This window comes from Amycolatopsis antarctica (genome assembly GCF_002262875.1).
GTDB lineage: Bacteria > Actinomycetota > Actinomycetes > Mycobacteriales > Pseudonocardiaceae > Amycolatopsis > Amycolatopsis antarctica.
This window is the reverse complement of sequence record NZ_NKYE01000003.1, coordinates 167113-275641: the sequence shown is the minus strand read 5'-3', so window position 1 is coordinate 275641 and position 108529 is coordinate 167113. Positions and strand designations below refer to the sequence as shown.

Sequence of the window (108529 nt, the reverse complement as noted above, 5' to 3'; positions counted from 1 at the left end):
TTCCGAGGATGTCACCGGTCCCTACGACGTGATCGTCCGCGCCGCCGCCGACAACGTCGACCAGCTCGGCCAGCTCGTCGTCGCGCGGGTGCAGAACGTGGACGGCATCACCCGTACCCTGACCTGCCCGGTCGTGAACCTCTAGCCCGTGCTTTAGTCACCCGGTGCCACCAGTCGACACCGAATCCGGTGCTCCGCCACGGTTCCTGATCGTCGTCGCCGCCGCGATCGCGCTCGGGCTCGCCGTGGTGGTCGCGATCGTCGGGCTCACTTCGCCACCGGAGGAGAACGCCGCAGCGGCCGCCGGCCCGCTGCCACTCGTGCCGGTTCCCGCGCCGCAGGCCGCGAGCGCACCGTGCGCCACGCTGCTCGGTGCCGTGCCCGCCGCACTCCGCTCCGCGGGCACCGAGCTGACCCGCCGCGAACTCGCCGCTCCCGCGCCACCCGCCTCGGCGGGCTGGGGCGAGGACGACCCGGTGGTGCTGCGCTGCGGTCTGGACCGCCCGCCGGAGCTGACCCCGACCGCGCAGCTCCGCGTCATCAACGGCGTCCGCTGGCTCCAGGTGCCGGGTGCCGGAACGGCGACGTGGTTCGTGGTGGACCGGGAGGTCTACGCCGCGCTGACCGTGCCGGATACGGCCGGAACCGGGCCGCTGCAACAGATCTCCGACGCCATCGCGGCAGGCCTGCCACCGGCCCCGCTGCGCTTCGGCTGACCGGGGGACGTCTCAGCGCAGGCCGGTTCCCCTGGCGACGGCGGTGTCGATCAGCGTGGACAGCAGGTTCGGGTAGTCGACGCCGGTCACGGCCCACATCTTCGGGTAGGCCGAGGTGGTGGTGAAACCCGGCATGGTGTTGACCTCGTTGATCGTCGGCTCGCCGTCGGCACCGATGAAGAAGTCCACCCGGGCCAGGCCCTGGCAGTCGAGCGCCTGGAACGCCTTGACGGCCATGGCGCGAATCCGTTCGGTGACGGCGTCGTCGAGCTTCGCCGGGATGTCGAGTTCGGCGGCCTCGCCGAGGTACTTGGTCTCGAAGTCGTACCAGGCCGAGGATTCCTCGGAGAGCACACGGATCTCCGCGGGCAGCGAGGCCTCGATCCGGCCGTCCGGGAACTCCAGCACGCCGCATTCCACCTCGCGGCCGACCACCCCGGCCTCCACCAGCACCTTCGGATCGGTCTCCCTGGCGAGGGCGATCGCCTCGTCGAGCCGGTCCCAGCTCTCCACCTTGCTGATCCCGATGGAGGATCCGGCCCTGGTCGGCTTCACGAACACGGGCAGGCCGAGACGTTCCCGGTCGGCCGGGTCCAGGGTGGACTGTCCACGCCGGACGGTGGCGTACTCCCCCACCGGCAGGCCCTCGGCGGCGAGCAGCTTCTTCGCGTACTCCTTGTCCATCGCCGTCGCGCTGGCCAGCACCCCGGCGCCGACGTACGGGATCCCGGCGAGTTCGAGCAGGCCCTGGATGGTGCCGTCCTCGCCGAAGGCGCCGTGCAGCACCGGGAAGACGACGTCGACCGAGCCGAGGACCTCGACCGCCGCCCCTCGTTCGAGACTGACGAGTTCACGGCTGGTCGGGTCGCCGGCGAGCACCAGCGACCTGCCCTCGGTCACCGAGGGCAGCTCCCGGCCGCGGATGGACAGCGTCTCCGGATCACCGGAACCGGCGACCCAGCCGCCCTCCCGCGTGATGCCGACCGGCAGCGCCTCGAACCGCTCGGAGTCGAGGTTGGACAGCACACTGCCAGCGGAAACGCAGGAGATCGTGTGTTCGGTGCTCCGGCCGCCGAAGACCACGGCGACACGGATCTTGCGTGAACTCATGGCCGCTGACCCTACCCCTCCGGACCGGCCGATCCCCCGCTGGCGTCGGCGGCGGGCGGCGCGCGCGGTACCGGACGCGGGTCAGTCGCGCTGCTCGGCGAGCAGTTCCACGAGCACGTCCAGCGCGCCCGGCAAGGCCTCGCGGGAACAGCCGGAATAGCCGATCGCGACACCGTACGAGCTGGGCCTGCCCGCGAAGTGCCTGCCGAGACCGTCCAGCAGAATGCCGCGTTCCCTGGCCCGCGTCAGCAGTTCCCGTTCGGCGGCGGCGGAGGGCACCTCGACGACCAGGTGCGCGCCCGCGTCGTCTCCGAGGACCGGGATGTGCGCGGCGTGCAGGGCGGCCACCAGCATGCTCCGGCGCTCGGAGAGCTCACGGCGCAGCCTGCGCAGGTGCCTGCCGAGGTCGCCGTGCCTGGCCAGCTCCACCAGCACACGCTGGCCCGCGGGCGAGGGCCGGGTTCCGGTGCGCTCGCGGTAGGCGAGCACGGCCGAGGTGACCGTGGAGGGCGCGACCATCCAGCCCGCTCCGAGGGTGGGCGTGAGGATCTTGCTGGTGGTCCCCAGATGCGCGACGACGTCGGGAGCGAGCGCGGCCAGCAGCGGCAACGGGGCCACGTCGAACCGCAGCTCGCCGTCGTAGTCGTCCTCGATCAGCAGGAAATCCTCGGCGCGGGCGCGTTCCACGAGTTCGACGCGACGCTGCGCGCTCAACCGCCCGCCCATCGGATACTGGTGCGCGGGCGAGCAGTAGACCGCGCGCACACCGCCGGGCACGGCGTCCGGGCGCAGGCCCTCCTCGTCGACCGGGACGCCGGCCACCCGGATCCCGGCCGCCCGCAGTGCGTGCGTGGCCCGCTGGTAGCCGGGCTCCTCGACCGCCACCACGTCGTCGCGGTCCAGCACGGATCCCGCCAGTTCGACGAGCGCGGCGGTGGTGCCCCCGGTGGCGAGTACCGAATCGGCGCCCGCGTCGAGGCCGCGGTGACGGAGCAGGTGCTCGGCGATGGCGGCGCGGTACTCGGGCAGGCCCGCCCGGTGCGCCCTGGACAACGGGGCCGCGTCCGCCGCCGCCCGCCAGGCGCGCCGCCACGCGGCCCGGTCCAGTCCCTCCGCCCATGGCACGCCGGGCACCAGTTCGAGCAGGTCGCTCCGTTCGCTCCTGGTGCCGGGACGGACCTGGCGGGCAGGGCGCTCCCGCGGCGGCGAGGTGGTCACGTAGGTACCCGAGCCGTGCCGCCCGGCGATCCAGCCCTCGGCGTGGAGCTGTTCGTAGGCGGCCGAGGTGACCGTGCGGCTGACGCCGAGCCGCCGCGCCAGTGCCCTGGTGGACGGCAATCGGTCGCCGCCGCGCAGGTGGCCGTCCGCGGCCGACTCACGCAGCGTGTCGGCAAGCTGGACAGCAAGGGGCGTAAGGGATTCCCGGTCGAGCCGGACGGGAAGCGCGGTCTCGCCGGTGGTCATCGTGTTCCTCTCGCCTCGACGGAACGGCCAGCCGAGTGGACTGGGAGAATCCAGTATAGGTGGCTATTCTCAGATGCCACTGCCGAGGTGAGGATCGGGACATGACCGAAACCCCGCCGGCCCCGCTGTCCGCCACGCCCCGCAGCACGATCACCCGCAAGAAGGACCGAGGCCGAACCGAGCGGGCGGCGCTGTACTCGCTGCTCGACGAGGGCCTGGTGTGCCACCTGGGGCTCCTGCTCGACGGCTCGCCGGTCGTGCTGCCGACCGGTTACGGCCGCGAAGGTGACACCCTCTACCTGCACGGCTCCACCGGCTCGCCGAGCATGCGGGCCGGTGACGGCAGTACCGACGTCTGCGTCACCGTCACCCTGCTGGACGCCATCGTCTACGCCCGTTCGGTGAACGACCACTCGATGAACTACCGCAGTGCGGTGATCCACGGCAGACCGCGGCCGGTCCTCGATCCCGACCGGAAGCTGCACGGCCTGCGCGTCGTCACCGACCACCTGGCCCCGGGCTCCTGGGAGCACGCCAGACCGGTCAGTGCCAAGGAGTTCGCCGCGGTCACCGTGCTGGAACTCGCTCTCGCCGAGGCCTCGGTCAAGGTCCGCGACGGCGGCCCCTCCGACACCGAGGCCGATGTGCGCGACGGCGGCGCGTGGGCGGGGGTACTGCCGCTGCGGACCTCCTTCGGCCCGCCCGAACCGGCCGCCGACCTGCGACCGGGCATCCCGGTTCCGGAGCACGTGGCCGGGCGGGGCTAGGTGTCGCCCGGCAGTCGGTGTGGTCGCGATGTTCGCGCCGGGGGCGGCTCTCGGCGGCGTCGGCGGCAACGCCCCAGTACGGCACCGGTTACCAAGGCTTCTCACCGGCCGAGAACCACCGGAGGGGGCCTAGCCGAGACCGGAGGGCCGGACGGTGCGGGTGCCGTCGCGGTAGACGTGCACGCTGACGGCCGGGTCCGGCCCTTCGTTGCGCACCTCGTGGGTGTAGCCGGGGCCGAACACCCTGGACTGGCCGGCCGTGAGCTCGTGGTGCTCGGTGAGCACCCGCCCGCCGGGGGCCCTGCGGGTGACCCGTTCCACCAGGTCACCGGTGACAACGGTGAAGGCACCGGTGGCGTGCCCGTGGTCGTGCGAGAACGTGGTCTGGCCGGGCAGCCAGCTCATCAGCCAGACCTCCTGCTGCCCGTCCCGCGCGATCAGGGCGGCGAAGCGCTGGTCGGGGTCGTAGCGAAGCAGGTTGCGCCACAGCTCCCGGTCGGCGGCGAAGGCGAGGGCGGCGCGGACGGGGTGCTGCAGGGCGGGGCGCTCGGCGATGGCGATGGTGTTGTCCGGAACGGCGAACATGATCGGTGTCCTCTGGCATGCGGTGGTGCGCGGTCGGCTGGCTCTGGAGCGGATCGAGCTCAACGACACGGACACAGCACGCCGGCGACGCGACGGCGGGCGAGGCGCCCACGTCGTGCGTTCCTGCCTGGCGTGATCATGCGCCTGAGTTCACCAGCAGCCGCTGTGCGCGGCAACCGGTCCCATGGAGTGGACGCCGGTCAGGACCACTCGTGCTTCTGCTCCCGCCCCAGCAGTTCCGCGCCGAGACGCCGCATGTCGATCCCCTCGTGGCAGGCGCGGTGCATGGCGTCGGTGATCGGCATGTCCACCCCCAGGCCGGCGGCCAGCTCCCGGATCGACGAGCAGGACATGACGCCCTCGGCGACCTGACCGCCGCCCGCGGCCCGCGCCTGCTCGACCGTCTCCCCCCGGCCCATCCGCTCGCCGAAGGTCCGGTTGCGCGACAGCGGCGAGGAGCAGGTGGCCACCAGGTCGCCGACGCCGGCGAGCCCGGCGAAGGTGAGCGGGTCGGCGCCGAGTTTCACGCCGAGCCTGGCCATCTCCGCCAGGCCCCTGGTGATCAGGGTCGCCATCGTATTGGTGCCCAATCCCATGCCCGCGGCCATCCCGCAGCTCAGTGCGATCACGTTCTTGCACGCCCCGCCCAGTTCGCAGCCGACGACGTCGGTGTTGGTGTACGGGCGGAAGTACGAGTTGAAGGCGGCCCGCTGCACGGCCACCGCTCGTTCGTGGTCGGCGCAGGCGACGACCGCGGCGGAGGGCTGGCCCTGCGCGATCTCACGAGCGAGGTTCGGACCGGAGACCACCACGACCTGGCCGGCGGGAACGTCGGCGATCTCGGTGATCACCTCGCTCATCCGCTTGAGTGTGCCCAGTTCCACGCCCTTGGCCAGGCTGACCAGGATCGCCTCGCGCGGCAGCAGCTCCCGCCATTCGGTGAGGTTTGCCCGCAGGCTCTGGCTCGGCACGGCGAGTACCACGGCCTCGGCACCGTGCAGCGCCCGCGCCGGATCGGCAGTCGCGGTCAGGTTCGGCGGCAGGGCGACGCCGGGCAGATACCCCTCGTTGGCGTGCTCCTCCCGGATCCGGGTGGCGACCTCGTCCCGTCGCGCCCACATGGTGACGTCCCGGCCGGCGTCGGCGAGCACCTTCGCGAAGGCGGTGCCCCAGGAACCCGCGCCGAGAACGGTGATGCGCTGCGGGGTCATCGGCTGTTCTCCGCCTCCGGGGCCGCGGCCGGGGGCTCCTCGCCGCGTACCTCGGACAGCAGCGTCACCACCTCGCGCATCAGCAGTTCCGTCACCTCGCGCAGCGTGCCGCTGCTCGCCTCCCCCTGGCGCTGGGCCGACAGGTCGACGGGCAGGCCCACCGAGTGCACCACCTTCTTGCGCGGCAGCGGGCGGAACTTCTTCGTGTAGCCGTTCCAGATGTCGTGGGTGCCCCAGCGGGCGATCGGGATGACCGGGACGTCGTTCTCCAATGCCAGCCGTGCCACCCCGGTGTACGGCCGTTTCGGCCAGCCGGCCGGGTCCTTGGTGATGGTGCCCTCGGGGTAGATGACCACGACCTTTCCCTCACGCAGGGCGGCGTGGGCGGCGCGCAGGCTGTCGCCCGCGCTGCCCGAACCCCGGTAGACCGGGATCCCGCCCGAACCTGCCAGCATCCGGCCGAACATCGGCACGCTGAACAGGCTGGCCTTCGCCATGAAGCGCGGTACCCGCTTGTTCCGGTGCACGAACACGGCGTCCACGGCCGGGTCCAGATGTGAGACGTGATTGAGCACCAGCAGGGCACCACCGGTGGGCGGCAGCCGCTCCGCGTGCCGGTACTCGCTCCGTCCGATCCAGGTCACCGGGTAGAAGAACCCCGCGGTGAGCCCCACCCAGAAGCCGCCCTTCTCCCGATCAGCCAAGACTCCTCCTCGCCTCGAATCTCCCGACTGCGCCGGGTGATCCTCCCCCGCGCCCGTCCGGGGGTCCAGCAAGGGGTCCCCACGGCGGGCGGTCTCCCGCGCGCCGCGGCCGATTTCGTGGAGTATGGACACGTGGCTCGAGAGGTGGACCTGATCGTCCCGATGAAACCGCCCCAGCTCGGCAAGTCCCGGCTGCGGGGCGCGCCAGGATGCCCACCGGGCGAGCAGGCCCACGCGCGGCTGGTGCTGGCACTGGCCGCGGACACCCTGGCGGCCGCACGGGCGGCGGCAGGGGTACGCCGCGTCCTCGTCGTCGGCACGGACCCCGCGACGCTCGCCGAGCTGGACGTTCCGGGCGTGGAGGTCGTCGGCGAGAACGGCGCGGGCGGGCTGAACGCGGCCCTGCGGCATGGCGAGTCGGTCCTGCGCGCGGGCGATCCGGACGCGGTGGTCGCCGCGATGCAGGCGGATCTGCCCGCGCTGCGCGCGGTCGAGCTGAGTTCGGCGATCGAACAGGCCCGCGGGCGGCGGGCGTTCGTCGCCGACCGGCACGGCAGCGGGACCACCCTGCTGCTCTCGGCGCCGGGAGGGTGGCTCGGACCGCGCTTCGGTACCGGTTCGGCGCAGGCGCACGCCCGTTCGGGGGCGCTGGCCCTCGCCGTGCGGGCGCCCTCGCTGCGTGGGGACGTCGACACGCCCGAGGACCTGCGCCATGCGAGTGAGCTGGGCCTTGGCGAGCGCAGCAAGCTCCTTCTCGCGGAGAGTTGCTGCCTGCGCTGAGGTCGAGATGAAGTTCACCGCCGGCCGCCGACGTCAGGGTGCCCATCCGGGCGTCACGTACGGAACAATGGCGTCCGTGAGTGACGAGAGCCTGACCCCGGGACCAGCCCGTTCGACACCGGCGAACACCGCGGCGCGGCGACGGCCCGCGAGCGGAAGCGGTGCGGGCGGCAACCCGGTGCGGGAGGCGGTCGACGGTCCGGAGATGCGCGCCATCCCGTCCGCCCCGCCCGCGGCCACGCATGTCGCCGCCGAGCTCGCCGACTCACTGCCCGACGACCGCTACTTCAACCGGGAACTGTCCTGGCAGGACTTCAACGCCCGGGTGCTGGCGCTGGCCGAGGACGCCTCGCAGCCGCTGCTCGAGCGCGCCAAGTTCCTGGCGATCTTCGCGTCCAATTTGGACGAGTTCTACATGGTGCGGGTGGCCGGGCTGAAGCGGCGGGACGAGACCGGCCTGTCCGTGCGCAGCGCCGACGGGCTCACTCCCCGCGAGCAGCTCGCCTACATCGCCAAGCGGAACCAGGATCTGGTGGAGCGGCAGACGGCCGCCTTCGAGGAGCACATCCGGCCCGCGCTCGACGAGTGCGGCATCCGCATCGTGCGCTGGTCCGACCTCGGGCAGGACGACCGCTCCCGGCTCTCGCACTACTTCAGCGAGCAGATCTTCCCGGTGCTGACCCCGCTCGCAGTCGACCCGGCGCACCCGTTCCCCTACATCTCCGGGCTTTCGCTCAACCTGGCCGTGACCGTGCGGGACCCGGAGGGCGGCACCGAGCGCTTCGCCCGGGTCAAGGTGCCCAACAACGTGCCCCGGCTGATCCGCGTCGAGCAGCAGCGTTCGGGCCAGGTCGCGACCTTCCTGCCGTTGGAGGAGCTGATCGCCGCGCACCTCGGCGAACTGTTCACCGGCATGCACGTCACCGAGCACCACGCCTTCAGAGTGACCCGTAACGCGGACTTCGAGGTCGAGGAGGACCGCGACGAGGACCTGTTGCAGGCCCTGGAAAGGGAACTGGCACAGCGCAGGTTCGGTCCGCCGGTGCGGCTCGAGGTCGCGATCGACATGAGCGAGCACATGCTCGAACTGCTGCTGCGGGAACTGGAGGTCGACCCGCACGACGTGGTGGAGGTGCCCGGCCTGCTGGACCTGAGCTGCCTGCACCAACTGTCCGGAGTGGACCGCAAGGACCTCAAGGACAGTCCGTTCGTGCCGGCGACGCATCCGGCGTTCGGTGAGCGGGAGACGCCGAAGAGCGTGTTCGCGACGCTGCGCGAGGGCGACGTGCTGGTGCACCACCCGTACGACTCGTTCTCCACCAGTGTCCAGCGGTTCGTCGAGCAGGCGGCGGCGGACAGCAAGGTGCTGGCGATCAAGCAGACGCTCTACCGCACCTCGGGCGACTCCCCGGTCGTCGACGCGCTGATCGACGCCGCCGAGGCGGGCAAGCAGGTGGTGGCGCTGGTGGAGATCAAGGCGCGCTTCGACGAACAGGCCAACATCACCTGGGCGAGGACGCTGGAGCGCGCCGGGGTGCACGTCGTGTACGGCCTGGTCGGCCTGAAGACGCACTGCAAGGTGGCGATGGTGGTGCGGCAGGAGGGGTCGACGATCCGCCGCTACTGCCACATCGGCACCGGCAACTACAACCCGAAGACCGCGCGGCTGTACGAGGACATGGGGCTGCTGACCGCGGATCCGGCGATCGGTGCCGACCTGACCGACCTGTTCAACGTGCTCACCGGTTACTCGCGGCAGGAGACCTACCGCAACATCCTGACCTCCCCCAAGGGGATTCGGCGGGGAATCCTGCAGTGCATCGCCGAGGAGATCGAACACGCCCGCGCCGGACCGGACGCCGGAATCCGGATCAAATGCAACTCACTCGTCGACGAACAGGTGATCGACGCGCTCTATCACGCGTCGCAGGCCGGGGTTCCGGTGCAGGTCGTGGTCCGCGGTATCTGCGCGCTCAAGCCGGGAGTGGAGGGATTGAGCGAGAACATCGCGGTCCGTTCCATTCTCGGCCGGTTCCTCGAGCATTCCCGGGTCTTCCATTTCCGGGGCGGCCAGAGTTACTGGATCGGCAGTGCGGACATGATGCACCGGAATCTCGATCGCCGGATCGAGGCCCTCGTCCGGGTCAAGGATCCAAAACTCACCGCGCAACTCGATCACGTTCTCAGTTCGGCGCTGGATCCGATCACCCGTTGCTGGGTGCTCACCGCCAACGGCGAATGGGTGGCCTCCCCGGCCGACGGTTCACAAGTCCGTGACCTGCAGGTCGACCTGGTCGCCGAGCGCAAGGCGATGGGATGAGCCGGAACCACTCGCCGGAGATCCACGCGGCCGGGGCCGTGCTGTGGCGTAGCGGCCCCACAGGGGCGCTGGAGATCGCGATCGTCCACCGGCCGAGATACGACGACTGGTCGCTGCCCAAGGGCAAGCTGGACCCCGGGGAGACGGCTCCGGTCGCCGCCGCCCGGGAGGTTCTGGAGGAAACCGGTTTCCGGGCGGTCCTCGGCCGGTACCTGACGCGCACCGAGTACCGCGTGCCCCGGCGTTCCGGCGGCGGCGAGACGGACAAGGCCGTCGACTACTTCAGTGCCCATGTCGCGGGCGGCCGGTTCGCGCCGAACGACGAGGTCGACGAACTTCGCTGGGTAGCCCCGGAACAGGCCGAGATGCTGCTGACCCGGCGCGCGGACGTGGACGTGCTCCGGGAGTTCCGGGCGCTGCCCGCGGACCTGACGACCGTGCTGCTGGTGCGGCACGCCAAGGCAGGCAAGCGTTCGGAGTGGACGGGAGACGACGACCTGCGTCCGCTGTCCGAGGCGGGGATGCGGCAGGCGGAGGCACTGCGGGCGACGGTCACACCGTTCGCCCCGGACCGGGTGCTCTCGGCACCACGGCTGCGCTGCGTACAGACCGTGCAGGGAGTGGCCGAGGACATCGACGCGGATGTGCGGCACGAACCGCTGCTGTCCGAGGAGGAGTACTGGCGCGACCCGGTGCGCGGGGTCGCCCGGGTGCTCGCGATCGCCGCGGATGGCGGCAGGCCGGTGGTGTGCAGTCAGGGCGGGGTGATCCCGGACGTCGTCAGCCTGCTGGCCGAGCGGGACGGCGTGGTCCTGCCCGCCCGCACCGCCGACGGCGAGATCCCGAGCAAGAAGGGTTCGCTGTGGTTGCTGGCTTTCCGGACGGGCGAGGACGATGCCGGGCCGCGACTCGTCGCGGCAGGCTACTTCGCGGCGCTGCTTCCCTCGGCTGAGCCCGCACAGTCCTGACCGGGCGCGCGCAGTCCTGACCGGCGCGCACGGCACTGATCGGCGTTCGCGGAGCCCGTGCGCTGTCCCGGCTCGTGCCGTCCGGACAGCGGCGAGGCCCCCGTGCATCGCACGGGGGCCTCGCCGAGAAGTACGTGGCGCGGGGCCTTACTTCTTCTTCTTCGCCGCGGCGGTGGTCTTCTTGGCCGCGGTGGCCCGCGTGGCGGCGGCCTTGGGGGCCGCCTTCGCCGCGGTGGTCTTCTTCGCCGCGGTCGCCTTGGCCGCCGTCTTCGGCGCTGCCTTGGCGGTGGTGGCCTTGGCGGCGGTGGCCTTCTTGGCCGTGGTCGCCTTCGCCGTGGTCGCCTTGGCGGTGGTGGCCTTGGCGGCGGTCTTCGGTGCGGCCTTGGTCGCCGTACGGGTGGACGCGGCTCGCGTCGTGGTCGCCCGCGTGCGGGTGGCCGCGGTGCGAGCGGCGGGACGCGAGGCCGTGGCCTTCGTCGTGGTGCGTGCGGCGGTGGCGCGTGAGGCGGCACCGGCACCGCGGGCGGTGGCGGTGGCGCGCTTCACGGCCGCGGCCTTCGGCAGCTTCTTCGCGCCGCTGACCACGTCCTTGAAGGTGGTGCCTGCCCGGAAGGCGGGCACGTTGGTCTTCTTCACCCGCACGGTCTCACCGGTACGCGGGTTCCGTGCGGTGCGGGCAGCGCGAGCGCGCTTCTCGAACACACCGAAGCCGGTGATGTTCACCTTCTCGCCCTTGTTCACCGTCCGGATGATGATGTCGACGAGGCCGTCGACCGCTTCGGACGCAACCTTTTTGTCGCCCAAGCGCTCGGAGAGCGCTTCGATCAGCTGGGCCTTGTTGGCCATTCCAGTCCTCCAAGAAGAACTACGCGTACACGGCCATCTTGGCCGACTTGGGCACACGGTATTACCAACGCAGCACAATTTCCAAACGGCACGCGGATATTTTCCTTGTCTCGGGGGTTCTTCCGTCCCCCGAGAGGCGCCCGATGCGCTCTCTCCGGTGCCATTCGGCGTGGTTTGGCGGGGCATTCCCCGCACCGCTGTTCCCTTGCTGAGCAGGGAATCCGTAGCTCAGGAGGCCACTTGTGGGGTGGTCACCGGCTTCCACGAGGGACGGTCGGACTCGAACGTGTCGATGTCCGACACGTGCCGGAGTGTCAGGGCGATGTCGTCGAGTCCTTCGAGCAGCCGCCAGCGGGTGTAGTCGTCGATCGCGAAGGTCGCCGTGAAGTCCTTGGCGCGTACGGTCTTCGACTTCAGGTCCACGGTCACCTCGGCGCCGGGGTCGTTCTCCAGGATCTTCCAGAGCTGTTCGACGTCCGACTGCTCGCACTCGGCCGCCAGGAGGCCCTGCTTACCGGAATTCCCACGGAAGATGTCGGCGAAGCGGGACGAGATGACGACCCGGAATCCGTAGTTCATCAAGGCCCACACTGCGTGCTCCCTGGAGGAGCCGGTGCCGAAGTCCGATCCCGCCACCAGCACACTTCCCGCGCGGAAGGGTTCCTGGTTGAGGACGAACTGCTCGTCGGAACGCCAGGCGGCGAACAGGCCGTCCTCGAAACCGGTGCGGCTCACGCGCTTGAGGTAGACCGCCGGGATGATCTGGTCAGTGTCCACGTTGGACCTGCGCAGCGGGACCCCGACGCCGGTGTGGGTGGTGAACGGCTCCATGGGTTTGCTCCTGTCGTGTCCGCCCCGGGTATGGGGCTGGAGGTGTCCGGGAAGGGTTCGCGGAGGGCGGGCCGGGCTCAGGTCCCGGAACCGGCGAGCAGGTCCTCCGGGGAGGACAGCGTGCCGCGTACGGCGGTGGCGGCGGCCACGAGCGGGGAGACGAGGTGCGTCCGTCCGCCCTTGCCCTGCCTGCCCTCGAAGTTCCGGTTCGAGGTGGACGCGCTGCGCTCGCCCGGGGCGAGTTGGTCGGGGTTCATGCCGAGGCACATCGAGCAGCCCGCCTGGCGCCATTCGGCGCCGGCGTCGGTGAACACGGTGTCCAGGCCCTCGTCCTCGGCCGCCTTGCGCACGCGCATCGAGCCGGGCACCACCAGCATCCGGACGCTGCCTGCGACCTGGTGGCCGCGCAGCACCTCCGCCGCGGCGCGCAGGTCCTCGATCCGGCCGTTGGTGCAGGAGCCGAGGAACACGGTGTCCACGGCGACCTCGCGCAGTGGGGTGCCCGGCGCGAGGTCCATATAGGACAGCGCCTTCTCCGCGGCGAAGCGCTCGTTCTCGTCGGCGATCTGCTCCGGGTCCGGTACGGCGGCGCCGAGCGGCAGTCCCTGGCCGGGGTTGGTGCCCCAGGTGACGAAGGGGGTCAGCTCGGCCGCGTCGATGTGCACCTCGGCGTCGAACTCGGCACCGTCATCGGTTCGCAGTTCCCGCCACTGGGCGACCGCGGCGTCCCAGTCGGCACCCTGCGGGGCGTGCGGCCGTCCGCGCAGGTACTCGAACGTCGTCTCGTCCGGCGCGATCATCCCGGCTCTCGCGCCCGCTTCGATGGACATGTTGCACACCGTCATGCGGGCCTCCATCGACAGCGCCTCGATCGCGCTGCCCCGGTACTCCAGCACGTATCCCTGCCCGCCCCCGGTGCCGATTCTGGCGATCACGGCGAGGATGACGTCCTTGGCGGTGACGCCGGGGCGCAGCGCGCCGTCGACGGTCACGGCCATGGTCTTGAAGGGGCGCAACGGGAGTGTCTGGGTGGCGAGTACGTGCTCGACCTCGGAGGTGCCGATACCGAAGGCCATGGCGCCGAACGCACCGTGGGTGGAGGTGTGGCTGTCGCCGCAGACGACGGTCATTCCGGGCTGGGTCAGGCCGAGCTGGGGGCCGATGACGTGCACGATGCCCTGTTCGACGTCGCCCATCGGGTGCAGCCGGACGCCGAACTCCTTGCAGTTGCGCCGAAGCGTGTCCACCTGGGTGCGGGACACCGGGTCGGCGATCGGCAGCTCGATGTCGACGGTGGGAACGTTGTGGTCCTCGGTGGCGATGGTGAGGTCCGGCCTGCGCACGCCGCGACCGGCGAGCCGGAGCCCGTCGAAGGCCTGCGGGCTGGTCACTTCGTGCACCAGGTGCAGGTCGATGTAGAGCAGGTCCGGTTCCGCGCCTTCACCGTGCCGGACGGTGTGCGCGTCCCACACCTTCTCGGCCATCGTTCGGCTCTGACTGGTCGCCATCGTCCGGCTCCTTTCATGTGGTGGGGCACGGTATTCCCGTGGATACGGGCATCGTGTCCACGGGCGGTCGTCCGAGGCCGGCGGGCTGGTGGACCCGGTCTCGCGTACTCCGCCGTCCAGAATGTGGACTTCCCATACTCCGGGAAGTTAGTATCGCCTTGTGGGACAGCATAACTCTTCTGAGCAGAGCAGCGGTATCGGCGTCTTGGACAAGGCTGTGGCCGTGTTGCAGGCGGTCGCGGATGATCCGTGTGGGTTGGCGGAATTGTGCAATCGCACGGGTCTGCCGAGGGCGACGGCGCATCGGTTGGCGGTGGGGTTGGAGGTGCATCGGTTGTTGCGCCGGGGTTCGGATGGGCGGTGGCGTCCGGGTGCGGCGTTGGCGGAGTTGGCGGGTGGGTCGACGGATCCGTTGTTGGATGCGGCGGGTGCGGTGTTACCGAAGTTGCGTGATGTGACGGGTGAGAGTGTGCAGTTGTATCGGCGTGATGGTGTGCAGCGGATTTGTGTGTCTGCTGCGGAGCCGCCGTTGGGTTTGCGGGACACGGTTCCGGTGGGGTCGCGGTTGCCGATGACGGTGGGGTCGGGGGCGAAGGTGCTTGCGGCGTGGTCGGATCCGCAGACGCAGCGGGCGGTGTTGGCGGATGCGGTGTTCGGTGAGCGCACGTTGTTGGAGGTGCGCAGGCGTGGGTGGGCGCAGAGTGTGGCGGAGCGGGAGCCGGGTGTGGCGAGTGTGTCGGCGCCGGTGCGGGATTCGTCTGGTGCGGTGGTGGCTGCGGTGTCGGTGTCGGGTCCGGTGGATCGGATTGGCCGTAAGCCGGGTTCGCGGTGGGCGGCGGATTTGCTGGCGGCGGCGGATGCGTTGCAGGAGCGCCTGTAGCCGCGAGTTGGCTGTTGCCCCCGCGGTTTAGTCACCTGCCCCCCGTGGGCCCACATGCCCCACGCCCCCATTCCCTCACCCACCCGCCCGACACAACATGCCAGCGCGCCCGACACAGCATGCCCAAACGCCCGACACGACATGCCGGAACGCACGACACGACATGCCCAGCCGCACGACACGACGTGCCGAAAGGCCCGACACGGCATGCCGAAGGCGAGGCGAGGCGGGAAGAGCTGGTGTAGGCCGAGCCCGGCAGGGCCGCCAAGACGAGGAGCTCGCACCGTGGGGGGCATGGGGGGCTCGGCCCCCAACCAGCACAACGAGAAAAACCCCGGCCTGCGCATTCCGCAGGCGCGGGGCCACCAAACTTTCGAGTACCCCCGATGGGATTCGAACCCACGCTACCGGCGTGAGAGGCCGGCGTCCTAGGCCGCTAGACGACGGGGGCTAGGAACTTGCTCTTGTTGCTTGCAAGATCTTACTTTGTTGCGAGAGAGAACTTACCAGAGCTGGTTCCGGCGTCTTCAACCGGGTCTCTCCGCTGCTGGGGTACCAGGACTCGAACCTAGACTAACTGGACCAGAACCAGTCGTGCTGCCAATTACACCATACCCCAATGGGGTGCCGTCCCGGCCGGACCGGCTCAGCACCACCGAGGAGAAATATTAGACCACCGGGTTTTCTGCTTCTCATCGGGGTTCGGTCATCGTGGGGCGGGCACTCCGACGCGGGCGTATTCGGTGACGAGGAGCTGTGGGAGCTGGTCGAGTGCGCTGATGACGTGCACGTCGCGGGGGGTGGTTTCGGGGTCGGTGGGGTTGTCGGCGCGGTCGAGCCAGATGGCGCCGAGTCCGGCGTCGCGGGCGCCGATGGCGTCGATATCGAGTTTGTCGCCGATGTGGACGGCTTCGGTGGGATCGCAGCCGAGTGCGAGGCAGACGGTGGTGAACATGCGCGGGTCGGGTTTGGCGAGTCCGATCTCACCGGCGATGGCGACGTGGTCGAAGAAGCGGGTGAGGCCGAGGTCGGCGAGTTTGCCTCGTTGGTGGGCGCCGGAGGCGTTGGTGACGGCGGCGAGGCGTACGCCGGCGGCGCGCAGCCAGTCGAGGCAGGGCAGTACGTCGTCGAAGAGTCGCCACCCGGCGCGCTGGAGGGTGCGGCGGCGGAGTTCGAAGTCGGTGACGGATGCGGTGTCGAGGGCGATACCGAGGTCACCGAGGAAGGTGCGGGTGCGCTGGTGGTGCATGTGCGCGTATTCGAGTTCGCCCGCGACGACTCTGGCGACGTGGCTGTCGGTGGTGCGTTCCCATTCGGCCCACAGGTCGTCGCGTCCGAGGAGTGCGGCGAGCGCCCGCCGTCCGGCGTTGGTGAAGTCGACGAGGGTGTCGTCGATGTCCAGGCACACCAGGCGAAGCAGTGATGGCGACCAGGGTGGGGCGGGCGCGGGCCCGTGGACGGCGGGGCTCGGGGCTGCGTAACCGGATTCCACTCAGCGAGGTTAGGTGACTCCGCGCCGGAGCGATTCGACCAAGACGGTGAGAACTGCTGCTCTGTTCCGGTGTGGTGGAACTACCGTCAGTTGCCCGGGATCCCGCGGCGCAGTCGGCCGAGGGAGCGATCGCGGCCGAGGAGCTCCATGGATTCGTACAGCGGCGGGGAAACGGTGCGCCCGCTCACGGCGACGCGAATGGGCGCGAATGCCTTGCGGGGCTTGAGTCCCAGTCCGTCGACGAGCGCGTCCTTGAGTGCTTGCTCGATGGCCTCGGTGCGCCATTCGGGCAGCGCTTCGAGTGAGGTGATGGCGGCGCGCAGTACGGGTTCCGCGTCGGGGCCGAGGTTCTTGGTGGCCGCGGCCTCTTCGGGCACGAAGCTCTCCTCGTCGATGAAGAGGAACCGGAGCATGCCGACGGCCTCGGACAGCACGGTGACGCGTTCCTGGACCATCGGAGCGATGGCGCGGAGGGTGCCGAGCTGGTCGTCTGCGGGGTTGTCCGGGAGGAGTCCGGCTTCGGTGAGGTACGGGAGGGTGCGGCGTACGTAGTCCTCGATGTCGAGTGCGCGCACGTGGGTGGCGTTGATCGCCTCGGCCTTCTTGAGGTCGAAGCGGGCCGGGTTGGCGGAGACTTTGCTGATGTCGAAGGCCTGGACGAGTTCGTCGACGCCGAACACGTCGCGGTCGTCGGCGATGGACCAGCCGAGCAGCGCGAGGTAGTTGAGCAGCCCCTCGGGGATGAATCCGCGGTCGCGGTAGTGGAACAGGTTGGACGAGGGGTCCCGTTTGGACAGTTTCTTGTTGCCTTCGCCCATCACGTAGGGCAGGTGGCCGAACTCGGGGGTGAAGTCGGTGACGCCGACGCGGCGCAGGGCGGCGTAGAGCGCGAGCTGACGCGGAGTGGAGGGGAGGAGGTCCTCGCCGCGCAGTACGTGGGTGATGCGCATGAGGGCGTCGTCGACGGGGTTGGTGAGGGTGTAGAGCGGTTCACCGTTGGCGCGTACCAGGACCGGGTCGGGGATGGTGCCCGCGGGGAAGCTGATGTCGCCGCGGACGAGGTCGGTCCAGGCCAGGTCGGTGTCGGGCATACGCAGGCGCAGCACGGGGGCGCGGCCCTCGGCGCGGAAGGCGGCCTTCTGTTCGTCGGTGAGGTCGCGGTCGTGGTTGTCGTAGCCGAGTTTGCTGTCCTGGCCCGCGGCCTTGCGCCGGGCTTCGACCTCGTCGTTGGTGGAGAAGGCTTCGTAGAGTTCGCCGGCCTCCAGCAGTGTCGCGGCGATGCCGTCATAGACCTCGCGTCGTTCGCTCTGCCGGTAGGGACCGTGTTCGCCGCCGATCTCGGGGCCTTCGTCCCAGTCGAGGCCGAGCCAGCGCAGCGCGTCGAGGAGCGCGTCGTAGGACTCCTGCGAGTCGCGCGCGGCGTCGGTGTCCTCGATGCGGAAGACGAGGCTGCCGCCGTGGTGCCGGGCGAACGCCCAGTTGAACAGTGCCGTCCGGATCAGCCCGACGTGCGGGGCTCCGGTGGGCGAGGGACAGAAGCGGGCGCGCACGGGCGACGAGATCTCAGTCATAACCCGGTCAGCCTATATCCGGGACTTCTGGTTGACGCCACTGCCGGGTGGGTGCATCGTGAGTTTATTCAACAATGAATGAAAACAGGGACGGGTGAAAGGAGGCCGGAGATGACGGAACGCACCACCTGCGTGGTCGTCGGCGGTGGTCCCGCCGGGATGCTGCTCGGACTGCTGCTGGCGCGGGCCGGGATCGAGGTGACCGTGCTGGAGAAGCACGGTGACTTCCTGCGCGACTTCCGTGGCGACACCGTCCACCCCTCGACCCTGCGCCTGCTCGACGAACTCGGGCTCGGCGAACGGTTCGCGGCGCTGCCGCAGAGCAGGCTCACCGAGGTCGCGTTTCCGGACGAGGACGGCAGGCCGATGGTCTTCGGTGACCTGTCCCGGCTGCGCACGGCACATCCGTACATCGCCATGGTTCCGCAGTGGGACCTGCTCGACCTGCTGGCGTCGGCGGCGCGGGAGGAGACATCGTTCACCCTGCGGATGAACGCCGAGGTGACCGGGCTGATCCGGGAGGACGGCGCCGTACGGGGTGTGCGCTACCGCTGCGCGGGCGGGCCGGAGACCGAGCTGCGGGCCGAGCTGACCGTCGGGGCGGACGGACGCTGGTCGGCCGTCCGGCGGGCGGCGGGCCTGCGGCCGAAGGAGTACGCCGTGCCGATGGACGCGTGGTGGCTGCGCGTGCCGAGGGACATGGCGGTGGACACGCCGTCGCTGGTGCCGTCCACCCGGCGGGGCGAGTTCGCGGTGACCATTCCCCGCGAGGGTTACTTCCAGATCGCCTACCTGGCACCGAAGGGGGCCGATGCCCGGTTGCGCGCCGAGGGGATCGAACGGTTCCGGGAGCGGCTCGCCTCGGCGGTGCCGCGGATCGCGGGCGAGGTGCACACGCTGGGGTCGATGGACGAGGTGAAACACCTGGACGTGCGCCTGAACCGGTTGCGGCGCTGGCACTCCACCGGCCTGCTCTGCATCGGCGACGCCGCGCACGCCATGTCCCCGCTCGGCGGGGTGGGGATCAACCTGGCCGTCCAGGATGCCGTGGCGGCGGCGCGGCTGCTGGCCGAACCGCTGGCCCGCGGGACGGTCGGCGACGCGGACCTGGCGAAGGTCGCGGCCCGCAGGCGGCTGCCGACGGCCGTGGTGCAGGGCATGCAACGGATCCTGCACCGGGTGCTGGTGAAGCCGGTGCTGGACGGGCGGCGCGCGGGACCGCCGAAGCCGATGATGGCGTTCGTGCGGCGGGTGCCGAAGGTGACGTTCCTGCCCGCGTACCTGATCGGCATCGGCGTCCGCGCGGAACACGCCCCGGCCTACGCGCGCCGCTCCCCCGCCCCGGACCACTGACGGCGACCGCACAGCGGTACGTCGACATGGCGCGGTCGGTGGCGGCGCGACATGTCGACGTACCGCGGGGGTTCAGGCCTGCTGGACCGGGTTGGCGAGGGTGCCGATGCCCTCGATGGTGATCGCGACGTCCTGGTCGCTGGTGATCGGGCCGACGCCTGCCGGGGTTCCGGTCAGGATCACGTCGCCGGGCAGCAGCGTCATCACGCCGGAGACGAACTCGATCAGGTCCGGGATCTTGTGCACCAGCAGCGAGGTCCGGGAATCCTGCTTCGTCTCACCGTCGACCTGTGACCGCAGGGCCAGATCGCTCGCGTCGATCGAGGTCTCGATCCACGGGCCGAGCGGGCAGAACGTGTCGAAACCCTTCGCCCTGCCCCACTGCCCGTCGGACTTCTGGTGATCGCGCGCGCTGACGTCGTTGGCGACCGTGTAACCCAGTACGGCGGCCGAGGCGCGGGCGGCGGGCACGTTGCGCACCGGCTGGCCGATGACCACGGCCAGCTCCCCCTCGAAGTCCACATGCGACGAACTCGCCGGCAGCTTGATCGCCGCGTTCGGCCCGATCACGCTGGTGGACGGCTTGAGGAACATCATCGGATCGGTGGGCACGTCGTTGCCCATCTCCGCGGCGTGGTCGGCGTAGTTGCGGCCGATCGCGACGACCTTCGTCGGCAGGATCGGCGCGAGCAGCCGGACGTCGGCCAGCGGCCAGCGCTTGCCGGTGAAGTTGGGATTGCCGAAGGGGTGCTCGGCGATCTCGAGGACCTGGGCGTCGTCGCCGTCCCCCTCGACCGCGGCGAACGCCACTCCTCCTGGATGGGCGATTCGAGCTAGGCGCATGACTCCAACCATAAGCGCCACGAACACCCGGTTGACCTCTGGGCACGCCACACACGGCTGTCTAGCGTGGACCGGACCACCCCACGCCTCGGAGGCCACCGTGCGCATGCCCCGATTCCGCTTCGTGCCGGCGATCCTGCTCGGACTGGCGCTCGCCTGCCCGGCACCGGCATCCGCCGCGGAGCCGGACGCCGAGGGGACCGCCGGTGCCCCGCTCGGTGGCGGCAGTCAGCTCGTCATCGGCTCCGGTGCACGCTGCACGGCCGGATTCGCGGCCGTCTCGGGCACACAGGGGCACCTCATCGCGGGCCCCGGCTGCGGCGCGATCGGTGACTCCGTCACCAGCGCCGGGATACCGGTGGGCACGGTCGCCGCCGCGTCGTTCCCCGAAAGGGCACACACGCTGATAGCGGTGACCAACACGAGCGACTGGGAACTGGTCGCCTGGGCGGGGACGGAACCGGCGTCGATCGCCGGTTCCGCCGAAGCGGCCGTGGGGGCCCCGGTGTGCCTGCTCGGTTCCGCGGACGGCGCGCGGTGCGGCACGGTCCAGGCGAAGAACGTCACGATCAACTTCCCGGAGGGGGTGCTGTCCGGGCTCACGCAGACCTCCGCCTGCGCCGAGCCCGGTGACCGTGGCGGGACTTTCCTCAGCGGCGATCAGGCCCAGGGCGTCCCGGTGGGCGGATCGGGCGACTGCGCGAGCGGTGGCACGAGCTTCTTCCAGCCCATCGCCGAGATCCTCGCGTTGTACGGGCTGACCCTGCTCACCGGCTGACCTCCGCGCCTCCGGTGGCCCGCAGGCTCTTGTGCACCAAGGCGTCGCAGAGGGCGAGCCAGCTCGCCTCGACGATGTTCGCGTGCACGCCGACCGTGGTCCACTCCCGCTCCCCGTCCGAGGACTCGACGAGCACGCGGGTGACGGCGTCGGTTCCGGGATGCCCGTACGCGTCGGTCTCCGCGCCGGGCGAGAGAATGCGCACCTTGTAGTCGGCCAGTTCCACCCGGCCCAGCCACGGCAGGTGCGGGGTCAGCGCCTCGCGCAGCGCGGCATCGAGAGCGTGCACCGGTCCGTTGCCCTCCGCCGTGGCGATCACGCGGTGACCGTTGACATGGACCTTGACCGTCGCCTCGGAGACGATCTCGCCGTCGAGACGATGGTCGAGCACCACCCGGTAGGACTCCAGGGTGAACGGTGGTTCGTCGAGTTCGCCTTCGGGGCCGTCGACTTCCCTGCGCAGCAACAGTTCCAGCGACGCGTCGGCCGCCTCGAACGACCAGCCGCGCGCCTCCAGCCGTTTCACCTCCCGCACCGCGCTGGTGAGCGCTTCCGGCCGGCCGGCAAGGTCCACCCCGAGTTCACGTCCCTTGAGTTCGAGGCTCGCCCTGCCGGCCATCTCGGTGACCAGCACCCGCATCTCGTTGCCCACCACGGCAGGATCGATGTGGTTGTACAGCAACGGATCCACCTTGATCGCGCTCGCGTGCAACCCCGCCTTGTGGGCGAAGGCCGACCCCCCGACATATGCCTTGTGGGCGTCGGGTGCGATGTTCGCGATCTCGGCGACGGCATGCGAGACACGGGTCAGCTCGGCGGATCCCCCGGCGGGGAGTACGTCCATGCCGAGCTTGGTCACCAGATTTGCCGCCACGGCGAACAGATCGGCGTTGCCTGCCCGTTCGCCGTAACCGTTCGCCGTGCACTGGACGTGGGTGACGCCCGCCTGCACGGCGGCGATCGTGTTGGCCACCGCGCAGGACGTGTCGTCCTGGCAGTGGATGCCGAGCCGGTGGCCGGTGCGCTCGGCGACCTCGCGCACGGTCTCGGCCAGGCCGAGGGGAAGCTGACCACCGTTGGTGTCGCACAGCACCAGCACGTCGGCTCCGGCCCCGGCCGCGGCGTCGAGCACGCGCAGGGAAGTGTCCGGATCGAACGCGTAGCCGTCGAAGAAGTGCTCGGCGTCGAGGAAGACCCGCCTGCCCTCGCCGACGAGCAGCGAGACGGTGTCGCGGACCATGGCGCAGGCCTCGTCCACGTCCACCCGCAGCGCGCGTTCGATGTGCCTGCGGTCGGACTTGGCGACCAGGGTGATCACCGGGGTGCGGGCGTCGAGCAGGGCGCGCACCTGCTCGTCGCGCGCGGCGGTGGTGCCGGGCTTGCGGGTGGAGCCGAACGCGACGAGCACCGCGTGCTTGAGCGTCAGTTCGCCGGCAGCCGCCTTCGCGAAGAACTCGGTGTCCTTGGGCATGGCACCGGGCCAGCCACCCTCGATGTAGCCGACGCCGAGTTCGTCGAGAAGGCGGGCGACGGCGAGCTTGTCGGCCACCGAGTAGGAGATTCCCTCGCGCTGCGCGCCATCGCGCAAGGTCGTGTCGTAGAGGTGAAAACCATCGCCGAGCGAGGTGCCTGCCGGTTCCGTACGAGTCACCGAATTCTCCTGGTCCTGGCCGGATCGTCGCCGGCGCGGGGAGGGATGTAGCCGTTTCCGCTGTGCCCGGGCAACAAAAAAACCCCTCGCCTGGATGCGAGAGGTTTGCGCGCCGAGATCCCGGACGGGTCTAGTCGGCGCGCCTGCGAATAATGATCGCGGAGAACGAGGTCATGCGGCGATCGTGCCACAGCGACGGCCAGGAGTCCAGCGATTGGATGCGGGCTCCCAGCATGTGGTGAGCCGTCGGCGGTGCACTGTGGACGGACCGGCCACGCCCGGGGCCGCCGGTCCACAGTGGACGGCGGCCGCGGGCGGACGCTACTGCGCCGCGGAGGGCTTGACGTTCGACGAGACGAGCGCGGCGAGCCGGTCGCCGATCGAGTGCGTGGCACCGGGGGAAGCCTGGTCCCGGGTGGCCAGGTCGAACGCCACCGAGGCCTCGATCCGGCGGGCCGACTCCTTCTGCCCGAGGTGGTCGAGCAGCAGTGACACGGACAGCACCGCGGCGGTCGGGTCGGCGAGCGCCTGCCCGGCGATGTCCGGCGCGCTGCCGTGCACCGGCTCGAACATGCTCGGATTGCGGCGGGTGATGTCCAGGTTCCCGCTCGCGGCGAGGCCGATGCCACCGGTGACCGCGGCCGCCAGGTCGGTGATGATGTCGCCGAACAGGTTGTCCGTCACGATGACGTCGAAGCGCGAGGGGTCGGTGACCAAATGGATGGTCGCCGCGTCCACATGCGAGTAGGCCACCGAGACCTCGGGGTGTTCCAGCGACACCTCCTCCACGATGCGGGACCACAGCGAACCGGCGTGCTCCAGCACGTTGGTCTTGTGCAGCAGCGTCAGGTGCTTGCGGGGGCGCAGTTCGGCGCGGTTGAAGGCGTCCTCGACCACCCGGCGGATGCCGAACGCCGTGTTGACGCTCACCTCGGTGGCGATCTCGTGCTCGGTGTCCTTGCGCAGCAGGCCGCCGTTGCCCGCGTACGGGCCCTCGGTGCCCTCCCGGACGACGACCATGTCGATCTCGCTGGAGGTGTCGGCCAGCGGGCCGCGGACGCCCGGGTAGAGCCGCGCCGGGCGGAGGTTCACGTGGTGGTCGAGTTCGAACCGCAGGCGCAGCAACAGCCCGCGTTCGAGGATGCCGCTGGGCACCGAGGGGTCACCGACCGCACCGAGCAGGATCGCGTCGTGCTGGCGGAGTTCGCCGAGAACGGATTCCGGCAGCAGTTCGCCCGTCGAGTGCCACCGGGTGGCACCGAGGTCGTACTCGGTGATCTCGGCACCGGGCACGACCTCACCGAGCACCTTGAGCGCCTCGGCGACCACCTCGGGTCCGATCCCGTCTCCGGGGATGACCGCGAGCCGCATCCTCACACCTCTTCTCGACCAGGGTCCACATCGTGGAAGCCCATCCTGCATGCCTTGAACCGCCACGGCAGGCTACCGGCCTGCGCCCGTGGACCGCAGTGGCACCACCCTTACGGAGGCAGGCGGTCGCCCGTCTCCACCACCGAACGTATACCCCGGGTAGGCGGGTGTCTCCCCGTCTCCCGCCTGCCGGGACCGGCGGACACGGCGAACGCCCCGCCGCGGTGTCCATCCGCGACGGGGCGTTCCTCTGCTACGTGCCGTTAACCAGCCGCGATGGGCTGGGTTCCGGTGTGTTTGACCGGACGGCCGAAGCCGGCCGCACCGGTCTGGGCGTCCGTCGGGGCACTGTCACCGCCGACCCCCACCACCGAGGCACGATCGCCCCTGGCGTTGTGGTGATGGACGGCCAGCAGGCCCAGGAACGTGTCGTTGTTCACCGATTCCGGGATCCGGTTCACCACGAGCGCGGTGCCCGGACGGGCCGAGTACGACAGCGCGGCGTCCCCACCGCCCTGGACCGAGTACGCCGGTGCCAGCGCGTCGATCGACATCGGCGTGCCGACGCTGTCGATCAGCCCGTCGGCGTTGCCCGGCGCGGTGTAGAAGCCGGTGGTGCCGACCGTGTAGCTGATCCGGTGCGAGTCCGCGTCCGGGTCGATGCCGAGCGCGGCGATGTTCACCGGCAGGACGATCACGTTGCTGTCGAACACGTTGGTGTCCACATCGCCGAGCTGACCGTTCACCGGCTGGACGTCCACGGTGGGACCGCCCGGCTGGTTGAGGTCGACGGTGTTCACCAGCAGGACATCGCTGGCCGCGGGCTTGGTCACGTAGGACTCGAAGTCCGCCTTGCCGTCACCGGTGGTGTCGATGTCGACGAACGGGATGGTGTGGCTGCCCAGGTTCGCCCAGTCGCTCCAGGTGCCGATGCCGAAGGCCAGCATCGCGTCGTTCGCCGCACCCTGCTGCTTGGCCAGCGGGGCGGTGGAGGCCGCGCCGACGTAGCGCAGGTCACCGCCCTTGGCGGTCTGGTTGAGGGTGCAGCCCTCGGTGACGTTCCCTCGGCACTCGGGAAGCTGCGGGGATTCCGCCTGCAACTCGAGCACGCTGATCAGCGAGCGGTACGCCTGCGCGCCCGATCCCTGGGTGACACCGCGACCGGACAGGTTCAGCACGGCCTGGTTCGCACCGCCCGCGAAGGTCACGTCCGCGGGGGTGTCGATCGCCGCGACCGGCTTCGGCGCGGCGTAGACCGGAACCCGTAGCGGCACCGTGGTGCCGTTGCGCGGGGTGAAGGCCACCCTGCCGGAGGCGTCGGCGAGGAACTGCCGGGCCAGGCCCGCCTGTTCGGTCTCCATCGTCGGGTCGATGACCTTGCGCAGTGCGGCCGGGTCGTCGATCTTCAGCGTGACCGCGACCGTGGCGATGCCGCGCGGGCTGAGCTTGACCGAGTTCGCCGACAGTTCGTACCGCACACCGGGAACCTGGGTGACGCCCTCGTAGGCGACACCGAACTCCACCGGGGCGACACCCTTGTTGACGACCTTGATCGTCTTCGTCAGGGAGACCGGGCCGCCCGCCTCGACGGTGCCGAAGGTGGCGCTCACCGCCCCCGGGTCGTCCTGCACGTAGGCGAGCACCTGATTGTCCAGTGCCGCCATGGTGTCGATACGGCCCGCGCCGACGCGCTGCGGAGCGTAGGTCCGGCCCTCCGCGTTCTTCACGTCGTGCCCGGCGGTGTTGATCACCGCGGCCTTGACCTCCTCCACCGACCAGTCCGGGTGGGCCTGCCGGATCAGCGCGGTGATACCGGAGGTGTGCGGCGCGGCCATGGACGTACCGGAGAGGACCGTCCTTCCGTTGCCACTGCCGGAGAACGCCGAGGTGATCGAGTCACCGGGAGCGGCCACGTCCGGCTTGACCGAGGGCCCGCGGACGCCGCGCGAGGTGAACCCGGACGGGGTGTCCACAATGGACTGATCGTAGGTCTGCAGTGCCGCCCTGCCCTGGCCGGACATGCGCACCTCGAGGGTGCCCGCGTCCAGTGCCGGACGGACCTGTGTGGTGGCGGTGCCGGTGAGCTGGAACTCGGGAACGGTCGCGTTGCCCGCGATGCCGGCGCTGAAGTTCTCCAGCGTCGAGGACAGCAGCACGCCCTTGGCGCCCGCGGCGTCGGCGTTGTTCGCCCGCCCTGCCGAACCGCACGCCCGGGTGGCGTCGTTGTCGTCCCACTCCAGCCAGACGAACTTGTCCGCGACGGCGGCGGCGTCGGCCGCGGAGAACGGCGCGCAGCCGTCCGCGTTCTCGGCCGAGAGCTTCACCACGGGGCGGGTCAGGTCGAAGGTGTCGTAGCCGGCGAAGTCCTGGCTGAACTGGCCGCCCTGCTGGCCCGCCGCGTCCGAGGGTGCGGTGACGTCGATGGCGTCGCGCAGGACGCCCGCGTCGCGGGTGCTGGCCACCGTCAGGGCCTCCGGGCTGTTGCCCGGCGAGCCGCCGATGTCGTACAGGTCCCCGCCGTTGCCGCCGGAGAACACCGGCAGCACGTCGTTGGCGGCCAGCTTGCGCACGAACAGCGAGTCCGGGTCGTCCGGCGCGCCGTAGTCACTGCCGAGCGAGAGGTTGACCAGGTCGAGGTGGTCGGTGAAGTCGCCGTCGCCGTCCGGGTCGAGGGCCCAGTCCAGCGCCTGCGAGGTGACGCTGGTGGAGCCGGCGCAGCCGAACACCTTGATGCCGTACAGCAGCGCCTTCGGGGCCGTGCCGGGGCCGATCCGCATGCCGTCGACGGCCTCGGGGGTCAGCGCCGCGTAGTCGCCGGTGAAAGTGCTCCCGTCGGCGTTGACGCCGAAGCCGCCGGTGGTGCCAGCGACATGCGTGCCGTGCTCGCCGCAGGAGATCGGGTTGGGGTCCGGCGCCGGGGTCGGCGAACCGTTGTCGCCGGAGGAGTCGTAGTCGTCGCCGACGAGGTCGATACCGCCGACGACCTTGGCGGTCGGGAAGAAGGAGGGGTCGGCCTTCGTCGGGTCGATCGCCTCGTAGGCCTCCTTCGTGCCGGGGCCACCGAAGTCGGCGTGGGTGTAGTCGATGCCGTCGTCGATGATGCCGACCCGCACGCCGTCGCCGAAGCGCCCGGTCTGCTGCCAGGCGTTGAGGGTCTTGGTGAGCTGGACGGCGCTGCTGTTGGTGCGGGTCTTGGGCACGACGGTGCGGACCGAGACCACGTCCTCGCGTGCGGCGAGTTCCCGGATCCTGGCCGCGTCACCGGTGACCACGACACCGGGGACCGCGTTCGCGGTCTCCGCCAGCGCCACCGCACCCGCGTCCTTCGAGCGCAGTTCGCCGAGGACGGCGTCGACCGCGCCCTCTGTGGACTGCTTGGCGGAGCGGGCCGCCTCCTTCGCCTTCTCCTTGCCGGTGCCCTTCGCCTGTTCGGCGTTGAAGGCGTCGACGGCGGGCTGGCGGTCCAGCTCGACGAACGCGGTCGTGTCGCCCTGGACGGCGTTCAGCCGTGATCCGAGCTTTCCGGCGAGTCCGTCCTTGGCGACCTTGGCCGGTGCGACGGCGTCGGCGAGCGGCGGCCCGGCAGGGGTCTCCTGCGCGGAGGCGGTGGGTGACCCGATGACACCGGCCGACACGGCGGCCGCGAGGACCACCGCGGACGACCGTCTCGCCCAGCGGGGTACGCGAGTTCGACTCATGAGTTAGTGCCCTCACTCGAGGCGTTCGTGAAGACCTGCCCACGCCCCTCGCGAAGTCCCCCGACCGCGAGCGTGTGGCGCCGCGCCGTGCCCTCGACGGCGCGCAGTCCAGCCTCGTGAGGGGGAAGCTAACCCCACAATGCACACGTACCGCTACGGCACATTGTCTTTTCTTGTGAACTAGCACCCTGCCAGGTGGCATCTACCTGGAACAAAGGCGGTGCGTGTTACCCGAATGTGATGACCGGTCCCCACGTTCGGAGGGTTAGAACCCGATCGAGTGGAGCGCGATTCGGTGTATGTCAACGAATAACGATATCGCGGGCGAATTCGTTGGACCGCTTTACCGCCCCGGACGCACGAAGGGTGCCACCGTGATCCGGTGGCACCCTTCGCGAGCGACGGCGGTGCGGACTCAGTCGAAAGCGACCGCGCGGATCGTGCGCGCGCCGACCGAGGCGCCGATCGGTTCCAGCACGTGGGTGTCCACCGCGCGGTCCACGCGCAGCAGCATCAGTGCGTCGGCCCCGTCGGTGGTCTGGCTGATCTGGGCGGCCTCGATGTTGATGCCCGCCTCACCGAGCAGCGTGCCCACCCGGCCCATGATGCCGGGACGGTCCGGGTACTCCAGCAGCAGCACGTTGCCCTCGGCGCGCAGGTCGAAATGCCTGCCGTTGATCTCCACCAGCTTCTGCACGTCGTCCTTGCCGGTGACGGCACCGGAGACCGACATCGTCGTGCCGTCCGCGTGCACCGTGCGGATGGTGAGCAGGCTGCGGTGGTTCGGGCTCTCGCTCTCGGCGGCCGTCTCCACCTGCACACCCAGCTCCTCGGCCAGTCGCGGCGCGTTCACGAACGTCACCTGGCTCTCGACGACCTCGGAGAACACGCCGCGCAGGGCCGCGAGCGGCAGCACGCTGACGTCCTCGGTGGACAGTTCACCGCGCACCACCACCTTCACCGAGGCGGGCGCCTGCGAGCTGAGCGCGGCGAGCACGGTGCCGAGCTTCTGCGCCAGCGGCAGGTACGGGCGCACCTCGTCGCTGACGGTGCCGCCGCCCGCCACGTTCACCGCGTCCGGCACGAAGTCGCCGCGCAGGGCCAGCAGGGTCGAGCGCGCGACGTCGGTGCCCGCCCGGTCCTGCGCCTCGGCGGTGGACGCGCCCAGGTGCGGGGTGACGACCACGTTCGGCAGGCCGAACAGCGGGCTCTCGGTGGTCGGCTCGGTGACGAACACGTCGATGCCCGCCCCGCCCACGTGGCCCTCGCGGATCGAGTCGGCGAGGGCGGACTCGTCGATCAGGCCACCGCGCGCGGCGTTGACGATGATCACGCCCGGCTTGGTCTTCTTCAGCGCCTCGGCGCCGATGAGGCCCTTGGTCTCCGGCGTCTTCGGCAGGTGGATCGAGATCGCGTCGGACCGCTCCAGCAGCTCGTCCAGCGGCACCAGCTCGATGCCGAGCTGGGCGGCGCGGGCGGGCGAGGCATAAGGGTCGTAGGCGATCAGCTCGGTGCCGAAGGCGGCGAGCCGCTGGGCGAAGAGTTGCCCGATCTTGCCGAGGCCGACGACGCCGATGGTCTTGCCGCTGAGCTCCACGCCCGCGTACGAGCTGCGCTTCCACTCCCCTGCCCGCAGGCTCGCGCTCGCGGCCGGCACCCGGCGGGCGACCGAGAGCAGCAGGGCGACGGCGTGCTCGGCGGCGGAGACGATGTTCGACGTCGGGGCGTTGACCACCAGCACCCCGCGCTCGGTGGCGGCGGGGACCTCGACGTTGTCCAGGCCGACCCCGGCGCGGGCGACGACCTTGAGCCGCGTGGCGGCCGCCAGCACCTCGGCGTCGACCTGGGTGGCGGAACGGACCAGCAGTGCGTCCGCCGATGCCACCGCCGCCAGCAGCGCGGAGCGGTCCGTGCCGTCCACATGCTGGACTTCGACCTCGTCGCCGAAGACGCTCACCACCGAGGGCGCGAGCTTCTCGGCGAGCAGGACAACGGGTTTGCCGGGCTTGGTCACGATGCGACTCCCAATGCTCGTTGACTGGCGATTCTGCTTGGGTGGCAACGTTTCTCGTGCTTCGTCGGACGTCGGCGGAAGCGGTGCACCCCTGCGTGCGTGTGGCCGGCCACGGCGTTGTGGCTGGAGGACGTGCCGAGTTTAGTGCCGGGCCCGATCGGACCACCGGGTGCCCGCCCGTTGGGACGGCCCGGCCGGCCGGTCACCAGGGTTCGTCGAACTCGCCGTCCCGGGCCCCGGCGACGAAGGCGTCCCATTCGGCGGGGGTGAAGACCAGCACCGTGCCGTCCGGCTCGGAGGACTGGCGCATGGCGACGTAGGTGACGCCGTCGGTGTGCGGGACGAAGGCGTACTCCACCGCGTCCTCGATCGTCTCACCCTCGGGTTCCGCGCGCTTCCACTCGGCCACGCCGAGATCCAGTTCGTGGCGGATGTGCGCCTTGTCGTCGACCGGGGTGTTCTCCTGCTGCGCTTCCTGCTCGCTCATGGGCGTCACGGTAGCGAACCGTCCACATCGCGCCGTGCGATACGTCGGCCGGACGCGGCGAGGGCCGCCACCGCGATGCGGCGACGGCCCTCGTCCGGGTGAATCAGTTGGTCTCGGTGATGGGGCGGTCGACCCAGGACATCAGGCCGCGCAGCTTCGCACCGACCTCCTCGATCGGGTGCTCCTTGCCCTGCTGGCGCAGGGCGGTGAAGTTCGGCCTGCCGTTGTCGTCCTCGGCCACCCACTCCTTGGCGAAGGAACCGTCCTGGATCTCGCCCAGGATCTTCTTCATCTCCGCCTTGGTGGAGTCGTTGACGATGCGCGGCCCCCGGGTCAGGTCGCCGTACTCCGCGGTGTCGCTGCAGGAGTAACGCTGGCGCGCGATGCCGCCCTCGTAGATCAGGTCGACGATCAGCTTCAGCTCGTGCAGCACCTCGAAGTACGCGATCTCCGGCTGGTATCCCCCTTCGATCAGCGTCTCGAAACCGGCCTGGATCAGGTGCGAGGTACCGCCGCAGAGCACGGCCTGCTCACCGAACAGGTCGGTCTCGGTCTCCTCTTTGAAGGTGGTCTTGATGGTGCCCGCGCGGGTACCGCCGATGCCCTTCGAGTAGGCGAGCCCGAGCGCCAGCGCGTTGCCGGAGGCGTCCTGCTCGACGGCCACCAGGTTCGGCACGCCCTTGCCGTCGACGTACTGGCGGCGCACCAGGTGCCCGGGGCCCTTCGGCGCGACGAGCACCACGTCGACGCCCTCGGGAGCGTCGATGTAGCCGTAGACCACGTTGAAGCCGTGGCTGAAGAACAGCGCCGACCCAGGCTTGAGGTTCGGGGCGATCTCGTCCGCGTAGACCTTGCGCTGCACGGTGTCCGGCGCCTGGATGCTGATCAGGTCGGCCTCGGCGGTGGCCTCCGCCGGGGTGAGGACGCGCAGGCCCTCCTCCTCCGCCTTGGCCCGTGACTTCGAGCCCTCCGGCAGGCCGATGCGGACGTCCACGCCGGAGTCGCGCAGGCTCAGCGCGTGCGCGTGGCCCTGGCTGCCGTAGCCGATGACGGCGACCTTGCGGGACTGGATGACACCGAGGTCGGCATCGTCGTCGTAGAAGATTTCGGCTGACATGGCGGGGGGTACTTCCTTTCCTGGATGGAACTTGCTTCTGGCCACGGCCCGCCGGGACGGGCGCGGCGGGGTGACTAGCGGGTGGACGTGGCGGTGATCGACCGGGCACCCCGGCCGACCGCGACCATGCCGGACTGCACGATCTCGCGCACCCCGTAGGGCTCGAGCATGCGCAGCAGGGCGTTGATCTTGTCGCCCGCCCCGGTGGCCTCGATGGTCAGCGCCTCCGGCGAGACGTCCACCACCTTGGCGCGGAACAGATTCACGGTCTCCAGCACCTGACTGCGGACCGTGGCATCCGCTCTGACCTTCACCAGCAGCAGTTCACGCTGCACGGCCGTGGACTTCTCGAGTTCCACGATCTTGATGACGTTGATCAGCTTGTTGAGCTGCTTGGTCACCTGCTCGAGCGGTAGCTCGTCGACAGCGACCACGATCGTCATCCTGGACACCTCGGGGTTCTCCGTGGCTCCGACGGCGAGGGACTCGATGTTGAAACCGCGTCGGGAGAACAGGCCCGCCACCCTGGCGAGCACACCGGGCTTGTTCTCGACCAGGACGCTCAACGTGTGGGTACTCACTGCTGCTCTCCGTTCGCCGCCACGTCGGCGACCTCCACCGCCTGTTCGGACGACACCTCGTCGTCGTCGAACAGCGGACGGATGCCCCGTGCGGCCATGATCTCGTCGTTTCCGGTGCCCGAGGCGACCATCGGCCAGACCTGTGCGTCCTTGCCGACCACGAAGTCGATCACCACCGGGCGGTCGTTGATCTCCATGGCGCGGCGGATGACCTGGTCGACCTCGTCCTTTGTCTCGCAACGAAGTCCGGCGCAGCCGAGCGCCTCGGCGAGCAGGGTGAAATCCGGGATCCGGTGCTTGTGCGTGCCGAGGTCGGTCTGCGAGTAGCGCTCCGAGTAGAACAGGTTCTGCCACTGCCGGACCATGCCGAGGTTGCCGTTGTTGATCACGGCGACCTTGATCGGCGCGCCCTCGATGGCACAGGTGGCCAGTTCCTGGTTCGTCATCTGGAAGCAGCCGTCGCCGTCGATCGCCCAGACCTGCTTGTCCGGCACGCCGAACTGCGCACCCATCGCGGCGGGCACCGCGTAGCCCATCGTGCCGAGGCCGCCGGAGTTGATCCACGTCCTCGGGTTCTCGTACTTGACGAACTGCGCCGCCCACATCTGGTGCTGGCCGACGCCCGCCGTGTAGACGGCGTCCGGGCCGACCAGCTCACCGATGCGCTCGATGACGTACTGCGGGGACAGGGTGCCGTCGGCGGGCCACTCGTACCCCGCGGGGAAGGTGTCCCGCCAGGAGTCGATCTGCGCCCACCACGGCGTCAGGTCCTGCGCCGCCGACTGGTCGGTCTCCCCGCGCACCGCGCTGATCAGCTCGGTGATGATCTCCGCGCAGTCGCCGACGATGGGAACGTCCGCCTTGCGGTTCTTGGAGATCTCGGCCGGGTCGATGTCGGCGTGCACGATGGAGGCGTCGGGCGCGAAGGAGTCCAGCTTGCCGGTGACCCGGTCGTCGAACCGGGCGCCGAGCGCGATCAGCAGATCGGACCGCTGCATCGCGGCCACGGCCGCGACCGAACCGTGCATGCCCGGCATGCCGAGGTGCTGGCGGTGCGAGTCGGGGAACGCCCCGCGGGCCATCAGCGTGGTGACCACCGGGATACCGGTCAGCTCGGCCAGTTCCAGCAGGTGCTTCGACGCCTGCGCCTTGATCACGCCACCGCCGACGTAGAGCACCGGCCTGCGTGCCGCGGAGAGCAGCCGGGCGGCCTCGCGGACCTGCTTGCCGTGCGGGCGCAGGGTCGGCCGGTAGCCGGGCAGGTCGGTCTCCGGGGGCCAGGAGAACGAGGTCATCTCCTGCAGGACGTCCTTCGGGATGTCCACCAGCACCGGACCCGGCCTGCCGGTGGCGGCCAGGTGGAACGCCTCGGCGATGGCACGCGGGATCTCGGCCGGGTCGGTCACCAGGAAGTTGTGTTTCGTGATCGGCATGGTGATGCCGCAGATGTCCGCCTCCTGGAAGGCGTCCGTGCCGATGAGGGCACGCGACTGCTGCCCGGTGATGGCGACGACCGGAACGGAGTCCATGTTCGCGTCGGCCAGCGGGGTCACCAGGTTGGTCGCGCCGGGGCCGGAGGTCGCCATGCAGACGCCGACCTTGCCGGTCGCCTGCGCGTAACCGGTCGCGGCGTGGCCGGCACCCTGCTCGTGCCGGACGAGCACGTGGCGCACCTTCGTCGAGTCCAGGAGCGGGTCGTACGCCGGGAGGATCGTGCCGCCGGGGATGCCGAACACGACCTCGACGCCCACCGACTCCAGCGAGCGCACGAGGGACTGCGCGCCGGTGACCCGTACGGGCGTTCCGGCGGGCGGCGAGGGCTTGGGACGGGCTCCGGGCGGGCCGGGCTTGGCCGCCGGGGTTCCGGTGGTGGTGTCCGATCGCGAGGTGGCGCTTGTCATCGGTTCTGCCTCGTGGGTGTCGGGGTCATGCCTGTGGCGGTCCTGCCAGGGTCGGTCATGGGTCTTCTCGGTCCGATTTCGGTGTCCAGGCAACAAAAAACCCCCGCCGACCAATAGGTCGCACGAGGGTCGCGCGTCGACGCAGCGGGAGACGTCCCTAAGCGTCGACGCGCTTGGGAAGTACGAGGCCGGTCTGCGTAGTCACGGTGCGAACCGTAATCGCTCTCCGTCAGGAGTGTCAACTCTGCGGGACGCGAAGTCCGGATGCTGGACGCCCGCCGCCGCTATCCGGGCCCCGCGTGCCCGCGGCCACGGCCATCGGTGCACCATCAGGGGGTGGTCGATCAGCAAGCAGAACCAGCAGGCAGGCGCGCTGTTTTCCGGATTCCCGGCACCGCGATGATCGCGGTCGCGGTGCTCCTCGTCTGTGTGACACCCGCCGCATTCGCCGCGCCCGGTCTGCAGGCGCTCTATCTGGTGCCGATCGTCGCCGCGGTCTACGTCGCCAGGGTGCGCACCACCGCCGACTCCGACGGCCTGCGGGTCCGCACCCTGCTCGGCGGCCGGGCGCTGCCGTGGTCGGAGCTCAAGGGCCTGTCGCTGGGCGAGCGGGGCAACGTCCGCGCGGTGACCGAATCCGGCGAGGACGTCGCGCTGCCCACCGTCCGCGTCCGGCACCTGCCCGTTCTCTCGCTCGTCAGCGACGGCAGGCTCGCCGACCCGACCGGCCTCACCGACGACATGGTGACCGGGGCGCACGACCCGCGGGGCGGGGAGGACCCGGAAGCCGCGGACGCCGAGGCGGGTGCGGAAGCGAGCACGGAGGCGGGCACAGATTCCGAGGACGCCGCCACCGAGACCGGGAACGCAGCCGAGGGCACCGTCGCCGAGTCCGGAAGTACCGCCGGCCCCGATACCGGCACCGGCGCGGCGGCACCGGCCGCCGAGAAACCGCGCGACTGAACGGATCCGCGTCACACCCCTCGCCCGCCGGGTCCGCCCCCGGCGAGGAGTAGCCTGGCCTGGTCGTCCGCGCGCCCCGTCCACCCGACACGGGGCGCGGATGCCCGCCGGGACCACCGGCGCCGGACGGCTCGCCTTCCGCACCGCCACCGTGACCTTCCGGGTCCGGCAACGACTTTGGAGGAGCCGTGCCCAAGCTCCGTTCCCGCACCACCACCCACGGACGCAACGCCGCGGGCGCCCGCTCGCTCTGGCGTGCCACCGGGATGACCGACAGCGACTTCGGCAAGCCGATCGTCGCGATCGCCAACTCGTACACGCAGTTCGTGCCCGGCCACGTCCATCTGAAGGATCTCGGTGAGATCGTCGCCGGAGCGGTGAAGGAGGCGGGCGGCGTCGCCCGCGAGTTCCACACCATCGCCGTGGACGACGGCATCGCCATGGGGCACAGCGGAATGCTGTACTCCCTGCCCTCGCGCGAGATCATCGCGGACGCCGTCGAGTACATGGTGAACGCGCACCAGGCCGACGCGCTGGTGTGCATCTCCAACTGCGACAAGATCACCCCCGGAATGCTGAACGCCGCCATGCGGCTGAACATCCCGGTGGTCTTCGTCTCCGGCGGGCCGATGGAGGCGGGCAAGGCCGTGGTCGTCGAGGGCGTCGCACAGGCCCCGACCGACCTGATCACCACGATCTCCGCCTCGGCGAACGCGGCGATCGACGAGGCCGGCCTCTCCGAGGTGGAACGGTCCGCCTGCCCGACCTGTGGCTCCTGCTCCGGCATGTTCACCGCGAACTCGATGAACTGCCTGACCGAGGCACTCGGGCTCTCCCTGCCGGGCAACGGGTCGACGCTGGCCACCCACGCCGCACGCAGGGAGCTGTTCGAGGACGCGGGCCGCACCGTGGTGGAACTGTGCGAGCGCTGGTACGGCCAGGACGACGAGTCGGCACTGCCGCGGTCGATCGCCAACCGGCACGCCTTCGAGAACGCGATGGCGCTGGACATGGCGATGGGCGGCTCCACGAACACCGTGCTGCACATCCTCGCCGCCGCGCAGGAGGGCGAGATCGACTTCACGATCGAGGACATCGACGCGATCGGCCGCCGGGTGCCCTGCCTGTCCAAGGTCGCGCCCAACTCCGACTACCACATGGAGGACGTGCACCGGGCGGGCGGAATCCCCGCGATTCTCGGTGAGCTGTACCGGGGTGGCCTGCTGCACGACGACGTGACCAGCGTGCACACCTCCACACTGGACGAATGGCTGTCCACTTGGGACATCCGGGCGGAGGCGCCGTCCGAGCGGGCGATCGAGCTTTACCACGCCGCGCCCGGCGGCGTGCGCACCACGGAGGCCTTCTCCACCTCGAACCGCTGGTCCTCTTTGGACACCGACGCCGCGGACGGCTGCATCCACGACGTCGCACACGCCCACACCGCGGACGGTGGACTGGCGATCCTGCGTGGCAACCTCGCCGAGAACGGCGCGGTGATCAAGTCGGCGGGCATCGACGAGGAGCTGTGGCACTTCCAGGGCCCGGCGCGGGTGCTGGAGAGCCAGGAGGAAGCCGTCTCCGCGATCCTGGGCAAGAAGATCCAGCCGGGCGAGGTTCTGGTCATCCGCTACGAGGGGCCCGCGGGCGGCCCCGGCATGCAGGAGATGCTGCACCCCACGGCGTTCCTCAAGGGCTCCGGACTCGGCAAGAAGTGCGCGCTGATCACCGACGGCCGTTTCTCCGGCGGCTCCTCGGGCATCTCCGTCGGGCACATCTCCCCCGAGGCCGCCGCGGGCGGGACGATCGCGCTGGTGGAGAACGGCGACCAGATCGTGCTGGACGTGGCGCAGCGCAGGCTGGAACTGCTCGTCGAGCCGGAGACCCTCGCCGAGCGCCGCTCGAAGATGGAGGCGAGCGAACGTCCGTGGCAGCCCGCCGAGCGGGAACGGCCCATCACCAAGGCGCTTGCGGCCTACGCCCGGATGGCCACCTCCGCCGACACCGGCGCGGTGCGCGACCCGAACCGTTAGACCGCGACAGAACGGCAGAGGGCCCGCGGGATTCGTCCCGCGGGCCCTCTGCCGTGTCCTGTGCGTGCGTCAGCGGAAGAGCAGGACCACCGCGACGGACGCGGCGGCCGCGAGTACGAGGCCGACGATCGCGAACGGCATCGGCTTGCGCCGCCACGGGGTGTTCGCGTCGAGCGCGACCCGCCCGGAGCCGGTGAACAGCAGGGCGAGGGCGACGACACCGAGCAGCAGTTCGTACTCGTAGCCCTGCTCCGGTCCGTTGAAGAAGCCGGAACCGTACTTCACGTAGACGATGTTGGCGGTGACACCGAGAATGGCGGCGGCGCCGATCGGGGTGAACAGGCCCAGGATCAGCAGGGCGCCACCACCGACCTCGGCGAGCGCGGTGATCCAGGACAGCAGCGTGGTCTGGCTGGTGTACCCCAGCGTTCCGAGCGCCTGCGCGAACCCGTCGATGCCCGGGCCGTCGAAGGCACCGAACAGTTTCTGCGCGCCGTGCGCGAGCATGGTCCCGCCGAGCACCAGGCGCAGCAGCAGCAGGCCGAGATCGAGGCCGCCGTGCCAGCGCGTGCTGTTGTCGACCGGGCCGGGCCCGTCGGCGCCGGCGCCGCTGGTCGGGATCATCGTCGTCGGCGGGTCGGTGTAGTCCTGATCGGAACCGCTCGAGTCGAAGAAGTTCCGGCCGGTGCCGCTGTTGTACTCGTCCTGGGTGCTCACGCGCGTGAGCGTAGGGCATTTCGCCCGGCCGGACCGAACGAATCACCCGGCGGACGGCACCGAGCCGGTCGCGCGATCGCACAGCGGGCTCACAGCTCGCACCAAGGGAACACACAAGCCACCCGCTTACCGTGGGCATCACCAGCACGGGAGAGGGCAGCGGATGCGAGACCACCACGAGGGACAGCGCGTGAGCAGGCGGACGGTGTTCGCCGGCCTCAGCGCCATCGGACTGACCGGCCTGCTCGCGGCGTGCGGGGATTCGACCCCGGTCACCACCACGACCGGCGAGACCGTCACACCGGAGGCGACGACCTCGGCCGACCTGACCGACCTGTTCGCCGGGGCGAACACCTGCACGCTGACACCGTCGGCGACACAGGGACCGTACTACTTCGACGCCGACAAGATCCGCGCCGACATCCGGGAGGACAGGGCGGGTTCCCGGCTGCGGCTCGCCGTCAAGGTGCAGGACAGCGAGACCTGCGCGCCGCTGCCGAACGCGGTCGTCGAGATCTGGCACTGCGACGCCGACGGCCTGTACTCCGGTGCCGAGTCCCAGTCGACCGGCAGTGGCGGCCCCCCGCCGGGTGGCGGCCCACCGGAGGGCGCTCCCCCGCGGGGCAGGCCCGGCGGGACGGCACAGGGCGGCGAGGGGGCGGCGGACATGACGCCGACCGACGACAAGCGCTACCTGCGCGGCGCCCAGGTCACCAACGCCGACGGCATCGTCGAGTTCACCACCGTCTGGCCGGGCTGGTATCGCGGGCGGACGGTGCACATCCACGCCATGGTGCACGTGGACAACGAACGGGTCCTCACCACGCAGCTCATGTTCGACGAGGCGCTCAACTCGGCGGTGTTCGCCGGGACGCCCTACTCCGCCAGGACCGGGCGGGACACCTTCAACGACGGCGACAGCATCTTCGAGGAGCAGATGCTGCTGAAGGTGACCGAGGAGGACGACGGCCACCTGGGCGTCATCGTGTTCTCCGCCGACTCCGACCGCGACGGCGCCTGACGCCCAGCCACAACCACCCATTCGGCGGACACACACCGCAATTCGTCGACATATTGCGCCGCCCGGGACCGCAATATGTCGACGAATTGCGATTCACGTTCGGGCTCAGTACTCGCCGTGGACGAGGTTGTCCGGTAGCTCGCCGTTGACGTACCGCTCGATCTCGGCGGCGACCACCGCGTACGACCGCCGCCGCACCCCGTGTGCCGCACCGGCGACGTGCGGGGTGATCACCACTCCCGGAACGGTCCACAGTGGATGGCCGGGGGGCAGCGGTTCGGGATCGGTGACGTCCAGCGCCGCGCGGAGCCTGCCCGTGCGTACCTCGGCGAGCAGTGCGCCGGTGTCCACCACCGGACCGCGTGAGGCGTTGACCAGCATCGCCCCGGCCGGCATCGCCGCAAGGAACCCGGCATCCACCATGCCACGGGTGCGCGAGGTCAGCGGCACCATCAGCGCGACCACGTCCGCTTCGGGGAGCAGATCCGGCAGCTCGCCGACACCGTGCACGCCGTCGCGGGAGGTCATGCCGACCATCGTCACGCGGGCGTCGAACGGTTCGAGCCTGCGCCGCAGGGAGTTGCCGAGATCGCCGGCACCGACGACCAGCACCCGCATTCCCTGCACGGTGCCCGTGTCCCGGCGATCCCATTGCGAGCGGCGGGCGGCTTCGGCGAACGCGGGCAGTTCCCGGATCTCGGACAGCAGCACCGCCATCACCCACTCCGCCGTACTGCCGCCGTGCGCGCCCCGGCAGGTGGAGAGCAGCACGCCCTCGGGCAGCGTCCCCGCCCACTCCTCCGCTCCGGCACTGAGTAGCTGCACCAGTTTGACGCCGGGGAACCTGCGGACGAACTCGCCGGGAGCGGTGCCGGCGGGCAGCTTCGGCACGACCACCTCGGCCTCCTCGGCCTCCGGCGGCAGAGGCGCGTCCCGGTCGTAGCGCACCACCCGGACGCCCTCCACGGCCGACAGCGCCGTCACGCCCTCCTCGTCCGGGACCAGCACCGTCACAGCCATGATCACCAGCGTAGTAGCGGCGCTTACCCACGGCTCACGACGGTTGGCCTACCCTCGGACACCGTGCTTACCAGGTCTTCGCGAACCCGCGCCCGGCCGGTGGCCGCGGCGCTGGCCACCGCCGCGGCGGGTGCGCTGCTGCTGTCGTCGTGCGCGCGCTTCGACGACTCCGCCGCCGAGCAGACCTACCAGCCGGCTCCCGAGCTGACCCCGCAGGCCGGCCCCCAGCCCGAGCTGCCCGAGGCGGGCGGCGGCGGGCCCCGGCCCGGCGGTCCGGGTCCGTCGGCCGAGCCCGTCCCGCCGCCGCAGGGCTGCACGGACTTCGATCCGGCCGTCGTGCAGACCTGCCTGGACACCGTGTCCACGGTGGCCGCACTGCCGGGGGACGGCTCCACCCCCGGTGCGCTCGCCGGTGAGCGCAGGAGTGGCCGGGTGCTCCAGGTCGCCCCGGACACCGATCCGGTCGAACTGGCGACGCTGCCGGTGGACGCTTCCGGCGACGGCGGGCTGACCGGCCTGGCGCTGTCCCCCAGTTACGGCGAGGACCAGCTCGTCTTCGCGTACCTGACCACGCCGGAGGACAACCGGGTGGTGCGCTTCGCCCAGGGCCAGGAGCCGAAACCGGTGCTGACCGGCATCCCCAGGGGCGCGACCGGCAACGGCGGCGCGCTCGCCTCCGACGGCAAGGGCGCGCTGCTGGTCGCCACCGGTAATGCGGGCGATCCCGCCGCCGCGGCCGACCCGGCCTCGCTGGCGGGCAAGGTGCTGCGTATCGACCCCGCGGGCCAGCCGGCCGAGGGCAATCCGACGGCGGGCTCGGCCGTGTACGCCAGCGGCCTGCACGCGCCCGGCGGACTGTGTGCCTCGCAGGACGGCTCCCGGCTGTGGGTCACCGACCGCGCGCCGGACAAGGACGCCATCTTCCGGGTCCAGCCGGGCGCCCCGCTCACCGCGCCCGCGTGGACGTGGCCGGATCGGCCGGGGGTCGCGGGCTGCAGCGACTGGTCCGACCTGGTCATGGTCGCCACCTCGACGGCGGGCAACATGCAGAACCTCCCGGTCGCCCAGGACGGTTCCATCACCGGCAGGCCCACCGTCTCCGCCGACGGGGAGAACGGCCCGACCTACGGCAAGCTCGCCGGGATGGACATGGTCACCCCGGAGCTGGGCGTCGCGGGCACGATCAACAAGGACGGCGGCCAGCCGGTCTCCAGTGACGACCGCGTGGTGCTCTTCGTCCGCCAGCAGGGCGGGCCGGGCAACGGCAAGGACTGACGCCGGTAACCCGTCACCGGGTAACCCGTCACCGGCGCCGGCGCGCGCGCCGGCCGGAACCCGGTTTCGCCGCCCGTGCCGCACGTACGTCCAGCACCGCCGTGGCCAGTGACAGCGCGGCCGCGGCGGAACCCAGCCACCGGCCGGCACCGGCGGCGAACGCGACGCCGGACTCGGCGAGCAGTGCCCGCTGCTCGGTACCGAACTGCCAGCCCATGGTGAACCAGCCGAGAACCGCCAGCACCGCGACCACCGCGGCGGCGATGAGCCAGAGCTGCGGCAGGCCCGCGGCCCGCGCCGCGCGGACGCCACCGAACACCGCGACGGCGAGCCCGGTGACGATCAGCAGCAGCATCGGCGCCCAGGCGAAGAAGCCGGACGCCCAGACGTCGCGGTGCACGTCGGCGGACGGCAGTTCGGCGAGCGCGTCAGCGAGCTGCGGATCCCCGGCGGTGAGGCTGGTCCAGGTCAGCAGCAGCGAGACGGCGCCGAGAACGGCCGCCGCGAACGCGCACCACCGGCGCCCGCCGACCGTCCGCAGGCGGGCCGCGGGTGACCGGGATCCGTCCCGGCCGCCCGCGCCGTCACGCGCCGAAGCCACCGCCACCCCCGGCCGGGCTCACGCACCGACCCGTTCGACGATCAGCTCCCGGACACGCTTGGCGTCGGCCTGCCCGTTCGTCGACTTCATCACCGCGCCGACGATCGCGCCGGCGGCCTGCACCTTGCCGCCGCGGATCTTCTCGGCGACGTCGGGCTGAGCGGCGAGTGCCTCGTCCACCGCGGCGATGAGCGCCGAGTCGTCCGAGACGACCTTCAGGCCACGCTTCTCGATGACCTGCGCCGGCTCACCCTCGCCGTCGAGCACGCCGCGGACGACCTCACGGGCGAGCTTGTTGGTGAGCTCCTTCGCGTTGACCAGTCCGATCACGGTGGCCACCTGCGCGGCCGTGATGGCGAGCGCCGTCAGTTCGGTGTCCCGGGAGTTCGCCTCCTGCGCGAGGAAGTTGACCCACCAGCTCCGTGCCTCGGCCGCCGTGGCCCCGGCGAGTACGGTCGCCTCGACAAGTTCGACGGCGCCCGCGTTGAACAGGTCCCGCAGTTCCTCGTCGGTCAGCGACCACTCGTCCTGAATCCGCTTGCGCCGTTCGGCCGGCATCTCCGGCAGGGTGCCGCGCAGTTGCTCCACCCAGTCCCGGCCGGGCGCGATCGGCACCAGGTCGGGTTCCGGGAAGTAGCGGTAGTCCTCGGCGGTCTCCTTGGTACGGCCGGGCGAGGTGGTGCCGTCGGCCTCCTGGAAGTGCCGGGTCTCCTGGGTGATGGTGCCACCCGAGGCGAGTACCGCACCGTGCCTGCACATCTCGTACCGGACGGCCCGTTCCACGCTGCGCAGCGAGTTGACGTTCTTGGTCTCCGTGCGGGTACCGAACTCCGTCGCGTCCTTCGCCATCAGCGACAGGTTGGCGTCGCAGCGCAGTGACCCCTGGTCCATCCGCACATCGGAGACGTCGAGGGCGCGCAGCAGGTCGCGCAGCGCGGACACGTACGCCCGTGCCACCTCGGGTGCCCGTTCCCCGGCGCCGGTGATGGGCTTGGTGACGATCTCGATCAGCGGCACGCCCGCCCGGTTGTAGTCGAGCAGCGAGTAGTCGGCGCCGTGGATCCGGCCGGTCGCGCCACCCATGTGCAGTGACTTGCCGGTGTCCTCCTCCATGTGCGCGCGCTCGATCTCCACCCGCACGATCTCGCCGTCGTCGAGCGTGACGTCGAGGTAGCCCTCGAAGGCGATCGGCTCGTCGTACTGCGAGGTCTGGAAGTTCTTCGGCTGGTCGGGGTAGAAGTAGTTCTTCCGCGCGAAGCGGCACCACTCGGCGATCCGGCAGTTCAGCGCAAGGCCGATCCGGATGGCCGACTCGACGCCCTTGCCGTTCACCACCGGCAGCGAGCCCGGCATGCCGAGACAGGTCGGGCAGACCTGGGTGTTCGGCTCGCCGCCGAAGGTCGTGGGACAGCCGCAGAACATCTTCGTGTTGGTGTTCAGCTCGACGTGGACCTCGAGCCCCATCACCGGGTCGAACCTCTCGATGACCTCGGCGTAGTCCATCAGCTCGGCCGTCCGGGTCACTTGTCGCCGCCCTTGCGCAGCCTGCGGACGGCCAGCAGCACGCCGGTCGCGGCCGCCACCGCGCTGGCGCCCGCGTTGACGAGCACCAGGGTGTCCTTCTTGTCCTTCGCCGAGCGCACGGTGGAGAACGCGCTCGCCGCACTGCCGACGGAACCGGCCAGGCCGAACACTCCGCGGATCTGCTTCGCCCTGCTCACGCCACACTCCTCGCTCGTACTGTCGTCGACGCCCACCCGGCCGCCGTGGTCCTCGATCCGGTCACCGGGCCACCTCCAGCTCGGGGACCTGGTGCACCAGCGGGCCGCCCGCGGCGTCGTCGCGAGCGGTCTCGTATGCCGCGCCGACCCGGTAGAGCCGGTCGTCGGCCAGTGCCGGGGCCATGATCTGCAGGCCGACCGGCAGGTTGTCCTCGTCGGACAGTCCACTCGGAACGCTCATCGCCGCGTTCCCGGCGAGGTTCGACGGGATCGTGCACAAGTCGGCCAGGTACATGGCCATCGGGTCGTCCGTGCGCTCGCCGATCTCGAAGGCCGTGGTGGGCGTCGTCGGTGAGACGAGCACGTCGACGCTGGCGAACGCCGCCTCGAAATCACGGGTGACCAGCGTGCGCACCTTCTGTGCCGAGCCGTAGTAGGCGTCGTAGTAGCCGGAGGACAGCGCGTACGTTCCGAGCATCACCCGGCGCTTCACCTCGGCACCGAAGCCCTGCTCACGGCTGAGCTGCATGACCTCCTCGGCGCTGTGCGCGCCGTCGTCGGCCACCCGCAGTCCGTACCGCATCGCGTCGAAGCGGGCCAGGTTCGAGGAGCACTCGCTCGGCGCGATCAGGTAGTAGGCGGGCAGCGCGTAGAGGAAGTTCGGGCAGGACACCTCGACGACCTCGGCGCCCAGCGCGCGGAGCTGGTCCACCGCGGTCTCGAAGGACCGCAGCACGCCCGCCTGGTAACCGGTTCCGGCGAACTCCTTGACCACGCCGACGCGCAGGCCCTTCAGGTCGCCGTGCGCGCCCTCGCGGGCGGCGGCGACCACCGGGGGCACCGGGGCGTCGATCGAGGTCGAGTCGAGCGGATCGTGCCCGGCGATGACCTCGTGCAGCAGCGCCGCGTCGAGCACCGTCCTGGCACACGGTCCGGCCTGGTCCAGCGAGGAGGAGAACGCCACCAGGCCGTACCGGGAGACGCCGCCGTAGGTGGGCTTGACCCCGACCGTGCCGGTGACCGCGCCCGGCTGGCGGATCGACCCGCCGGTGTCGGTGCCGATGGCCAGCGGCGCCTCGAAGGCGGCCAGCGAGGCCGAGGACCCGCCACCCGAGCCGCCGGGAATCCGGGTGGGGTCCCACGGGTTGCGGGTGGGCCCGTACGCCGAGTTCTCGGTGGACGAGCCCATCGCGAACTCGTCCATGTTGGTCTTGCCGAGGATCGGCACGCCGGCCTCGCGCAGCCTCCGCGTCACCGTCGCGTCGTACGGCGGCACCCAGCCCTCCAGGGTCCGGGAACCGCAGGTGGTCGGCGCGTCGCTGGTGGCCAGCACGTCCTTGAGGGCCAGCGGCACACCGGCCAGCGCCGAGGCCGGGGCGTCGCCCGCCGCGAGGCCGGCGTCGACGGCACCGGCGGCGGCGAGCGCGGTTCCGGCGTCGACGTGCAGGAAGGCGTGCACCCGGGGGTCGACCTCGCCGATGCGGTCCAGGTGCGCCTGGGTCACCTCGGTGGAGGACACCTCGCGGGCGTGGATCTTCTCCGCCAGCTCGGCCGCGGTGAGCCTGATGAGCTCGGTCATGGCTACTCCTCCCCAAGAATGCGCGGTACCCGGAACCGGCCGTCCTCCGCCGCCGGGGCGCCGCTCAGTGCCTGCTGCCTGCTCAGCCCGGGACGGACCACGTCCTCGCGGAACACGTTGGTCAGCGGCACGGCGTGCGAGGTCGGCGGGATGTCGGCCTCGGCGACCTCACCGACCTTGGCCACGGCGTCCAGGATCTGGTCGAGCTGCACCGCGAAGGTGTCCAGCTCGTCCTCGGTGACGGCCAGCCTGGCGAGCTTGGCGAGGTGCTCGACCTCGTTGCGGGAAATATTGGGCACGCGGGTTACTCCCGGGGTGTGCTGGGTACGGCCTTCTCGAAGCGCCAAGTCTATGGCGTCTGACCTGGCCGCTCCGACGGGGTTGCGCCGCGCCGATCGTCCCGCTACGCGGACGGCGGATCGGCCTTCGGGCCGGGGTCTGCCACAATCGGCGCCCGGCAGGTGCGCTCCGGGACGAGACCGGAGTGTCCGCGGCGAGAGGGGTACGTGTGTCCTTCCTGATCCGGGTGCAACTTCCGGACAGCCCCGGAACCCTGGGCGCGGTGGCCACCGCGCTGGGCACGGTCGGTGCGGACATTCTCAGCGTGGACGTGGTGGAGCGCGGGTCCGGCGTGGCGATCGACGATCTGGTGGTCGAGCTGCCCTCCGGGCGACTGCCGGACGCCCTGATCACCGCGGCGGAAAGCGTCGACGGCGTCGAGGTGGACGCCGTCCGCCCGTACGCGGGCGTGCTCGACACGCACCGTGAGCTGGAGCTGGTCGAGGAGATCGCCGCCAAACCCAAGGAGGGGCTGGACATCCTCGCCGAGGGAGTCCCGCGGATCATCCGCGCGGGTTGGTCCCTGGTGGTCAAGTACACCGACGGGGACGTGAAACGGCTCGCCTCGTCGAGCGCGGCGCCGGAGGCGCCGATCACCGACCTGCCGTGGCTGCCGCTGGAGCGGGCGACCGTGCTCGACTCGGAGGACGCCTGGATCCCGGCCACCTGGCAGGAACTCGGCACCGAGCTGGCGGCCACCCCGCTGGGCAAGCCGGATCGTGCGCTGCTGGTGGGCAGGCCGGGTGGGCCGATGTTCCGCGCCGCCGAGGTCGCCCGGCTCGCACATTTCGCCGGGATCGTCTCGGTCGTCCTCGACGGCTGAGTCCGGCAACCGCTCAGCGGGCGGCGGGCAGTTCCAGCGCGAAGCCGTACATCGAGATGTGCGTCAGCGACCAGTCACGCTCGGGGGAACGCCGGAAACCGAGCCGGCCGTAGAGGCGGTGCGCGGTCGCCATCTCCACCATGCTGCTCATGACGACACGGGTGGCGCCGAGTTCGCGGCCACGGTCGACGACGGCGCGGGTGAGCGCCTCGCCGACGCCGCGCCCCCGTGCCGCGGGGTCGACGGCCAGCATCCGGAACTCGATCTCACCGGCGCGGGCCACCTCGGCGAACTCCGTGTCCGGCAGTACTACGGTCACCGAGCCGAGCAGGGCGCCGTTTCCGTCGCGGGCGACCAGCACCTCGGCGTGTTCCACCCGCGCGGCCGTGTCACGCAGGATCGCGGCGTACTTCCCGCCGCCGGGGTTGTCCAGGAAGCCGTCGGCGGTGTACGCGTCGACGGTCAGCTCGCCGACGCGCGCGTAGTCCTCCGGCCGCGCCCGCCGGACCTCCAGCTCGCTCATCACCGCTCCCCGTCCGCGGCGGCCACCCCGCCGCTGTCGCTCTCGCCGCTGCCGTTCTTGTCGTCGCCACTCTCGCCGTCGTCGCCGTCCTCGCCGATCCGGGCCAGCTCGACGGCCGCCTCCCGTCCGCTGTCGAGCAGGACGCGGAACCCGTCCTCGTCCAGGACCGGGACCTTGAGCTGGACGGCCTTGTCGAACTTCGACCCCGGCGCCTCCCCCGCCACGACGAACGCGGTCTTCTTCGACACCGATCCGGCCGCCTTGCCGCCGCGCGACGTGATGGCCTCCTTCGCCTCGTCGCGGGAGAAGCCGGGCAGCGAGCCGGTGACGACGATGGAAAGGCCCTCCAGGTGGCGTGGTACCGATTCGTCGCGCTCCTCCTCCATCCGCACGCCTGCCCGCCGCCACTTCTCCACGACCTCACGGTGCCAGTCGTGGGTGAACCATTCCTGCACCGCGTGCGCGATCGTCGGCCCGACACCATCCACATCGGACAGTTCCTGCTCGTCGGCGTCCTGGATGCGCCGCATCGAACCGAACTCCCGGGCCAGGGCCTGGGCGGCGGTGGGCCCGACGTGCCGGATCGAGAGCCCGACGATGACCTTCCACAGTGGACGCCGTTTCGCGGTGTCCAGGTTGGCGAGGAGCTTGCGGGCGTTCGCCGAGAGGTCCCCCGCCTTGGTGCGGAACAGGTCCACCCGCGACAGCTTCTCCTCGTCGAGGTCGAAGATGTCGCCCTCGTCCACCACGACGCCCGAATCCAGCAGCGCGGCGGCGGCCTCGTAGCCGAGCACCTCGATGTCGAAACCGCCCCGCCCGGCGAGATGGAACAGCCGCTCGCGCAACTGCGCGGGGCAGGACCGGGCGTTCGGACAGCGGATGTCGACGTCACCCTCCTTCTGCGCGGCCAGCTCCGTCCCGCACTCGGGACACGCCGTGGGCATGACGAACTCGCGTTCGGTGCCGGAGCGCGCGTCGACCACCGGCCCGAGCACCTCGGGGATGACGTCCCCCGCCTTGCGGATCACCACCCGGTCGCCGATCAGCACGCCCTTGCGCTTGACCTCGCTGCCGTTGTGCAGCGTCGCCATGGCGACCGTGGATCCGGCCACCTTCACCGGTTCCATCACCGCGAACGGGGTGACCCGGCCGGTGCGCCCGACGCCGACCTGGATGTCGAGCAGGGTGGTGGTGGCCTCCTCGGGCGCGTACTTGTACGCGATGGCCCAGCGCGGCGCCCGTGAGGTACTGCCCAGTCTGCGCTGCTGGGCGACCTCGTCGACCTTGATGACGACCCCGTCGATCTCGTGCTCGGCGTCGTGCCGGTGCTCGCCCCAGTAGGCGATGTGCTCGGCGAGGCCCTGCGCGGACGAGATCACCTTGCTGTGTGCCGAGACCGGCAGTCCCCAGGCGGCCAGTGCCTCGTAGGACTCGGACTGCCGTCGCGGCTCGAACCCGGTGCGCTTGCCGAGCCCGTGGCAGATCAGCCGCAGCGGACGGCTCTTGGTGATCTTGGGGTCCTTCTGCCGCAACGATCCCGCCGCCGAGTTGCGGGGGTTGGCGAACGGCGGCTTGCCCGACTCGACCAGTCGCGCGTTCAGCTCGGTGAACTCCTCGACCCGGAAGAAGACCTCGCCGCGGACCTCGACCAGTGCGGGCACCGGGAAAGCCTCGGTGCCGGTCAGCGTCTCCGGCACCTCGCGCATGGTGCGGACGTTGAGCGTGACGTCCTCGCCGGTGCGGCCGTCGCCCCGGGTGAGCGCCCGGGTCAGCCTGCCGTTCTCGTAGAGCAGGTTGATGGCGAGCCCGTCGATCTTCAGCTCGCACAGGTACCGCGCGGCGCCGATCTCCTTCTCGACGCGCTCGGTCCAGGCGAGCAGTTCCTCGCTGTCGAACGCGTTGTCCAGGCTGAGCATGCGTTCGAGGTGGTCGTACGCGGTGAACTCGGTGGAGAAGGTGCCGCCGACGTTCTGGGTGGGCGAGTCGGGCGTGGCGAGACCGGGATGGGTGCTCTCCAGTGCCTCCAGCTCGCGCAGCAGTTCGTCGAACTGCCCGTCGGCGACCGTCGGCGAGTCCAGCACGTAGTAGCGGAACTGGTGCCCGCGGATCTCCTCGGCCAGCGCCGCGTGCCGTTCGCGCGCGTCCTGCGGTACCTCGGCCAGTCCCTGCGCCTCCACCGGAGGTGCGGTGTCGATGCCCGGCATGTCGTTCGGAAGTTCCTCGCTCACGGTGACGAGCTTAGTTCTCCGCACCGACAACGGAGGAGTCCCGGCACCGCGCGCCTAGGTACCGTCAGCCGTGGGTGGCTCCGTGCGCTCGGCGAGTCCGCGGACCAGTTCCCGCAGTTCGAGCAGCGTGATGGTCGCGGCGGGCTCGGTCTCGGCGGTCTCGACGCGCCGCAGCCGTTCGGCGGCCAGCCGTTCACCGAGGGTCGCGTCCAGCGGCAGGAAGGTCATGGCCGAACGGGACGCGTCGTCGAGGCCGGACAGTTCCGGGTGATAGACGGCGACGTCGACGACCGCCTCCCCCTCGTCCACCTGTGCGACGACACCGACGTCGGCGAGCGCGATCCGGCGGTCGCCCAGGTTCACCGTCACCTCGGCGGGATCGGGCACCGGCGGGACCGAGTCGTGGTACTCCCAGATGGCGTCCTCGGCCGGGGCCGCCTGGATCCAGGCGTCGGTGTACGGACGCAGCTCCGGATCCTCCTGCCCGCTGAGCACGAGCGCGTAGATCGCGCGCCTGCCGCGTTCGACGGAGAACTGGAGCCGTGGGTGCACCATCGCGACGGCCGCGCAGAGTTCGTGCTCCATCCGCTGCGGTTCCCGGTCGCCGAGTGCGGCGCTGACCCTCGGCAGCAGCTCGAACCAGCGCCGCCAGAAGGCGACGGCGGCGGTCATCGGATCTTCGGGCACCTCCGGTGCCGGCCACTCCGTCCGCGGATCGGGCGGACTCGCCTTGCGTCGGCGGAAGAACCTCATCCCCACCACCACTACCAGCCCTCGGGCGGCTCGGCGAACGCACGCCCGAGCTCACGGGTCAGCGTGAGCGTGCGGCGCATCCACCGCAGGTCGGCGCCCGCCAGACCGCAGCTCGGTGTGGGCAGCGTGAGCGCGGTGAGGATGTCGCGGCCGAAACCGAGCCGGTCCGCGAGGTTCAGCGCCGGGCCGGCGAGATCACGCAGCCGCGGCGGCGCGTCCGGTTCGAGCGCGGGAACCAGGCCGAGCAGCAGGGAGACCCCGCTGTCCCAGGCTTCCCCGAGTTCGTCGAGCAGACTGGCAGGCGCACCGTCGAGGGTGGTGCCGTCGAGTGCGAGCGCGCCCGCGCCCGCGGATCGCAGCAGCGACACCGGGGGCCGGGTGGCGCAGCAGTGCACGATGACCGGCTGGCCGGTGCTGCGCTCCGCCGCGCCGATCACCTCGGCCAGCAGGTCCCGCGCTTCCGGTGCGGGCACCGAACGGACGGTGCCGTAACCGGACGGGGTGGACAGCGCCCCGGCGAGCACGTCCGGCAGCGTCGGCTCGTCGAACTGCACGACCACCCGCGCCCCGGTGCGTTCGGCGAGTTCCCGTACGTGCGCGTCGAGGCCCTCGCTCAGCGAAGCGGCGAACTCGCGCAGCGCCCCGCGGTCGGTCAGCACCCGGTGCCCACGCGCCAGCTCGATGCCGGCGGCGAGCGTCCACGGCCCGGCGACCTGCGTCTTCACCACGGCCGGAGTGCTGCCGGAACGCTGCAGCGCCTCCTCGAAGGCGTCGAGGTCCCAGCGCATCAGATCGACCGCGCGCCGGTGGTCGAGTCCGGGGCGGGGGCTCACCCGGTAGCCGGACGGGACGACGTCGACCGCGATGTCCACCAGCAGCCCCGCGGTCCGGCCGAGGATGTCGGCACCGACCCCACGGCCGGGAAGTTCGGGCAGGTGCGGGAATTCCGGCAGTTCGCCGAGAACGACGGCCGCCGTCTCCGCTGGGTCGGCTCCGGGCATCGACCCGATTCCGGTGGCGGCGCCGTCAGGCCAGGCTCGTTCGATCACGGGGCGGATTCTCCCTGCCGGAGCGGGGGTCGTGCCACCCAGGTAGCCGAGCTCCGCCCGGAGGGTGTTCGGGGGTCGCCGCGCCCGGCGGGTATCCCGTACGGTGGCCGCACGCGTCCGGTGTGGCACGCGCGGCGACAACTCACCTATGTCAACACGCACCGGCGGTCCGCCTGTCGTGTGGGCGGTGAACCGCCTGGTTTCGAGCGTGAGGAGGTGAGATCGATGAGGGTGGCACTCGCGCAGACCGACTGCCGGCTCGGCGACGTCGCGGGCAACCTCGCCGACGCCGAGCGGATCATCAAGGAATCCGCGACCGAGGGTGCGGACCTCGTGGTGTTCCCGGAACTGAGTCTCACCGGGTACGCGCTCGGGCAGCTCGCCGACGACATTTCGCTGTGGACCGACGATCCACGCCTGGTGGACCTGTCGAAGCACGGCCCGGACGTCGTCATCGGCATGCTCGAGGACGGCCGGATCCGCAGGCACAACTCGGCGCTGTACCTCTCCGACGGCAGGGTGGTGCACAACCACCGCAAGCTCTACCTGCCCAACTACCTGATCTGGGAGGAGCGCAAGCACGCCAGTCCCGGACAGCACATGCGCGCCTTCGACGCCGCGCACGCCCGCTTCGCCACGTTGATCTGCAACGACGCCTGGCAGCCGATGTTGCCCTGGCTGGCCGCCCAGGACGGCGCCGAGGTGCTGATCGTGCCGACGAACAGCGCGGCGAAACTGACCGCCGGATCCTTCGACCCGGCCGAGTACTGGCACGACCTGCTCACGTTCACCGCACGGATGCAGCAGTGCTGGGTCATCTTCGTCAACCGGGTCGGCGACGAGGCGGGTGTGCGCTTCTGGGGCGGTTCGCGGGTGATCGACCCATGGGGTTCGGCGGTGGCGACAGCACCGGTGTGGGACGAGTCGCTGACGATCGTGGACATCGACCCGCACTCCGTACGCAGGCGCAGGCGGGAGATCCCGCTGCTCGCCGACGCCCGGCTCGGGCTGCTGCGCCGGGAGCTGGAACGGCTGATCAACGAGAGCGGGGACGACTGAGCGGGACGGCGGGCACGGAACCAGACATTCGCGCAGCAATCGTCGTTCACCCCGCGCACCTGCCCGCCCGCCGTTACCGTTGGTCTCCATGACGAGCCCCCCGCAACCGGGCTGGTACCCGGATCAGCGGCAACCTCAGCTCGTGCGCTGGTGGGACGGGCAGGCCTGGACGGACCACACCGGTCCGGCCGGGCAGGCACCGCCGAGGCACGACGCCGAGCCGATCGAGCTGGACATCGAACCGGCCCACGACCCGGAGCGCGTCCGGGCACAGGTCGCCGAGGGCACGCGCGGCCGCGCCAGGGGCGGCGCGGGCGGCGGCACGGTGTTCACCGAGCCGGTGCTGGTGGTGAACCAGCGCGCCAAACTGATCGAGATGTCCAGCGAGTACGGCGTTTTCGACCAGCAGGGCACGCAGCTCGGCGCGGTCGTGCAGGTCGGCCAGAGCACGCTGAAGAAGGTCGTGCGGCTGCTGGGCAGCGCCGACCAGTTCATGACGCACCGCTTCGAGATACGCGACGCGGGGCACAGCACGCTGCTCAAGGTGGTCCGGCCGGCGAAGGTGTTCAAGAGCCGATTCCTGGTGACCCGCGGCGACGACGCCCCGGTGGGCGAGATCGTGCAGGAGAACGTCTTCGGCCGGATCCGGTTCGCCTTCACCTCCGGCGGCGAGAAGATCGGCGGCATCCAGGCGGAGAACTGGCGAGCCTGGAACTTCGCCGTGGAGGACGCGAACGGCACCGAGGTCGCGCGGATCAGCAAGACCTGGGGCGGGTTCGCCCGGGCGGCGTTCACCACGGCCGACAACTACGTCGTGGAGATCCCGAGTCCGCTGCGGGATCCGCTGGCCAGCATGGTCGTCGCGGCGGCGCTGACCATCGACACCGCGCTCAAGCAGGACTCCGACTGACGGGCAGGCCGGCTCAGCCGAGCCGGTCGCGCAACTCCCGCTTGAGGATCTTGCCGGATGCGTTGCGCGGCAGGTCCTCGACGAAGTGCACGGCCTTGGGCACCTTGAACGCGGCGAGCCGCTCGTGGACGTGTGCCCGCAGCGTCTCGGCGTCCGGTGCGGATCCCGGTTCCCTGGGCACGACGAAGGCCGTGATGGCCTCGATCCACTTCTCGTCCGGCACGCCGACGACGGCTGCCTCGCCGACACCCTCGTGGGTGTAGAGCGCGTCCTCCACCTCTCGGGAGGCGACCATCACCCCGCCGGTGTTGATCACGTCCTTGATCCGGTCGACGACGGTGATGAACCCCTCCTCGTCGACGCGCACCAGGTCGCCGGAGTGGAACCAGTCGCCGGCGAAGGCCTCGGCGGTGTCCTCCGGCTTGTCCCAGTAGCCCTCGCAGAGTTGCGGGGAGCGGTAGACGACCTCGCCGAGTTCGCCCGCCGCCACGTCGTTCCCGGCGTCGTCGAGCACCCGCAGCTCGACGAACAGCACCGCCCTGCCCGCCGACTCCGGGCGCTCGGTGTGTTCGGCCGGCCGCAGAATCGTCGCCAGCGGCCCGATCTCCGACTGGCCGAAGCAGTTGTAGAAGCCGAGTTCCGGCATGGCCTCGGCGAGGCGGTCGCGCACCGGGCCCGGCATGATCGACGCCCCGTAGTAGGCCTTGCGCAGGCCGGTGATCCGGCGTCCGGGGAAATCCGGGTGGTTGGCGATGGCGACCCAGAGCGTCGGCGCGGCGAAGAACGCGCGGTGCCCGGTCCCTTCGAGCCTGCGCAGGATCTCGCCGGGCTCGGGGGTTTCCAGCAGATCGTTGGTGGCACCGACGGCCAGCCACGGCATCAGGAACACGTGCATCTGCGCCGAGTGGTACAGCGGCATGACGTGCAGCGGGGCGTCGTCCTCGGTGAGGTCGAGGCCGACGATGCAGGACAGGTACTCGTGCAGCAGCGCCCGGTGCGTCATCATCGCGCCCTTGGGCCGCGAGGTGGTGCCGGAGGTGTACAGAAGCTGCACCAGGTCGGTGTCCGCGACCACGACGTCCAGCTCCGGCACCGCGCCCTCGGTTGCGGCTGCCAGCAGGGAGCCCTCCGCGTCGCGCAGCGGAAGCGTCCCGCGCAGGCCCAGCCCGTCGGCGACCGCGTCCACATTGGACTGCAACGCCGGGTCGACGAGGGCGAGCGTGCTGCCCGACTGCGTCACCAGATAGGCCAGTTCGGCACCGGTGAGGTTGTAGTTGATCGGCACGTGCACGAGTCCGGCACGGGCGCAGGCGAGGAAGCCGATCAGGTAGGCGTCGGAGTTGCGGCCGTAGGCGGCCACCCGGTCGCCCTTCGCCAGTCCGAGCCCGAGCAGGTGGCCCGCCGCGCGGGTCACCGCCTCGTCGAGACCGGCGTAGGTCCACTCACGGCCGGCGAAACGCAGCGCGACGCGGCGCGGCACCCGGCGGGCCGACCGGCGCAGGACGTCGGCGAGCGTGCTGGAACGTAGGTGATCCATGGGCGTCCTTCCGGCATGATCTCCCCGGTGAGCGAGATCCACATTAGACGTGCGCGAGCCGCCGATGTCGAGCCCATCGTCGCGATGCTGGCCGACGACCGGCTGGGTGCGACCCGGGAGTCCACCGCCGATCTCGGCCCGTACGAACGGGCGTTCGCCCGGATCGACGCCGACCCGAACCAGGTGCTCGTCGTCGCCGACCGGCGCGGACTGCCGGTCGGCACCCTGCAGCTCACCGTGATTCCCGGCCTCGCCCGCTCGGGGGCCACCCGGGGCCAGATCGAGGCGGTGCGGGTGCACGCGGACCTGCGCGGCGACGGTCTCGGCGCGAGGCTGCTCCGGTGGGCGATCGAGGAGGCGAGGGCGCGGGGCTGCGCCCTCGTGCAGCTCACTTCCGACGCCTCTCGCGGCGAGGCGCACCGTTTCTACGAGGGTCTCGGTTTCTCCGCCACCCACACCGGGTTCAAGCTCGCGCTGTGATCCCGGCTCAGCGGGTGGCGGCGATCTTCGCGCTGCCCAGCACCAGGTCGCCGGCCGCCTCGGGACGGTAGAGCACGACGACCTGTCCGGGCGCGACCCCGCGCAGCGGTTCCCGCAGTTCGATGGTCACCCGCTCGCCGTCCGTCTCGGCGACGGCGGGGGACAGCCCGCCGTGGGCGCGCACCTGCACGACGCACTCGGTCGGGCCGGCCGGCGGGGTTCCGGGCCAGATGGGACGGTCGGCGTCGATACCGCGCACGCCGAGGTCCCGCTCGCTGCCCACCGTGACCGTGCCGGACACCGGTTCCAGCGAGAGCACGTAGCGCGGCCTGCCGTCTGGTGCGGGGGCCTCGATGCCGAGACCCTTGCGCTGGCCGACGGTGAAACCGTGCACGCCGGTGTGCCTGCCGAGCACGGCGCCGGTGTCGGCGTCGACGAGTTCGCCGGGACTCTGGCCCAGCCGTGACTCCAGGAACTTCTTCGTGTCGCCGTCCGGGATGAAGCAGATGTCGTGGCTGTCCGGCTTGTTCGCCACGGCCAGGCCGCGCTCCTCCGCCTCGGCGCGCACCTCGGACTTCCACGAGTCGCCGAGCGGGAACATCGAGTGCGCGAGCTGCTCGGGAGTCAGCGAGGCCAGCACGTACGACTGGTCCTTGCCCTCGTCCGCGCTGCGCCGCAACTCCGGTATACCGTCCACAACGGACAGACGGGCGTAGTGCCCGGTGGCGACGGCGTCGAAGCCGAGCGCCATCGCCTTGTCCAGCAACGCCTCGAACTTGATCTTCTCGTTACAGGTGACGCACGGGTTGGGGGTGCGGCCCGCGGCGTACTCCCCGACGAAGGTCTCCACGACCTCCTCGGTGAACCGTTCGGCGAAATCCCATACGTAGAAGGGGATGCCGAGAATGTCCGCCGCCCGGCGGGCGTCGTGCGAGTCCTCGATGGTGCAGCAGCCACGGGAACCGGTACGCAGGGTGCCGGGTTTCGCCGACAGCGCCAGGTGCACACCGACGACCTCGTGCCCCGCGGCGACGGCCCTCGCGGCGGCCACCGCCGAGTCCACTCCCCCGCTCATCGCGGCCAGAACGCGCATACCGCTCACACCTCCGTTCCGGACAAGCCTACGTCGGCCGTGGCCGCCTGCCGGACGCCCTGCTTGCGCATCCCGGCCAGCCCTGCCTGCCTGGCCCTCGTGACGACGCCGCCGATCTCGCCGGCGAGCTCCCGGACGTCGGCGGCGGTCGAGTCGTGCCCGAGGGAGAACCGCAGCGATCCCCGCGCGGATACCGGATCCGCGCCCATCGCCAGCAGCACGTGGCTGGGCTGGGCGACACCCGCGGTGCAGGCGGACCCGGTGGAGCACTCGATGTCCTTCGCGTCGAGCAGCATCAGCAGACTGTCGCCCGCACACCCGGGGAAGGTGAAGTGGGCGTTGCCGGGAAGGCGGCCCGGCCCGGGGGGAGCCCCGTTGAGCACGGCGTCGGGCACCTCGCGCAGCACCGCGGCGACCAGTTCGTCACGCAGCGTCCCCACCTCTGCCGCGTGCTCCCGCCTGCCGCCGACGGAGATGCCCACGGCGGTGGCGAAGGCGTGGATGGCGGGCACGTCGAGGGTGCCGGAACGGACGTCACGCTCCTGCCCGCCGCCGTGCAGCAGCGGCACGCAGGCGGTGTCCCTGGCCAGCAGCAGCGCGCCGACGCCGTAGGGACCGCCGAGCTTGTGCCCGGTGACGGTGAGGGCGCTCACGCCGGAGGCGGCGAAGTCCACCTCGACCGCCCCCGCCGCCTGCACGGCGTCGGTGTGCAGCGGAATGCCGTACTCGGCGCACACCGCGGCCAGCTCCGCCATCGGGTTGACCGTGCCGACCTCGTTGTTCGCCCACATGACCGTGGCGAGCGCGATCTCCCCGGGGGCCACCGCGATCGCCTCGCGCAGCGTCTCCGGATGTACCCGGCCGTGCTCGTCGGCGTCCAGCCAGACGATCTCCGCCCCGGCATGCTCGGCCAGCCACTGCACCGCGTCCAGCACCGCGTGATGCTCGACGGCACCCGCCAGTACCCGCCTGCGAGCCGGGTCCTGCTGCCGCCGCGCCCAGAAGATGCCCTTGACCGCGAGATTGTCGCTCTCCGTACCGCCCGCCGTGAAGATCACCTCGGACGGTCGCGCACCCAGCGCGCCCGCCACGATCTCGCGGGACTCCTCGACGACGCGGCGGGCGCGCCTGCCCGAGGAATGCAGTGAAGAGGCATTGCCCACGCTGGACAGCGCCTCGGTCATGGCCGCGACGGCTTCCGGCAGCATCGGGGTGGTCGCGGCGTGGTCTAGATAGGTCATCGCCCGTCCAGGGTAGACCTGCCCTTCCGCGCCCGGATCCGCACGCCGCCACGTCATGGCGGGCTCGGCGCGGGCCACCGCCGGGTGAGCAGCGAACCGATGGCGGCGACCAGGACCATCGCCGTGGCCAGCACCGCCACGGCGGAGGACGGGGCGGCCGCGGAACCGAGCAGGCCGAGCAGCACGCCGCCGAGTCCGACGGTGATCGCCGAGCTGACCCAGTCGCCGAGTTGCAGCGCCGAGGTGTTGAAGCCCCGTTCCGCGACCGGGGAGAAACGCAGCAGCAACAGGGAGATGGCCGGCATCGCCAGTCCCATGCCGGCCCCGCCGACGGCCGAGGCGGCGAAGGCGACCCACGGCGGGCACCACGGCTGCGAGACGAACGCGAACGCCGCCAGCGCGAGGGCGACGAGCAGGAACCCGGTGCGCAGCATGCCTTCCCGGGACCAGCCGGGGTACCGGCCCTGCACCGCCGATCCGGCCGACCAGCCGACCGCGGTGACCGTCAGCGGCAGTCCCGCCGCGGCTGGGCCCCAGCCGTGCACCGTGGTCATGGTCAGCGGCAGGTACGCCTCCATCGCCGCGAACGCCCCGCAGATCAGCGCCCGGGAGGCGACCACGGTCGGCAGGCCGGGACGGGCGGTGAGGGTGCCCTCGGGCAGCAGCCTGCGCAGCGCCCAGCCGAGCGCGAACAGCCCCGCCGCGCCGTATCCGGCGGCCGGCGCCGAGGGGTGCTGGGCCGCCCAGGTCAGTGCCGCGACCCCGCAGGCTGCCGCGACGGCGGCCACCACCCCGCCCCGGCGCCCACCCGGGGTGGCCCGCCGCACGGGCAGCCGCCGGACGACCAGCACCAGCAGGGCGAACCCGACCAGCACCAGCGGGACGAGACCGAGGAACACCCAGCGCCACCCCACGCGCTCGGTGACGAACCCGGCGACGCCGGGCCCGACGACGGCAGGCAGCACCCAGGCCGCGGCGTTGGCGGCGTAGACGGCGGGACGCTGGTGGTCGTCGAACACCAGCGCGATGAGCAGAGCGAACGCGACCAGCAGGATGCCGGTGCCCAGGCCCTGGAGCACGCGGCCGAGCAACAGGGCCGTCATGCTGCTCGCCGTGCCGGCGACCAGCAGCCCCACCAGGAACACCACCGGCCCGGTCAGCAGTGAGGGGCCGGGACCACGCACGTCGCAGACCCGCCCGGAGAGCACGGTGGCCACGACGCTGGCGATCAGGAAAGCGGTGAACGGCCAGGAGTACAGCGACTGGCCGCCGAGCGCCGCGACGGTGGTGGGCATCGCGGTGGCGACACCCATGTTCTCGAACGCCACCAGGGTGACCACCAGCAGCATGCCCGTGGTGGTCACCCGGTTCTCCGGTGCCCACAGCACGCGCGGACGGCGGGCGGCGATCGTCTCGGTCATGGCCCCCAGGCTGCAACCTCGACCACGCTGGAGGTCAACTCGACGGCTGTGCCCGGCGCACGGTCAGCGCCGCGGGACGAGCGGTCCGCCGCCGGGTCCGCACGGGGATGCCGGTGGTGCCCAGCGCCGAGCGGACCGAGTCCTCGGCGAGTGCGGCCAGTTCCCGACGCCCGTCCGCGCGTCCGGGGGCGATCTCCGGGCAGACGCGCAGTTCCAGGACCAGGCCGCGCAGACCGGCGACCCGGCGGACGGAGTCGACCAGCGTCTCGGTGCCGATGAACGCGGGCCGGGTGGTCTCCCGGCCGCGGCCGTCCAGGAAGCGCAGCGCCACCGGGCGCACGGGCACACCACCGTCGATCGCGGCCTGGAACACCGCCGGGGCGAACCGCCCGGAAGCGAGCCCGCACCAGGTGGTGCCCTCCGGGTTGACGCTCACCTGCGCCCCGTCGCGCAGAGCGGACGCCAGTGCGGCGACGGTGCCGGGCAGGGCGCTGAGACGCTCCCGGTCGAGCAGGATGGTGCCGCCACGGACGGCCAGGCCGCCGAGTACCGGCCAGTCCGCCACCTCCTTCTTCGCCAGTGCCCGCATCGGCCGCACCGCGTTGAGCGCGACGATGTCCAGCCAGGAGACGTGGTTGCTCACGACGAGCGCACCGCGCCCGGTGGCCCGCAGGCCCGCGCGGCCGTGCACCCTCAGCCGTACCCCGAGCGCGCGCAGCACCCCGGCGGAGACCAGGCGCAGGACGTACGCGCGGACCCGCGAACCGGCGAGGGCGAGCAGGGGCGCGACGGTGACCGTGCCGAGCAGGACGGCCGTGACCGCCAGGTAACGCACACCTCGCCGCAGCGGCCCGCTCGCCGGCTCGCCCGCGGTGAGGCAGCCCGTGCCGCACGGGGACGCCGGCGTCCACGGGTGGCTCATGCCCTGCCACCCAGGAAGAAGCGGAGGTAGCGCTGATCGATGCGTTCCATGTCCAGCAGCACCAGCAGGTCCGCGACACCGAAGTCGGGATCGTGCGCCGGTGGGCCGCAGACCTGCGCGCCCAGCCGGACGTACCCGCGCAACAGGGGCGGCAGCGCCGGGGTGACGGGACGTACGGCATCCCCGTCCGCCCACGGCCGCCGCGGCGTCACGCGCAGGCCGGCGGGTGCGTAGTGCTTGCGCCGCACCAGATCCCACACGCCCGCGGCGAGAGTCCCGCCGTCGGCCAGTGGCACCGAGGCGCACCCGGCGAGGTAACGGTGCCCGGAGAGCAGCATGTACCGGGCGATTCCCGCCCAGACGAGGCCGACCACGGCGCCGGACCGGTGCGCCGGGTGCACGCAGGACCGTCCGGTCTCCACCAGACCGGGACGCAGGTCCTCGAACGCGCCGAGGTCGAATTCGGTGTCGGCGTAGAGGCCGCCCGCGCGCACCGCGCGGTCGGGCGGGAGCATCCGGTAGGTGCCGACGATCTCGCCGGTGTCGTCGTCGCGCACCACCAGGTGGTCGCAGAAGGCGTCGAACCTGTCGACGTCGTGACCGGGACGCTCGGTGTGCAGTGTCGCGCCCATCTCCTCGGCGAACACTTGGTGGCGGAGTCGTTGTGCGGCATGGACTTCGTCGTTGTCGTAGGCGACGAGCAGCGAGTAGCGGGGGCTGCCCGGCTGCCGCTCGGAGGTCGTCGAACCGGTACTGACGAGCAACTGTGACCGCGTCATGGCCATAGGTGTACCGACCCGCGGGAACCAGCCGGAATGGTGTGCGGAACGGCCCGGTGCACAGTCCGTGAACGCGGCGTTCGCGGGCCCCGGACGCCTTCCGGGCACCTCCGGACGCGGAGCGGGGCGGCCCCCTCGGTGAAGGGGACCGCCCCGCTCCTGGCCGCGGCGTGTGGAAACTCAGCCCTTGCGCTTGGCGACCTCGTCGGTGAGCTGCGGCGCGACCTTGAACAGGTCGCCCACGACGCCGAAGTCGGCGATCTCGAAGATCGGCGCCTCCGCGTCCTTGTTCACCGCGACGATCGTCTTCGACGTCTGCATCCCGGCGCGGTGCTGGATCGCACCGGAGATGCCGAGCGCGACGTAGAGCTGCGGCGACACGGTCTTGCCGGTCTGCCCCACCTGGAACTGCGCGGGGTAGTAGCCGGAGTCCACCGCGGCGCGCGAGGCGCCGACGGCCGCACCGAGCGAGTCGGCCAGCTTCTCGACGACATCGAACTGGTCGGCGGAACCGACACCGCGGCCACCCGAGACCACGACCGAGGCCTCGGTCAGCTCGGGACGGTCGCCACCGACGATCGGCTCCACGCCGGTGATCTTCGCCGACTTCGCCGGGTCCACGGCGGGCAGCTCCACGGTCTCCTCCGCGGCCGCGCCCTCGGCCTGCTCGGCGTCGACGCTGCCGGGACGGACCGAGATGACCGGGATTCCCTTGGTGGACTTGGACTTCACCGAGAACGCGCCACCGAAGACGGACTGGTCGACGGAGCCGTCGGAGTTGACCGCGACGACGTCGATCAGCAGGCCGGAGTCGAGCCGGGCGGCGAGCCTGCCCGACACCTCCCTGCCCTCGGCGGAGGCGGCGACGAGCACCGCGGCGGGCGAGGCGGTGCTCGCGACGGCGGCGAGCGCGTCGACCTTCGGGGTGACCAGGTAGCCGGCGGCGTCGTCGGACTCGGCGACGTACACCTTCGCCGCGCCGTAGGCGGCGAGTGACTCCTTGACCTTGGCCGCGGTGCCGGTGGCACCGACCACCACCGCCGACGGCTCGCCGAGCGCGCGTGCCGCGGTCAGCAGTTCGTGGGTGACCTTCTTGACCTCACCGTCGACGTGGTCGACGAGGACCAGTACTTCTGACATCGGTTCTCCTCCTCGCGAATTCGTCTCAGATGAGCTTCTGGCCGACCAGGTACTCGGCGACCTTCGAGCCGCCGTCGCCCTCGTCCTCGACCCGCTGGCCCGCGGTGCGCGGAGGCTTCGGGGAAGCCTCGACGACGGAGGACCAGGCGTTGCCGAGGCCGACCTCGCCACCGTCGACACCCAGGTCGGCGATGGTCAGCGTCTCCACCGGCTTCTTCTTCGCGGCCATGATGCCCTTGAACGACGGGTAACGCGGCTCGTTGATCTTCTCGCCGACGCTCACCAGCGCGGGCAGGCTCGCCTCGAGGTGGGTGATGCCGTCGTCGGTCTCCCGGTCGGCCTTGACGGTGGTGCCGTCGACCTCCAGCACGCGGACGTGCGTGAGCTGCGGGAGGCCGAGCAGCTCGGCGAGTACCGCGGGTACCGCACCACCGCGGCCGTCGGAGGCCTCGTTGCCGGTGATGACCAGGTCGTAACCCTCGACCTTGCCGATCGCGGCGGCGAGCACCTTGGCGGTGGCGATGAGGTCGGAGCCGTGCAGCGACTCGTCCGATACGTGGACGGCCTTGTCCGCGCCCATCGAGAGGGCCTTGCGGATGGCGTCGGTGGCGCGGTCGGGGCCGACGGAGATCACGGTGACCTCGCCCTCGCCCGCTTCCTTGATCTTGAGTGCCGCCTCGACGGCCTTCTCGTTGATCTCGTCGAGCACCGCGTCGGCGGACTCCCGGTCCAGTGTGTGGTCAGCCTCGGCGAGCTTGCGCTCGGAGTAGGTGTCTGGCACCTGCTTGACCAGGACAACGATATTCGTCATGGGTCTTCTTCGACCTCCCGATACGCCAGCATTACTGGCCAGTACGTTATGCCCAAATCGCGGCTCCGGCGCGGCGAGGTGACGCCATTCACCCGGATTCGCAATCTACTAGGACGATGGTCCCATAAATCCATCCGACGCTCGGCCGGTTGGCCGGATCGAGGGCCGGGCGAGGCAATTGAGTGATTACACAGTTCTCGGACTTTCGCGACTGAGGCACTAGCCTCCGGTGCGTGTCTGTCGCCGTCGTAACCGACTCCACCGCCAGCCTGCCCGCACAGCTCGCCGAACAGTGGAACGTCACGGTCGTTCCGATGCAGCTCAAGATCGGCTACCGGACCGAGGACGAACAACGTTTCAGCTCCCCCGAGCTGATCGGCGCGCTGGAGTCCGGCATCCCCGCCACCACCTCACCGCCGTTGGCCGCCACCTTCGCCAGGACGTACCGACAGGCCGCCGAGACGGGTGCGGACACCATCGTCAGCATCCACCTGTCCGGACGCATGTCGGCCACGGTCGAGGCGGCGCGCACCGCTGCCGCCGAGGTCCGCGTCCCGGTCCGGGTGCTGGACAGCGAGACCACCGGCATGAGCCTCGGCTTCGCCGTGCTCGCCGCCGCCCGGGCCGCGGCCACCGGCGCCCAGGCGGACCGCGTCGCCGAGACGGCGGAGCGCCGGTTCCGGCAGAGCAGCGAACTCCTGTACGTCGACACCCTGGAGTTCCTGCGCAAGGGCGGCCGGATCGGCGCCGCCGCGGCACTGGTCGGCACGGCACTGTCACTCAAACCGGTACTCACCCTGCGCGAGGGCGAGGTCGCCGCGCTGACCAGGGTGCCCGGCAGCAGACGTGCGATGAACAAGGTGCTCGACCTCGCCGTCGAGCGGGCGGCGGGCAGGCACGTGGACCTCGCCGTGAGCCACTTCGGCCCGGACGACCGCGCCGAACGGCTCGCGGCCGGCCTGCACGAACGGCTGCCCAAGGCCTACGAACCGGTACGGGTGGACATCAGCGCGGTACTCGGCGCGCACCTCGGTCCCGGGGTTCTCGGTATCACGGTCTCCCCGACCGGATAGGCCAGCGCCGGAACTGCCGATACCCGCCGTACGTTGGATACTCGGACATATCCGGCCACACCGCCGGACCCTTCGTCCCCAGGGAGCACGGACATGGCATCGCTGTTCAGCAAGATCTCCAGCTTCGCGCGGAGCCCGCAGGGCCGTCGCGCCATCGAGCAGGCCAAGCAGGCCGCCAAGGACCCGCGCCGCAAGCAGCAGGCGAAGGACGCCTTCGACAAGCTGCGTGGCGGCAAGGGCAAGGGCGGCCCGGCCGGTCACTGACCCGGTACGCCGGGCGCCGCGGAGCGGATCCGCGCGCCCGGCCCCCGGCGCGGGTGGCCGCCGGGCGGGACGGCCAGGTGCGGTTACGCTGCCCGCCGTGAGCACCCAATCCACCCGAGCCGAGGCGCTGCACCTGACCGGTGAGCGCACCGTGCCCGGGGTCGCCGAGGAGAACTACTGGTTCCCTACGACGCGAACGCTATGCGCCCCCTGGTAGATGCAGGATACAGGGCAACGCTGTACGGGAAGTTTCCACGGCACCGCTAACCGCCTGCTCCGGTGTCGTCGACGATCCGCAGTGGCCGTGGTCTCGGCCCAGGCTGTGCCGGGATGTACGCCGGATCGGCTGCGAGCGCGCCGCCATCGATCGAGGCAAGTTGACGTTCGGGCTCGACGGCCGCCAGCAGCACCTCGGTGGCGGCTCGCTCGAACGAGAACGTCTTGCAGTCGACGTGGAGGGTGCGGGTGGAGCGTCGGTAAAGGGCGTCGTGTCCGTCGAGGTCGTCGAAGCGGACGGTGATTTGGCCGTGCTGGTGGCAGGCCGCGGCAAGCAGAAGGGGCAGGAGAGACATCCATCTGTTGTGCCACGTGGGGATGGCCCGTCACAACGCGGTGGTGGAAAGTTCACCGCCCTAGCCCAACTTGCGTAACGGTTAGGCCAACAGCGGTAACAGTTCGCACAGGTGTTCGATGCTGCGAATGGTCACGCTTCACGCCTCGACCGAGCACGCCGAGGAGTCGTCACCACGTCCTCGCCGGCCGCCTCGATCTCCTCGCGCGAGATGAACCGCGGGCCTGCACCACCCTCGGCAGCGTCCATGCGCCGACGAACCTCGCCCAGGATCTCGTCATTCGACAGCGACATCGGATCGATCGGGGCCGCTGCGGTCTGGCCCACTTCGTCCGGCTTGAGGAACCCCGCAACCACGAACGCTTGCAGGATCGGCAAGTCAAGCGCTTCGGCGACTACGCGCACGATGTCCGGTCGGACGGCGCCGCCGGTCTTCCATCCGTGAAGCCGGGTGCGCGATACCCCGGTCTTGTCCTCGAACGCGATGGTGCTCATGTCGAGCTGATCTAGTCGGCGTTGGACGTACTGGTACCAGGAGGGGAAGTCCTGAGTGCTCATAGGCCACCACTGTACGTGCTCGCACGCAACGTTGTCGCGCGGAACGGACACAGTTACGGCAGGTAGACGAATCACACCCATGTAGTTCACCGTGCGTCCGCGCATCACGCAAACCTGTCCCCGCACGCATCACTGTTGCGTCCACGCATCAGTACGCGTACTGTTGCGTCTACGGACAAACGTAGCGTCCGCACACACACGGAGGATCGATGGCACGCGAACTGCGACCCAAGCCCGACCAGTTCCGCAAAGCCTGCGAGCTGCACGGCATCCCCAGCGACTCCGCACTTGCCCGCGCAATGGACATCCACCGCACCACCGTCGCCCGCGTCCTCGCCGGCGACCTCGTCCCCGGCGGCGCGTTCATCGCGGGCGCGCTCTACGCATTCCCCGCGCTCACCGTCGATGCCCTCTTCGACAACGTGCCGGCCGAGCAGTGACCGCCACCCCAGACATGAAGAACCCCCGCCGTCCAGTGACCAAACCGTCGGCGGGGGCTCAGGAGACGACCGCCCCGAAGGAGCGACCGATGACCACATCATACCGACCGAACACGCCCGTATCCCCCGGCGACACGACCCTCGCCGTCCTCCTCTCCTCGCGGATGGTCGACAGCTTCGACTACCGGCCGATCGACGACATCCAGTGCGACAACTGCGCGGACCTCGGCGCCGTAGTCGAGGTCAACGTCTACTTCCGCCTCGGCTCGGTGCGTGTCCTCGCCCGCGAGGTGTGCGCCGGATGCGCGTTCGACGCGGCCTGCTCCGTGTGGGAGAGCTGCGACACCGAACTCCACCTGGAAATCGACCCGGGCGCCGCCCGCCGCTACGGAATCGAGCCTCCGGCGGTGAAGCGATGACCTGGCACACCAAGAAGCTCGTTGCGTTCGACACGGAGACCACCGGCGTGGATGTCGAGTCCGACCGGATCGTCACGGCCGCGGTGCTTGAGATCGACCCCCTGGAAGGGGGGATCGTCCGCCACGAGTGGCTGATCAACCCTGGAATCGACATCCCCGCCGAGGCGACCGCCATCCACGGCATCACGGACGCAATGGCCGCCGAGGGCCGGGACCCGGGCGAGGCGGTCGCCGAGATCGCCCTCCACCTCGGCGCGGCGTGGATGGAGATGACCCCGGTCGTCGCCTACAACGCCAGCTTCGACCTCACCCTGCTAGACCGGGAACTACGGCGCTACCGGGGCGAGGGCCTGTGGCACGGCTCGGTGATCGACCCACTCGTCATCGACAAGCATTTCAACCGCTACCGGCCCGGATCGCGGAAGCTCGTCGACGTCGCGAAGCACTACCGCATCGCACTGTCCGAAATGGACGCTCACGGCGCCGCCGCCGACGCACTCGCCGCCGCACGGATCGCGTGGACACAGGCCCGCTGGTACTACCCCGAGATCTCGCGGATGCGGCTCCCCGAGCTGCACGCCAATCAGGAGCAGTGGCACGCCGAGCAGGCCGCATCGCTCGCCGACTACTTCCACCGGCAGGGACGGCACTCCGACGCCGACAGCGTGTCCCTCGACTGGCCGCTCCGCCCCGCCCCCGCAAGCAAGGCGGCCACGGCATGACCGCGCCGCGCCACTCCCCCACCACCACAACCGGAAGGAACCCCATGCCCAGCAACGAAATCGCCGTCGCCGAGCAGCAGCCCGCGAAGCGGCCGGTTGCGCTCACCGGTCGACAGGGTGACCTCGACACCGCTTACCGGCTGTCGCAGAACCTGTCGGTGTCGAACTTGATTCCGAACGACCTCAAGGGCAAGCCGTCCGATGTGCTGGTGATCCTGCTGTACGGGCAGGAGCTTGGTCTCGCGCCGATGCAGGCGATCCAGACCATCGACGTGATGAAGGGCCGCCCATCGCTGCGCGCGAACCTGTGGGTCGCCCTGGCCCGCAGGGCGGGCCACAAGGTTCGCGTCACCGAGAACACGGCGACGTCCTGCACGGTGACGGTGATCCGTTCCGACGACCCGGACGGTCCGATCTCGGTCACATACACCATCGACGACGCCAAGACCGCCGGGCTGACGTCGAACGCGAACTACCAGAAGAACCCGAAGGCCATGCTGTACGCGCGTGCCGCGTCGACGGCGATCCGGCAGGCGTGCCCCGAGGTCGCGATGGGGTTCTCCGACGAGTACGAACTGGCCGAGCCGGAACCCACCCGGCCGACGCTCGCGCAGGTCGCCGCCGAGCGTGTCCCGGCCGCTGCCGAGCCCGCCCCGGTACAGGAGCCCATCGAGCAGCCTGACGTCCCGGACGCGGACCTGCTCGCCGACCTCGCCGAGATCGAACGCGAGAACGCCGCCCCCGCCGACGAGCCGGTCGACGCTCTGTGGTCCGAAGGTGGTGACCAGTGATGGACAGCGGATACGGGAACCGGACCTACCAGTCGATCATCACCGCCCCCGGTGGCGTGCAGGTCTCCGTGACCATCACCGTGCCCGAGACCCTGGTCTGGAAGGACAGCAAGGAGTGTGCCGAACTTGCGCAAATGGCTGCGTCGCACGGAATGGCCCTCGTTGACCGCTCGCGGGCGGAGAGGGCGCCGTTCTGATGACCACCACCGAACGAGAGCGCACCACCGCCGACCTCCTCCTCGAATGGGACCGCGAACGGCCGCGGTCCCGGCAGCGGGAACTCGGCTGGTCCGAGGTCGGCGGCTGCCGTAGACGAGCGGGGTACCGGCTCGCCGGCACCGAACCCACAAACCCCGGCGGGTCCGTGCAAGCTGTCCTCGGCACCGCGATCCACGAGGCAGTGCAGCAGCGCCTCAACGAGACCGCAGGCCCGGACGACCTGGTGGAGGTCGCCGTCGAGTTCGCCGGGATCCCCGGCCACATCGACCGGTACGAGGCCGACACCGAAACGCTGGTGGACGTGAAAACCACCAGCTCACGGTGGCTGGAGACGATCAAGGTCGAGGGGCCGACCCGCTCACACCTGTGGCAGATCAACGGCTACGCCGCCGCCCTGCTCATGCAGAAGGGCAAAGCGGTCCGGGTCCGGCGCATCGTGATCGACTACATCGCCCGCGACACCGGCGAGCTGTGGCGCTGGACCGGGACACCAGACCCCGCGGCCGTGCGCGAAGCCATGACGTGGCTCAAGGCGGTGCGGGCGACTCCAGTCGAGATGCTGAACCGCGACTACTCCCCGGACGGCCCGTTCTGCGGGCACTGCCCGTTCTTCGACACCTGTTGGGACGGGCACGTATCCGACCGGGATCTCCGCTCGGTGCTGTACATGGAGGACCCGGACGCCGCCGGGTGGGCCGAGAAGCTGCACCAGGCGCGCGCCGACAAGAAGGCCGCCGAGACGCGCGAGGACGAGGCGAAGGGCGCACTCGACGCGCTGCGCCCCAACACATTCGGCCGCTCCGACCCGCTCGACGTGGGCTGGGACAAGAACATCGAGTGGCGCATCACCACCACCAACCGGCTCGACGCCGACGCGGTACGCGCCGAGTACCGAAAAGTCGGCGCCGAGCCACCCACGAAGCCATCCGAGACGACGAAGCTCGTGTTCGTCCCGAAGCCCGAGGTGGCCCGATGACGGCGGCAGGTGGGAAGCCGTGCCGGAAGGTGCGGTTCCCCACCCTCGCCGATGCCGAGACTGCGCTACTCAACGCGAAAGTCGCACGGTTCCTCCGTCCACACAGGACCCGGCGCCACGAGGAACGCGCCTACGTCTGCCGCGAATGCGCAGCCTGGCACCTCACCAGTCAGCCACCACGAAACCACCCACCATCCACAATGGAGGAAGCATCGTGACCGATCAACTGACGCTCGGATTGGACGATCGGCACGCCGGGCAGGCCGCGAACCTCGCCGCCGGCACCAAGGGCTACCGCGACGACACCGAGCGGGTGAAGGTGGCACTCGACACCCTCATCCGATCCGGGACCACGTTCACCGCACACACCGTCTACACCATCGTGCAGCTCGACGGAGGCGGCGCAGGTTTCGACAAGAACCTGATCAGCAGCCGCATCGGCCGCGCCGCACAGGACGGCGTAATCGTCCACACCGGACAGTGGGTCAACAGTCCACGCCGATGCCGCCACGCCAGCAAGATCAAAGAATGGCGCGGAAACAAGACTCGGATTCCGGATCAGCGGGATTCGTAGACATGCCCCGGCATGGCAGGACGAGCCGAGGCACGGCAGTGCTTGGCCGGGCCCGGCTAGGCGTGGCAAGGAAGGCGCCCCGACGGTCGTACGGCGGGTTCGACTCCCACCGGGAGCACGCAGGGCGTGGCATTGCGTGGCAATGCGAGGCCAGGCCAGGCGCGGCAGGGAGCAACACCAGGGAGAGCGGCACACACCCCGGTTCAAGTCCGGGGCTCCCACGCACGGCATGGCGCGACGAGGCGTGGCTTCGCATGGCTAGGCCGGGCCGGGCGGGACTAGGCAAGGGAATGGGGCGGTACTGGCAGACACCTGGGTTCGAGTCCCGGGACCGCACGACCCGGCATTGCCGGGCGCGGCTGGTCTCGGCGCCGCAAGGCTGGGCAGCGCGCGGCCGGGCGTGGCAGGGAGATAGGCGGGTGGCTGGCAGCCACCGGGGTTCAAGGCCCCGGCACCCACGCGGGGCATGGCTCGGTGCGGCTGTGCCTGGCGTGGCTAGGCGAGTCCTGGCATGGCATGGCAAGGACGGGCGAACGGCATACATCGGGGTTCGAGTCCTCGACGCCCACGACTGGGAATGGCACGGCAGTGCTGGGCCCGGCAGCGCTCGGATGGGCGCGGCGAGGCAAGGAATCACCACCACACCAAGGAGAACCACCGCTATGCGAATCGAAATGATCGGCACCGCACCCCTGCTCATGCACAACGTGCGCCTCGCCGACGACCAGGACCCCTACGTCAAGGCGATCAAGAAACTCACCGCCAAGAAGACGAAGAAAACCGACGACGACAAGATGGAGATCGATCGACTGTCGTTCGCCGGCGGCATGTACCACGACGACGACCTCGGCCCGTACCTCCCCGCCGAGAACATCTTCCGCTGCCTCATGGAAGCAGGATCACTCACTCGATCCGGAAAGAAAATCGAGCGCGGCGTCATCTTCGACGGCACCCGCGCCCGCCTCAACTACGACGGCCCCCGCGACCTCGAAACCCTGTGGGGCGACGACGGAGCATCCCCATTCGTCGACCGTCGCATGGTCGCCGTCCAAAGGCAGCGCATCCCCCGCGTCCGCCCCATCTTCCCCGACTGGTCCGCGACGATCGGCGTCGAGATCGACCCACAGGTCATCGACTTCGACGAGTTCGAAGACATCGTTGCGAAGGCCGGGCGCCTCATCGGAATCGGCGACTACCGCCGTTTCTACGGCAAGTTCGAAGGCAAGGTGACCGGCTGATGACGGCATTGTTCCAGCCAGCAGACGGCGACCGCGCACGCTGGCGCCACGTCTACGAACTCGTTCTGTCCCGCACACCCGGCGACGACATCACCGTCCAAGAAGTGTGCGACCTCCTCAACATTCCGGCGCACACCGCGTGGGCCGTCATGCTCGACGCGAAGAAGCACCTCGAACAGGACCGCCAGCAGACAGTGAAGTCGGTCAGCAAGTTCGGGTGGATCGTGATCGACGCCAAGGGCAACCTCGACGAGATCGAACGCCGCCGTCACAAGGCACACCGCGCAACCAGTCGAGCGGCACGCCTCATCACGGCCACAGACCGGGGTGCGCTATCCCCGATCGACCGGAACCGACTCGACTTCGAAACCCGCAACGTGCTCGCCGCACGGTCCCTCTACGACCGAAAGTCCCGGTCGTTCGCGGAACTCCAGCGGGAATCCCAGCAGCGCCGCATCACGGATTCCACCGCGGCACCACCATCACAACGCACCACCGGGAACTGACCACCCCCGCGGGCCGCGCCAGACACCACCGGCGCGGCCCCACCTCATCCAGGAGACCAACCCATGACCGCCACACGCCAAACGTTCACCAGCCAGTACCGCGACGAAACCGCCGCCTGTCCCCACATCACCCCCGCCGACGCGTCCCGCTGGGCCGACCAAGCCATCTACGACGCCCAAGACCTCATCGCCGACATCCGCGACCTCGACCCCCGCCAGATCGTCGGCCGCCTCGTCCTCTGGGGACAGCACTCCCCCGCACGCCTCGTCGTCGCCACCATCGCACTCGCCGCCATGTGCGACCCGCACCGCGGCACCGGCGACGCCCTCGCCTGGCTCAACACGCTGGCGGTCGCCGCATGAGACCCCTCGAACTCCCCCAACCACCAGCCTGGATGACCGGCGCCCTCTGCGCACAAACCGACCCCGAAGAGTTCTACCCCGAAAAAGGCGGATCCACGGCCGCCGCGAAACGCATCTGCCAAGCCTGCGACGTGCGCGTCGTCTGCCTCGCCTACGCCCTCGACCGCGGCGAACGACACGGCATCTGGGGCGGCGTATCCGAACGCGACCGACGCGCCATGACCGCCGAACAACGCCGCAACCACCCCAACAGCCGGCCCAACACCCGCGCAGGACAACCCGCCGACCCACTCGTCGACGCCGAAATCATGCGGCTCACCCACGCCGGCCACTCCGCACGAGCCATCGCCACCGAACTCGGCATCACCCACCGCCGCGTACAACGAGCCCGCGCCCGCAACCGGCCCGCGCAGGAGGTGGCCGCATGATGCCTGCCGGATCCGGGCCGCACGCCGAAATGATCGGCGACGCCACCGCGGAAGCCAAGCAGCGCTCCGAGGAACGCCGCGAGCGAGTCCTCCGACACCCCGACCTCGCCAGCCAACTCACCGCCATGCCCGGCCCGTACCGCGACCCCCGCACCTGGAACGGCTACGTACCGCCGTCCCACGACGCCTACAACCGCCCCAACGACTCCCCCCGGCGGGCGGTGCTGGTCCGGCTCTGCGCCGAGGCGCTGCGCCGAGACAGCATGGCCGCCGCCGAAGCCGACTACGACGACCCCCAGGAGACCCCGTAATGCCGTGGTTCAAGTCCGACGACAGCTTCTACCGCCACCCCAAGGTGCGCAGGCTCGGGAAGGACAAGCTGCCCGCCGTCGGCCTGTGGCAGCTCGCCGGCACCTGGTGCGCCGACAATCTCGACACCAACACGTGCGATGGGTTCATCCCGGCCGAGCAGATCGCGCTCTGGGACCCAAGGCACCGGTATGCGCGCAGGCTCGTCGCAGTCGGCCTGTGGTCGGAAATCGACGTCGACGGGGAGCACGGATTTCGGTTCCACGACTGGGCTGACTACCAGCCGACGAAGGCGTCGGTCGAGGCCGAGCGGGAAGCGTGGCGGGAGAAGAAAGCGGCTCAGCGCAAAGGAAAGTCCCCAAGGGTGTCCCCGGGGGACAATCGGGTGGACTCACCGGAAGACAATAGTCACGGAATGGTCTCTTTGAGGCAACATCGGTCGTTACCTGCGCAAAACCGGACGCCCGTACTGGACACGGTTGAACACGCAACCACCACGCACGAACACGCACCCCACGAAGAAAACCCCAGGTCAACCACCACAGAAGAACAACTGTCCCCCAGGGATACCCCCGGGAGTCCACCCCCAAGTCCCCCTATTCCCGTACCCGTACCCGTACCCGTTCCTTCCAGTGGTCACCTAAGGAGGGGGGACGCGCGCAACGAAACCTCTCACCAACCCCCACCCCCAAAACCCCCCGAACACTGCCCACAACACCCCGGCGGAACCCCCGAACCCTGCGGCCCCTGCGCCGACGCACGACGCTCCACCCACACCTGGGACCAAGCCGAAACCCACCGCCGCAACCAACTCCGCGCCGAACTCGACGCCGCACGCCACAACCCCGACCTCCGCTGCCACCACGGCACCGACGCCGGCCACTACCGACGACCCGACACCGGCACCAGCCCCTGCGCCCTCTGCCGCCAAGAAACCCACACCAAAAGCGCATGACCAGCACAGATGCGACGAACGTTCCCACGCGCACAGGCCCGCGTGAGCCGTTGGGGGTTGCTTTCGCGAACACTGGTGTTGTGCTTACGCGTCGCTGTTGCGTCTGCGCACGCACGGGTGTAGCGTGAACAGTACACCGGCACGACGGTGACACTCGCCAAGGAGACGACATGATCGACAACACCGCGCCTGACCAGCGCACCGAGGACGACGACGCCGTCCGTTTCAACACGGCCGCGTGGCACACCGAGATGGACGCCACCAAGCCGATGCCGAGCCTGTACGCGTTCGTCTACTTGCACGAGACCGTGAGCCTGTTCCTGCGTGGCGTGGCAACGCGATCTTCGCTGCTCGATGCGTTGGTGAAGACCGACGTCGGAACCGCCGACGCGAAAGCCGGTGCGTGATGGCCCTGTGCGGTAACCCGGTTGTGGAGCCGGTGACCGGTCCGATCAGCCGTGACGACTACATGCAGGTCCTCGTCGCTCGACAGCAGGCGTGGCACGCCCGCAATCCGCACGTGAAGCTGCCCGCGCTGTACGAGTGGTTCATTGAGGACGGCGACGAGCTGTACGTGATCGTGCCGAAGCAGGCACCCGCACCGAAGAAGACGGTGACGCCACGGGTGTATCGGTCGGCGGAGTCGTTGCGGGCGGAGCGGGACAAGCTCGACGCCGACATGGCCCGGGTCGCGGGGGCGGGTGATCCCGGTGACCGTGCGGCCACGAACCTTTCCCCGTACTCCCGGTCTCGTGCTGCTGCGTCTGCGGGTCGGCGTCGGTTCGCGCAGATGGATCGGGCATTGGAGCGGTACACGGCCATGTCGCGGCGTCGGGACGCGTTGGACTCTCGGATCGCGAAGGCTGAGGCGCGCGAGGCCCGCCGGAACGGGGACGCGTGATGGCGAACCGTCCCGCTGATCTACCGAGCCGCTTCCGCGTGCAGAGCCGTTTCCTCAGCGGGCACGACCTCTACTGGGTCTGGGACTCGGAGAAGTCGTGCCGCATCGGGAACACCACCACACAACCCGGAAGGGCGACCCGCCTGGCAGCGACCCTCAACGCCGACCAGGCAGCGCAGGAAGCGGCCAAGCCGTGACGGCCCGTCTGCGTGTCCCGTCCACCCGGGGCTGGCGCGTCACGGTGGGGCGTGTCGCGGATTGGTGGGACACCACGGGCCGCGGTGACGCCGCCGTCATCGCCCTGGTCCTCATCCCCGCGCTGCTGGCGTTCATCGGGGGTTGGGTGTTGCCGACCGCCATCGCACCCGAGCTGTACGCCCTCCCCGCCCCCAACCTGCTCGTGCTGCGGCTGATCGCGGCGATCCCCGCCACCCTCATCGCCCTTGGGGCGACCCTCCTCACGATCGGACAACACCGATGACCGACGAAACCCCCGTCCACGAAGACGTGGCCCGCGACCTTCACGCCCTGGCCGACTTCATCGCCGCCAACCCACAGCTCGCCGACTACTTCCGCTACACCAAGGTCGCCGTCAACGTGTTCCCTCGCACTGACAACCCCACTGCCGAACTGGCGGAGTTCGCGCGCACTGCACGCCGCAACGGCGCGAAGGTCACCAAGGACGGCGACGACGAGTGGTTTTTTGTGCGGGCATCTTTCGGTGGGCACGCCAAGGTGGAGCTGAACGCTCACCGCGAGAAGGTGTGCGAGCGCGTCCAGACCGGCACCGAGACCGTGACGAAGACCGTGCCGGACCCCACGGTGGATGTGCCGATGGTCGAGCTCACCGAGGAAGTCCCCGTCTACGCATGGGAGTGCAAGCCGCTACTCGCCTCCACGGAGGTGACGGCATGACGAGCCCCCACAAGGCCACCGTCGAGGGCTTGCACAGTGCGCTGTCTGCCGTGATCGAGGTGTGCCAGGACACCCGGTACGACCACGCCACACGGATGGCTGTTCTCGATGCCGTCAACGCTGCCGCCTGGGCACAAGCACACGGGACGGAACCGGTGAAAGCGGCCGGGCTCACGATCGTCCCAGTCTCCGCAGAGTGGCACGAGGTGTCGGCATGAGCGGCTACACCGTGACCGTCCACGACTCCGCCGCCCTGTACGTCGTGGCTTTGCACGTCGACGGGCTGCTCGGCTACGTGGCCGCTTCCGACGAGTGGGTTGACGGCACCGGAACACCGCTACCCGAACACATCCAGCAAGCGGCGGAGCGGTTGCGGTCCGCTGGGCTGCTCCCCGAATTCGAGGTGACCCGATGACGAACACGCGACCCGCCCCGCCACCGCTCGAACCCGTCGCCCCGCCCTGCTCCATCTGCGCCACCGAAACCGCCGTAATCGACAACTCGTTCCAGTGCGACCGCTGCGAATGCTCATGGCCCCTCGACGGCATCGGCATCGAAGACGGCGACTGGGACAACCCCGACACCGAGCAGTGCCGATCCGTCATCCAACCCTTCGCCGACGCCCCGGCGCGATACGACGACATCCGCGCCGTCAATCACCGCTGCTACCGCGAACACGGCCACGATCTCCGGCACACCAACCCGGACCTGTCCGGCACCTGGTCATCCGACGACCCCAACGTCCGCGAGATCCAGGAGGCCACCCGATGAGCGACGAACAGTCCACACAGGACACCCCCGCAGCCGGGGACGACGTGCGGGTGACATGGCCGGACGGCACCCGTACCTACGTCGTCTGGTCAAGTGAAAAGGTAGACCTCGGCCCGGGCACCGACGTCGAAATCATCCGACGCGCCAACGAAACGGACGGTGCGCAGTGATCACCGTGACCGATCTTTTCTGCGGCGCCGGCGGCTCCGGGCTCGGCGCCACCGCGATCCCCGGCGTCGAGCTCGTCATGGCCGCGAACCACTCCCCACGGGCGATCGAGACGCACTCGCTGAACTTCCCCGACACCGAACACGACGTCGCCGACATCTCCCAGGTCGAACCCCGCCGCTACCGGCGCACCAACATACTGTGGGCGTCACCGGAATGCACCAACCACTCCATCGCTAAGGGCCGGAAACGCAAGAGCCAGCCGGACTTGTTCGGGGAGATGGTCGCCGACGACGTGGCGGAACGGTCCCGGGCGACGATGTGGGACGTGCCCCGGTTCGCCGAGGTACACCGCTACGACGCGATCATCACGGAGAACGTGGTGGACGCCGCCTGCTGGGACATGTTCCCCGCCTGGCTCATGGCGATGAAGTGTCTCGGCTACGAGCACCACATCGTGTTTCTCAACTCGATGCACGCCCCGGCGATCGCAGCGCCCCGTGCACCCCAGTCCCGCGACCGCATGTACGTCGTGTTCTGGCGCAAAGGCAACCCGCCGCCCAACCTCGACATTCGGCCGCTCGCCCACTGCCACGGCTGTGACCGCGAAGTGCAGGCGGTGCAGGTGTTCAAGCAGCGCACCCCAGCGTGGCCGCTCGCACGGTGGGGCCGCTACCGGGCGCAGTACGTGTACCGGTGCCCGACCGCCCGCTGCCACGCCGAAGTCGAACCGTACGCACTGCCCGCGGCGTCGGCAATCAACTGGTCACTGCCCGGCCAGCGCATCGGGGACAGGGCGACACCGCTGCGGCCGGCGACGATGGCCCGCATCAAGGCCGGGCTCGCCCGCTACGCCACCCCACAACTGGTCCCGTCGGGCGGCACCTGGAACGACACGACCTCGCCGGTGTCGGAGCCGATGCGTACCCGGATGACGCGGGAAACCGACGCGCTACTCATTCCAGTGGAGGGCCGCGACGGCAAGTACGCCGCACCCGCTCACCGTCCAATGAGGACGCAGACGGCCCGGCACGAAACTGCGCTCGTCGTCCCCTACTACGGCACCGGCCGCGCCCGGCCCGCCCGTGACGCGCTGCCGACGATGGGCACCGTTGATACCGCCGGGGTCGCGTTCATCGCCGAGCTCCGTGGCGGCGGCTCCGATCACCGCCCGGTCACCGACCCGCTCGCCACGGTGTGCGCGTCGGGGAACCACCACATGCTCGTCCGCCAGAACACCGCACGCAGCAACCCCGGGCAGATGTGCACCCCGGTCACCGAACCGGCCCGCACCCTCACCACCGCCGGCCACCAGTCCCTCGTCGGCTGGCAGACAGCACCCCCGAAGGTCGACGACTGCACCTTCCGGATGCTGTCCGTCCCCGAGATCCAGGCAGCGATGGCGTTCCGGCCCGACTACATCGTGACCGGCAGCAAGCGGGAGCAGGTGATGCAGCTCGGCAACGGCGTCACTCCGCCGGCCGCCGAGTGGCTGATCCGTTCCGTCATCGCATCCCTCGAAGCCACGGAAGCCGCGGCATGACCACACAAGGAGAACCGATGACCGTGCAAGAGCTGATCACCATCCTCGAAAAGCACGACCCCCAAACGCTCGTGCAGGTGTACACGGAAAAGACCTGTGGTGGGTCCCCTGCTACCGGGGTGACTGTGTGGGAGGACGGGGTGTGCATCGATGGGTGAGACCTGGACGGACCTCATATCGGAGAGCCAGCTTGCCAGCTACGAGCGTCGCGCCTACACGGACAGGTGGGGCCGGGACCAGTGGATCGATCAGTTGATCTCGGACGGCGTGCTCATGACGAGCGCCGCTGTGGATGCCCAGGTGGCCGACATTCGGGCGATGCTGGCTGCGGCTATCACGTCCACAGAGCAGCGGCACGCGGCGCGCATGGCCAGCATCGACGAGCACACCCGCGAGCTGGCCCGCCAGTCGGAGCGGGTGCATGCGCTGGTGAATGTGCGACGGAAGACGTTGCGTATGGCGGATTTGATGGCTGCGCTGGGACTGGCGGCACTTCTACCCGAGGAGAAGCGATGAGCGAGTTGTCGAAGCGGCTCACCGACGCGGCTGCAAAAGCGATCTTCTGCGAGAACCCTTTCGACCGCGACGAGTTGGCCGCGTTCATCCGGCTCGCCATCGACTGCCACCTGGACGGCGGGCACATCGCCGAGCGCATCCTCGCCGCCGGGTGGCGTCCCCCAACGAATCCAGCCGACCCGGTGGCGATCCACCGCGTTGCCGTCGCGATCCACGACACATTCGAGACCGGCACGACCACGAGTTTCACCGACGTGCACGAGTGGTACGACGAAGCCCGTGCCGCCATCCGTGCTCTCACCGAGGAGGCGTGATGCCACAGAGGATTCAGCGGAAACGCACCGCCGGGTGGCGGATGCCCGAGGGAGCTGTGTATGTCGGGCGGCCCAGCGTCTACGGCAACCCGTTCCGTGCAGGGGTCGACTACTGCTGGCCGACGATCCGGTGCGGAACCACCCCGCAGGAAGTTGTTGCCGCGTTCCGGAACTGGATCGGACAGGACACGCTGGACCCGTGGGTGTGCGACCGGGGACTGATCGTCGCCCACGTCAAGCTGAAGGCCGCGCTTGACCGTGGCGACCTACGCGGCCGGGACCTTTGCTGCTGGTGCCCGCTCGATCAGCCCTGCCACGCAGACGTCCTGCTGCGCATCGCCAACGAGGGAGACCAGTCGTGACCCGCCGTTGGTGGTTGTGGGCGTACGTCACCTCCTGCTACCGGGCCTACCGGGACAGCGGGAAATCCACCAGGCAACGCACCCTCGACAACGATCGGAGGAACCGGTGACCACAGTGGACACGCTCACGTTCGAACTGGACGTGCCGATGGTGAAGAACGCGCCGCCGCTCACCTCGAACCAACGTCTGCACTGGCGTGCCCGGTCCGCGCTCACGAACCTGGTGCGCCTCGGAGTCACGAACGCCGCGAAGACGGCCCGCATCCCCTCCGGCCACCACCTCACCGTCACCCTCCACTACCGGCCCGGCGACAACCGCCGGCGCGACGCCGACAACCTCGTCCCCACGTTGAAGGCCGCCTGCGACGCGCTCGCCCGAGGACCGCGCCGCGACTGGATCGGCCTCGAACTCGTCCCCGACGACACCCCCGAGCACATGACCAAGCGGATGCCCGAAATCCACAGAGGACCCGGCGTGCGGCGACTGTGGCTCACCGTGGAGGTACAGAGCTGATGGACTCTCCCAAGCCGACCTACCTGCCCGCGGAACTTGCGTGCGTACTCGACGACTCCATCCCCCCGGAAGTGTCCGGGTCCGAGTTGTACACGTTGCGGCGCCTCGCAGAGCGGATCTACGCCACGGGCTACAACGACGGTCACCGCAGTGGATTCGATGAGGGGTTGGCATACATGCGCCGCCCCAACGTCAACGACGTCAACGAGGTCCGGCAGGCCATCGAGGCGAAGAAGGTCGCATCGTGACCGCCGCCGATGTGCCGCGCCTCCCCCGCAGTTTCCCCGAATGGCACGACCGCGCGCTGTGTGCCGAGTTCCCGGAACTGTCCATGCGCAGGACCGTGGACAAGGACGGGGATCGGGTCGTCTGGAATGCGTGGATCGAGGCGCGACCGGGCACCCCCGAACACCGTGCTGCGAGGCTCATCTGCGCCGCATGCCCACTGCGCCTCGACTGCGCCACCTCGGCCCTCGAACGCGGGGAGCCGTGGGGCATCCACGGTGGCCTCGACCGCCGCGACCGGAAAGGGGTCGCCGCCGCTTACGACTACCCGCCGCCGTCCGTCCTCCCCGACCACGGCACCAACAGCCGGTACGCCAAGCACGGATGCGACTGCCAGGACTGCAAGCAGGCCCACGCCGTCTACGAATTCGACCGGCGCGCCCGCGTCCGCCGCGCACGGCAACAACGCGACATCTGGCTGTCGCCCCTCGCCGTCGCCGGCCCCGTCACCTACATGCGCCGCCGCCAATGCCCCGGACAGCTCCTCCTCCCCCTGCCCGGCCTACCGGCGCCGAAATGGACCCGGCCCCTCGGACCGCCCACGCTCGAACTTGCCGCATAGGCACGATCGAGGGAATCAGCGCCGAACAGAGAACTGGAGCCGTGAGTTACCAGACGCGGCCGGCGCTTTTATACCCGAAGTACCGGGGGTGCATTTTCCCCGGACGATCGTCAGAGTTGTTGACCGGCAAGAGGAAGACGTGGAGCGCCCCACGCGCCATCGCACCGTGCTTCTCGTGAACGAACCAGGTGTCCTCGACCCGGTAGCGCTTCCCGTCGTCCCATACGATCCCGGCGCCGATCTGAGGATAAAGGCCACCTGGGAACTCGTCTCCCCCCACTTGCTCACCGTTGACGTAATAGATGATCCCTGGCTTGAACTCAGTCATGCCCGGGATCTCGCATCCCGACGTCCAGGCGTTACCGCCGCGTCCGCTACACGATCGGGCGTAGCCGCGCCGGAACGCGGTCCGTTGACGCTCTCTCCGGCATGACGATCACGATTCGGCCGCTCGGCGAGTACGAGCCGCCCGCACGTAACGAGCCCGCCGACGACGGCGACTACCAGGAACCACCACCAGAGGAGCGACCATGCCGATGTTCGAGTACAGGGCAACCATGCACGACGGGACGGAGCACGAAGGGCAGATCGAGGCCGTGGATCTCTCCCATGCCCGACTGGAGGTCCCCGCCATGTTCACGGTCGCGACTACCGGCGAGTGGACGATGACCGAGCCGGCGGCGCGCATCTCCATTCTCCGACTTCCGTAGACTGCGCCATCTTGCCACAGTCGAACACGTGTTCTACCGTGTCGGGTGCCGGTCGTGGAGGGGGAAGCTCTACGCACCGGCCCCAACCACCACCAGGGGCAGGCATGTACGGATACCGGGCCATCCACAAGGACACCGGCGAGCTGCGAATGTTCCCGCTGCGTGAGCAAGCAGAGTCCGTGCTCCATGCTGAACTCGGCGACTGGACGATCGAGCGGACCTACAACCCCGCATGGCGATTGCCCATTCCGATGCTGCCCGACGCCAATGGCTACCCCGCCGACCACCCCCTTCACCGGCCGCGCCGCGCCGACGACCGCGAACGCCGCACCCACGGGTAGCCAATCAGTAGCGTCACCGACCGCAGACTTTTTGCCGGCGCCGTCAAAAAGTCCCGTCGCCGAAGCCCGCGCCGCCGAACAACGCGGCGAGTAACACCCCCGCCGCAAGATCACCCCATGCCCTGGCAGCCCACAGACCCCGACGTCGAGGCCGCGATCATCGCCGCCATCGACGCCGGGCCGCCGTCCTACCGGCAGCTCCACGCCGACTTCGGGGTGTCCCTCGACACCATCCACCGCATCGCCGAACGCAACGGCCGCGCCGACGCCTGGGAACACAAGAGGGCGCAGACCGAGGCCGCCACCGCCACCCGCGCCGCCCAACTCGCCGAACACCGGCAGGCCCTCGAACTCGAAGCGCTCGAAGCCGCCCGCGAAATCCTCTCCAAACGTTTCGACTCGCATCAGGTCGTCGTCAAGACCATGACCGGCGCCGAGATCGAAGACGTCCACAACGGCCCCGAAGACTGGCGCAACATCGGCCAAGCCATAAACGGGCTCGGCAACACCGCCACCGCGCTCGCCCGCCTGCAATCCGACCTGTCCGGTGCCGGCGAAGCCCGCGGCTTCCTCGACAAGCTCGAATCCGGGCTGCGCGACGCACGGCAGGACCGCGAGCACCTGTCACGGCTCGGTGAGGCCACCGAGTGACCGACACGGTGATGCTGTCCGTCAAGCAGCAAGACAGCATCCTCGACGCCACCGCCCCCATCACCTGCTGGGAAGGGTCCATCCGGTCGGGAAAAACGGTGGCGTCGATCATCGCGTGGCTGCTGTACGTGAAGAGCGCCCCGCCCGGCCCACTGGCGATGGTCGGGAAAACCCGGGACACGCTGGCCCGCAACGTCCTCGACGTCATCGCCGACATGCACCCCGCCGCGATCACCTACACCCGGGGCGCCCCGACATGCCGCATCGTCGGCCGGCTGGTCCACGTCATCGGCGCCAACGACATCAAGGCCGAGGGGAAGATCCGCGGCTTGACGCTCGCCGGCGCGTACGTCGACGAGATCACCCTGTTGCAGGAGCAGTTCTGGAACCAGCTTCTCGGTCGTCTCTCCATCGACGGCGCCCGCCTGTTCGGCACCACCAACCCCGACAACCCGGCGCACTGGTTCCGGAAGAACTTCCTTGCCCGCGAGGGAAAAACCGACCTCGGTTTCAAGTCGTTCCACTTCATCCTCGACGACAACCCGGGCATCTCCGAGCAGAAGAAGCGCCAGTACAAGGCCCAGTACACCGGGCTCTGGTACAAGCGGTTCATCCTTGGCCTGTGGGTGGCGGCTGAGGGCGCGATCTACGACATGCTCGACGAGCAGGTGCACTGCGCGCCCGCCCCGCCCCGGGACCGGTGGCACCGCGGCTGGGTCGCCATCGACTACGGCACCAGCAACCCGACGCACGCGGTGCTGCTGGTGCTCGCCGACGACCGTCTGCACGCGGTCGCGGAATGGCGTCACGACGGCCGGGAGAAAGGGCAGCTCACCGATGCGACCATCTCGCAGCGCCTCGCCGCATGGGCCGGGCCGCTCATCGAAAACCTGCCCGTCGAGCCCCACACGGTGCTGGACCCGTCGGCGGCGTCGCTGCGGGTGCAGATGCGCACCGACGGGTGGCCGAGCATCCGATCGGCGGACAACCGGGTCGACGTCGGCATCCGCAACACCGCGTCCCTTATCTCCGGGGGGAAGCTGGTCATCGACCAGAAAGCGTGCCCGCACCTGTGGGACGAGATGTGCGGCTACGTGTGGGACGAAACCGCCCTGCAGCGGGGTGAGGAGAAGCCGGTGAAGACCGCCGACCACGGACCCGACGCCCTGCGCTACGGCATCATGGCGGCCCGCCTGGTGTGGCGGCACTGGCTCCCCGACCTGGCCGCCACCACCGAACTCGACGCCGCCTAGTCGACGGTGAGCGTCGCGGTGCCGTCCCGTAGCTGCTGCTCGGTGACGGTGCCCAGGTCGTGTGCGCCGACGGTGATGGTGTAGCGGCCCCACTGGTCGCCCACATCGACGGTGAACGGGAACACGCACTGCCCGGCTGTCGACGTACCTGCCTTGACCTCGCCGAATCCGACCAGCATCGGCACCCCGGTGTCCAGCATCTCGTCGGGCGCGGCAGCAGTCATGCCCGGACCGGGATACAGGTAGCTGTGGTCGCCGGAGCCCTCGCATGGGGCGCTGGCAGCCATGGCGTCGGCGGGGTTGCGGTAGCCGACGGCGGTGGTGTCGGCGATGGTGATGGTGCCGCGGCCCTCGAACGTGCCGCGCTCGATGGGGTCGGCGTCGCTGTTGCCGGTGAGTGCGTAGGTGGCGCCGGCGGCGATGCCCGCGACCAGGACTGCCCCGGCGATCAGTTGGGGGCGCCGGTTTCGGCGGATGGGGATGTCGGTCGGCGTGGCCACGGTGGGTCTCCTGTCGTCTCCTGCCTCGTAGTCGCCGCAGGTGGCGGGTGCGTTACGTGAGGTCCGTGCGTGCCCCTCGGCCGGGTGCTTGGGCGACACGCTCCCTGATCTCGGCGGTGTCGTAGAGGTTCTGGCCGTCGCGGCCGGGCTGCCGGAAGATGGGCTGCACGCCCCAGCGGTCGAGCTTGCGTCGGGCTGCTGGTGCGTCGCGGACGCCCATGAGCGGTGCGGCCTCGGTGGTGGTGACGACGTGCTCCCGCGCCCACGTGTCGAGGTCGGCGGCCGACCACAGCGGCATCTCCGTGCCGCCGGTGGAGACGTGGCGGGCGGGCCGGGGCATGTCCCCCTTGCTGGTGCGCGCGCGGAACTCCTCGTGGGAGGGCCGAATCCCGCGCGCGCGGAGCCGAGTCAGCGCGCCGTCCCGGTCCACGAGGTCGTCGGCGTGCTCGATCACCCATTGCCCCGGGAGCCGCGTGCGGTCGTGGGTGGGGATCTGCCAGTCCGGCGGGAACGCGCGCGCTTCGATCTCGAGGTAGCCGGATGGCGTGGTGACGAGAGCGCGAGGGAACTGGTGCGCCCAGCCGCGCCACGGGCGGGTTTCCCCGCTCTCGTGCATCGCGTGGATCAGGCCGGGCGTGTGCAGCTCGCTCGCAGCGATCGCCAGCGCCAGCGCACGCGCTTTCGGCGTGAGGTCGTCCAGCTCGATCTCGTCGAGGTGGGCGGGGTCGTTGCGCAGATTCAGGGTCACGGTGGGCATGGCTGCTCCGTCAGTCGGTGGCGTGCTTGGCGACGATGGCCCAGAACTCGGCGTCGTCGATCAGGTCGAGCCTGTGGGCGGGGTGCCTGCTCGTGAGGTCGTAGGTGGCGATCAGCTCGGCGGTGATCGCCTGTACGTCGTAGGTGCCCTCGACGGTGTCGAGGGTCAGACGGACACTGCGGGCGACGTCGGCGGAGGTCACGATTTCGTTGCGCATCACGGGGTTCCTTTCAGCAGTCGGTGCAGCCGACGACGCCGCAGAAGTAGCAGCCGCCGCCCTTGGTGGGAGTGGGGAGTGCGAAACCGAGGCCGGGGGCGCCGATGTAGCCGAGGTCGACGGGCTTGCCTTCGCGGCGCTTGGCGGCGTCGGACCACCCGGTCTGGCTGGTCCGGTAGGCAGGCTCAGCCATGACAGTGGGCGCAGCGGCTGCCTGTGCGGCCTTGCGGGCTGCGGAGGCCGCGTAGGCGGGGATCTCGGCCTCGGCGGCTTCCTGGGTCTGCCAGCGCTGCGACTGCGGGGAGATTCGGCGGCCGTCGACGTCGAGGAGGACCCAGCCGCCTTCGCTGCGGGTGACGCCGCGGCCGCGGGGGCGAACGTACTCGGCGGTGATGTCGTTCATGGTGTCCTCCGTGGGCTCTGCTGCGGTGATACGACAACTATGACTCATTGCGAGTCAAAGTGCAAGGGCGGGTTCAGTGACACCCATCCGCCACCGTGACCTGGTGCTGATCACCCCTGATTCCGCGTGGCCGCCACCCGGGAACGACGCCATGCGCCCGCGGTGGGAAGCGTGGCGGGCGTGGTGGTCCGGGGACCTCGAACAGCTCCGCACGCACACGCCGCGCCTCGTGCCGGGCGGCTATTGGGAGCGGCGTGCCGCCGACGCGACGAAGCGGCAGATGCATCTTCCGCTGGCTGGGGACATTGCGCGCACCAGCGCCGAGTTGCTGTTCGGGGATTCGGTGCGGCTCGATGTCGCCGACAGTGGTCAGGAGGCGTGGGACGCGCTGGCCGCCAACATCGGCCTCACCAACAGCTTGGTGGAGGCTGCGGAGGTGGATGCCGCCGTGGGGGGCGTGTATCTGCGCCCGCAGTGGGATTCCGCGACCGCCCCGCACCCCCTTCTCACCGTCGTCCCCGCGCACGAGGCGCACCCGCAGTTCCGGTTCGGGCGGCTCACCTCGGTCACCTTCGAGTCCGACCTGGGAGAGCGAGACGGCTACGTGTGGCGGTGGCTGGAGCACCACGAACCGGGCCAGATTCGGCACGAGCTGTGGCGCGGCACCACCACCAACATCGGCCGCCTCATGTCGCTGGCGGATCACCCGGACACCCGGCTCCTCGCCGGCGACACGGGTGGGGTCATCGACACGACCGCGATCCGCCGTGATGGTGGGCTGCTCGTCGAGTACGTCCCCAACGACCTGCCTCAGCCGCTCAGCCGTTTTCCGCATGGGCGGGCCGACATCCAGGGGCAGGAGACCTTGCTGGATGCGCTGGATGAGACGTGGGACTCGTGGATGCGGGACCTCCGCCTCGGCCGCGCCCGCCTCGTCGTGCCGTCCGACTACCTGGATGCGGTGACGCCCCGCGAACGCGCCGGGCACGTGCAGACCGCCACCGACCGCTTCTTCGGCAAACGCAAGGGATCGACGCCCACCAAGGCGTTCGACACCGATGGCGAGATCTTCACCCCCCTCGGCGGGCTGCCCCCGGACAGCGAGGGCAAGACGACTGGCATCGAGCAGGTCCAATTCGATCTTCGTGTCGCGGAGCATTCGGCGACCGCGCTCGCCCTCGTCGAGCAGATCGTCAGCCGTGGCGGGTACGCGCCGCAGACGTTCGGCCTCCACGTCGAGGGACAGCTCAGCGGCACGGCGATGGCCCGCCGCGAACGCAAGTCGTCCGCCACACGGAATCGGAAACGGCAGTACTGGAAGCCGGCCGTCGAACGCTGCGCCGAAACCCTCGCCCTCATCGACCGCGTGCTGTTCGGCGGCAAGGTTCCCGACGGTCGTCCGGTGCTGGAGTGGCCCGCCGACCAGGCCGACCCGAAAGAGACCGCCGAAACCATCGACCTGCTGGTGCGGGCGGAGGCGATGTCGGTGCAGACCCGCGTCGAAATGGCGCACCCCGAGTGGCGCGAATCCGAGATCGCGGAGGAAGTCGCCCGCCTCCAAACCGAACGCGCAGCGACCCGCGCTGCGGACCCGCTCACCGGATACGAAACCCCCGACCAAGCCGACGGCGAGGATGCGCAGGAGGACGTGTGAGCGAGATAGCGAGGCCGCGAGGGTGGGGCCACCCCTCACCCGCCCGGCCTTGGTGCGTCTGCCCGGGGTGCGGCGCGGCAGCGCTTCACCTGATGGCCGAGCGATACGGCTACCGACTTCAACGCGAGTGCCGGGAGTGCCGCAGGACGTGGGGTGAGTTCGCTTATCAGCCGCCGCACGCGATACGGGCCAACGGCTGCGCGATACGCGGGTGCACGTGCCAGGAAGAGGCACGGGCGGAGGCGTATGGCTGATGAGCGACTTCACCCATCACACGCCTCGCAGTACCGTCGCGCTCGTCACTGAGGCGCTGAACCACCTGTACCTGATCGAGCCGCCCGGTCTACGCGAACCGATCCGCTCCATGCTGAGGGCGACTGCCGAACGGTGCGCCGGACAGGCATCGTTGCTCGGGTTGCCAGTTAACTTCGACCTCGAAGTCGCCGAAGCGCTCGTCGAGGAATCTCGCGGCCAGGCGGTGGGCGATGGCTGAGTCGCCCCGTGGCGTGAACCCCGCCGACGCCGCCGTGGTGCTCAAGGCGCTGCTCGACACATGGGATGTGGCCGCCGAGCGGATGATCGCGACCGTCGCCCGCCGTCTCGCGCAGGGCATCACGTCGGACGGGTGGGCCGAGGTCAAAGCACGCCAGGTCCTCGCGATCCGCGACGAACTGCTCGCGATCATGGCGCGCACCGACACCTCCACACCGCGGCTCGCCGCCGCCGCGCTCGAAGAGGCCCGCCGTCTGGGGGCGTCGCGGATCGCCCGCGGCACCAACGGCATCCTGATCGGGTCGCGACCGGAAGTGGTGCAGCAGCTCGCCGAGCAACTGGCCGGCCGGCTGGCGGCGACCATGCTCCCCGTCGTCCGCGCCCACGAAGACACCTTCCGCCGTGCCGTGACCGACACCGAACTCCTCATGCAAACCGGCACCATCACCCGCCGCGACGCGGTAGCCATGTCTGTGGACAAGCTGCTCGCCGACGGGCAGGACCGGTTCGCCGACCAGGCCGGGCGCCGCTGGCACCTCGACAGCTATGTGCGCATGGCCGGCCGCACCGCCGCCGGACAGGTAGCGGTGCAAGGCCAGTTGGACGAGATGACCGCGCGCGGCCTCGACGTCGTGGTCGTCTCCGACTCGCCCCGCGAGTGCCACCTGTGCCGCCCGTGGGAAGGAAAGCTCCTCTCCATCTCCGGTGTGTCCGTCGGCTCCGAAGTGGACGGACACCGGGTGGTCGCACCCGTCGCGGTAGCGTTCGCCGCCGGGCTACAGCACCCCAACTGCACACACCGCCTCGACCGGCACACGCCGGGCCTGACCGTCGTCGACGAGCCAGACCAGGACCCGAAGGGCTACCGAGAGCAGCAGCAGCTACGGGCGATGGAACGCCGAATGCGCGAGCTGAAACGGCGGCAGGCCGCGGCCCGGGAGTTCGGCGACACCCACACCGGACGCAAGCTACGGCAGCAGCAACGGGACTTGTCCGGGCGCATCGCGGCGCACACTGACCGCACCGGGCAAATCCGCAAACGGGACCGGGAAAGACCCGCCGGTGCCCGCTAGCGTGCTAACCTCTGCGGGCGCTGGCCAGTAGGCTAGGTGAAGTGAACCCGGCAGCCCTCCGGACGGTGGGCGGGCCGGGTTTCGCGTTTCCAGGGGCCGTCTCGGTGACACTGCGCCCGCACGATCCACCACATGCCTGAGACCACCACCGCGCCCGCCACCGGGCAGCCCGCCGACCCCGCCGCACCGCCCGCCGCTCCCCCGGCCGGACAGCAGCCACCCGCCACCACGCCCCCCGCGGGCGACGGCAGCACCCCGCCCGCTGAACCCGCCAAGCCCGGCGACGACGCGGGTAAGCGGTTCACGCAGGCCGACCTCGACCGCATCATCTCCGACCGCCTCGGCAAGGCCGAGCAGTCGTGGCAGCAGAAGCAGACCGAGCAGAACAAGAAACTCGCCGCGCTGTTGGGCGGGGAGGATCCGGATCAGGTTGACCCGGCGAAAGCGCTGGAGGACGCGCAGGGCACCGCATCGAAGGCTGTGCAGCGCGCCGACCGCGCCGAAGCGAAAGCGCTCGCGTTGGCGGCCGGTATCAAGCCCGAGCGGGTCGAGCGGTTCGTGAAGCTGTGCGACATCTCCGGCGCCCTCGACGGCGTAGACCGTGGCGATGACGCGAAGGTGCAGGCCGCCATCCAGTCCGCCGTGGACAGTGCGTTGGAGGACGTGCCGGAGTTCAAGGGGACCAACCTGCCCCAGTCGTCCGGCGGCGACCGGTCCGGCGGCGGCCAGCAGACCGTGACCCTGGAGCAGTTCAAGGCCATGGACGTCGACGAACGCACCGCCCTGTACCGGGACAACAAGGGCCTGTACAAGCAGCTCGCCGAGCAGGAGAAGAAGTGAACGGGCCGTACGTCGCCGACGTTATCCCGGACATACTGCGCCGATCGCTGTCGATCGTGATCGGCACCCTCGCGCCCGACAGTCGTGTCGTCACGGCGATCACCGCCGACGGCGCGACCGTCGAGACCGTTGACCAAACGACAGAGCCGTCCAGGCTGAACATCCCCGAGAGCATCGCGCGCCCACTGTACGAGGCGCTGGCGGTGCACTACGGCGGCACTGCGGACTCCCGGCAGCTCCGCAAGGACTACGACCACGAGCGGGTTCGCGTCGACAAGCTCATCGAGAGCGTGAGCGGCATCGCCACACGCGCGCAGGGCAGGTGACACTGCCCGCTGATTCTGTTCACGGAGGGACACCCCGCAGTACTCCAGCGGGCGCCGACGGGCGGTAAACGGACGGGGCGCGGCGACGCGCAGGAGGCATCACCCCGGCACTCCCCGGGGCGCTGACGAGCGACACCACGGCAACACCCCCCGTCCGTCACCGCCCTTGGAGGCCACCGTGGCACAGACCACGAGCACCGACCTCGACCCGATCATCCCCGAAGTCTGGGAAGACATGATCGCCGCCGAGCTGCCCAACAAGATCCGCCTCGCCCCCTTCGCCGAAGTCAACACCCGCCTCGAAGGGCAGCCCGGCAACGAGCTGTCCATGAACTGGTGGAACTACATCGGCGACGCCGAGGACATCGACGAGACCGAGGTCATCGTCCCCGTCAAGATGGACACCGACGGCGAGAAGATGCTCATCAAGGAAGCCGCGAAGGGCGTCGAACTCACCGACCGGGCGCGCCTATACCCCGTCGGCAACCCCGAAGCCGAGGCCCGCCGCCAGCTCACCCTCGGCGCCACCTCCAAGATCGACGCCGACCTCCACGCCGAGGTGTCCAAGGCTGGTGCCGGATCCTTCGATGTCGGCGAGCCGTTCTCCGTGGACGCCGTTCTCGAAGCGATCGCCGGTTTCGGCGAGCTGGACGAGGGCGAGTGGCAGGACGCTTTCGCTGGTCTCATCATCTCCCCGCGGGAGCAGATCGAGATCATGAAGGACGAGCGGTTCCAGACCCGCGACAAGGCCGGCGCGGCCGCCACCTTGTTCACCGGGGCCATCGGCTCGCTGTGGGGGTCGATCCCGATCGCCGTGTCGAACCGGGCGACGGTCACGGGTGCGACCCTGGTGCGCAGGCGGGCCCTGATCCTGGCCTACAAGCGGCGTCCGCTGGTCGAGACGGACCGGGACATCCTGGCCCGCTCGAACGTCATCACCGTCAACGTCCACTACGGCGTGTACCGCGCCACCCGCCGGCTCGGTGCAGCGCGTTTCGCGCCGCAGCCGACGACCCCGTAAGGGCGGTGGCTGATGCTGACACGCAGGCACACGACGGTGCGCGCTGTTGAGGCGTCCGACCGGTTCCCGGAGGGTGGCTCTACCGATTCGGTGACCACCTACGCGGACACCACGACGACCCTCACCGCGCAGCCCGTCGACGACGATCCGTCGCTGTTCGACGACAGCGAACCCGCCGACGACATTGGCAGCGGCGAGGTGCCCGATGAGGGCGCCACGCCTACCGCCGGTGTCGACCCGGACGAGCACACCGGCGACGAGCTACGCACCATGGCGAGCGAGCTGGGGCTGCCCACGTCCGGCAGCAAGTCCGACCTCGCCGACCGCATCAACAGCCGGCTCGGCGAGTGAGACCGGGAGCCCCCGCGACCGGCGAGGCCGTGAGCGGTGTCTGTGGTGGTCGCCGCGGGGAAGGTGGCGCCGACCGTCGGGGGCTCCCACCCTCTACCATCATCTCTGGAGGATCGAATGTCGGTTCGTTGGATGGCTCAGCACGAGCAGGGACACCCACATGCGGTGACCACGGGCTCGGAGCTTGAGGCCGTGTACGACCGTCTCGGCTACGTCACCGTCCCCGCCCCCGGCTCAACCGAGACCGATCAGGGCATGGACGAACTGAACGACCCGCAGGGCGCCGAGATGCGCCCCGGCGAGACGTTCGACGCGCCGCCACCTCCCACCCCGCACGACGAGTGACCCGCGACCGCTACCCGCGGCGCACCCTGTCGTTCTTCCTCGCGCTCGGGCAACTCGCCTTCGCCACGGTGTGGCTCGCACCGGCGTTGCACTCGTCGCCGTCGGTGCCCGGCCGGGTCTCCGTCATCAGCGAGCTGAACGACTGGTGGCCGTGGCTTTTCGGTGTCGCCGGGCTCTCGCTGCTCGCGGCGACCACAGTCCTGGTGGGTCAGCAGGTGGGGCACTCGCTGTGCGCTGCGTCGTGCGGCGGCTACGCGGCCGCCGGATGGATCGGGGCGCTGTCGTCGACGCCGATCACGAACCTCACGACCGCCCTCGCCTTCACCCTCCTCGCTGGCGCGCACTTCCTGGTGTCGGCCATGTACCGGGAGGCCGCGTGACCGACCTCAACGGTTTGTGGACGGCCATCGCCACCCTGGGCACCGGACTCTTCACGTACCTCGCGACCCGGGGACGCAAGGACAAGGCGGCGATCGCCGACCGCGACATCGCCCGCGACTACATCTCGACGCTCAAGCGCTACATCTACCGGCAGCTCCACCCGCTGCTCGACGCGGCGAAGGTCGACTACCCGCCGGTACCCAAGGAACCGGACTCCGACGAGGTGAAGCCGTGATCGGATCGGAGCGCACCAACGAGCGCGTCAAGAAGGTCGGTATCGCGGTGATGGTCGTCTTCGCTGCCGCCACCGGCTACATCACCGCCGACGGCAAAGAGGCTGCGGTGCAGGAGAAGCAACGCGTCGAGGTGCAGGCCATCGACCTCGCCGACCGCACCCTGTCCGACTGCTCCCGCGACGACAAGGACGTCGACCCCGCGACCTGCCAGAAAGCCGCCGAGGTGAAGCGCGAACAGGTCCCGGTGACGGTCAACGTCCCGCGCCGCTCGGACGCCGAACTCCGCACCCTGATCGTCACAACCATCCGCGACAACCCAGGCTTGGTGCCCGCCGCTGCACCCGGCGAACCCGCCCCGCCGATCGACTACGACGAGATCGTGCGCCGTGTCCGCGCGCTCACCCCGGACCCGCCGCCAGGCCCGGCCGGTGCTGCAGCGGCGCCGGTGGACTATCCGCTGATCGTGCGGACGGTGCTGGAGCAGATCCGAGAGCCGGAGGACGGCGCGGACGGCCGCAACGCGTTCTGCTTCGACAACCCGACCGACCCGAAGTGTGTGCCGCCGAAGGGCGACCCGGGCGCGAAGGGCGCGGACGGGCGCGGCATCTTGTCGCGGGCGATCGGACGGAACACGGACGGCGTGTGCGTGGAGCGCACCACCTACACGGCGCCGCCGACGGTCGAAGACATCCGCCTGCCGGACGCGCAGTGCGAGCCGCTGCCCGCGCCGCCGCCCGCTTCGGAGACACCAGCCGCCGGGTAACACCGGGCCCGCACCGTTGCCGGTATGGACGCACAGACGCTGGCGACGGCGATGGGCTGCTCCCGGGCGGTCGCGGACCGCTACATCGGGGACTTCAACGTCGCGCTCCGACAGGCCGGGTGCACCACAGTGAACCGGGCCGCCATGTACTGCGCACAGATCGGCCACGAGTCGGTCGGCCTGCGGTACATGGAGGAGATCGCGTCCGGTGCGGCGTATGAGGGTCGCAAGGACCTCGGCAACATCCACCCGGGTGACGGGAAGCGATTCAAGGGCCGCGGCCCGATCCAGCTCACCGGGCGGCACAACTACGGCCGGTTCGGCGTCTGGTGCAGGGCCACGGGTCTCGTGTCCGACGCGAACACGTTCGTCAACAACCCCGCCGCCGTCGCCACCTCGAAGTGGGGCTTCCTCGCCGCGTCCTGGTACTGGACCGTCGCCCGCCCGGCACTGAACGGGCAGGCCGACCGCCGCGAGCTGGAAGCGGCGACCCGATCGATCAACGGCGGGTTGAACGGCCTCACCGACCGTCGCGCCCGCTGGAACCGGTGCCTCCAGCTCGGCGCCGCGCTACTGCCGTCCGGCGGTGGCTCCACTCCCGCACCGCACCGACCCGGAGGTATCGAGAGCATGGCTTTCAACGACGGTTTCGACGACTGGGCTGGCAATAAGCAGACCGTCCAGTCGTGGATGAACAACGTGGACAGGAGGGTCGCGGAGACGGCCGCGCAGGTGAAGGCGATCCAGTCCAAAGTGGACTGGATGGCGTCGACGCTGGGGAACACCCCCGACCTGAACCGGGACGGGCGCAAGGGCGATGTGTCCCTTGTGGACTTCCGCCAGTTCCAGGTGGACACGCTCGCCGCGATCCGCGACGCCGTGAACGAACTCAAGGCGGCCACAAAGTGAGCACCCACAACCTGAACCCGTCTCCGGTCAGCGTGTTTCAGCGGTACGCCAAGGCTTTCGCTGCCCTCGCGGGTGCCGCGACCCCGGCGGCCGTGATCGTCGTGCTCGGTCTCGTCGGCGTCACCGTGGACCAGACCGTGGCGGCGGTGATCTGCACGGTCCTCGCCGCGGTGGCGACCCTCCTCGGCCCGGCGAACGTCGAGCCCGCACCGGAATTGCCGCCGCCTCCGGTGCAGGGCACGTACCCGGTCGACGACGAGGACGACCCCGAGGACCCGCGGTGATCTGGGCTACCCCCGCCGAGGTGACCGCGTACCTCGACGCCGACCCCTCGGTGACGCAGCGGGAGGTCGACAAGGCGGTGCGCACCATCGAGCCGAAGACGGTGCGACGGCCGCGCCTGGACCCGGACACCCTGCGCGCCGAGGACGAGACCGTGCGGGGGCACCTGGTGGCCGCTGTCGCGGAGCTGATCGCCGCACGACGTACGCGGGCGGCGCAGGATGCGGCGCTCGACCAGATCGGCGGCGGCGCCGGTGCTCTGCTCGCGGAGGGCGGCAGCATCTCGACGAACACCCTGACCGTCGCCGGGCCACGCACGGCAGGCGGCAACGCCAGGTCACGTGACGATGATGGCCGTCTGCCGATGGCGGTCATCGAAGCGCTCGCCGCGGCGTATGTGATCGGTGGCGGTGTGGCGTCGTGGTGAATCTCCTCCGCTTCATCGGCACCCCGCACCGCGCCGGGTTCCGGCGCTACCTCGAAGACGGCGGCGACGGCCCCGGCTACGGACCGGCGCTGCGCATCGAGGTGCGGTGGGAGAAGACATCCCGGCAGATCCAGACCGCGGAGGGCCGTGTCGTGACGGTCACCGGCATGATCTACGCCCCCGCCGTCGTAGCCCCCGCCGTCGGTGACCAGTTCGCGGAGGACCCGGACACCCCGGACTGGCGCACCATCGTGCAAGTCGATTCGCCGGCGTGGGTGGACGGCACGGTCATGCACCATGAGGTGCTGGTCGAATGAGCGGCCTCGACGGGTTGGATGAGGCCGCGGCGCGGCTGGTCGCGGGGTTCGAGCGTGGCATCGAGGAAGCCGCGACCGAGCTGAAACGGCTGTCGCAGCAACAGGTGCCGTACGACCAGGGCGACCTGTCCCGCTCGGCGAAGGTGTCCACGGACTTCACCGGGGACCGCAAGCAGGCCGCCGTCTCCTACGACACCGTGTACGCCGCACGCCAGCACGAAGAACTGGAATGGCGGCACCAGAACGGGCGCAAAGCCCGGTACTTGGGTGACCCGCTGCGCGCCAACGCTGCCCGGCTGCAGCAGCACATCGCCGACCAGACCCGACGCGCATCCGGCGGGTGACACCCTGGTCTCACGATCATGTCGTGTTGGTGAAGACGTTGGCGCTGCATCTCGCGTCACTCGGCCTGGTCCGGTACCCGCCGGGCGCGCCTGGTGACGTGCCGCCGTGCCATGTCGTCGACATGCCCGACAAGCCCGCCACCGCCGTGTGCGTCTACCCGCGCACGAGCTTCCCACCCGACGACGACCTGTCCGGCTACGAGTGGCCGGAGCTGCAGGTCATCGTGCGCACCGCGACCGATGCGGGGCATGAGGCCGGTTGGGTGCTCGCCGAGCGGATCCGCCTCGCCTTACGCGATACGGCAGAGGTGACGTGGGCGGCGGGCACCGCGCATGTACGGCACGTCTTCACCTGCGACGCCAACGAATCGTCGCCCCTCGAACTGGAACCGCAAGCCGGTAGGCGCCGATGGTCGGTGTCGTTCCAGATCCATCTACTCACGGAGGTACCCGCGCCATGACCACGCCTACTCCCCCGGCGCCGCTCAAGAAGCGGGCCGTCCGATTCCAGCGCCTCGAAGTGAACACCGGCACCGAGGAAACCCCGGTGTGGACCACGGTCCGCGGCATGACGAAGCTGGAAATGCCGATCGAGGCCGAGGAGGTCGACACGTCGGACTTCGACTCCGGCGGCTGGGCCGACTCCCTCACCACGTTCCGGTCGTGGAAGGTCGACTACGAGGGGTTCGAGGGGTTCACCGGCCCCGACGACTCGCCGGTCGAGGACCCGGGCCAGGAAGCGTTGCGCGCCCGGGGAATCCAGACCGGATCCGAGGCGTACGCCGACGTCCGCCTGTTCCGCACGGACAACGGCAAGGGCTACCAGGGTCGTGTGTCGGTCAACTGGAACGGCACCGGCGGCGAAGTCAAGGGCGTCTCCCCGTTCAACGGGTCGCTGACCGGTTCCGGTGTCCTGTCCGCCGCCACCGTCGACCTCGACTGATCAGGAGAACCCCGGCCGTGACCACCTTCCCCGATTACCGCCACTTCGAGGACGAGACCACCAACGAACCACTCGTCCTCCCCGTCCACGGCGTCGAGTACAGCTTCTCGGCGTCCCTGGATCTCGGCACTGCCCTGGAGTTCCAGGTGATGCGTGCCGAGATGCAGCGCTACGTCGAAGACCGCCAGCAGGCGGAGGCCGAGAAGCGGCCGTACCGTTTCACGCCGTCGCAGAAGCTCGTCGATCAGCTCAACGGCACCGACGAGAACGAGCTGTACATGGCCCTCATCGGCGACGAGATGAAGCAGAAGCTGATCGACAACAAGGTGTCGTTTCCGGTGATGCTCCACATTGGAGCGACATTGTTCGCGTGGCACATGAACGGATCCCAGGTCGCCCGGCACGTGTGGACCCGTGGGAAGCTCGAAGAGGGTGATGTCAGCCCCCCGGCCGGTTCGACGGGCGTGTCGCGTCCGTCGAAGACATCCCCGCGTTCATCCAGCCCGAAGAAGCCGCGCAACTCCAAGGCGGCGGCAGCCCGCTCACGTGGGGCGACTACTTCCAACGCTGGTCGCTCATCGAAGCGGACTTCCAGCGGGAGTACCACGTCGACCTGAGCGCGCGGGCCGTGTTGAGGCGGAAGACGTGGCGGTGGTTCACCGTGCGGCTGACCGGGCTGTCCCCGAAGTCGCTGACCCGCCTGTCCCTCACAGCCGACACGGGCAACACCGGCGGTACGGCGGAGGCGTCCATTGAGGACCTGGACGCGCAGCTCGGGATCGTCCGCGAGTGACACCCGGGCCGCACCCTTCGTGGTGTGGCGCTGAATGTCGGGAAGCTCGTAGCCCTCTTCGACGGGGACGTATCCGGGTTCCTCGGCGCGAAAGAACGCGTACAGCGTGAGGGCCGCGGCTTCGACGGCACCACCTACAAAGCTCGCCTCGACGCCGACGACTCCCCGATGACCATGAGTCTGCGCCGCGCGCAGGCCAACCTCGCACGCGCCACCCGCGACGCCGCTGTCATCCAGATCGACGCCGATATCGCACGAGCACAAGCCCGCATCCGGACCCTCGAAGGACAACGCGGCAAGACGAAGATCGACGTCGACGCCAACATTGCCCGCGCCCAAGCGAAGATCCGGCAGCTCGAAGCGCGCCGCAACGTCGTCCGGCTGAACGTCGACGCCAACGCCGGACAGGCGACCGCCGTCGGCCGCCGTATCGGCGCAGCGATGGGTGCCGCCGCCGTCGCCGGCATCCTCTCCGCGGGCATCGGCGCAGCGTTCGCTGTCGCCGCGGCTGGTGCGATGGCCGCCGGGCCCGCGATCCTCGGCCTCGGCGCCGCCGTCGGTGTGACCGCCGGGGCGATGTTCCAGGCGGGCAAGACGGTCAAGGCGTACTCGGATGCGCAGGACGCGGCCGGGGCGGCATCGGGTGGCGCGGCTGGGCAGGAGATGTCGAACGCGATCGCGATCCGCGATGCGCAGGACGGCATCTCCGACGCCCGACGCAACGCTGCCCGGGTCGCCGAGGACACCGCGCGCGCCATCGCGCAGGCACAGGATGCGGTGGCCGACGCCGAACGGGACGCGGCGTGGCAGGCCGAGGAGTCCGCGCGCCGTATCGAGGATGCGCAGCGCGGAGTCGCCGACGCCGAACGCAACCTCGCCGACGCGCAACGCAACTCGGTGCGGGCACAGCAGGCCATCAACGACGCCCGCCGTGACGCCCTCCGCGATCTCCGCGAACTCGCCGAGGTCGTCTCCGACTACGCCCTGTCCGAAGCCGACGCCGAACTGGCTTTGCGGGAAGCGCAGGACCGGCTACGGGAGGTCAACGCCGACTACAACGCGACCTCGCTGGAGCGGGAGCGTGCGGCCCTGTCGGTGCGGCAGGCCGAGGAACGCCTGTCGGATGTGGTGCGGGAGCGGGCCGCCGACACCAACGACTTGATCGCCGCCGAACGCGCCGGGATCGACAATTCGCAGCGGGTGATCTCGGCGCGTGAGGCTGGGGAGGCCGCGACGGATCGGGTGCGGGAGGCGGAGCGGTCGCTGGCCGACGCCCACCGTGCCGTGGGTGATGCGCAGCGGCAGGCGGCGCGGGATCAGATCCAGTCGCAGGAAGCGGTCGCGGACGCTCAGCAGGGTGTGGCGGATGCGCAGCGGGACGCGGCACGGCAGCAGGCCGATGCGCAGGAGCAGGTCGCCGACGCGGTGCAGGGCCTCAACGACGTCATGGCCCAGCAGGGTCAGGCCGCCAGCGGTGGTGCGGCTGGGGTGGACAAGTTCGCGGAGGCGTACGCGAAGCTCACCCCCGCGGGCAAGGCGTTCGTGGATCAGCTCATCGCGATGAAGCCGATGATGGAACGCCTCGGCGACGCGGCCGAAACCGCCGTGCTGCCAGGCTTCACGCGGCTGCTCAAGGCCGGGGAGTCGATGGAGCCGGTCATCGCGCACGGCATCGACGCGATCGGCGGGTCCATGTCGGACACTGCCGACAAGGCCGCCGTCCTCGCCGCTAGCCCTGCGTTCCAGGCGGACTTGTGGAAGGCGTTCGACAACGGCGCGATCGTGATGGACGCCGCCGGCACCGCCGTCGTGACGATGACGTCGCAGCTTGTCGGGTCGATCGCCCGGTCCCGCCCGGCCGCCGAAGGCTTCGCGGACATGCTGGAAGCCATCACCTCCGGCACCGGCGCAATGTTCCGCAACGCGGAGCAGGGAATGCACGGCTACGGCGACACCCTGCGCATCACCGGCGGCATCGCCTACGACGCACTCGCTTTCCTCGGCACACTGATGGCGAACCTCGGCAACAACGGCGCCCCCATGCTCAACCTCGTCCGGGATGCGCTCCGGCAGATCGAGTCCGGGGCGCTCACCCTCTCCACCTCCGGACTCCCCTACCTGCAGGGCGCCACCGAAGGCGCCATGTCCGGGTTCCGGGGCGGCATCACGGTGATCACCAGCCTCATCACTCTGCTCGAAGACATGGGCCTGCCGGTGATGACGATCGCCGGCCAGCTCTGGGCCTTGAACAAGATCAGTTTCGGTGGTGTGCAGGCGGCGTTCTCCGGACTGATGGGGTATATCGGCCGCGAAGTCGCCAAGGGCGACAGCCTCGGCCAGAAGCTCGGCGCCGGCCTCAAGGGCGGATTGGTCGGCGCCGGCATCACCATCGCACTGCTCGCCGTCACGGCGATCATGGACGAGATCGCCGCCAAGAACCAGCGCATCAAGGACGGGCAGCTCCAGAACAAGCAGTCCCAGGACGACTACCGGGCCGCGGTCGAAGCCACCAACGGCGCGATGACCGACCAAGCCGAGCAAAGCATTCTCGGCGGGGAGAACGCGAAGAAAGCCAGCGACAACGTGCGGGCGCTGAACCTGTCGTGGGACGACTACGTGCGCGGCATCACGCAGGGCGGCGCGGAGGCGTCAGCCCTGTACTCCGAGATGGACGGCAAGCTCGAAGGGCTGATCCGCCAGTCCGGGAACTTGTACGGCTCCGACAAAATCATCCAGCACTTCAAGGACCTCCGCGCCTCCGGACAGGGCGCATCGGCGGTGATGGACCAGATCTCCGAATCCGTGTCCTACTACGCCTCCAAGCTCCGCTCGGAGGGAGTGAGCGAAGAGGAAGTCTCCCGCCTCACCGGCCTGTACCGCACTCAGCTCACGCAGATGGCAGACCTCCAAGGCCAGTACGGTGGGCTCGCCGGGTCGGCAGACGCCTACCGGTCGTCGGCGGACGGCGCGGCCGGCGCCACGGGCGGCATGTCCGAGGCGATGGTCCGCGGGCAGTCCAGCTCCGACACCCTCAACGCCGCCTTCGACAAGCTCAAGAGCACCAGCGGTGACGTGGCGTCGAAGGGGCAGGCGATCATCGACATGCTCGACGTCCTCAGCGGACGCCAGCCATCGGTCGAGGAATCGCTGCAGTCCATCAACGACTCCATCCGCGGTGTCGCCGACCGGTTCGGTGAGGGCATCGACAAGTCCAAGGGCTTCGGTGACGCCTTGGTCGATGCGTCGGGGCGGGTGGAGACCATCACCTCGAACGGGTCCGCGCTCCAAGACTTCCTCACCGACAGCGCGGACAAGCTCGGCGCCTACGCCCAGTCCCTTCGGGATGCAGGTACGCCGGCTGGTGAGATCACCGAGAAGCTAGGTGCGCAGCGGGACGCGATCGCGGAAACCCTCACTCAGTGGGGACTCACGCCGGATGCGGTGCAGAAGGTGTTGGACTACTACAGCATCGTGCCGGAGGACATTTCGACCACCGTGTCGCTGCAGAACAGTCCGCAGACGATGCAGAAGATCCAGGAGATTCAGTCCGCGCTCACGCAGCTTGAGCCGGGTGTGCCGGTGCCGGTGAAGATCCTGGATGCGGACGCGCGGGCGAAGCTGCTGGAGCTGGGCTACAAGATCGCACAGCTACCCGACAAGTCGTTCAAGGTGTTCCCCGACACCGCCGAGGGGCAGGCGCAGTACGACCAGTTCATCGCCTCCAATCAAGGCACGGCCGTGGACTTCGTTGTCGGCGCCAACGTCGACCTCGCGAACAACAAGGTCGACGTGTGGAAGCAGAAGGCCGACGGCACGTGGGGTTGGGTGAATGCGGACGCCCGCACAGACCCGGCGAACGGCACGGTGCAGGCGTTCATCCAGAACACCAAGACCGGCGAGTGGACGTGGGTCAACACCGACGCACGGCGCGATCCCGCCGACGGCACCGTGCAGCGCCTCATCCAGGACACCAAAACCGGAGCGTGGACCTACGTCAACGTCGACGCCAACCCGGAAGCGTTCTGGGCCAAGGTGAACCAACTCACCCGGACCCCGCTCTCGGTGGCGGTCAGCCTGTCCCCGGTGGGTGGGGTGATGCAGATCCTCCAGGCCATGAACCCTGGCCAGCGGGCGAAGGGTGGCCCGGTGTCTGCGGGGATGCCGTACCTCGTCGGCGAGCAGGGACCCGAGTACATCTTCCCTGACCGCGACGGATTCGTTGCCACCGCACGGGAAACCCTCGCCATCCAGCAGAGCTTCAACACACCGGCCCCGCAGATGGCGGCCATGAGCCTCGCCCGAGCGGGCGGTGGTGGCGCCGTGGCAGGTGGGGGCGCGGTGTCGGGTGCCACCGTGCGGGTCCAATTGGGACGTGAAATCGACGGGCTGCGCGCCGACGTACAGGGCCTGGCGCGGGCGATCGCGGACCGGCCGACCGTGCTGAAACTCGACTCCCGCGAGATCGCGCGGGCTTCTTCGGTTGGCGCACAACAGAATCGGGGCCGCTGATGTGGATCGGGTTCCCCGGAACAGAGCTTCGCGAGATGCGGAACTTCTCCCGCGGCCTCAGGAAAACGCCGCTGGTGTCGCAGGCACAGCACAACGTCCTGTCCGGGGCCATCCGCGTCACCTCCCGCTCCAAGGTCCCACGCCGCTGGTCCGGCACCCTCCCCTGGATCGACCACGCAGACGCCGACTGGCTCCTCATCCTCATCCGCAAGCTCTACGGCCCCGGCCCCATCGCCATGATCGACCCCTCCACCCGTAACTTCCTGGCCCCACAGCAGAGCGTCGGCCGCGGGCGGCTGGCGCAGTGGGATCCGACCGCCGGAACGGTAACCACTGCCGGTGGACAGGCATTCTGGACCCGCACGGGCACCGCGCAACTCCGCTGGGTGCATCCGATCTGGGGGCGCTGGCCCACCAGCACAGGTCTCGTCGTGTCGTTCCGGCAGTACGCCGGCACCGGGCGCACCGGGCTCCGTTTCTACGACGCCGCCGGCGTCCAAATCAGCGGTGCCGACACTGCGGGCAGCGTGCACACCGCGACGTCCCCGTCGGGTGCGCAGTGGGTCCAGCCGTACCTGTCGGCAACCGGCTCCGGCACCGTGCCCATGCCGCTGTCGTGTCTGCTGTACGGGTCCGTAGCGCCGGAGGACTTCCCGGTCGGTGAGCACTGTGCCGCGTTCGCTATCGGCAACCCGGACGAGATCGTCGATGCCTTGCCGCGCCGCACGGTGGCGCTCGAACTCCTGGAGCAGTTCTGATGCAGAGCGCCGAGGACACGACACTCGCGGCGGCGTTGGCGAGCACCGACATTCAGATCGAGCCGCTGCTGGAGTTCGACTGGGCACGGAATGGTCTGTACAACCACAAGTACTCCGATCTGTCGTGGCTCGTCACGGACGTCACCGACGAGGCCGCCACCATCAAGGGCGACCTCCCCGACGACGTAACACGCACCCTCCAAGGGTTTTCCTCCGCCGAACTGCGCGCAACGCTCGGCGGCGCACGGTACGGCGACGACGACGCGGACACCGCATGGAACGCGCGCCTCGCCGCGGACGGAATCGCCGCCGACCAACTGTTCTCCCCGTACCTGGCGACGTCCCCGCTGTACGGCTACACGGTGACCGGGGTGGCCGTGCGGTACAGCCGTGTCACCTCCACCGCTCTCGGTGAGGTCGTCACCCGCCAGTTCACCGGCTGGCTGCGGTCGTTCGAGATCAACGCTGCTGAGCGGTCAGTGTCCATTGTGGCCTCAGATGTCCTCCACCTCACCAACAAGAAGGTCACCCTGCCACTGTGGGGTGCCTATGCCACTGACGCGGCGTTCGACTACTGGGACAAGACCAACCCCGAGAGCATGGGACGCTCGTACTCGCGGCCCATCTCCCTCACCTGGGCCGTCGAAGAAACCCTACGCCGAGCAGGGGCGCCCACCGGTCCGGTAGCCCGCGACGACGCCCTCTACTACGTGTCCTGCAACGGATCCATGATCCCCTCCGTCGGCGACATCTCCGACAAGGACGTCGGCCGCATCTGGAGTCACGGCGTCTCGTGGCGCAACAACGCCCCGTGGGAAGCAGGCTTGTACGGGCTCGCACCGAAAGCCGTCGACCCCTACCTCGATTGGGGCACCCGCGACTGGGCCAACTACACCGTCGGCCGCGCCGCCCGCACCCTCTACGTCCCCAACAACGGCGGCACCGGCGACGTCACCGTCGGCATGTCCACGTGGGCCAAGACCGACCCCGCCGGCGGACAGGTCCGATTCGCGAAGCTCCACCTCGGCCTCGAACGCAACGACGGGAACGAATCGGCAGCGGTCGGCGTCAACTACCAGCCCGCAGGCATCAGCATGGTCGTCTACGACGCCGGGTATGTGTGGCTGCGGATCAAGGGCAGCACGTGGTCGTGGTGGCGCGGCACAGCCCCGTCGAAGGGCTGGCACTTCTACGACTGCCGTATCCGGCTCACCGGGTCGGCGATCACGTGCGAGCTGCGTATCGACGATGTGCTCGTGTCGCTGCCTGAATGGACACCATCCCCGTCGACTGGTTGGACTACTGCGGGTTTTGAGCCAGTGACCAATTTGAAGCGGAATCCGACGGCGGCGACAGCGAACTTCCCGGTGCAGCACATGCAGATCTATGCCGGGAACACCGCGACAGTGGGCGCGTACAACCCGGATGCGAAGCACCCACCGAAGACCGCCGACGGACGCCCCTTGGCGGTCGTGCACGGTTCGTCGCTCGCGGAGCTGACGTTTCTGCCGGATTCCAGCGAGGTCGAACCGTGGGAGCTACTGGGTAAGCTCGCGGGCGCGGACTTCGCCGTCGTGCACACCGACGAGTACGGCACTGTCCATTATGTACCGCACTACAACATGCGCAACGACTGGAAAATCGCGCAGGCGTCCGCGCCGACGATCGACGACGACCGGCTCCTCGGCTACCTGGTGAACCCGACGTTCGATGGGAAGCGGAACCGCATCACCATCCCGTACACCGAGCGGCGCGCCGAGGAAGCCATCGTCTGGGAATGCGACAACCCGAGTCTTTTCCACGCCAAGGAGAATTACACCACCATCCGCGACGTCGCCATCCAAGACGTGATCTCCGTCCGCGGCGGCCGCCTGCCCCACAACACCGACCCGGATGGTGCAGCCGTCGATGACGTGTACGCCGGATGCGCCGGCAACGTGTACGGGGAGAACTGGTCCGTGATCACTCCCGACGGGGTTTCGGACACCGACGTGTGGCCCGGCGAGAATCAGCGCACCCTCAAGCTGTACCAGCTCGTCTACAACGCACCCGACCCGTGGCGCAGTGTCCGGCCGTCATTCGCGGGCGGCAAACAGGGCGCGATCTTCGTGCCCGGTTCCCGCTACACCAAAGTGAACCCGCTCAAGACCACCGTGTCCCGGACGTCGGACATCGCCACCTACGGTGTGCAGGAACTGATCTTGGATGAGCACCCGTGGCGGCAGACCCGCGACACTGCGGTCGCGATCGGCACCTCAGTCCTGAACGACACCATCGTCCCGTCACCGCTGATCGACGGCATCGAGATACACGCGGACCCCAGAATGCAGTTGCGGGATGTGGTGAAGCTGACGAGTCAGGAGGGGATCACGGGTGCGATCTTCGCGCAGATCATCGGCATCACCCGGCTCGATTCGCCGTCCGGTGGCTCCATCGACCGCCTCGCCATGCGAGTGCTGCGCACCCCCGGCCAGTGGATCCTCGGCGACCCCGACCTGTCCGTCCTCGGTACGACCACGATCCTCGGGAGCTGACCGATGACTTTCCCTGTCCCCACCTACGCCGACGGCACCATCATCGACAACCCGAAGTGGTCCGCGCAGGTCGCCGCGATCAACGACTTGAACAACCGAGTCGGACCGACAGGTGTGGCGCTCAACGTCCGTGCGGACGCCCTCGAAGCGCTCACCACCAACACCGGCACCAACGGCGGCCAAGGCAACGCACGACTCGCCGACCGCCTCGGCACGGGTGTGGGCACCGGAACCAACACCACCACCGGCAGCGCCGCCTCACAGCTCGCATCACTGCGCACCCGCATGACCTCCGGCGAAACCACCGACACCGACCACGCCGGGCGCATCGCCGCGATGGAAACGTCCCGCACCAACGGGTGGAAAGGCGGCTGGGTCGCTTCCGGCACCCGGCAGCGGTTCACCGGTGGCGCAAACCTGATCTTCAACTCCAATCCCGAAACAGGCGTTGGCGTGTCGTACTCCGGAGGGCTGTTCACGTTCACGAAGTTCGGGAAGTGGGCGCTCAAGGCGACTGTCGCATTCGGCGAACCCACCTCCGGTGACTCGGCCCCGGCGGCCGGGACAGCGCTCGCGCTCCGCTTCAAACGCCAGTCCGACGGGGCAACATTCGGCCAGAACATCGGGCAGCTCGTGTCCAGCGGCTTCGGTGGCGGCACGGCTATCGGCTGGGACCCGGACATCCAGTCCGGGGCGGCCGTCTGGTCCGTGGAGATGGTGCCCTCCGCGACACCGGTCACGGTCGCCGCCGACTCCCGAGTCGCCTTCACCGCCACCTACCTCGGCAGCTAACCCACCAACCAGCAGGGGGAGACCATGCGTGTCGTCAGGAAGCCGGAGTCCTTCGAGGCCCACGAGATCACCACCGTCACCAAGGTGGCCGACTTCGAGGCCCTGTACCGGGCCGTCGTGCCGGACGGGGGCGCCACCATCGAAGCTGCGAAGGTCGGCGCGCAGTGGTTCGTCACCACCTCGGAAGACCCCTCGTGGGCCGGACGGTTCCAGGTCGGCGATCTCGTCTGCTACATGGCGCCGATCTTCATCAAGCTCGAACCGGTCGCCGACTTCGTGCCCTACGCGGACGTGTACGTCACCCCCTGACACAACAAGACCCCCGAACGATTACCGGTCGGGGGTCTGTCGCGTGTGGACGGTCAGCGCACCTCAGCGAGGAACGCACGCCACGCCAGCGAAGCAACGTCGAGCGTGCCAGCGTCGCGGTTCTTGGTGTCGCGGATGCCCACGCGGTCGGCGAACTTCACCTCGACGCATTCGCCGTTCTGGCCGCTGTAGCTACTGGTCCGCCACTGGTCAGTGTGTCGGTCGGTCATGCTGTCGTCTCCAATTTGTTGATCTGGTCCCTGATCAGAGCCTTGGTGTCGGCATCCGAGTACGCAAGCTGGCGCAGCTCATCGGCAAGCTCTGCGTACCCCTCAACGTCATCCGAGCTGTCCACGAACTGGCCGGTCCGGTGGTTCTCCATGTGCACGTGGGACTGCTGCCCCTCGAACTCGTACAGCAGGAACGAGCCGTGAAGGCCACCGTGCCAGTCACCATCGACCGGCGCGACCTGCAGGGTGACCGCCGGGAAATCGGCCACCCTCAGCAGGTATCGCAACTGGTCCGCCATCACCTCGGCGCCACCCACCCGGGCCTGGATCGCGGGCACACCGAGCACCGCGGACAGCTTGATCGGATCGTCCCGCACGATCGCGTGCTGCCTGCCGAGCCGCAACGTCAGCCGGTAGTCCACCTCGGCCTGCGTCAGCTTCCCGCCCGCGCCGATCACCGCCTGCGCGTACGCCCGGGACTGCAGCAGGCCGGGCACCTGCAGGGGCGACCACACTGTCATCGACGACGCGGTGCGTTCCAGCTCCATGACGCCGGCAAGCTGCTGTGACACACCGGGCGGGCCGGTGGTGACGAGGTTCGGTCCGGGGTTCCGGGCGAGCGTCAGGATCATCTCTTTCTCCTCGCCGACCACGCCGAGCGCGGCGACGACGGACACGACACCCTCGTAGGACGGCACGACCTGCCCCTTGAACCAGCGGGACAGGCTGGCGTGGCTGACGCCGACCTGATCGCCGAGGGCTCGCAGGCTCATGCCGGTCTCACGCTTCCGACGCTCCCAGGTGTCGCGGAGTACGCCCGCGAGTGTCCGGTCCCGTGAGGTGGCGGCCGGGCCGCCCTCCTCCGTGGTGCGTGTCATGTACCAGAGTCTATCGCGTGGCTCGCGCGGCCACCCTGGTCCCTGCCCCCGGCTTGCATCGCTGTTACGCATGGTGCAGCATGTTACGCACCAAGACTGAGCGTGTACCAGAGGAGCAGCGCATGGGAATCGCAACGTGGCTACTGCCGATCCTCGTCCTCCTCGCGCTGCTGCCGCTGGCGCACCGCGCCGTCCGCGCCCGCACTCGACAGCCGGGAGCCGACGAACAGGCCGAAGCCGAGCAGATCGAGAAGATGCTGCCCGCGTTTCAGGCGGCGAACGCACTGACCCGGGCACGACGGTGACCGCCGCCCCGGCACTGGACGTGCTGTACCGCGAGTGCACCGACGACGGCCTCCTCCACGCCTACCCGGCGAGCGACGTCCGCGACCACACCTGCTTCTACCTCCACCCCATCGGGCACATCGAAGCCCACCGGCGACCACACGTCATCGCGACCACCACCAGCAGCCGCATGTGCCCCACCTGCGCCCTCGCACTCGGAGACCACCCATGACCGGACGCCCCGGCCCGATCCCCGTCGACCCCGCCCTGCAGGTCGTGTGGAACATCTACACCCGCTCGCAGCACTACACGCCGATGATCCGCGGCGCCGTGACCCCCGCCGAGTACCGGAAGGTGGTCGGCGAGATCGCCGACGAGCTGACCGCGGCTCGCGACGAGCTGCACACGATCGCCGAGCAGGCGACCCGATGAGCCCCCGGCCGGTGCACTGGCCCCGAGACGGTGCACCGGCCGGGCCACCACAAGGACCACATGATCGACGACGACACCCCACCGTGCCAGGTGTGCCACGGCGCGAAGATCCAGCACGTCCACTACCGCGTCCACGGGCGCACGATCCACACCACCCGCACATGCCCCCACTGCCACGGCACCGGCCTCGAACCGATCTGACCGTGCGTCTGCCCCGCCAACTGCACTGGCCATCCCAACGCGACCACGACCGCGCCGAACACACCTGGCAGGCCCGCCACGACGCCACGGCCGCCTTCTACCAACGCACCCCCGTCGACGACGCACTGCTACAACGCGTCCTCGACGGACTGCGGAAGCTGTGACCGAAGCACCACCACACGAAAGGATGACGCATCATGATGGCGAAGACCCCCGACAATCGGCAGGTTTTCACCTGCCCGACGTGCAACGGGAAGACCTACAACATGGTGTCCCGGCAGGTGAAGCGCGGCAAGGAATACGTCACCGAACAGGTCAAGGAGGACTGCGGGCAGTGCGACGCATCCGGTCAGATCGTGAGCGGACCGGCGTAGGGTGGCGGCCATGCCGGACGACGAGAAGCCACAGGACCCCCCGCGCAGCTTCCGCACCGTGTGCCCGGAATGCCACGGCGACGGACACCGCACCGTCCCGACGGCGACCGTGAGCGGCATGACGGCGCTGTCGACGAAGCCGTGCCGCACCTGCAAGAAGTCCCGCAGCTCGCACCCCGGTTGGCTGCCCGGGATCGTCCCGCCGGTCTGACCCGACAGCATTCACCGAGGCCCCACCGCACACCCCGGCGGTGGGGCCTCTCTCACGTCCGGCGTCGGCGTGCGGCAACCGACTTGCGGGCGATGTCGCAGTAGAACGCGCGACGCGCCGACGCCGCAGCTTTCGCCCGGTCCTGTGGCGACATCAGCCCATGCGGGTCCACCTGCCGCTCAAACCGCTCGTCGGCCGCCGTCCGTGCCGCCGCTGTCCGGCGGGTCCTGTCCGAAGTGCGCGCCCATGAGTGGTGGGCGGCGGCCCGGGACTGCGCGGTCTTCTGCTCAGGCGTCATGCTCATGCCCAGAGTGCACAGCGCTGGTGTCACCGCGTACAGCGCTACACCCGGTCGCCGCGCGCCATCTCCATCGATGCTTTCCGCGCCCGCGCATCCGCCATCGACGACCCGTACCGCTTCACCATCTTCGACCCCGGCGTCCATCCGCCCAACCGCTCCACCACGCCCTCCGACGCGCCGTTGTCCAGCATGTCGTGCGCCCACGTGTGCCGAAGCTGATGCGGCCACACGTGGCCGAGACCTGCCGCTTCACACCGACGATCGATCATCTCCCCGACCCCTCCACCCGTGAGACGCCACGTACCGGTGTCCGACGCGCGGTATGACAGGAACAGCGGCTTCGAGGTCGCTGCCGGGCGGGTCGCGCGCACCCGCAGGTACTTGCGCAGCGCGAGCGCAGTCTTTCCCCCGATCGGCAGCGTGCGTGTCTTGCCGCCCTTCCCGGTTACCGTCACCTCCTGCGTGCGGAGGTCGAGGTCGTCGACATCGATCCCCACCACTTCGCCTCGCCGGACTCCGGTGTCGAGCAGCAGCCGGATGATGGCGGTGTCGCGGATGGCGAAGAAGTCGCGGCCGGCGGTCGCCTTGAGGAGTGCGGCGAGACTGTCGTCGTCGATGATGGGGACGGGGTGGTCCTTGGGGACGGGTAGCGGGATCCGGGCGGCCGGGTTGACAGTCAGGTCGCAGTCGTGGGTGTCGACGAGGTAATCGAGCCAGAAGCGGACAGCGAGGAGGCGCACCCGCCGGGTGGCTTCTTTCCGTCCTTGCCGGGTGAGGTGGCCGAGCCACAGGTCGATGTGGCGGCGGTCGATGTGTTCGGGGGCGGTGACGTGTGGCTGTGCGTCTCGCGCCCAGGTGATGAATTGGGTGACGCCGCGCACGTACACCTCTGTGGTCTCGGCGGATACGGTGCCGTTGTCGAGGACGATCTGCCATTCGTCGAGCCAGTCGGCGAGCGTGTCGAACATGTGGTGGTTTCCTCTCCATGCAACGCTATGCGGAACACTTACCGACCAGGAGAGCGCGCCAGTGTCACCTAAACCCGCAGGTCAAGCGGAATATCTGCACCTGACCGGTGAGCGCACCGTGCCCGGGGTCGCCGAGGAGAACTACTGGTTCCGCCGCCACGAGGCCGCGTATTCGGCGCTGCTGCCCTACTGCGCGGGCGCGACCGTGCTGGAGGCCGGCTGCGGTGAGGGATACGGCGCCGGGCTGATCGCGACCCGCGCCGCCAGGGTGCTCGCCCTGGACTACGACCGTCCTACCGCCGAGCACGTGGCACGCGGCTACCCCGGCATCGGCGTGGCGCAGGCGAATCTGGCGTACCTGCCACTGGGAACGTCCACTGTGGACGTCGTGGCGAACCTCCAGGTGATCGAGCACCTGTGGGACCAGGACTGCTTCCTCGCCGAGTGCCTGCGGGTACTGCGTCCCGGCGGACGCCTGCTGGTGACCACCCCGAACCGGCTGACCTTCACGCCGGACAGCGACGTACCGCTGAATCCTTACCACACAAGGGAACTAGCACCGTCCGAACTGGACGG

The 108529-nt window shown here is 69.9% G+C and carries 132 protein-coding genes, 2 tRNA genes and 2 pseudogenes (2 of these 136 running past the window's edge); 85 read left to right on the top strand and 51 right to left on the bottom strand.

All coding sequences use genetic code 11. The annotated features are described in order from the left end of the window. On the top strand, nucleotides 1–145 hold the 3' portion of the coding sequence (locus CFN78_RS07280; protein ID WP_094861956.1) for an Lrp/AsnC ligand binding domain-containing protein. Its footprint begins 89 nt before the window's first position; only the last 145 of its 234 coding nucleotides appear in the window; its start codon lies off the left edge, out of view; the stop codon is at nucleotides 143–145. A gap of 19 nt (nucleotides 146–164) precedes the next feature. Further along, on the top strand, nucleotides 165–716 hold the full coding sequence (locus CFN78_RS07275; RefSeq protein ID WP_094861827.1) for a DUF3515 domain-containing protein: 552 nt from the start codon (nucleotides 165–167) through the stop codon (nucleotides 714–716). 12 nt (nucleotides 717–728) lie between these two features. Here CFN78_RS07275 and CFN78_RS07270 read toward each other — a convergent pair whose 3' ends face one another. Together CFN78_RS07270 and pdxR are read right to left on the bottom strand one after the other, a co-directional pair. Then, on the bottom strand, nucleotides 729–1826 hold the full coding sequence (locus CFN78_RS07270; RefSeq protein ID WP_094861826.1) for a D-alanine--D-alanine ligase family protein: 1098 nt from the start codon (nucleotides 1824–1826) through the stop codon (nucleotides 729–731). A gap of 81 nt (nucleotides 1827–1907) precedes the next feature. Next, nucleotides 1908–3290 (bottom strand): MocR-like pyridoxine biosynthesis transcription factor PdxR, encoded by a 1383-nt coding sequence (gene pdxR, locus CFN78_RS07265; RefSeq protein WP_094861825.1) that lies wholly within the window; start codon nucleotides 3288–3290, stop codon nucleotides 1908–1910. Nucleotides 3291–3391: 101 nt separating this feature from the next. On the opposite strand from pdxR, the gene CFN78_RS07260 reads away from it, so the two are divergent. Beyond that, complete coding sequence (locus CFN78_RS07260) at nucleotides 3392–4057, top strand: pyridoxamine 5'-phosphate oxidase family protein (protein WP_094861824.1); 666 nt, start codon at nucleotides 3392–3394, stop codon at nucleotides 4055–4057. A 129-nt stretch (nucleotides 4058–4186) separates the two neighbouring features. On the opposite strand, the gene CFN78_RS07255 is transcribed toward CFN78_RS07260, so the two are convergent. The 3 genes from CFN78_RS07255 to CFN78_RS07245 form a co-directional block, all read right to left on the bottom strand. Continuing rightward, nucleotides 4187–4642, bottom strand: coding sequence for a cysteine dioxygenase (locus CFN78_RS07255; protein ID WP_094861823.1), 456 nt, complete (start codon nucleotides 4640–4642; stop codon nucleotides 4187–4189). 200 nt (nucleotides 4643–4842) lie between these two features. Then, nucleotides 4843–5853 (bottom strand): NAD(P)H-dependent glycerol-3-phosphate dehydrogenase, encoded by a 1011-nt coding sequence (locus CFN78_RS07250; RefSeq protein WP_094861822.1) that lies wholly within the window; start codon nucleotides 5851–5853, stop codon nucleotides 4843–4845. Continuing rightward, nucleotides 5850–6557 carry a lysophospholipid acyltransferase family protein gene (locus CFN78_RS07245; RefSeq protein WP_094861821.1) on the bottom strand — a complete coding sequence of 236 codons (708 nt, stop codon included), beginning with the start codon at nucleotides 6555–6557 and terminating at the stop codon, nucleotides 5850–5852. The genes CFN78_RS07250 and CFN78_RS07245 overlap by 4 nt, the downstream gene beginning before the upstream one ends. Nucleotides 6558–6719: 162 nt before the next feature. Here CFN78_RS07245 and cofC point away from each other — a divergent pair, with 162 nt between their 5' ends. From cofC to CFN78_RS07230, 3 genes are all read left to right on the top strand, one after another. After that, a complete protein-coding gene (gene cofC / locus CFN78_RS07240; protein WP_094861955.1) occupies nucleotides 6720–7337 on the top strand; it encodes a 2-phospho-L-lactate guanylyltransferase in 618 nt (205 codons plus the stop codon). A gap of 67 nt (nucleotides 7338–7404) precedes the next feature. Then, complete coding sequence (locus CFN78_RS07235) at nucleotides 7405–9657, top strand: RNA degradosome polyphosphate kinase (RefSeq protein WP_094861954.1); 2253 nt, start codon at nucleotides 7405–7407, stop codon at nucleotides 9655–9657. Continuing rightward, complete coding sequence (locus tag CFN78_RS07230; RefSeq protein WP_094861820.1) at nucleotides 9654–10625, top strand: NUDIX hydrolase; 972 nt, start codon at nucleotides 9654–9656, stop codon at nucleotides 10623–10625. Before CFN78_RS07235 ends, CFN78_RS07230 begins: the two co-directional genes overlap by 4 nt. A 147-nt stretch (nucleotides 10626–10772) precedes the next feature. Here the strand turns inward: CFN78_RS07230 and CFN78_RS07225 are convergent, their stop codons facing one another. The 3 genes from CFN78_RS07225 to leuC form a co-directional block, all read right to left on the bottom strand. Next, nucleotides 10773–11471, bottom strand: a complete 699-nt coding sequence (locus CFN78_RS07225) for an HU family DNA-binding protein (RefSeq protein WP_094861819.1) — start codon at nucleotides 11469–11471, stop codon at nucleotides 10773–10775. Nucleotides 11472–11699: 228 nt separating this feature from the next. Further along, nucleotides 11700–12302, bottom strand: coding sequence for a 3-isopropylmalate dehydratase small subunit (gene leuD / locus CFN78_RS07220; RefSeq protein ID WP_094861818.1), 603 nt, complete (start codon nucleotides 12300–12302; stop codon nucleotides 11700–11702). 77 nt (nucleotides 12303–12379) lie between these two features. Beyond that, nucleotides 12380–13810, bottom strand: coding sequence for a 3-isopropylmalate dehydratase large subunit (leuC, locus tag CFN78_RS07215; protein ID WP_094861817.1), 1431 nt, complete (start codon nucleotides 13808–13810; stop codon nucleotides 12380–12382). A 160-nt stretch (nucleotides 13811–13970) separates the two neighbouring features. On the opposite strand from leuC, the gene CFN78_RS07210 reads away from it, so the two are divergent. Continuing rightward, on the top strand, nucleotides 13971–14690 hold the full coding sequence (locus tag CFN78_RS07210; RefSeq protein WP_205660451.1) for an IclR family transcriptional regulator: 720 nt from the start codon (nucleotides 13971–13973) through the stop codon (nucleotides 14688–14690). Between the two features lie 378 nt (nucleotides 14691–15068). Here the strand turns inward: CFN78_RS07210 and CFN78_RS07205 are convergent. The 4 genes from CFN78_RS07205 to gltX form a co-directional block, all read right to left on the bottom strand. Next, nucleotides 15069–15141: transfer RNA gene (locus tag CFN78_RS07205), tRNA-Glu, on the bottom strand. Nucleotides 15142–15237: 96 nt separating this feature from the next. Then, nucleotides 15238–15309: transfer RNA gene (locus CFN78_RS07200), tRNA-Gln, on the bottom strand. Nucleotides 15310–15396: 87 nt separating this feature from the next. Further along, nucleotides 15397–16098 carry an HAD family hydrolase gene (locus CFN78_RS07195; RefSeq protein ID WP_094861815.1) on the bottom strand — a complete coding sequence of 234 codons (702 nt, stop codon included), beginning with the start codon at nucleotides 16096–16098 and terminating at the stop codon, nucleotides 15397–15399. A gap of 170 nt (nucleotides 16099–16268) precedes the next feature. Further along, a complete protein-coding gene (gene gltX, locus CFN78_RS07190) occupies nucleotides 16269–17753 on the bottom strand; it encodes a glutamate--tRNA ligase (RefSeq protein ID WP_094861814.1) in 1485 nt (494 codons plus the stop codon). Between the two features lie 111 nt (nucleotides 17754–17864). Here gltX and CFN78_RS07185 point away from each other — a divergent pair, with 111 nt between their 5' ends. Beyond that, nucleotides 17865–19106, top strand: coding sequence for an FAD-dependent oxidoreductase (locus tag CFN78_RS07185; protein ID WP_094861813.1), 1242 nt, complete (start codon nucleotides 17865–17867; stop codon nucleotides 19104–19106). Between the two features lie 72 nt (nucleotides 19107–19178). On the opposite strand, the gene CFN78_RS07180 is transcribed toward CFN78_RS07185, so the two are convergent. Next, entirely contained in the window at nucleotides 19179–19949 is a 771-nt protein-coding gene (locus tag CFN78_RS07180; protein ID WP_094861812.1) for a fumarylacetoacetate hydrolase family protein, read from the bottom strand. A gap of 106 nt (nucleotides 19950–20055) precedes the next feature. Between CFN78_RS07180 and CFN78_RS07175 the strand changes: the two genes are divergently transcribed. Next, nucleotides 20056–20727: a S1 family peptidase gene (locus CFN78_RS07175; RefSeq protein WP_240519332.1), complete on the top strand. Its 672-nt coding sequence runs from the start codon at nucleotides 20056–20058 to the stop codon at nucleotides 20725–20727. On the opposite strand, the gene cimA is transcribed toward CFN78_RS07175, so the two are convergent. The 8 genes from cimA to CFN78_RS07135 all read right to left on the bottom strand — a co-directional run bounded on the left by cimA (nucleotide 20717) and on the right by CFN78_RS07135 (nucleotide 33547). Then, nucleotides 20717–22378 (bottom strand): citramalate synthase, encoded by a 1662-nt coding sequence (gene cimA / locus CFN78_RS07170; RefSeq protein ID WP_094861810.1) that lies wholly within the window; start codon nucleotides 22376–22378, stop codon nucleotides 20717–20719. The two genes, CFN78_RS07175 and cimA, sit on opposite strands and share 11 nt — an antisense overlap. Before the next feature lie 321 nt (nucleotides 22379–22699). Next, nucleotides 22700–23749: a 3-isopropylmalate dehydrogenase gene (locus CFN78_RS07165; RefSeq protein WP_094861809.1), complete on the bottom strand. Its 1050-nt coding sequence runs from the start codon at nucleotides 23747–23749 to the stop codon at nucleotides 22700–22702. A 263-nt stretch (nucleotides 23750–24012) separates the two neighbouring features. Beyond that, the gene (locus CFN78_RS07160) at nucleotides 24013–27447 is read right to left on the bottom strand and encodes a S8 family peptidase (protein ID WP_094861808.1); all 3435 of its coding nucleotides are present in this window, start codon (nucleotides 27445–27447) and stop codon (nucleotides 24013–24015) included. Between the two features lie 415 nt (nucleotides 27448–27862). Continuing rightward, entirely contained in the window at nucleotides 27863–29461 is a 1599-nt protein-coding gene (gene serA, locus CFN78_RS07155; protein ID WP_094861807.1) for a phosphoglycerate dehydrogenase, read from the bottom strand. A gap of 202 nt (nucleotides 29462–29663) precedes the next feature. After that, nucleotides 29664–29948: a DUF397 domain-containing protein gene (locus CFN78_RS07150; protein WP_094861806.1), complete on the bottom strand. Its 285-nt coding sequence runs from the start codon at nucleotides 29946–29948 to the stop codon at nucleotides 29664–29666. Between the two features lie 103 nt (nucleotides 29949–30051). Continuing rightward, entirely contained in the window at nucleotides 30052–31065 is a 1014-nt protein-coding gene (gene ilvC / locus CFN78_RS07145) for a ketol-acid reductoisomerase (RefSeq protein ID WP_094861805.1), read from the bottom strand. Nucleotides 31066–31139: 74 nt separating this feature from the next. Continuing rightward, complete coding sequence (gene ilvN / locus CFN78_RS07140) at nucleotides 31140–31646, bottom strand: acetolactate synthase small subunit (protein WP_094861804.1); 507 nt, start codon at nucleotides 31644–31646, stop codon at nucleotides 31140–31142. Beyond that, nucleotides 31643–33547: an acetolactate synthase large subunit gene (locus tag CFN78_RS07135; RefSeq protein ID WP_094861803.1), complete on the bottom strand. Its 1905-nt coding sequence runs from the start codon at nucleotides 33545–33547 to the stop codon at nucleotides 31643–31645. The genes ilvN and CFN78_RS07135 overlap by 4 nt, the downstream gene beginning before the upstream one ends. Before the next feature lie 336 nt (nucleotides 33548–33883). Between CFN78_RS07135 and CFN78_RS07130 the strand changes: the two genes are divergently transcribed. Together CFN78_RS07130 and ilvD are read left to right on the top strand one after the other, a co-directional pair. Beyond that, on the top strand, nucleotides 33884–34510 hold the full coding sequence (locus CFN78_RS07130) for a PH domain-containing protein (protein WP_240519314.1): 627 nt from the start codon (nucleotides 33884–33886) through the stop codon (nucleotides 34508–34510). Nucleotides 34511–34698: 188 nt separating this feature from the next. Further along, nucleotides 34699–36543 carry a dihydroxy-acid dehydratase gene (ilvD, locus tag CFN78_RS07125; RefSeq protein WP_094861801.1) on the top strand — a complete coding sequence of 615 codons (1845 nt, stop codon included), beginning with the start codon at nucleotides 34699–34701 and terminating at the stop codon, nucleotides 36541–36543. A 69-nt stretch (nucleotides 36544–36612) separates the two neighbouring features. Here ilvD and CFN78_RS07120 read toward each other — a convergent pair whose 3' ends face one another. Next, nucleotides 36613–37167: a DoxX family protein gene (locus CFN78_RS07120; RefSeq protein WP_094861953.1), complete on the bottom strand. Its 555-nt coding sequence runs from the start codon at nucleotides 37165–37167 to the stop codon at nucleotides 36613–36615. A 256-nt stretch (nucleotides 37168–37423) separates the two neighbouring features. Here CFN78_RS07120 and CFN78_RS07115 point away from each other — a divergent pair, with 256 nt between their 5' ends. Further along, entirely contained in the window at nucleotides 37424–38281 is an 858-nt protein-coding gene (locus CFN78_RS07115; protein ID WP_094861800.1) for an intradiol ring-cleavage dioxygenase, read from the top strand. 105 nt (nucleotides 38282–38386) lie between these two features. On the opposite strand, the gene CFN78_RS07110 is transcribed toward CFN78_RS07115, so the two are convergent. Further along, a complete protein-coding gene (locus CFN78_RS07110; RefSeq protein WP_094861952.1) occupies nucleotides 38387–39301 on the bottom strand; it encodes a 2-hydroxyacid dehydrogenase in 915 nt (304 codons plus the stop codon). A 63-nt stretch (nucleotides 39302–39364) separates the two neighbouring features. On the opposite strand from CFN78_RS07110, the gene CFN78_RS07105 reads away from it, so the two are divergent. Further along, nucleotides 39365–40576, top strand: a complete 1212-nt coding sequence (locus CFN78_RS07105; RefSeq protein WP_094861799.1) for a PQQ-dependent sugar dehydrogenase — start codon at nucleotides 39365–39367, stop codon at nucleotides 40574–40576. 28 nt (nucleotides 40577–40604) lie between these two features. Here the strand turns inward: CFN78_RS07105 and CFN78_RS07100 are convergent, their stop codons facing one another. The 5 genes from CFN78_RS07100 to gatC form a co-directional block, all read right to left on the bottom strand. Then, nucleotides 40605–41177: a hypothetical protein gene (locus CFN78_RS07100; protein ID WP_240519312.1), complete on the bottom strand. Its 573-nt coding sequence runs from the start codon at nucleotides 41175–41177 to the stop codon at nucleotides 40605–40607. Nucleotides 41178–41195: 18 nt separating this feature from the next. Beyond that, nucleotides 41196–42701, bottom strand: coding sequence for an Asp-tRNA(Asn)/Glu-tRNA(Gln) amidotransferase subunit GatB (gene gatB, locus CFN78_RS07095; protein ID WP_094861798.1), 1506 nt, complete (start codon nucleotides 42699–42701; stop codon nucleotides 41196–41198). Continuing rightward, nucleotides 42698–42898: a hypothetical protein gene (locus tag CFN78_RS07090; RefSeq protein ID WP_094861950.1), complete on the bottom strand. Its 201-nt coding sequence runs from the start codon at nucleotides 42896–42898 to the stop codon at nucleotides 42698–42700. The genes gatB and CFN78_RS07090 overlap by 4 nt, the downstream gene beginning before the upstream one ends. 61 nt (nucleotides 42899–42959) lie before the next feature. Beyond that, the gene (gene gatA / locus CFN78_RS07085; protein ID WP_094861797.1) at nucleotides 42960–44477 is read right to left on the bottom strand and encodes an Asp-tRNA(Asn)/Glu-tRNA(Gln) amidotransferase subunit GatA; all 1518 of its coding nucleotides are present in this window, start codon (nucleotides 44475–44477) and stop codon (nucleotides 42960–42962) included. Between the two features lie 2 nt (nucleotides 44478–44479). Next, nucleotides 44480–44776 carry an Asp-tRNA(Asn)/Glu-tRNA(Gln) amidotransferase subunit GatC gene (gene gatC / locus CFN78_RS07080; RefSeq protein WP_094861796.1) on the bottom strand — a complete coding sequence of 99 codons (297 nt, stop codon included), beginning with the start codon at nucleotides 44774–44776 and terminating at the stop codon, nucleotides 44480–44482. Nucleotides 44777–44985: 209 nt separating this feature from the next. Between gatC and CFN78_RS07075 the strand changes: the two genes are divergently transcribed. Then, the gene (locus CFN78_RS07075) at nucleotides 44986–45639 is read left to right on the top strand and encodes an ACT domain-containing protein (protein WP_094861795.1); all 654 of its coding nucleotides are present in this window, start codon (nucleotides 44986–44988) and stop codon (nucleotides 45637–45639) included. Between the two features lie 13 nt (nucleotides 45640–45652). Here CFN78_RS07075 and CFN78_RS07070 read toward each other — a convergent pair whose 3' ends face one another. The 4 genes from CFN78_RS07070 to CFN78_RS07055 all read right to left on the bottom strand — a co-directional run bounded on the left by CFN78_RS07070 (nucleotide 45653) and on the right by CFN78_RS07055 (nucleotide 50192). After that, nucleotides 45653–46162: a GNAT family N-acetyltransferase gene (locus CFN78_RS07070; RefSeq protein WP_094861794.1), complete on the bottom strand. Its 510-nt coding sequence runs from the start codon at nucleotides 46160–46162 to the stop codon at nucleotides 45653–45655. Further along, on the bottom strand, nucleotides 46162–48366 hold the full coding sequence (gene ligA / locus CFN78_RS07065) for an NAD-dependent DNA ligase LigA (RefSeq protein ID WP_094861949.1): 2205 nt from the start codon (nucleotides 48364–48366) through the stop codon (nucleotides 46162–46164). The genes CFN78_RS07070 and ligA overlap by 1 nt, the downstream gene beginning before the upstream one ends. Before the next feature lie 78 nt (nucleotides 48367–48444). Further along, complete coding sequence (locus CFN78_RS07060) at nucleotides 48445–49143, bottom strand: hypothetical protein (protein ID WP_094861948.1); 699 nt, start codon at nucleotides 49141–49143, stop codon at nucleotides 48445–48447. Between the two features lie 11 nt (nucleotides 49144–49154). Further along, a complete protein-coding gene (locus CFN78_RS07055; RefSeq protein WP_094861793.1) occupies nucleotides 49155–50192 on the bottom strand; it encodes a uroporphyrinogen decarboxylase/cobalamine-independent methonine synthase family protein in 1038 nt (345 codons plus the stop codon). 225 nt (nucleotides 50193–50417) lie between these two features. On the opposite strand from CFN78_RS07055, the gene CFN78_RS07050 reads away from it, so the two are divergent. Both CFN78_RS07050 and CFN78_RS07045 read left to right on the top strand, forming a co-directional pair. Then, nucleotides 50418–51251: a nitrilase-related carbon-nitrogen hydrolase gene (locus CFN78_RS07050; RefSeq protein WP_094861792.1), complete on the top strand. Its 834-nt coding sequence runs from the start codon at nucleotides 50418–50420 to the stop codon at nucleotides 51249–51251. Between the two features lie 88 nt (nucleotides 51252–51339). Further along, nucleotides 51340–52161 carry an LURP-one-related family protein gene (locus CFN78_RS07045; RefSeq protein ID WP_094861791.1) on the top strand — a complete coding sequence of 274 codons (822 nt, stop codon included), beginning with the start codon at nucleotides 51340–51342 and terminating at the stop codon, nucleotides 52159–52161. Nucleotides 52162–52174: 13 nt separating this feature from the next. Here CFN78_RS07045 and CFN78_RS07040 read toward each other — a convergent pair whose 3' ends face one another. Then, nucleotides 52175–53698, bottom strand: coding sequence for a fatty acyl-CoA synthetase (locus tag CFN78_RS07040; RefSeq protein WP_094861790.1), 1524 nt, complete (start codon nucleotides 53696–53698; stop codon nucleotides 52175–52177). A gap of 36 nt (nucleotides 53699–53734) precedes the next feature. Here CFN78_RS07040 and CFN78_RS07035 point away from each other — a divergent pair, with 36 nt between their 5' ends. Then, complete coding sequence (locus tag CFN78_RS07035) at nucleotides 53735–54178, top strand: GNAT family N-acetyltransferase (RefSeq protein WP_420807861.1); 444 nt, start codon at nucleotides 53735–53737, stop codon at nucleotides 54176–54178. Nucleotides 54179–54185: 7 nt separating this feature from the next. Here the strand turns inward: CFN78_RS07035 and mnmA are convergent, their stop codons facing one another. The 7 genes from mnmA to CFN78_RS07000 form a co-directional block, all read right to left on the bottom strand. Next, nucleotides 54186–55271 carry a tRNA 2-thiouridine(34) synthase MnmA gene (gene mnmA, locus CFN78_RS07030; RefSeq protein ID WP_094861789.1) on the bottom strand — a complete coding sequence of 362 codons (1086 nt, stop codon included), beginning with the start codon at nucleotides 55269–55271 and terminating at the stop codon, nucleotides 54186–54188. A gap of 5 nt (nucleotides 55272–55276) precedes the next feature. Beyond that, a complete protein-coding gene (locus tag CFN78_RS07025; RefSeq protein WP_094861946.1) occupies nucleotides 55277–56512 on the bottom strand; it encodes a cysteine desulfurase family protein in 1236 nt (411 codons plus the stop codon). A gap of 53 nt (nucleotides 56513–56565) precedes the next feature. Then, nucleotides 56566–57933 carry an MFS transporter gene (locus CFN78_RS07020; protein WP_094861788.1) on the bottom strand — a complete coding sequence of 456 codons (1368 nt, stop codon included), beginning with the start codon at nucleotides 57931–57933 and terminating at the stop codon, nucleotides 56566–56568. A 34-nt stretch (nucleotides 57934–57967) separates the two neighbouring features. Beyond that, nucleotides 57968–58855, bottom strand: a complete 888-nt coding sequence (locus CFN78_RS07015) for a lysophospholipid acyltransferase family protein (protein WP_094861787.1) — start codon at nucleotides 58853–58855, stop codon at nucleotides 57968–57970. Further along, nucleotides 58852–59634, bottom strand: a complete 783-nt coding sequence (locus CFN78_RS07010; RefSeq protein ID WP_094861945.1) for a GNAT family N-acetyltransferase — start codon at nucleotides 59632–59634, stop codon at nucleotides 58852–58854. Before CFN78_RS07010 ends, CFN78_RS07015 begins: the two co-directional genes overlap by 4 nt. 180 nt (nucleotides 59635–59814) lie before the next feature. Continuing rightward, nucleotides 59815–60774, bottom strand: a complete 960-nt coding sequence (locus CFN78_RS07005; RefSeq protein WP_094861786.1) for an electron transfer flavoprotein subunit alpha/FixB family protein — start codon at nucleotides 60772–60774, stop codon at nucleotides 59815–59817. Between the two features lie 25 nt (nucleotides 60775–60799). After that, on the bottom strand, nucleotides 60800–61585 hold the full coding sequence (locus CFN78_RS07000; RefSeq protein WP_094861785.1) for an electron transfer flavoprotein subunit beta/FixA family protein: 786 nt from the start codon (nucleotides 61583–61585) through the stop codon (nucleotides 60800–60802). Between the two features lie 233 nt (nucleotides 61586–61818). Between CFN78_RS07000 and CFN78_RS06995 the strand changes: the two genes are divergently transcribed. The 3 genes and pseudogenes from CFN78_RS06995 to CFN78_RS30280 form a co-directional block, all read left to right on the top strand. Next, on the top strand, nucleotides 61819–62658 hold the full coding sequence (locus CFN78_RS06995) for a DegV family protein (RefSeq protein WP_094861784.1): 840 nt from the start codon (nucleotides 61819–61821) through the stop codon (nucleotides 62656–62658). A 93-nt stretch (nucleotides 62659–62751) separates the two neighbouring features. Continuing rightward, nucleotides 62752–62922 carry a hypothetical protein gene (locus CFN78_RS29070; RefSeq protein ID WP_165777473.1) on the top strand — a complete coding sequence of 57 codons (171 nt, stop codon included), beginning with the start codon at nucleotides 62752–62754 and terminating at the stop codon, nucleotides 62920–62922. Then, nucleotides 62885–63106, top strand: a pseudogene (locus tag CFN78_RS30280) (hypothetical protein); the annotation flags it as partial. The gene CFN78_RS29070 and the pseudogene CFN78_RS30280, both read left to right, overlap by 38 nt. A gap of 79 nt (nucleotides 63107–63185) precedes the next feature. Here the strand turns inward: CFN78_RS30280 and CFN78_RS06985 are convergent. Beyond that, nucleotides 63186–63494 (bottom strand): hypothetical protein, encoded by a 309-nt coding sequence (locus tag CFN78_RS06985; protein WP_094861783.1) that lies wholly within the window; start codon nucleotides 63492–63494, stop codon nucleotides 63186–63188. Between the two features lie 131 nt (nucleotides 63495–63625). Continuing rightward, nucleotides 63626–64051, bottom strand: a complete 426-nt coding sequence (locus CFN78_RS06980; protein WP_094861782.1) for a hypothetical protein — start codon at nucleotides 64049–64051, stop codon at nucleotides 63626–63628. Between the two features lie 209 nt (nucleotides 64052–64260). Between CFN78_RS06980 and CFN78_RS06975 the strand changes: the two genes are divergently transcribed. From CFN78_RS06975 to CFN78_RS30080, 29 genes and pseudogenes are all read left to right on the top strand, one after another. Next, the gene (locus tag CFN78_RS06975) at nucleotides 64261–64491 is read left to right on the top strand and encodes a hypothetical protein (RefSeq protein ID WP_094861781.1); all 231 of its coding nucleotides are present in this window, start codon (nucleotides 64261–64263) and stop codon (nucleotides 64489–64491) included. 89 nt (nucleotides 64492–64580) lie between these two features. After that, nucleotides 64581–64910, top strand: a complete 330-nt coding sequence (locus CFN78_RS06970; protein WP_094861780.1) for a hypothetical protein — start codon at nucleotides 64581–64583, stop codon at nucleotides 64908–64910. Further along, nucleotides 64907–65632 carry an exonuclease domain-containing protein gene (locus tag CFN78_RS06965; RefSeq protein ID WP_094861779.1) on the top strand — a complete coding sequence of 242 codons (726 nt, stop codon included), beginning with the start codon at nucleotides 64907–64909 and terminating at the stop codon, nucleotides 65630–65632. The genes CFN78_RS06970 and CFN78_RS06965 overlap by 4 nt, the downstream gene beginning before the upstream one ends. Nucleotides 65633–65676: 44 nt before the next feature. Next, nucleotides 65677–66423, top strand: coding sequence for a hypothetical protein (locus CFN78_RS06960; protein WP_094861778.1), 747 nt, complete (start codon nucleotides 65677–65679; stop codon nucleotides 66421–66423). Continuing rightward, on the top strand, nucleotides 66423–66620 hold the full coding sequence (locus tag CFN78_RS06955; protein WP_133116299.1) for a hypothetical protein: 198 nt from the start codon (nucleotides 66423–66425) through the stop codon (nucleotides 66618–66620). Before CFN78_RS06960 ends, CFN78_RS06955 begins: the two co-directional genes overlap by 1 nt. After that, entirely contained in the window at nucleotides 66620–67618 is a 999-nt protein-coding gene (locus CFN78_RS06950; protein ID WP_094861776.1) for a CRISPR-associated protein Cas4, read from the top strand. The genes CFN78_RS06955 and CFN78_RS06950 overlap by 1 nt, the downstream gene beginning before the upstream one ends. A 145-nt stretch (nucleotides 67619–67763) precedes the next feature. Next, nucleotides 67764–68192 (top strand): hypothetical protein, encoded by a 429-nt coding sequence (locus tag CFN78_RS06945; protein ID WP_133116298.1) that lies wholly within the window; start codon nucleotides 67764–67766, stop codon nucleotides 68190–68192. Between the two features lie 674 nt (nucleotides 68193–68866). Further along, a complete protein-coding gene (locus CFN78_RS06940; RefSeq protein WP_133116297.1) occupies nucleotides 68867–69430 on the top strand; it encodes a hypothetical protein in 564 nt (187 codons plus the stop codon). Then, nucleotides 69430–69936: a hypothetical protein gene (locus CFN78_RS06935; RefSeq protein WP_094861773.1), complete on the top strand. Its 507-nt coding sequence runs from the start codon at nucleotides 69430–69432 to the stop codon at nucleotides 69934–69936. The genes CFN78_RS06940 and CFN78_RS06935 overlap by 1 nt, the downstream gene beginning before the upstream one ends. A gap of 63 nt (nucleotides 69937–69999) precedes the next feature. Further along, on the top strand, nucleotides 70000–70299 hold the full coding sequence (locus CFN78_RS06930) for a hypothetical protein (RefSeq protein WP_094861772.1): 300 nt from the start codon (nucleotides 70000–70002) through the stop codon (nucleotides 70297–70299). Nucleotides 70300–70328: 29 nt separating this feature from the next. Next, nucleotides 70329–70520: pseudogene (locus tag CFN78_RS29735) on the top strand (WhiB family transcriptional regulator); the annotation flags it as partial. A 206-nt stretch (nucleotides 70521–70726) separates the two neighbouring features. Beyond that, nucleotides 70727–71038 (top strand): hypothetical protein, encoded by a 312-nt coding sequence (locus tag CFN78_RS06920; protein ID WP_094861770.1) that lies wholly within the window; start codon nucleotides 70727–70729, stop codon nucleotides 71036–71038. Nucleotides 71039–72161: 1123 nt separating this feature from the next. Then, nucleotides 72162–72398 (top strand): hypothetical protein, encoded by a 237-nt coding sequence (locus CFN78_RS06910; RefSeq protein WP_094861768.1) that lies wholly within the window; start codon nucleotides 72162–72164, stop codon nucleotides 72396–72398. Nucleotides 72399–72430: 32 nt separating this feature from the next. Continuing rightward, nucleotides 72431–72892, top strand: a complete 462-nt coding sequence (locus CFN78_RS06905) for a hypothetical protein (protein ID WP_133116296.1) — start codon at nucleotides 72431–72433, stop codon at nucleotides 72890–72892. Further along, entirely contained in the window at nucleotides 72892–73089 is a 198-nt protein-coding gene (locus CFN78_RS06900; protein ID WP_094861766.1) for a hypothetical protein, read from the top strand. The genes CFN78_RS06905 and CFN78_RS06900 overlap by 1 nt, the downstream gene beginning before the upstream one ends. Continuing rightward, complete coding sequence (locus CFN78_RS06895) at nucleotides 73086–73373, top strand: hypothetical protein (RefSeq protein WP_094861765.1); 288 nt, start codon at nucleotides 73086–73088, stop codon at nucleotides 73371–73373. The genes CFN78_RS06900 and CFN78_RS06895 overlap by 4 nt, the downstream gene beginning before the upstream one ends. Then, nucleotides 73370–73807 carry a hypothetical protein gene (locus CFN78_RS06890; RefSeq protein WP_094861764.1) on the top strand — a complete coding sequence of 146 codons (438 nt, stop codon included), beginning with the start codon at nucleotides 73370–73372 and terminating at the stop codon, nucleotides 73805–73807. The genes CFN78_RS06895 and CFN78_RS06890 overlap by 4 nt, the downstream gene beginning before the upstream one ends. Next, nucleotides 73804–74025 carry a hypothetical protein gene (locus tag CFN78_RS06885; RefSeq protein WP_094861763.1) on the top strand — a complete coding sequence of 74 codons (222 nt, stop codon included), beginning with the start codon at nucleotides 73804–73806 and terminating at the stop codon, nucleotides 74023–74025. The genes CFN78_RS06890 and CFN78_RS06885 overlap by 4 nt, the downstream gene beginning before the upstream one ends. Continuing rightward, nucleotides 74022–74222 (top strand): hypothetical protein, encoded by a 201-nt coding sequence (locus tag CFN78_RS06880; RefSeq protein WP_094861762.1) that lies wholly within the window; start codon nucleotides 74022–74024, stop codon nucleotides 74220–74222. Before CFN78_RS06885 ends, CFN78_RS06880 begins: the two co-directional genes overlap by 4 nt. Next, nucleotides 74219–74578 (top strand): hypothetical protein, encoded by a 360-nt coding sequence (locus CFN78_RS06875; RefSeq protein WP_094861761.1) that lies wholly within the window; start codon nucleotides 74219–74221, stop codon nucleotides 74576–74578. Before CFN78_RS06880 ends, CFN78_RS06875 begins: the two co-directional genes overlap by 4 nt. After that, on the top strand, nucleotides 74575–74748 hold the full coding sequence (locus CFN78_RS29065) for a hypothetical protein (protein ID WP_165777472.1): 174 nt from the start codon (nucleotides 74575–74577) through the stop codon (nucleotides 74746–74748). Before CFN78_RS06875 ends, CFN78_RS29065 begins: the two co-directional genes overlap by 4 nt. A 5-nt stretch (nucleotides 74749–74753) precedes the next feature. Continuing rightward, complete coding sequence (locus tag CFN78_RS06870; RefSeq protein ID WP_240519311.1) at nucleotides 74754–76289, top strand: DNA cytosine methyltransferase; 1536 nt, start codon at nucleotides 74754–74756, stop codon at nucleotides 76287–76289. A gap of 17 nt (nucleotides 76290–76306) precedes the next feature. Further along, on the top strand, nucleotides 76307–76447 hold the full coding sequence (locus tag CFN78_RS29060; RefSeq protein ID WP_165777471.1) for a hypothetical protein: 141 nt from the start codon (nucleotides 76307–76309) through the stop codon (nucleotides 76445–76447). Further along, nucleotides 76440–76805 (top strand): hypothetical protein, encoded by a 366-nt coding sequence (locus CFN78_RS06865; RefSeq protein ID WP_094861759.1) that lies wholly within the window; start codon nucleotides 76440–76442, stop codon nucleotides 76803–76805. Before CFN78_RS29060 ends, CFN78_RS06865 begins: the two co-directional genes overlap by 8 nt. Continuing rightward, the gene (locus CFN78_RS06860; RefSeq protein ID WP_094861758.1) at nucleotides 76802–77119 is read left to right on the top strand and encodes a hypothetical protein; all 318 of its coding nucleotides are present in this window, start codon (nucleotides 76802–76804) and stop codon (nucleotides 77117–77119) included. The genes CFN78_RS06865 and CFN78_RS06860 overlap by 4 nt, the downstream gene beginning before the upstream one ends. Then, the gene (locus CFN78_RS06855) at nucleotides 77119–77481 is read left to right on the top strand and encodes a DUF4326 domain-containing protein (RefSeq protein WP_094861757.1); all 363 of its coding nucleotides are present in this window, start codon (nucleotides 77119–77121) and stop codon (nucleotides 77479–77481) included. Before CFN78_RS06860 ends, CFN78_RS06855 begins: the two co-directional genes overlap by 1 nt. Before the next feature lie 106 nt (nucleotides 77482–77587). Further along, the gene (locus CFN78_RS06850) at nucleotides 77588–77995 is read left to right on the top strand and encodes a RusA family crossover junction endodeoxyribonuclease (protein WP_205660450.1); all 408 of its coding nucleotides are present in this window, start codon (nucleotides 77588–77590) and stop codon (nucleotides 77993–77995) included. Next, nucleotides 77995–78243: a hypothetical protein gene (locus CFN78_RS06845; RefSeq protein ID WP_094861756.1), complete on the top strand. Its 249-nt coding sequence runs from the start codon at nucleotides 77995–77997 to the stop codon at nucleotides 78241–78243. Before CFN78_RS06850 ends, CFN78_RS06845 begins: the two co-directional genes overlap by 1 nt. After that, nucleotides 78240–78842: a WhiB family transcriptional regulator gene (locus CFN78_RS30080; protein ID WP_276307326.1), complete on the top strand. Its 603-nt coding sequence runs from the start codon at nucleotides 78240–78242 to the stop codon at nucleotides 78840–78842. Before CFN78_RS06845 ends, CFN78_RS30080 begins: the two co-directional genes overlap by 4 nt. 46 nt (nucleotides 78843–78888) lie before the next feature. Here CFN78_RS30080 and CFN78_RS06835 read toward each other — a convergent pair whose 3' ends face one another. Beyond that, nucleotides 78889–79170, bottom strand: a complete 282-nt coding sequence (locus CFN78_RS06835; protein WP_094861755.1) for a hypothetical protein — start codon at nucleotides 79168–79170, stop codon at nucleotides 78889–78891. 202 nt (nucleotides 79171–79372) lie between these two features. Between CFN78_RS06835 and CFN78_RS06830 the strand changes: the two genes are divergently transcribed. The 4 genes from CFN78_RS06830 (at nucleotide 79373) to CFN78_RS06815 (ending at nucleotide 81797) form a co-directional block, all read left to right on the top strand. Then, nucleotides 79373–79552 carry a hypothetical protein gene (locus CFN78_RS06830; protein ID WP_094861754.1) on the top strand — a complete coding sequence of 60 codons (180 nt, stop codon included), beginning with the start codon at nucleotides 79373–79375 and terminating at the stop codon, nucleotides 79550–79552. A gap of 104 nt (nucleotides 79553–79656) precedes the next feature. Beyond that, the gene (locus tag CFN78_RS06825; RefSeq protein ID WP_094861753.1) at nucleotides 79657–79893 is read left to right on the top strand and encodes a hypothetical protein; all 237 of its coding nucleotides are present in this window, start codon (nucleotides 79657–79659) and stop codon (nucleotides 79891–79893) included. A 117-nt stretch (nucleotides 79894–80010) separates the two neighbouring features. Beyond that, nucleotides 80011–80544, top strand: a complete 534-nt coding sequence (locus tag CFN78_RS06820; protein ID WP_094861752.1) for a hypothetical protein — start codon at nucleotides 80011–80013, stop codon at nucleotides 80542–80544. After that, complete coding sequence (locus CFN78_RS06815) at nucleotides 80541–81797, top strand: PBSX family phage terminase large subunit (protein WP_094861751.1); 1257 nt, start codon at nucleotides 80541–80543, stop codon at nucleotides 81795–81797. The genes CFN78_RS06820 and CFN78_RS06815 overlap by 4 nt, the downstream gene beginning before the upstream one ends. Here the strand turns inward: CFN78_RS06815 and CFN78_RS06810 are convergent. Genes CFN78_RS06810 through CFN78_RS06795 form a run of 4 tightly spaced genes read right to left on the bottom strand, consistent with a single transcriptional unit; the run spans nucleotide 81794 to nucleotide 83674 of the window. After that, on the bottom strand, nucleotides 81794–82297 hold the full coding sequence (locus CFN78_RS06810; protein ID WP_094861750.1) for a hypothetical protein: 504 nt from the start codon (nucleotides 82295–82297) through the stop codon (nucleotides 81794–81796). The genes CFN78_RS06815 and CFN78_RS06810 overlap by 4 nt on opposite strands. 52 nt (nucleotides 82298–82349) lie before the next feature. Then, nucleotides 82350–83054, bottom strand: a complete 705-nt coding sequence (locus CFN78_RS06805; protein WP_094861749.1) for a hypothetical protein — start codon at nucleotides 83052–83054, stop codon at nucleotides 82350–82352. Nucleotides 83055–83064: 10 nt separating this feature from the next. Continuing rightward, entirely contained in the window at nucleotides 83065–83271 is a 207-nt protein-coding gene (locus CFN78_RS06800; protein WP_094861748.1) for a hypothetical protein, read from the bottom strand. Between the two features lie 13 nt (nucleotides 83272–83284). Next, entirely contained in the window at nucleotides 83285–83674 is a 390-nt protein-coding gene (locus CFN78_RS06795; protein WP_094861747.1) for a hypothetical protein, read from the bottom strand. A 76-nt stretch (nucleotides 83675–83750) separates the two neighbouring features. Between CFN78_RS06795 and CFN78_RS06790 the strand changes: the two genes are divergently transcribed. The 25 genes from CFN78_RS06790 (at nucleotide 83751) to CFN78_RS06675 (ending at nucleotide 104073) form a co-directional block, all read left to right on the top strand. Next, nucleotides 83751–85328 carry a hypothetical protein gene (locus CFN78_RS06790; protein ID WP_094861746.1) on the top strand — a complete coding sequence of 526 codons (1578 nt, stop codon included), beginning with the start codon at nucleotides 83751–83753 and terminating at the stop codon, nucleotides 85326–85328. 253 nt (nucleotides 85329–85581) lie between these two features. Then, the gene (locus tag CFN78_RS06785) at nucleotides 85582–85821 is read left to right on the top strand and encodes a hypothetical protein (protein ID WP_094861745.1); all 240 of its coding nucleotides are present in this window, start codon (nucleotides 85582–85584) and stop codon (nucleotides 85819–85821) included. After that, nucleotides 85814–86893, top strand: a complete 1080-nt coding sequence (locus CFN78_RS06780) for a phage minor capsid protein (RefSeq protein ID WP_094861744.1) — start codon at nucleotides 85814–85816, stop codon at nucleotides 86891–86893. Before CFN78_RS06785 ends, CFN78_RS06780 begins: the two co-directional genes overlap by 8 nt. A gap of 132 nt (nucleotides 86894–87025) precedes the next feature. Continuing rightward, entirely contained in the window at nucleotides 87026–87733 is a 708-nt protein-coding gene (locus CFN78_RS06775) for a hypothetical protein (RefSeq protein ID WP_094861743.1), read from the top strand. Then, nucleotides 87730–88059, top strand: a complete 330-nt coding sequence (locus CFN78_RS06770; protein ID WP_094861742.1) for a hypothetical protein — start codon at nucleotides 87730–87732, stop codon at nucleotides 88057–88059. Before CFN78_RS06775 ends, CFN78_RS06770 begins: the two co-directional genes overlap by 4 nt. A gap of 178 nt (nucleotides 88060–88237) precedes the next feature. Further along, nucleotides 88238–89080 carry a phage major capsid protein gene (locus tag CFN78_RS06765; RefSeq protein WP_094861741.1) on the top strand — a complete coding sequence of 281 codons (843 nt, stop codon included), beginning with the start codon at nucleotides 88238–88240 and terminating at the stop codon, nucleotides 89078–89080. A gap of 12 nt (nucleotides 89081–89092) precedes the next feature. Next, the gene (locus CFN78_RS06760) at nucleotides 89093–89431 is read left to right on the top strand and encodes an SAP domain-containing protein (RefSeq protein WP_094861740.1); all 339 of its coding nucleotides are present in this window, start codon (nucleotides 89093–89095) and stop codon (nucleotides 89429–89431) included. A gap of 165 nt (nucleotides 89432–89596) precedes the next feature. Then, nucleotides 89597–89776, top strand: coding sequence for a hypothetical protein (locus CFN78_RS06755; protein ID WP_094861739.1), 180 nt, complete (start codon nucleotides 89597–89599; stop codon nucleotides 89774–89776). Next, a complete protein-coding gene (locus CFN78_RS06750) occupies nucleotides 89773–90156 on the top strand; it encodes a hypothetical protein (RefSeq protein WP_094861738.1) in 384 nt (127 codons plus the stop codon). The genes CFN78_RS06755 and CFN78_RS06750 overlap by 4 nt, the downstream gene beginning before the upstream one ends. Continuing rightward, nucleotides 90153–90392, top strand: a complete 240-nt coding sequence (locus CFN78_RS06745) for a hypothetical protein (RefSeq protein ID WP_094861737.1) — start codon at nucleotides 90153–90155, stop codon at nucleotides 90390–90392. The genes CFN78_RS06750 and CFN78_RS06745 overlap by 4 nt, the downstream gene beginning before the upstream one ends. After that, nucleotides 90389–91156 carry a hypothetical protein gene (locus CFN78_RS06740; protein WP_094861736.1) on the top strand — a complete coding sequence of 256 codons (768 nt, stop codon included), beginning with the start codon at nucleotides 90389–90391 and terminating at the stop codon, nucleotides 91154–91156. Before CFN78_RS06745 ends, CFN78_RS06740 begins: the two co-directional genes overlap by 4 nt. 24 nt (nucleotides 91157–91180) lie before the next feature. Further along, nucleotides 91181–92065, top strand: coding sequence for a glycoside hydrolase family 19 protein (locus CFN78_RS06735; RefSeq protein WP_094861735.1), 885 nt, complete (start codon nucleotides 91181–91183; stop codon nucleotides 92063–92065). Then, nucleotides 92062–92349: a hypothetical protein gene (locus CFN78_RS06730; protein ID WP_094861734.1), complete on the top strand. Its 288-nt coding sequence runs from the start codon at nucleotides 92062–92064 to the stop codon at nucleotides 92347–92349. Before CFN78_RS06735 ends, CFN78_RS06730 begins: the two co-directional genes overlap by 4 nt. Then, nucleotides 92346–92774: a hypothetical protein gene (locus CFN78_RS06725; protein WP_094861733.1), complete on the top strand. Its 429-nt coding sequence runs from the start codon at nucleotides 92346–92348 to the stop codon at nucleotides 92772–92774. Before CFN78_RS06730 ends, CFN78_RS06725 begins: the two co-directional genes overlap by 4 nt. After that, entirely contained in the window at nucleotides 92768–93091 is a 324-nt protein-coding gene (locus CFN78_RS06720) for a hypothetical protein (RefSeq protein ID WP_094861732.1), read from the top strand. Before CFN78_RS06725 ends, CFN78_RS06720 begins: the two co-directional genes overlap by 7 nt. Then, entirely contained in the window at nucleotides 93088–93435 is a 348-nt protein-coding gene (locus CFN78_RS06715) for a hypothetical protein (protein WP_094861731.1), read from the top strand. Before CFN78_RS06720 ends, CFN78_RS06715 begins: the two co-directional genes overlap by 4 nt. Nucleotides 93436–93464: 29 nt before the next feature. Then, nucleotides 93465–93896, top strand: a complete 432-nt coding sequence (locus CFN78_RS06710; RefSeq protein ID WP_240519331.1) for a minor capsid protein — start codon at nucleotides 93465–93467, stop codon at nucleotides 93894–93896. Then, nucleotides 93893–94378: a phage tail tube protein gene (locus CFN78_RS06705; RefSeq protein ID WP_094861729.1), complete on the top strand. Its 486-nt coding sequence runs from the start codon at nucleotides 93893–93895 to the stop codon at nucleotides 94376–94378. Before CFN78_RS06710 ends, CFN78_RS06705 begins: the two co-directional genes overlap by 4 nt. Before the next feature lie 17 nt (nucleotides 94379–94395). Then, entirely contained in the window at nucleotides 94396–94995 is a 600-nt protein-coding gene (locus CFN78_RS06700; RefSeq protein WP_094861728.1) for a DUF7426 family protein, read from the top strand. 11 nt (nucleotides 94996–95006) lie between these two features. Next, the gene (locus tag CFN78_RS29055; protein WP_165777470.1) at nucleotides 95007–95171 is read left to right on the top strand and encodes a hypothetical protein; all 165 of its coding nucleotides are present in this window, start codon (nucleotides 95007–95009) and stop codon (nucleotides 95169–95171) included. A 24-nt stretch (nucleotides 95172–95195) separates the two neighbouring features. Continuing rightward, nucleotides 95196–99680 (top strand): phage tail tape measure family protein, encoded by a 4485-nt coding sequence (locus tag CFN78_RS06695; protein ID WP_094861727.1) that lies wholly within the window; start codon nucleotides 95196–95198, stop codon nucleotides 99678–99680. Between the two features lie 35 nt (nucleotides 99681–99715). Further along, nucleotides 99716–100438: a hypothetical protein gene (locus CFN78_RS06690; RefSeq protein ID WP_133116294.1), complete on the top strand. Its 723-nt coding sequence runs from the start codon at nucleotides 99716–99718 to the stop codon at nucleotides 100436–100438. After that, nucleotides 100438–102972, top strand: coding sequence for a hypothetical protein (locus tag CFN78_RS06685; protein ID WP_094861725.1), 2535 nt, complete (start codon nucleotides 100438–100440; stop codon nucleotides 102970–102972). The genes CFN78_RS06690 and CFN78_RS06685 overlap by 1 nt, the downstream gene beginning before the upstream one ends. A gap of 3 nt (nucleotides 102973–102975) precedes the next feature. After that, nucleotides 102976–103764, top strand: coding sequence for a hypothetical protein (locus tag CFN78_RS06680; RefSeq protein ID WP_094861724.1), 789 nt, complete (start codon nucleotides 102976–102978; stop codon nucleotides 103762–103764). Between the two features lie 24 nt (nucleotides 103765–103788). After that, nucleotides 103789–104073: a hypothetical protein gene (locus CFN78_RS06675; RefSeq protein ID WP_094861723.1), complete on the top strand. Its 285-nt coding sequence runs from the start codon at nucleotides 103789–103791 to the stop codon at nucleotides 104071–104073. A gap of 53 nt (nucleotides 104074–104126) precedes the next feature. Here the strand turns inward: CFN78_RS06675 and CFN78_RS06670 are convergent, their stop codons facing one another. Next, nucleotides 104127–104303, bottom strand: coding sequence for a DUF397 domain-containing protein (locus CFN78_RS06670; RefSeq protein WP_094861722.1), 177 nt, complete (start codon nucleotides 104301–104303; stop codon nucleotides 104127–104129). Beyond that, nucleotides 104300–105181, bottom strand: coding sequence for a helix-turn-helix domain-containing protein (locus CFN78_RS06665; protein WP_094861721.1), 882 nt, complete (start codon nucleotides 105179–105181; stop codon nucleotides 104300–104302). Before CFN78_RS06665 ends, CFN78_RS06670 begins: the two co-directional genes overlap by 4 nt. A 122-nt stretch (nucleotides 105182–105303) precedes the next feature. Between CFN78_RS06665 and CFN78_RS06660 the strand changes: the two genes are divergently transcribed. The 6 genes from CFN78_RS06660 (at nucleotide 105304) to CFN78_RS06645 (ending at nucleotide 106684) form a co-directional block, all read left to right on the top strand. Continuing rightward, nucleotides 105304–105486 carry a hypothetical protein gene (locus CFN78_RS06660; protein ID WP_094861720.1) on the top strand — a complete coding sequence of 61 codons (183 nt, stop codon included), beginning with the start codon at nucleotides 105304–105306 and terminating at the stop codon, nucleotides 105484–105486. Further along, nucleotides 105483–105698 carry a hypothetical protein gene (locus tag CFN78_RS06655; protein ID WP_094861719.1) on the top strand — a complete coding sequence of 72 codons (216 nt, stop codon included), beginning with the start codon at nucleotides 105483–105485 and terminating at the stop codon, nucleotides 105696–105698. The genes CFN78_RS06660 and CFN78_RS06655 overlap by 4 nt, the downstream gene beginning before the upstream one ends. Next, nucleotides 105695–105898 carry a hypothetical protein gene (locus CFN78_RS06650; RefSeq protein WP_094861718.1) on the top strand — a complete coding sequence of 68 codons (204 nt, stop codon included), beginning with the start codon at nucleotides 105695–105697 and terminating at the stop codon, nucleotides 105896–105898. The genes CFN78_RS06655 and CFN78_RS06650 overlap by 4 nt, the downstream gene beginning before the upstream one ends. Nucleotides 105899–105958: 60 nt before the next feature. Next, a complete protein-coding gene (locus CFN78_RS29050; RefSeq protein WP_165777469.1) occupies nucleotides 105959–106099 on the top strand; it encodes a hypothetical protein in 141 nt (46 codons plus the stop codon). 197 nt (nucleotides 106100–106296) lie between these two features. Beyond that, nucleotides 106297–106473 carry a hypothetical protein gene (locus CFN78_RS29045; RefSeq protein ID WP_165777468.1) on the top strand — a complete coding sequence of 59 codons (177 nt, stop codon included), beginning with the start codon at nucleotides 106297–106299 and terminating at the stop codon, nucleotides 106471–106473. A 10-nt stretch (nucleotides 106474–106483) separates the two neighbouring features. Next, complete coding sequence (locus CFN78_RS06645) at nucleotides 106484–106684, top strand: hypothetical protein (RefSeq protein WP_133116293.1); 201 nt, start codon at nucleotides 106484–106486, stop codon at nucleotides 106682–106684. 52 nt (nucleotides 106685–106736) lie between these two features. Here the strand turns inward: CFN78_RS06645 and CFN78_RS06640 are convergent, their stop codons facing one another. Then, a complete protein-coding gene (locus CFN78_RS06640) occupies nucleotides 106737–106988 on the bottom strand; it encodes a hypothetical protein (RefSeq protein WP_240519310.1) in 252 nt (83 codons plus the stop codon). A gap of 38 nt (nucleotides 106989–107026) precedes the next feature. Further along, nucleotides 107027–107953 carry a tyrosine-type recombinase/integrase gene (locus tag CFN78_RS06635; protein WP_094861716.1) on the bottom strand — a complete coding sequence of 309 codons (927 nt, stop codon included), beginning with the start codon at nucleotides 107951–107953 and terminating at the stop codon, nucleotides 107027–107029. Nucleotides 107954–108014: 61 nt separating this feature from the next. Here CFN78_RS06635 and CFN78_RS06630 point away from each other — a divergent pair, with 61 nt between their 5' ends. Next, a protein-coding gene (locus CFN78_RS06630) for a class I SAM-dependent methyltransferase (RefSeq protein WP_240519309.1) crosses the window boundary here: on the top strand, nucleotides 108015–108529 show its 5' portion. The gene runs 262 nt beyond the window's last position; 515 of the gene's 777 nt are visible here — the first part of the coding sequence; it begins with the start codon at nucleotides 108015–108017; the stop codon falls past the right edge of the window.

Coding starts and splice junctions, on each gene's coding strand:
- CFN78_RS07270 (WP_094861826.1), bottom strand. CDS start 1,826: ATGAGTTCACGCAAGATCCGTGTCGCCGTGGTCTTCGGCGGCCGGAGC.
- pdxR (WP_094861825.1), bottom strand. CDS start 3,290: ATGACCACCGGCGAGACCGCGCTTCCCGTCCGGCTCGACCGGGAATCC.
- CFN78_RS07260 (WP_094861824.1), top strand. CDS start 3,392: ATGACCGAAACCCCGCCGGCCCCGCTGTCCGCCACGCCCCGCAGCACG.
- CFN78_RS07255 (WP_094861823.1), bottom strand. CDS start 4,642: ATGTTCGCCGTTCCGGACAACACCATCGCCATCGCCGAGCGCCCCGCC.
- CFN78_RS07250 (WP_094861822.1), bottom strand. CDS start 5,853: ATGACCCCGCAGCGCATCACCGTTCTCGGCGCGGGTTCCTGGGGCACC.
- cofC (WP_094861955.1), top strand. CDS start 6,720: ATGAAACCGCCCCAGCTCGGCAAGTCCCGGCTGCGGGGCGCGCCAGGA.
- CFN78_RS07235 (WP_094861954.1), top strand. CDS start 7,405: ATGGCGTCCGTGAGTGACGAGAGCCTGACCCCGGGACCAGCCCGTTCG.
- CFN78_RS07230 (WP_094861820.1), top strand. CDS start 9,654: ATGAGCCGGAACCACTCGCCGGAGATCCACGCGGCCGGGGCCGTGCTG.
- CFN78_RS07225 (WP_094861819.1), bottom strand. CDS start 11,471: ATGGCCAACAAGGCCCAGCTGATCGAAGCGCTCTCCGAGCGCTTGGGC.
- leuD (WP_094861818.1), bottom strand. CDS start 12,302: ATGGAGCCGTTCACCACCCACACCGGCGTCGGGGTCCCGCTGCGCAGG.
- leuC (WP_094861817.1), bottom strand. CDS start 13,810: ATGGCGACCAGTCAGAGCCGAACGATGGCCGAGAAGGTGTGGGACGCG.
- gltX (WP_094861814.1), bottom strand. CDS start 17,753: ATGACTGAGATCTCGTCGCCCGTGCGCGCCCGCTTCTGTCCCTCGCCC.
- CFN78_RS07185 (WP_094861813.1), top strand. CDS start 17,865: ATGACGGAACGCACCACCTGCGTGGTCGTCGGCGGTGGTCCCGCCGGG.
- CFN78_RS07180 (WP_094861812.1), bottom strand. CDS start 19,949: ATGCGCCTAGCTCGAATCGCCCATCCAGGAGGAGTGGCGTTCGCCGCG.
- CFN78_RS07175 (WP_240519332.1), top strand. CDS start 20,056: ATGCCCCGATTCCGCTTCGTGCCGGCGATCCTGCTCGGACTGGCGCTC.
- CFN78_RS07165 (WP_094861809.1), bottom strand. CDS start 23,749: ATGCGGCTCGCGGTCATCCCCGGAGACGGGATCGGACCCGAGGTGGTC.
- CFN78_RS07160 (WP_094861808.1), bottom strand. CDS start 27,447: ATGAGTCGAACTCGCGTACCCCGCTGGGCGAGACGGTCGTCCGCGGTG.
- CFN78_RS07150 (WP_094861806.1), bottom strand. CDS start 29,948: ATGAGCGAGCAGGAAGCGCAGCAGGAGAACACCCCGGTCGACGACAAG.
- ilvC (WP_094861805.1), bottom strand. CDS start 31,065: ATGTCAGCCGAAATCTTCTACGACGACGATGCCGACCTCGGTGTCATC.
- CFN78_RS07135 (WP_094861803.1), bottom strand. CDS start 33,547: ATGACAAGCGCCACCTCGCGATCGGACACCACCACCGGAACCCCGGCG.
- CFN78_RS07120 (WP_094861953.1), bottom strand. CDS start 37,167: ATGATCCCGACCAGCGGCGCCGGCGCCGACGGGCCCGGCCCGGTCGAC.
- CFN78_RS07115 (WP_094861800.1), top strand. CDS start 37,424: ATGCGAGACCACCACGAGGGACAGCGCGTGAGCAGGCGGACGGTGTTC.
- CFN78_RS07110 (WP_094861952.1), bottom strand. CDS start 39,301: ATGGCTGTGACGGTGCTGGTCCCGGACGAGGAGGGCGTGACGGCGCTG.
- gatA (WP_094861797.1), bottom strand. CDS start 44,477: ATGACCGAGCTCATCAGGCTCACCGCGGCCGAGCTGGCGGAGAAGATC.
- CFN78_RS07070 (WP_094861794.1), bottom strand. CDS start 46,162: ATGAGCGAGCTGGAGGTCCGGCGGGCGCGGCCGGAGGACTACGCGCGC.
- ligA (WP_094861949.1), bottom strand. CDS start 48,366: ATGCCGGGCATCGACACCGCACCTCCGGTGGAGGCGCAGGGACTGGCC.
- CFN78_RS07060 (WP_094861948.1), bottom strand. CDS start 49,143: ATGAGGTTCTTCCGCCGACGCAAGGCGAGTCCGCCCGATCCGCGGACG.
- CFN78_RS07050 (WP_094861792.1), top strand. CDS start 50,418: ATGAGGGTGGCACTCGCGCAGACCGACTGCCGGCTCGGCGACGTCGCG.
- CFN78_RS07045 (WP_094861791.1), top strand. CDS start 51,340: ATGACGAGCCCCCCGCAACCGGGCTGGTACCCGGATCAGCGGCAACCT.
- CFN78_RS07040 (WP_094861790.1), bottom strand. CDS start 53,698: ATGGATCACCTACGTTCCAGCACGCTCGCCGACGTCCTGCGCCGGTCG.
- mnmA (WP_094861789.1), bottom strand. CDS start 55,271: ATGCGCGTTCTGGCCGCGATGAGCGGGGGAGTGGACTCGGCGGTGGCC.
- CFN78_RS07025 (WP_094861946.1), bottom strand. CDS start 56,512: ATGACCTATCTAGACCACGCCGCGACCACCCCGATGCTGCCGGAAGCC.
- CFN78_RS07020 (WP_094861788.1), bottom strand. CDS start 57,933: ATGACCGAGACGATCGCCGCCCGCCGTCCGCGCGTGCTGTGGGCACCG.
- CFN78_RS07015 (WP_094861787.1), bottom strand. CDS start 58,855: ATGAGCCACCCGTGGACGCCGGCGTCCCCGTGCGGCACGGGCTGCCTC.
- CFN78_RS07010 (WP_094861945.1), bottom strand. CDS start 59,634: ATGACGCGGTCACAGTTGCTCGTCAGTACCGGTTCGACGACCTCCGAG.
- CFN78_RS07005 (WP_094861786.1), bottom strand. CDS start 60,774: ATGTCAGAAGTACTGGTCCTCGTCGACCACGTCGACGGTGAGGTCAAG.
- CFN78_RS07000 (WP_094861785.1), bottom strand. CDS start 61,585: ATGACGAATATCGTTGTCCTGGTCAAGCAGGTGCCAGACACCTACTCC.
- CFN78_RS29070 (WP_165777473.1), top strand. CDS start 62,752: ATGGCATCGCTGTTCAGCAAGATCTCCAGCTTCGCGCGGAGCCCGCAG.
- CFN78_RS06985 (WP_094861783.1), bottom strand. CDS start 63,494: ATGTCTCTCCTGCCCCTTCTGCTTGCCGCGGCCTGCCACCAGCACGGC.
- CFN78_RS06980 (WP_094861782.1), bottom strand. CDS start 64,051: ATGAGCACTCAGGACTTCCCCTCCTGGTACCAGTACGTCCAACGCCGA.
- CFN78_RS06975 (WP_094861781.1), top strand. CDS start 64,261: ATGGCACGCGAACTGCGACCCAAGCCCGACCAGTTCCGCAAAGCCTGC.
- CFN78_RS06970 (WP_094861780.1), top strand. CDS start 64,581: ATGACCACATCATACCGACCGAACACGCCCGTATCCCCCGGCGACACG.
- CFN78_RS06965 (WP_094861779.1), top strand. CDS start 64,907: ATGACCTGGCACACCAAGAAGCTCGTTGCGTTCGACACGGAGACCACC.
- CFN78_RS06960 (WP_094861778.1), top strand. CDS start 65,677: ATGCCCAGCAACGAAATCGCCGTCGCCGAGCAGCAGCCCGCGAAGCGG.
- CFN78_RS06955 (WP_133116299.1), top strand. CDS start 66,423: ATGGACAGCGGATACGGGAACCGGACCTACCAGTCGATCATCACCGCC.
- CFN78_RS06950 (WP_094861776.1), top strand. CDS start 66,620: ATGACCACCACCGAACGAGAGCGCACCACCGCCGACCTCCTCCTCGAA.
- CFN78_RS06945 (WP_133116298.1), top strand. CDS start 67,764: ATGCGCAGCCTGGCACCTCACCAGTCAGCCACCACGAAACCACCCACC.
- CFN78_RS06940 (WP_133116297.1), top strand. CDS start 68,867: ATGATCGGCACCGCACCCCTGCTCATGCACAACGTGCGCCTCGCCGAC.
- CFN78_RS06935 (WP_094861773.1), top strand. CDS start 69,430: ATGACGGCATTGTTCCAGCCAGCAGACGGCGACCGCGCACGCTGGCGC.
- CFN78_RS06930 (WP_094861772.1), top strand. CDS start 70,000: ATGACCGCCACACGCCAAACGTTCACCAGCCAGTACCGCGACGAAACC.
- CFN78_RS06920 (WP_094861770.1), top strand. CDS start 70,727: ATGCCTGCCGGATCCGGGCCGCACGCCGAAATGATCGGCGACGCCACC.
- CFN78_RS06910 (WP_094861768.1), top strand. CDS start 72,162: ATGATCGACAACACCGCGCCTGACCAGCGCACCGAGGACGACGACGCC.
- CFN78_RS06900 (WP_094861766.1), top strand. CDS start 72,892: ATGGCGAACCGTCCCGCTGATCTACCGAGCCGCTTCCGCGTGCAGAGC.
- CFN78_RS06890 (WP_094861764.1), top strand. CDS start 73,370: ATGACCGACGAAACCCCCGTCCACGAAGACGTGGCCCGCGACCTTCAC.
- CFN78_RS06885 (WP_094861763.1), top strand. CDS start 73,804: ATGACGAGCCCCCACAAGGCCACCGTCGAGGGCTTGCACAGTGCGCTG.
- CFN78_RS06880 (WP_094861762.1), top strand. CDS start 74,022: ATGAGCGGCTACACCGTGACCGTCCACGACTCCGCCGCCCTGTACGTC.
- CFN78_RS06875 (WP_094861761.1), top strand. CDS start 74,219: ATGACGAACACGCGACCCGCCCCGCCACCGCTCGAACCCGTCGCCCCG.
- CFN78_RS29065 (WP_165777472.1), top strand. CDS start 74,575: ATGAGCGACGAACAGTCCACACAGGACACCCCCGCAGCCGGGGACGAC.
- CFN78_RS29060 (WP_165777471.1), top strand. CDS start 76,307: ATGACCGTGCAAGAGCTGATCACCATCCTCGAAAAGCACGACCCCCAA.
- CFN78_RS06865 (WP_094861759.1), top strand. CDS start 76,440: ATGGGTGAGACCTGGACGGACCTCATATCGGAGAGCCAGCTTGCCAGC.
- CFN78_RS06860 (WP_094861758.1), top strand. CDS start 76,802: ATGAGCGAGTTGTCGAAGCGGCTCACCGACGCGGCTGCAAAAGCGATC.
- CFN78_RS06855 (WP_094861757.1), top strand. CDS start 77,119: ATGCCACAGAGGATTCAGCGGAAACGCACCGCCGGGTGGCGGATGCCC.
- CFN78_RS06845 (WP_094861756.1), top strand. CDS start 77,995: ATGGACTCTCCCAAGCCGACCTACCTGCCCGCGGAACTTGCGTGCGTA.
- CFN78_RS06835 (WP_094861755.1), bottom strand. CDS start 79,170: ATGACTGAGTTCAAGCCAGGGATCATCTATTACGTCAACGGTGAGCAA.
- CFN78_RS06830 (WP_094861754.1), top strand. CDS start 79,373: ATGCCGATGTTCGAGTACAGGGCAACCATGCACGACGGGACGGAGCAC.
- CFN78_RS06825 (WP_094861753.1), top strand. CDS start 79,657: ATGTACGGATACCGGGCCATCCACAAGGACACCGGCGAGCTGCGAATG.
- CFN78_RS06820 (WP_094861752.1), top strand. CDS start 80,011: ATGCCCTGGCAGCCCACAGACCCCGACGTCGAGGCCGCGATCATCGCC.
- CFN78_RS06805 (WP_094861749.1), bottom strand. CDS start 83,054: ATGCCCACCGTGACCCTGAATCTGCGCAACGACCCCGCCCACCTCGAC.
- CFN78_RS06800 (WP_094861748.1), bottom strand. CDS start 83,271: ATGCGCAACGAAATCGTGACCTCCGCCGACGTCGCCCGCAGTGTCCGT.
- CFN78_RS06795 (WP_094861747.1), bottom strand. CDS start 83,674: ATGAACGACATCACCGCCGAGTACGTTCGCCCCCGCGGCCGCGGCGTC.
- CFN78_RS06785 (WP_094861745.1), top strand. CDS start 85,582: ATGAGCGACTTCACCCATCACACGCCTCGCAGTACCGTCGCGCTCGTC.
- CFN78_RS06780 (WP_094861744.1), top strand. CDS start 85,814: ATGGCTGAGTCGCCCCGTGGCGTGAACCCCGCCGACGCCGCCGTGGTG.
- CFN78_RS06775 (WP_094861743.1), top strand. CDS start 87,026: ATGCCTGAGACCACCACCGCGCCCGCCACCGGGCAGCCCGCCGACCCC.
- CFN78_RS06760 (WP_094861740.1), top strand. CDS start 89,093: ATGCTGACACGCAGGCACACGACGGTGCGCGCTGTTGAGGCGTCCGAC.
- CFN78_RS06735 (WP_094861735.1), top strand. CDS start 91,181: ATGGACGCACAGACGCTGGCGACGGCGATGGGCTGCTCCCGGGCGGTC.
- CFN78_RS06715 (WP_094861731.1), top strand. CDS start 93,088: ATGAGCGGCCTCGACGGGTTGGATGAGGCCGCGGCGCGGCTGGTCGCG.
- CFN78_RS06705 (WP_094861729.1), top strand. CDS start 93,893: ATGACCACGCCTACTCCCCCGGCGCCGCTCAAGAAGCGGGCCGTCCGA.
- CFN78_RS06690 (WP_133116294.1), top strand. CDS start 99,716: ATGCGGAACTTCTCCCGCGGCCTCAGGAAAACGCCGCTGGTGTCGCAG.
- CFN78_RS06685 (WP_094861725.1), top strand. CDS start 100,438: ATGCAGAGCGCCGAGGACACGACACTCGCGGCGGCGTTGGCGAGCACC.
- CFN78_RS06680 (WP_094861724.1), top strand. CDS start 102,976: ATGACTTTCCCTGTCCCCACCTACGCCGACGGCACCATCATCGACAAC.
- CFN78_RS06675 (WP_094861723.1), top strand. CDS start 103,789: ATGCGTGTCGTCAGGAAGCCGGAGTCCTTCGAGGCCCACGAGATCACC.
- CFN78_RS06670 (WP_094861722.1), bottom strand. CDS start 104,303: ATGACCGACCGACACACTGACCAGTGGCGGACCAGTAGCTACAGCGGC.
- CFN78_RS06665 (WP_094861721.1), bottom strand. CDS start 105,181: ATGACACGCACCACGGAGGAGGGCGGCCCGGCCGCCACCTCACGGGAC.
- CFN78_RS06660 (WP_094861720.1), top strand. CDS start 105,304: ATGGGAATCGCAACGTGGCTACTGCCGATCCTCGTCCTCCTCGCGCTG.
- CFN78_RS06650 (WP_094861718.1), top strand. CDS start 105,695: ATGACCGGACGCCCCGGCCCGATCCCCGTCGACCCCGCCCTGCAGGTC.
- CFN78_RS29050 (WP_165777469.1), top strand. CDS start 105,959: ATGATCGACGACGACACCCCACCGTGCCAGGTGTGCCACGGCGCGAAG.
- CFN78_RS29045 (WP_165777468.1), top strand. CDS start 106,297: ATGATGGCGAAGACCCCCGACAATCGGCAGGTTTTCACCTGCCCGACG.
- CFN78_RS06645 (WP_133116293.1), top strand. CDS start 106,484: ATGCCGGACGACGAGAAGCCACAGGACCCCCCGCGCAGCTTCCGCACC.
- CFN78_RS06640 (WP_240519310.1), bottom strand. CDS start 106,988: ATGAGCATGACGCCTGAGCAGAAGACCGCGCAGTCCCGGGCCGCCGCC.
- CFN78_RS06635 (WP_094861716.1), bottom strand. CDS start 107,953: ATGTTCGACACGCTCGCCGACTGGCTCGACGAATGGCAGATCGTCCTC.